This window comes from Micromonospora sp. NBC_00330 (assembly GCF_036136635.1).
Taxonomy (GTDB): domain Bacteria; phylum Actinomycetota; class Actinomycetes; order Mycobacteriales; family Micromonosporaceae; genus Micromonospora; species Micromonospora salmantinae.
In genome coordinates this window covers 5267102-5381167 of record NZ_CP108012.1, presented here as the reverse complement: position 1 = coordinate 5381167, position 114066 = coordinate 5267102, and the positions used below count along the sequence as shown (strand labels likewise).

Sequence of the window (114066 nt, the reverse complement as noted above, 5' to 3'; positions counted from 1 at the left end):
GGGGACAACATCGCGTTTCCGCTGCGGCTGGCCGGGGTCGAACCCGAGCCGCGGGGCGAGCGGGTCAGCGACGTGGCGAGTGCGCTGGGCATCGGTGACGTGCTGGCCCGCAAGCCGGGTCAGCTCTCCGGCGGGCAGCGGCAGCGGGTGGCGATGGGGCGCGCGATCGTCCGCCGGCCCGGCCTGTTCCTGATGGACGAGCCGTTGTCCAACCTGGACAGCGGCCTGCGGGCCGAGTTGCGCGCGGAGATCTCCGGCCTGACCCGCGAGCTGGGCGTCACCACCGTCTACGTCACGCACGACCAGGCCGAGGCGCTCACCATGGCCGACCGGGTGGCCATCATGCGCCGCGGCGTGCTTCAGGACGTGGGCACGCCGACCCAGGTGTACGGCCGGCCGGCGACGCTCTACGTGGCGGCGTTCCTGGGCAGCCCACGGATGAACCTGCTGGAGGCGTCGGTCTACGTCCATCTCGACCGGTACGTGACGCTCAACCTCGGTGACCAGTCGCTCTACCTGCCCTGGAACGACATCCGCAGTCGGGCGGTGGCGCACTACCACGGTGAGCGGATCGTGGTCGGCATGCGGGCCGAGGCGCTCACCCCGGTCGCGCCGGACAGCCCCGGCGACGTGCTGCGTGGGCGGATCCGTTACCTGGAGCACCACGGACACGAGTCGTTGGCGTTCCTCGACATCGGCGCGACAGCGATCGTGGTCGACGAGATGGGTGCCCCGCTCGAACCGCCGCCGGTCGGCCAGCGCGGCCTGCGCCGCTTCGGCTCGGTGATGCAGCGGCTCACGGGCAAGCCGGTGGAGGCGCAGGAGGCCCCGGCCAGTGGCGTCCAGACCAGCGTGCTCCCCGATCCGGGCCGGCACCACCGCCGCCCGGCGGAGCTGGCGGTGCGGTTGGCGCCGTACCCGGCGGTCAGCGCCGGTCACCCGCTCGCCGTCTCGGTACGGATGGACGCGCTGCACTTCTTCGACGAGCGCGGCGACCGGATCGACGTGGGTTGGCGCTGACGAGTGCCCGGACGGGGTGGCGGGCCCGCCACCCGGTGCCCTACCGTCTGCCCACCAGTCCACTGTGAAAGACCACCGAGAGGGGTGCACCCGTGTCGGGTGACCGTCCCAGCCCGCTCGTCATCGAGCGCATCCTGCGGGATCGCGAGAGCATCTGGCAGCAGATCGTGGCCGAGCGTGACCTCAACGCCCTGACCGGGCGGATGCTGACCAGCTCCGCCATCGCGTTGGCCTGCTACGGGGCGGTGCTGGGCTTCTTCCACAGCCCGCTGATGGCGCTGACCTCGGCGCTGAAGCTGCCCCTGCTGTTCCTGGTCACCCTGGTCATCTGCCTGCCCACGCTCTACCTGTTCAACCTGGTCTTCGGCGCCCGGCTCTCGGTGCGGCAGTCGTTGGCGCTGGTGATGGTGGCGATCACCGTCACCTCGATGCTCGCTGTGGCGTTCGCGCCGATCAGCCTCTTCTTCCTGATCACTGCCAACGACTACGGGTTCTTCAAGCTGCTCAACGTGTCGATCCTGACCCTGTCGGCGCTGGTCGGGTTGCGCTTTTTGACCAGCGGGATGCAGGTGCTCAACGACAACGGCCTGCTCGCGCCCGAGGCCGCCAAGGTCACCGTCGACGAGCGGGCCAGCGCCCCGGCGTCGGTCCAGGCCGTGCCGGCCGCGGTGCCTGCCGGGCCGTCGCCGGCTGCCGCGCCGGTCGCCGGCCAGAGCGCCGAGCCGGTCGCCGTGCCGGCCGGGGCCGCCGTGGCCGAGTCGACCGCGAACGGTGCCGTGACGACCGCGACGGCTCCGGCCCAGGTGCCGACGCAGTGGGCCGGGCAGCCGGCCGGTACCTCGTTCCCGCCCGGCATGCTGCCGCCCGGCTACGTGGCGCAACGCCCGTGGGACGGTCGTACGGCCCGACGCGGGGAGCCGACGCAGCGACCGGCCAGCATGACCCTGCTCTACATCTGGATCCTGCTCTTCGGTTTTGTCGGCACCCAGCTCGCGTGGACGCTGCGACCGTTCTTCGGCGACCCGGGGCAGGATTTCTCCTTCTTCCGCAGCATCGACGGCAACTTCTATGCGGAGATCCTGCGCATCATCGGCAACCTCTGACCGTGCCCCGGCGGCGAATTCGCTGGTTGCCGGCCTGGTTACTGGTTAGTAACGTCAGGCCATGACTATCGACTCCCGCCAGGTGGCGGCCGGCATGCTGGAAGCGGTGCCGTTCGCTCGTACGCTCGGTATCGAGTTCGTCGAGGTGGCGCCCGAGGCGGAGGGCGGCGTGCGGGCAGTCGTCCGGCTGCCCGACTCGCCGGCCACCCACAACCACATCGGGGGCCCGCACGCCGGCGCCATGTTCACCCTCGGCGAGACGGCCTCCGGCGCGGTCGTGCTGGCCGCCTTCGGGCAGCTACTCGACCGGGCCGTGCCGTTGGCGGTCCGGGCCGAGATCGCCTACCGGAAACTCGCAATGGGTCCGGTGCTGGCCACCGCGCGACTCGGCCGGCCGGCGGCCGAGGTGACCGAGGAACTGGCCGCCGGCCGGCGCCCGGAATTCCCCGTCACGGTCCAGATCGCCACCGAGGTCGGTAAGCCGACAGCGGAGATGACAGTGATCTGGACGCTGCGACCGAACTGAAACGCCTCAGGGCGGCCGAAACGGGTTTGCGGGCCCAGCAGGGTGGATAGATTCGTACCGTGCTGGGCCTACCTGCTCACGTGACCGCCTGTCTCTTCGATCTGGACGGTGTGCTGACGCAGACCGCCCGCGTACACAACGCCGCCTGGACGCAGACGTTCGACGAGTTTCTCCGCCAGCGCGCCACGGTCTCCGGCGAACCGTTCCAACCGTTCGATCCGGGCCCGGACTACAACCGCTATGTCGACGGTCGGCCCCGGGCCGACGGCGTCCGGACGTTCCTCGCCTCCCGCGGGATAGTGCTGCCCGAGGGCAGCCCGGACGACCCGCCGGAGGCGGAGACCGTCAACGGCCTGGGCAACCGCAAGAACGTCCTGCTGCTGCACCGTCTGCGCACCGCCGGCGTGGAGGTCTACCCGGGCTCGGTGCGGTATCTGAAGGCGGCGACCGCCGCGGGGCTCCGCCGAGCCGTGGTCACCGCCAGCGCGAACGGGGGTGAGGTGGTCGCCGCCGCCGGGTTCGAGCCGCTGCTGGAGGCCCGGGTGGACGGGCTGGTCGCCCGTGCGCAGGGGCTGCGCGGCAAACCACACCCCGACACCTTCCTCGCCGGGGCCAGGGTGCTCGGCGTCGACCCGACGCAGGCCGCCGTCTTCGAGGACGCGCTCTCCGGGGTGGCCGCCGGCCGCGCCGGTGGCTTCGGCTACGTGGTCGGCGTCGACCGGGTCGGGCAGGCCGACGAGTTGCTCGCCCACGGCGCCGACATCGTGGTGACGGACCTCGCCGACCTTCTCGACCGCGCGGACCCACCGGCGCCGAACCGCACCGCGACCGACCCGCTCGCCACCGAACGAGGCTCCGGATGATTCGGGAGCGCGCCTATCCGGTGGAGCCGTGGCACGTCCGGGAGACCCGACTGGACATGGACGTGCTGGCCCAGTCGGAGTCGGTCTTCGCGCTCTCCAACGGGCACGTCGGCCTGCGGGGCAACCTCGACGAGGGCGAACCGCACGGCCTGCCCGGCACCTACCTCAACTCGTTCTACGAACTGCGCCCGCTGCCGTACGCGGAGGCGGGCTACGGCTTCCCCGAGTCCGGGCAGACCATCGTCAACGTCACAAACGGCAAACTGATCCGGCTGCTGGTCGACGACGAACCGCTCGACGTGCGCTACGGCGAGCTGATCGCCCACGAGCGGATCCTCGACCTGCGGGCCGGCACGCTGCACCGGGAGCTGCACTGGCGCTCGCCCGCCGGCCGCGAGGTCAAGGTCCGCAGCACCCGTCTCGTCTCGTTCACCCAGCGGTCCGTGGCCGCCATCAGCTACGAGGTGGAGGCCGTCGACGGCCCGCTGCGGCTGATCGTGCAGTCCGAGTTGGTGGCGAACGAGTCGCTGCCCGCCCAGAGCAAGGACCCCCGGGTCGCGGCGGTGCTGGAGTCGCCGCTGCAGGCCGAGGAGGAGCTGACCACCCCCGACGGCGGCCAGCTGATCCACCGCACCAAGGTCTCCGGGCTGCGCGTCGCCGCAGCCATGGAGCACGAGGTGCACGGCCCGGACCACACCACCATCGAGTCCGAGGGCTACCAGGACTGGGTGCGTACCACCATCGCCTGCGTGCTCCAGCCCGGCGAGAAGCTGCGGGTGATCAAGTATCTGACGTACAGCTGGTCGAGTCGCCGGTCCCTGCCGGCGCTGCGCGACCAGGTCGGCGCGGCACTGGCCGGTGCCCGGCTCGACGGATGGGACGGGTTGCACCGGGAGCAGCGCAACTACCTCGACGCGTTCTGGGACGCCTCCGACGTGCTGGTCGAGGGCGACCCGGAGGTCCAGCAGGCGGTCCGGTTCGGGCTCTTCCACGTGTTGCAGGCCGGTGCCCGGGCCGAGCAACGGCCGATCTCGGCGAAGGGACTGACCGGCCCCGGCTACGACGGTCACGCCTTCTGGGACACCGAGATGTTCGTCCTGCCGGTGCTCACGTACACCCAGCCGAGCGCGGTGCGCAGCGCGTTGCAGTGGCGACACAGCACGCTGGACTCGGCGCGGGAACGCGCCGAGACGCTGAACCTCCGGGGCGCAGCCTTCCCCTGGCGCACCATCGGCGGCCCGGAATCATCCGGGTACTGGCCGGCCGGGACGGCCGCCTTCCACATCGCCGCCGACATCGCCGACGCCGTGCGCCGCTACGTGATGGTCACCGGGGACACCCAGTTGGAACGGGAGATCGGGCTGGAGCTGTTGGTGGAGACCGCCCGGCTGTGGCGCTCCATCGGTCACCACGACCGGCACGGGCAGTTCCACATCGACGGTGTCACCGGCCCGGACGAGTACACCGCCGTGAAGAACGACAACGTCTACACCAACCTGATGGCGCAGCGGAACCTGCTCGCCGCCGCCGACGTGGTCATGCGCTACCGGGACGAGGCGTTCCACCTCGGCGTCACCGACGAGGAGGCCGCGAGCTGGCGGGACGCCGCCACCTCCATGCACATCCCGTACGACGAGGAGCTCGAGGTCCACCAGCAGGTGGAGGGGTTCACCCGACTCCAGGAATGGGACTTCACGCACACACCGGCGGAGAAGTACCCGTTGCTGCTGCACTACCCGTACTTCGAGCTGTACCGCAAGCAGGTGGTGAAGCAGGCCGACCTGGTCCTCGCCATGCACTGGCGGGGGGACGCCTTCACCCCCGAGGAGAAGGTGCGCAACTTCCTCTACTACGAGCGCCGCACCGTACGAGACTCGTCGTTGTCGGCGTGCACCCAGTCCGTGCTCGCCGCCGAGGTGGGCCACCCCGAACTCGCGCACACCTACCTGCGTGAGGCCGCGCTGATGGACCTGCACGACCTCAACGAGAACACCCGCGACGGCGTCCACATGGCGTCGTTGGCCGGCGCGTGGCTCGCCCTGGTCAGCGGGTTCGGCGGTCTACGGGACCACGACGGCGAGCTGTCCTTCGCCCCCCGGCTCTCCAGCCGACTCAGCCGGTTGGAGTTCTCACTCCAGTGGCGGGGGTTGGCGCTGCGGGTGGATGTCCGGCCGCACCAGACGACGTACTCGCTGCGCCATGGCGGCCCGGACGACGTGGTGGAGCTGCGCCACCACGAGCAGAGGCTGCGGGTGACCTGCGACGAGCCGGTGACGGTGCCGGTGCCGCCGGCCGAGCCGTCCGGCCCGCCGCCCGAGCAGCCACCGGGCCGGTCTCCGCTGCTGCGGTTGCCCGAACGCGAACAGTGACGGGCGGGGCGGGAGTTTCCCCGCCCCGCCCGCCCACGCTGTGGGTCACACCGGCTCGCCGGCCCAGGTTGCTCAGACCGGCTCGCCCGTCGAGAGTTGCTCAGACCGGCTCGCCGGTCGACGGACGTCCGATCGCGTCCCGGGGCGCCGCCGCCTTCGGGTCGTCGGGCAGCCGGGCCGAAGCGGCCTGGTCCCCGAAGTCCGGGTCCCCGACGTCCTGGTTGCGCGCGGCGTCCTGTTCACGCTGCGTCCGCTCGGTCAGCTGCTGCTGCCGGGAGATCTGCTGCTTGGCCATGGCGATCCTCGCGATCCGTCGGGGCGCGGCTGCGCCGACACGGTCTGCGGTCGCTCGTCGCGTACCCGGCGCCCCAGCGGGCAAACGCGGCCCGGCGGCGGGGCCCACGGCCCGGGGTGACGCCGTCGCGGCGTGCGTGCCCGGCGGCGGGCGGGGTACCCGGACCACCGGCGAGCACGCGGAGGTGGGGCATGGACGAGCAGCGCAGCGTGACCATTCCGATCGGGGACGCCCAACTCCCCGCCGACCTGACGCTGCCCGCCCAGCCGGTCGGCGTGGTGCTGTTCGCGCACGGCAGCGGCAGTTCCCGGCACAGCCCGCGCAACGTGGCGGTGGCCCGGACGCTGAACGACAGTGGGCTCGGCACGGTGCTGGCGGACCTGCTCACCCCGGCCGAGGACGAGGTGGACGCGCGAACAGCCGAACTGCGCTTCGACATCGGGCTGCTGGCCAGCCGACTGGCCGGGATCGTCGACTGGCTGGCCGTCGAGCGTCCCGCCGGCGATGTGCCGATCGGTCTGTTCGGGGCCAGCACGGGTGCTGCCGCTGCCCTGGTCGCGGCGTCGTCCCGCGCCGATCGGGTTGGCGCAGTGGTCAGCCGGGGTGGTCGGCCGGACCTGGCCGGGAACGCGCTGGCCCAGGTGCGTACCCCGACGTTGCTCCTGGTCGGCGGGCTCGACGAAGAGGTGATCACGCTCAACGAGCGGGCGCTGGCCGAGTTGGGGGAGGTCGGCGAGCTGCGGGTGATCCCCGGCGCCACCCATCTCTTCGAGGAGCCCGGCACCCTTGAACAGGTCGCCGATCAGGCTGGCACCTGGTTCACCACGCACCTCGGTCGGTGATCAGTCCGAGGGCAGGAGAGCCGAGGTCGAGCGGCGCTGTTGGACGGTGTCGATGACGCGCCAGAGGACGGCGGTGATCGGGACGCTGACGAAGGCGCCGGCGATGCCCGCGATCAGCGTGCCCGCGGTGACGGCCACCAGGATCACCGCCGGATGCAGTCGGACCTGCCGCTTCATGACCAGCGGCTCCAGCAGGTTGCCCTCGATCTGCTGCACGGCGATCACCGCCGCGAGGGTGAGCAACGCGGTGGTGGGACCGTTCGCGGCCAGCGCCACCAGCACCGCCACCGCGCCGGCCACCGTCGCCCCGATGATCGGCACGAACCCGCCGAGGAAGGTGATCAACGCCAGCGGCAGGGCGAGTGGCACCCGCAGCACCACGAGAGCCAGCCCGATGCCCAGCGCGTCGATCGCCGCGATGAACATGGTGCCCCGGCTGTACGCGCCCAACGTCTGCCAACCGTTGCGGCCGGCCTCGGCCAGCACTGGTTGGTTCGGGCCGGACACCCGGGACAGCACCCAGTGCCACATGGACCGGCCGTCCTTGAGCAGGAAGAAGAGCAGCACCAGAGCCAGCAGCGCGGAGCCGAGCACCTCGGTGGCGGTCCGGGCGCCGGCCACCGGGTCCGGAGAGCTGCCACTGAGCCCCTCCCGGGCCTGGTCGACCAGCCGGTCCAGCTGTGCCTCGCTGACCGGCAGGGTGGACGTCACGAAGTCCCGGCTGCGTTCGACCCCCTGCGTCAACTCCTGGCTGAGCTGATCGAACTGGCTGGCGGTCAGGTTCCACACCAGGGCGCCGACGCCGACCAGGATGCCGAGCAGCAGCAGTACGGTGCAGAGCGCGGCCAGCGCCGCCGGCAGGCGCAACCGGCGCAGCAGCAGCAGGACCGGGTCGAGCAGCGCGGTGAGGAAGATGGTGGCGGCCAGCGCGATGGCCAGCGGCGCCAACAGGACGGCGATCCGGCCGAGGAGGTAGAGCCCCGCGACGATCACCACCAGGCAGGCGCTCCACAACACTGCGGTCCGGACCAGCCACGGCAGCGCCGCCCAGGTCTGGCGCGGCCCGGGGCCGCCTGTCGGTCCGGGTTCCTCTGCGGCCATGTCGGTCCTCCTCGATGTCGACGAGGTCGGTACCCGGTCGGTCGTGCCCCGACACCCGAATCGCTGGCCGTTGCCCGCGCGGATCGTACGTCGGGCGGAGAGACGTGGGTGGGTGTTCGCGAATCACGTCCGCAGCGGCGGCGTTTGCGTGGTCAAGCCGAGGGAACGCGAAGGGGACGGACCGGACTGAGGAGGAACGCCGTGGGTGACTTCATGGACAAGGCCAAGGACTTCGCGGACAAGCATGACAAGCAGGTCGACCAGGGTGCGGAGAAGGCCGGCGACATGGCCGACAAGCGCACCGGCGGCAAGTACGGCGATCAGATCGACAAGGGCGTGGACCAGGCCCAGGCGCGCACCGGCGAGGGCGACCAGGTCCGCTGACCCAGCGCGCTCCTCCCGGGCCGCCGAGTCGTCGGCGACCCGGGAGTGCCGGGTTCGGGTGGTGCGCGGGTCAGCGCTGTTGCCTGTCGCGTAGCTCGTCCATTGAGGTGGGCCGGCCGCTCAACGCGTCGCGCAACCGGTCGACCAGACCGATGCCGGGGGCGAGCAGCTTTTTCGCCGGTGGGTGCTCCGGGCTACCCGGATGTGGCCGGGTCGGCCCGATCTCCTTGATCGCCGTCACCCGGGCGGCGATCTCGACCAGCTCCTCCCGGGCCGTCGCCGCGCGCAGCCGGGGAAAAAGCTCCTTCTCCTCCTCCGCCACGTGGTGTCGGACGGTGCTGGTCAGTTGGTCGAGCAGCTCGTCGAAGCGGGGATCGGACGGGTCGGCGGACTCCAACTCCTTCATGGTCCGTTCGGCGTCGGCGTGCTCCGTGATCTCCCGGTCGGCGATCTCGTTGCCGTCGGGCAGCACCTTTCGGGCGATCGGATACACGTACGCCTCCTCGGCCACCGAGTGGCGGACGAGTTCGGCGATCACCACGTCGGCGAGGCGCCGGCGGTGCTCGGGGGTGCCCTGCCGGGTAGCCAACTCGACGAGGACCGCCTCGATCTCACGATGATCGGAGACCAGGATGTCGACGACGTCGTGGTCGTCGGTGGTCGGTGGATTGGTCATGTCACGGCCCCTTACCGGTTGCGGATCGGTGGGAGGTGTGTGGCTCTGGTACCCCCACGGGGCTGCACCAACCTACGGTTGACGATGCGTCCGACGGTGTTTGTGGTGCTCGCGGTGGCCCTGGTGCCCGGCCGCCACGATTGCCCTGCCGCCGCCGGGGTAACCGCCGCCATGGCCGACGACCGCCCCACCGCCGACCGCGATCAGTCGCGGTTCGACGAGACCGCCGAGCGGACGGTCCGGCGGGTGCGGCACCGTGGTGGGCAGGCCGGCCGGATCCGGGCCCGGCAGTGGGAGGTCACCCTGGTGATCTCCATTCAGGCCGGGCTTGCCGCGGCCATCGCCGCCCTGCTCGCCAAGAACCTGCTCGGCCCCGGATCGCACGTCTTCGCTCCCGCCGCCGCCGTCGGCACGATCGCCACCGCCATCGGGCAGCGGGCCCGCCGGACCTTCGAGCTGTTGGGCGGCGTGGCCCTGGGCATCGTCATCGGTGACACGCTGCGATTCCTGCTCGGCTCGGGCCCGTGGCAGACCGGCGTGGTGGTCGGGCTGGCCATCGCCGCCGCGTTGCTGGTGGCGGGGAAGGGTGGTCCGCTGGTCGGTCAGGCCGGCGGTACCGCCGTGCTGATCGCCACGCTGGCCCCGATGGAACGTGGCCTGGAGGTGCCCCGGATCTTCGACGCGCTGGTCGGTGGGGCAGTCGGCCTGGTGGTGGTCGCGCTCCTGTTGCCGATCAACCCGATGCGGGTGCTGGACCGCGCCGCGGCACCGATCTTCACGATCCTCTGCGAGCAACTCGCCGAGCTGGCGCGGGCGCTGCGCGAGCGCGACGGCGCCGGCACCATGGGCGTCCTGGAGCGGCTCCGCGGCACCGACGACGACCTCGGCCGGTTGCACGATGCGCTCAGCGGCGCCGAGGAGGTGGTGACCATCGCCCCGGTGCGCTGGCACCGTCGGCAGCAGTACCACCGTTACGCCCGCAGCGCGGCTCACCTGGAGCGGCTGCTGCTGGACAGCCGCGCCATGGCCCGTTGGTCGACCACCGCGTTGCAGTACGACGAGCCGATTCCGCCGGAGCTGCCGGATGCGATGGGCCGGTTGGGTCAGGCGGTGGCGGAGATGCGTGTCGAGTGCAGGGTCGGTGACGACCCCCGGCGCACCCGCAGCCTGATCGAGCAGTGCGCCGAGTTGGCCGGGCGGGCCTCCGCGACCGGCGTCAAGTCGTTCGGCGAATCCCTCGTCACCGGACTGCGTACCGCGGCCAGCGACCTGCTCCGGGCCGCCGGTTCCGAACCCGAGGACGCCAACCGGATCGTGCGCCGGGCAGCCGGAGCCGGCGAGGCCGAGATCCACCCGCCGCTCCGCCGACAACTGCACCGGGCCCGACCGACGCGAGCCGGCCGAGCCCGTCGACGTGCGCACCTCGCCGCCCGGGCCCGTAACGACGGTCGGGCCGGCCTCCCCGCACGGGAGAGGCCGGCCCGGTGAACCGTGGTGATCAGGAGGAGTAGCCGCGCTCGGCGATCCAGTTGGCGACCTTCGGCAGGCTCATCCAGTACTCGCCCAACGCCGGGTCGGCCGGGTCGGCGACCCGGATCGTGTCACCACCGTCGCGGTAGCCGACGAGGGTCAGGTAGTGGCCACCCTCGTACGAGTGCGGGTTGCCGTCGGTGTCCACCGTCGTGCCCTTGATGTTGGCCACCACCGGGCGACCGGCGTCCACGGCGGCCAGCACGTCACGGCGCAGCTGCTCGACCTGGTCGGGGCGGGCCACCGAATCACGGATCTCGGTGGTCCGGTACTTGCCGCCGGTCAGCTCGTTCAGCACCCGGGTCGTGTCCAGGGCCGAGGGGGTACCCGCCTCGGTGGTGCCGAGCAGCCGGGCCACCTCGTCCTGGGACAGCGCCTTGCCCTGGGCGGACAACGCGATCCGGGTCGCGGCCGGGCCGCAGTAGTAGAAGTTCGGCTGGGCCTGGTAGTCGACGCCGAGGATCCGCTCGGCGGCCCGGTCGTTCTGACTCGACGAGGCCGGGGAGGCATGAGCCGGGGCGGCGGCCTGCGCGGCCACCGCCGGGCCGAGGGCGCAGCCGCCGGCGACCAGCAGGCCGACGACTGACAGACCGCTCTTCTGGACGATCGGGTTCATGGTCGAGTCTCCGTTCGGGGGTTGGCGCCTCCGGCCGGCGGAGGGCGGCAGCACCGGGAATGGCGCTCGGCGCAACACGGGGGCCGACCATCGGTGGTCTCGGCCCTGGGCGTACCGAGGGCGTAACCGCTCTGCTGCACGGAGAATTCCGCCGGCTGCGGGCACCGGGGCCGCGTGGCATCCCGGCCCGACCCGAACCCGTCATCGGGGACAGACGGTCAGCTCAGAGGCTGCCCAACAGCCTGGTCACGGTGATCTCGATGACCACCCGTTCCGGATTCGGGCGCGGTGTTCGATACCGCTCGGCGTACCGCCGCTCCGCCTCCGCCACGGCGCCCGGATCCGACCGCAGCACCGCGCGGCCCTCGATGGTCAACCAGCGGCGGCCATCCACGTGGCACACGGCCACCGCAGCGCCCGCCGCGCCGGCAGCCGCCACCTGACGAGCCTTTCGGGAGGCGCCGGAGGTGATGACCCGGGCCAAACCGGCCGCCGGGTCGAGAGTCACACCGACCGGTACGACGTGCGGGGTGCCGTCCGCCCGAAGGGTGGTCAGCGTCGCCAGGTGCCGTTCGGCGCAGAAGGCGACAACCCGCTCATCGTGCACGTTCAACCGATGATCGCCTGCCATGCCCGTCCCCTGTCCGCCGAACCGACCCCGATCATGGCACGCGGCGGCGGACCTGGCCCCGATCCGGCGGGGCGTCCGGCTGACCGGGCAACTGGCGACCCGCCGCCCGACGTTGGTGCACCAGCCGGGTCAGGTAGATCAGCGCGGCGGCCAGGACACCCATGTCATCCAGGTAGATCGGGTCCGGCAGCACGTCGACCGGGAAGATCGTGTAGATCAGCGCCCCGTAGAAGGCGACCTTGCCGCCCGCGCCCAGCCCGGTCAGCAGCCGCCGGGTACGCACCACCCGCACCGCCAACACCACGGCACCGACCAGTGTGGCGAGCGCCAGGATGCTGGCGATCACCACGAGGACCCACGCCTGTCGGGACATGCCGTCACGCTAACCCACCCGAGCCCGCGCGGCTCAGAACGCGGGCACCGTCGCGCGGCTCAGAACGCGGGCACCGTCGCGCGCCCGCGTGCAGTCACCTTGTTCTCCCGGGTCTGCTCGACGTTCTCCCGGGTCTGCGCGCCCACCGGTCGGGCAACCTCGCTCAGCGGCAGCACCGACGCCGACTCGGCGACGCGTCGTCCGGTCGCGGCGTGCGCCTCCTCGCGCAGACTGCGAGCCGCTGCCACCGCCAACTCCGCCGCCCGCCACGCGGTCTGCTCCCGCTCGCGGGCTGCGGCGTGCCGGGCCGCCAGGTTGTCCCGGATCGCCCGCTGGAGCACCAGCTCCTGCTCGACCGGGTGCAGTCGCGGGTCCCAGCCGTCGCGGTGCGCGAAGACGTCGCTGAGCTGCTCCACCGACAGCTCCCGCCGCCAGTACGCATCCAGCGCCGCGCGGTGCAGGTAGCGCTCGCGGTCCGCGTACTCGGCGGGAGTCCGTGTGGTCTGCGGCAGCGGCATCGCGGCCGCCGCGTCGAGCCGCCGTACGCCAGCCTCGGCCGCCTCGTACGCCAGCCAGGCCGCCTCGACCGCCTCCTGCGCTGCCACCCACTCCGCCCGGCGGCGCCGCACGGTGGTGGTCGCCCGCTCCGCGGCCACAGCGACCTCCTGCGCGTAGCGGCTCTGCTCCCGCTCCTCCTGTGCCTGCTCAAGTTGGCTCGGCATGGCGGCGCGGCGGATCCGGGAGCCCGGGTCGAAGCGGAGCCGGCCGGGCCGCAGCAGGAGAGCGGAGACAGCGACGGCCACCACCCCGAGGAGGCTCAGCCAGATGACGGCGGCCCGGGAAAGGTCTGGCAGGACGGCGGAGAGGATGGTTTGCATGATCAGCACCTCGCGGTCGAAGGCGGGTATCGACGGGCGGCAGGAGGGCGCGGCAGCACCGGTCGGCCCGGTGGCGGGATGGTCCCGTCGACGGCGAACTCAGGTGCCGTACGGGAGGATCAGCCGGGATCGGGCCCCGGGGATCGCCGGGCCGGGCTCAGCGGGCGGGCGGGCCGCGTCGTGCGGGAGAGCCACGGCCGGGGTCGATGGCCGGGACGTGCACCGGGCCCGCCGCGACCGGACCGGTCGCCGTGGCGGCATCGAGCGTGCCAGTCGGCGGGGCTTCAGCGGGCTGGGCGGCCCGCTGGTTGGCCGGGCCGGCGTCGGGGCTGACACTTGCCACCCGGCTGCTCACGGCACTGGGCCGCAGCTGCGTGGGGGCGGGCGGTGCTGTCGCGGCGAGAGCGGCACCGAGGCCGACCGCGAGCACCAGCGCGGTGACCGCCAGGCGGGTCAGTTCCCGCAGCGACCGCAGCACAGCCCACCTGGCTGGGCGGACACACGCTGCGGACGACACCCGACCAACCTATCGCCCGTCCTCGCCTACCGCAGCACGGCGATGGACGGCGCGGGCGTGACCGCCACCACCATGCGCACTGTGGACGCCGTCGGTCGGGCACCGGGAACGGCAGCGCCCCCGACCGGATCGGGTCCGATCGGGGGCGTCGCGCGTCGTCGGGGCGGCACCGCCGGTGGTGCGTGAGTGCCGGCGGTAGCCGTGGTCAGTCTCCGGTGCCGAGCACCGGAGGCGCGGCCTTGTCGTCGCCCTGCCACACCATCTCGTCCTCGGTCAACCAGGTCAGCCGCTCGTCGGAGTCGTCGTCCTGCGCTCGACCCTGCCCGCCGAGCACACCGGGGCGGCCACCGCCGGACCCCGGTCGGGCGTTGCCGCCGGTCATGGCCGGGCGCCCGCCGCTCCCACCGCGTTGGCCGTCGATGCTGCGCCCGACCCCGTTGGCGGCGCGGGTCTCCGCCGGGGGCGCGCCGCCGCCGGTCGGTCGAGCCGAGGTGGGGGGTGCGTTGCCCGAGCCCGCGAGCGCGCCGCTGCGCAACACCCCGCCGGCCGGTGACCCGCCCTGTGCTCCGTAGAGCAGGCCGGGACCGGTGCTCGCCGCAGTGGGCGCGCCGGCCGGCCCGGACAGCCCGACCAGCCCGGCGGCACCACCGCCGAGCAGCGCGCCGCCGACCAGTGGGTCGGCTCCGGCGAGGGAGGTGCCGCGGTCAGCGAGATCGCTGCCAGCGCCGATCGGCGCGGCGCCGACAGCCGGGCTGCCACCGGTGCCCGAGCCGACCTCGCCCGGAGTCGAACCGTCGCCAGGCAGTTGGGCGACGCGGTCGGGCGACGAGATGGTCGCGTCACCGGTGTGCGCGGTGTCCGCGCCGGTGCCGGGACCGCCGGACACCCTGGCGATGGCCGAGACACTCTGTGGCGTCGTCGGATCCTTGCGCGCCGTGGTCGGAGTGTCCGGGTCCGGCGGGGGCGGTTCGACCACCCGGTCGTAGGCGGACATCTCGTAACTGTTGGCCAGGCCGGCCACCAGGTTCACCATCCGCTGGTGGGCCTTCTCCTGCTCGGCCTTGTCCTGCTGGTGACCCGCGATGCCCCCGACGATCAGACCGGTCAGACCGAAGGTGGCGCCACCCTTGATCGCACCGCCGATCGCCTTGTCGTTGTCGTCGGTCTCCTCCGGGCTCTCGGCCTCCTTGTGGGCGGCGCGCAGATGGTCGGCCATCATGGTCAACCCCTGCTTGACGCCGGCCATCCCCTCACCCAACGCGTCGGTGTGGGCGACGATGAAGCTGAGTCGCCTGTGGAACTCCCGACCCGCCGAGCCCGTCCACGTGTTGCTGAGCTTGTCGAGGTCGCCGCTCAGCTCCCGGCCGAGGCCGTCGAGGATGCCCTTGAGCTCGGCCCACTGGGTGGCCACGCCCTCGATCTGCTCCGGCTTGCCCGCCATCAGGCCGTCGTACAGCTGCTGGTGGCTGTTGCCCTGGTAGCGCTGGGTGTAGTCAGACACGCCCGTCCTCCTTCGGCTGCAACACGCGGTCGACAGGGGTCAGCGCGGCGGTGACGTCCTCGGCGTTGGCCGCGTTACGCGCCTCGGCGGTGCGGTAGTTGCTCAGGATCGTGCTGGTCGCCTGCTGCGCCGCCAGCACCGCCTGCCGGATTCGTTCGGCCTGCTCGACATAGGACTGGTGGACCTCGCTGTAGCGACGCGCCTTGTCGGTGGCGTCGAAGAACGAGCCCAGCGCCGGAGGACGGCACTGCATCTCGGTGTTGAGCTTGCGCAGCACCGACTCGGTCTGGCTCAACCGCGACGCCAGGTGCTCGTGGAAGTCCTCAAGGGACAACAGGTCGACTTCCGTACGCCCGGCCATGGCAACATCCCCGTCGTTCTGGTTGACAACCGTCAGCGACATCCAGGTTAGTCCACCAGTGCGACTCCGGGCGACCCGTCGAAGCTGCTCAGCCGTCGGCGCCGGTCGATTCCGTGGAACCCCCGCCGGTCCCGCCGCTCGACGGGGTGCCACTGGCCGGACTCGACGGTGTCGACCCCGACGGTGGCGCTGCGGACGGCGTGCCCGAGGGCGGCGCCGCCGATGGTGAGCCCGACCTCGGCGCGGCCGACGGTGGTGCGGACGGCGTCGGCCCGTCGGCAGTGAAGACCGCGAACGCGTCCTCGCGGTCCAGTGTCGGCCCGGTCGGGATCAGTGCGAGCAGGGAGCCGGGCACCGCCAGCGGGGTGATCCCGCCGTAGCCGAGCACGTCCAGTGTCTCCGCCGAGCCGAGCGGATACCGGATGCCCTGCGGGCTGATCAGGTAGATCGTCGACCCGGCGGCGCCGGACCCGCTGGTTCCGGCGCCGGGCGAGGCCTGCGCGATGACACCCTTGCCACCGGGCAGCAGCACCGCCTCGGCGGTGCGTACGGCGTCGCGCCTGGTCTGGCGCACCGGCACCAGGCCCGGATCGCTGTCGGTCAACTCGCTCGGCACCCTATCGAAGACCTCCAGGGTGGTGGTCGGCGGGCCGCCCGCGCTGCCCTTGCGGTACGTCGCGCACAGCGTGGTCTGACCGGGCTGGGCCGGGTAGAGGGCGGGCATCGTCGGGGGCACCCCCTCCTCCTCGATCCGCCGTTCCTCGAACGCCTCGCTGGCCTGGTTCGGGGTGATGTCGGTGATCCGACCGCCGTTGCTGACGAGCAGCAGAGCGGTGATCTCACTGATCGAGACGAGAGCGTCCCGGGTCAGCACGTAGTGCCGCCCGGCGGCCTTGAACACCGAACCGACGTCGTACGACTGCCCAGCCACCTCGCGACTGCTGGGCTCGCCCTCACCGGGCAGCGACGGCCGGCGCAGCGGTGGCCCGGCCGGCACGGCGTTGAGCAGTTGCTGCCCGACCTGGAGTCGCTCGGTGCCGGCCATCCGCAGCGCGGTGATCGTGCGGGACGGATCGAGCAGCTGGAGTCGGGTGTTGTTGGTGACCAGGTACCGCTGGTCGTTCACCGAGACCAGCACCGCCCGGTCACCCAGCGGCGTGCCGCCGGGCAGCGCGCGATCGATCACCAGCCGGGTGCTGGACCGCTGCCTGTCGACCGGGTCGGGCACGTCGCAGACCGACCAGGGCAGCCCGGTCAGCGACTTGCGGTCCGGCAGCGCGTCCGGTGCCCCGACGATGCCGACGGTGACGCCGCGGGGCCGGTCCCGCAGCGACGCCTGGGACATCGTCCGCACCTGGGCACTCGCGTCGTTCACGATGAGGCGCGCCGAGGTGTAGTTGAGCGTCGGGTGCAGCTTGCCCTCGATGAACACGTACGTGGCGCCGGTCTCCCGTTCGATGACCAGGGTCTGGTCGTCCAGCGGCGCCGCGCCACCGGTCAACTGGCCGTAGGCGCCCACCCCGCCGAGCACGATGGCAGCGGTGAGGACACTGCCGAAGACAGCCATGCCGAGCCGTCGCATCGGCAGGTTGGTGGTCTCCGGATCGCCCGACAGCAAGGCGGAGACGATGCGGCGGGTGACGAAGCGGTACGCCTGCACCTGATCGCGGCGGGTCCGCATGACTTACCTCCGGCGGGGTGGATCCGCGACGATCAGGGTCGGGGTGCCGTCGCGGACTTCCCTACGATAAGGGGCCGACGGTGGTTCCTTGGGACCACCGCTCGTGGCCGGCACCGGACCGACCCGGCGCAGAGCCGTACCGTGCAGGAGGGACAGTCAGCGATGACGCAGGTTCAGGCGCCACCCGCCCGAGCGGTCACGGACCCTGTCGACGTTCCGACCCGGCCGGCGCCCCCGGCCGAGCGGCCCGGCCGTGGGCGGGTCGGCCCCGTGCTGGTCGGGCAGCTCGTCGTACTGGAGTTGTGCGTGGTCGGCGTGTGGGCCGCCACGGCCGGACCCAGCTGGGTGCTCGCCGCGGCGGGCGCCGCGGCGCTGCTCGTCGTCCTGGCGGCCTTCGCCCGTCGGGGTGGCCGCTGGTGGTTCGAGGACCTGCTGCTGCGCCGGCGGTTGCGGCGACGCGGCGAGCGGGCGTCCGCAGCGCTGGCCAGCGGTACGGCGACCGACCCGAGGTTGGCTGCGCTCGCTCCAGAGCTGAGCGTCATCGAGCTGACCGACCGGGGCACCCGGCTCGGCATCGGGCGTGACGACCAGGGCTGGTTCGCCGCCGTCGCCCTCCAGTCCGCGACCGGTGCTGCGGTCGGCTCCGTCGACGCCACCGCTGTGGACCGCGCGCTGCGGGTGCTCGCGGACTTCAACGCCCCGGTCTCCCGGGCCCAGGTCGTCGCGCACACGTTGGTCTGGTACCCGGCACCCGGTGCGCCGCCGGCGGCGCACCGGACCGTGTGGGTGGCGGTGCGGCTCACCGTCCGGGACGCCCGGGTCGAGGCGGTGAGCCGGGGAGGCGGGTTGACCGGCGTACACCGGACGGTGGCGGCCGGGATCGGCCGGCTCGGCAAGGCGCTGACCTCGGCAGGGCTGGCACATCGCCCGCTGGGCCGGGAGGAGCTACGCGCGGCCATCGTCTCGGCAGCCGGTCTGGACCTGGTGCCCGAGGCGCCTGCGGAGAATTGGCGTGGGTTGCGCGGCGGCGGCTGGACGCACCGCTGCATGGCTCTGCGGGGCCGCTTCGACGCGCCGCTCGGCCCGCTCGTGGACGCGATCACCGCGACCTCGGCGCCGTCGCACACGGTGGCCGTGACCGTCTCGTCGGACGGTCGGGTGGCGGCACCGCTGCTGCGGGTCGCGGCGATGGACAACCACGTCGAGGCCCTGGTCAAGGTGGTTCGTGAGGTCGCCGGCCGGGTGGGCGCGTCCACCCGCCCGATGGACGGTCAGCATGCCCCGGGCGTCTACGCCACCGCCCCGGTCGCGTCGGCGCTGGGCGTCTCCACCGGTCTGCGGTCGCGCTGACCGGTGCGGCGGCCCACGGTCAGGGTCGGAGGTTGACGATCCAGCCGTAGAGGCCGCAGACCCAGAAGGCGAGCGGCACCAGCGAGATGATGAGCAGGATCTCGGCGATGTCGAGCAGGCGGCCCCAGACCGGCGAGATGCGCTTGCCGGCGACGGTCAGACCGTAGATCAGGCTGATCACCGCGGCGAGCACCAGACCGCCCAGGATCAGGCCGAGCCGGACCGGCAGCGACCCACCGGCGAACGTGGTCGCGGCGGCCAGGCCCAGACCCACGGTGCCGGCCAGCAGCACCGGGGTGCGCTGCGCTCGGCCCAGGAGGGGGCGGGCCCGCAGCAGCGCCAGCAGGGCCAGCACCAGGCACAGCAGCACCGCGGGCAGGCGCCCGTCCAGAGCCAGCACGAATTGCGCGCCCAGCACCAGCAGCGACACCGTCCACAGCAGACCGGTCAGGAACTGGTCGGCGCGCTCACTCTGCTGGAGCACCTGCCGGCCGTCCACCGACTCGCTGTCGGTCTTCAGGTCCTCCGGACCGGTCGGGATCGACGGCACCGGCAGCCGGGCCAGCCGGTAGGCCATCATCGGCAGCGCCGGCACCACGCCGAACGCGACCGCCGCGACCACCGCGGCGGAGGCCGCCGCGTCGAGGCCCAGGGCCAGGCAGAGCACCGCGCCCAGGCCGGTCGCGGCAGCGACCCCGATCGCGGCGAAGAAGAGGGGGTACCGGTCGCCGACCGCCAGCACGGCCACCGCGCCGGCCACCACCGCGGCGGTCGCCGCGAGCAGGACATGCGGACTGGCCAGGTCGGTCAGCGATCGATCCCCGGCGAGCAGCAGCAGGCCGCCGGTGGCCGCGTGCACCAGACCGACCAGGGCCAGCACCGCGCCGATGCCGCTGTCACCGGCGGCCCTGGACAGCACCGCGGCGCCCACCAGCAGCGCCACCGCGACCAGCAACGCGGCCAGCGCGCCGGGCAGGTGCGGCGGACCGGCGAAGAGGGCGGCCAGCGCGCCGGCGCCGAACGCCGCCGCCGCGAAGACCACAGCGAAGGAGCGGGTCGCGCCGACCTGCCAGGCGCCGGGGCGCTGGTTTGTCGCGGTGGCGACCGCGTCCACCACGTCGTCGAAGACGATCTCCGGTGCGGCGTCGGAGCGGGGGTTGAAGTAGAGCACCTCACCGTCGCGGACACTGAGCTGCGCCGCGGTACGACCACCGTCGAGGGGCGCACCGCCCAACCGGGACAGTGCCCAGCCGCCGTGCCGCGCACCCTCGTCGGCCATGTCCTCACCGGCGTAGCGCAGCAGGGTGGGGAGCAGGTCGGCCAACGGCACGTCCGACGGCAGCGCCAGATCCATCCGGGTACGCGGAGCCACGATGGTGATCCGGCTGAGACCACCGGTCGCCGTCTTCGTCGCCACAGTGGCCTCCAGGTGTGCGTCTGTGATCGGCTGGCGGGAATGCTGCGGTCCGGGTCCACCGCGCACACGGCAGATTACCTACGATGACGGCACGTACGATGCCCACCCGCGGGCGGTGTTCCGCGGGCCGCACGTCATCAGGGCCGCTTCTGGGGAGGAGACAGCCGTGAGCACTGTGGTGTTCCGCCGGCTCCCGCGTCAGCCGGGGCCGGCCCTACCGCGCGGCGAGGTGCTGCTGGAGTCGCCTCCCGAGCTGCCCGAGCCGACGCCCCGCGGGATGGGGCAGCTGCTCATGATCCTGCCGATGTTCTGCGGGGTCGGCGCCATGGCGTTCCTCTACGCCGGCAAGGGCGGCGGCATGATGACCTACGTCGCCGGTGGTCTGTTCGGTGTCTCGATGCTCGGCATGGCGATCGGCTCGCTGGCCAACAGCGGTGGCAAGGACAAGGCCGAGCTGAACGCCGATCGCCGCGACTACATGCGCTACCTGGCGCAGATGCGCAAGCGCACCAGGCGTGCCGCCGAGCAGCAGCGGGCCGCGATGGCCTGGCGGCACCCGGAACCCGACGCGCTCTGGTCGATCGCCGCGTCCCGGCGACTCTGGGAGCGGCGGATCACCGAGGACGACTTCGGCGAGACCCGGATCGCCCTCGGCCCGCAGCGGCTCGCCGTGGAGATCGTCCCGCCGGAGACGAAGCCGGTGGAGGACCTGGAGCCGATGAGCGCCATCGCGCTTCGCCGGTTCGTCCGGGCACACTCCACTGTGCCCGAGCTGCCGACGGCGCTGTCGGTGCGCGCGTTCAGTCGGGTGGTGCTGCGCGGCGACCGCGAGCCGGTGCTCGACCTGACCCGGGCGGCGCTGGGGCAGCTGGCCACCTTCCACGCACCGGACGACCTGGTGATCGCGGTGGTCGCCGCACCCGACCGGCAGTCGTCCTGGGGTTGGGTGAAGTGGCTGCCACACGCCCACCACAGCGGTCGTACGGACGCGGCCGGCGCGCGCCGGCTGGTCTTCGCCAGCCTGGCCGAGGCCGAGGCCTCGCTCGCCGCCGAGCTGGCCGGGCGGCCTCGGTTCGCGCCGGAGGCCAAGCCGCTGACCACCGCACCGCACCTGGTCGTGGTGATCGACGGCGGGGAGATCTCGCCGACCTGCCAGCTGGTTGGCCCGGGTCTGCTCGGCGCCACGGTGATCGACCTCTCCGGGACGGTGCCGCGCGACGCCGGCCGCTGGCTGCTCTGCCTCGACGTGAATGACGGAGGCTCACTCGACCTGATCCGGGGCAGCTCGCCGTCGACGCTGGGTCGGCCCGACCGGCTCAGCGCCGAGGCCGCCGAGGGGCTGGCCCGACAGATCGCCCCCTTCCGGCTCTCCCAACAGCAGACCGGCGGCGACGAGCCGCTGGCACGCAGCACGGAGCTGCCGGACCTGCTCGGTGTCGGTGACGCCGCGGCAGTGGACGTGCAGAACACCTGGCGCCCGCGTGGGCACCGCGACCGGCTGCGCATCCCGCTCGGTGTCGGCCCGGACGGCAACGTGGTCGAGCTCGACTTCAAGGAGTCGGCGCACGAGGGCATGGGCCCGCACGGTCTGGTGATCGGTGCGACCGGCTCCGGCAAGAGCGAGCTGCTGCGTACGGTGGTGGCCGCGTTGGCGGTGACCCACTCGTCGGAGGAACTGAATTTCGTCCTGGTCGACTTCAAGGGCGGCGCGACGTTCGCCTCGCTGGAGGCGTTGCCGCACACCAGCGCGGTGATCACCAACCTGGCCGACGAGCTGCCGCTCGTCGACCGGATGCGCGACGCGCTCGCCGGCGAGATGGTGCGCCGGCAGGAGCTGCTGCGGGCGGCCGGCAACTACGTCTCCCGCTTCGAGTACGAGAAGGCGCGCTCGGCCGGAGAGCCGCTGGCGCCGATGCCCAGCCTGTTGATCATCTGTGACGAGTTCAGCGAACTGCTCGCCGCCAAACCGGACTTCATCGACCTGTTCGTGATGATCGGCCGGTTGGGTCGGTCCCTCGGCGTGCACCTGCTGCTGGCCAGCCAGCGCCTCGAAGAGGGCAAGCTGCGGGGCCTCGACACGCACCTGTCGTACCGGATCGGTCTGCGAACGTTCTCCGCTGTGGAGAGCCGGATCGTGCTCGGTGTTCCGGACGCGTACGAGCTGCCGAACGCGCCGGGCCACGGCTACCTGAAGACGGACACCAGCACCATGCTGCGGTTCCGGGCCGCGTACGTGTCGGGGGCGTACCGGGCGCCGGGGCAGCAGGCTTCCGCCTCACAGGCGCTGGTGCAGCGCCGGATCGTGCCGTACGGCCTCGACTTCGTTCCGGTGCAGGTCCCGCAGGCGCCGGTGGCCACCGCCCCGGAGCCGGAGCAGCCGGCCGACGGCAAGGCCGTGGCGATGCTCGACGTGCTGATCGACCAGCTCAAGGGTCGGGGCCGGCCGGCGCACCAGGTGTGGCTGCCGCCGCTTGCCGACCCGCCGGGCCTGGGTGAGTTGCTCGGCCCGCTGGCGGTCGACCCGACCTACGGGCTGTGCACCGCCTCCTGGCCCGGGCGCGGGCGACTGACAGTGCCGGTCGGCGTGGTGGACCGCCCCTACGAGCAGCGCCGGGACCCGATGATGGTCGAGCTGGCCGGCGCCGGCGGCAACGTGGTCATCGTCGGTCGGTCGATGAGTGGCAAGAGCACGATGCTGCGTACGCTGCTGGCCTCGCTGGCGCTCACGCACACGCCGCGGGAGGTGCAGTTCTTCTGCCTGGACTTCGGCGGGGGCGCGCTGCGCAGCATGGAGCGGTTGCCGCACCTGGCCGGGGTGGCCGGTCGACGCGACGTCGAGGCGGTCCGTCGGACGGTGGCCGAGGTGGTCGCCATCCTGGACGAACGGGAGGCTCGTTTCGCCCAGCACGGCATCGACTCGGTGGCGAGCTACCGCCGTCGCCGGGCCGCTGGCGAGTTCGCCGACGACCCGTTCGGCGACGTGTTCCTTGTGGTGGACGGGTGGAACACCCTGCGCCAGGAGTACGAGGAGCTGGAGCAGACCATCACCACGTTGGCCAACCGGGGCCTCGGCTTCGGTGTGCACGTGGTGCTCACCGCCGTACGGTGGGCGGAGATCCGGATCAACATGCGGGATCTGCTCGGCACCAAGTTGGAGCTGCGCCTCGGCGACGCGTCGGAGTCCGAGATCGACCGCCGCGCGGCGAACAACGTGCCGGAGAAGTCGCCCGGTCGTGGCCTGACCCGGGACAAGCTGCATTTCCTCACCGCCATCTCGCGGATCGACGGCCGTCGCGACATCGACGATCTGAGTGAGGCCTCACTGTCCCTGGCCGGGCACGTGGCGGCGAACTGGCCGGGTCGCCCGGCGCCGAAGGTGCGTTTGCTGCCGCGCCGGCTGCCGGTGGCGGAGCTGTCCCGGATCATCGACCGGTCGGCACCCGGTCTCCCGATCGGTGTCAACGAGTCGGCACTCGCGCCGGTCTACCTGGACCTGACCAACGAGCCGCACCTGACGGTCTTCGGCGACGCGGAGTGCGGCAAGACCAACCTGCTGCGCCTGATCGCCCGGGGGATCACCGAGCGGTACACGCCGGCGCAGGCCCGGCTGGTGATCGCCGACTACCGACGTGGCCTGCTGGGGGCGGTGGAGGGTGACCACCTGCTCGACTACGCCCCGTCGAACCAGGCGTTCGCCCAGGGGCTCGGGTCGATCCGCAGCGCGCTGTCCAACCGACTGCCCGGCCCGGACGTGACCACCGCCCAGCTGCGTGATCGGAGCTGGTGGAAGGGTCCGGACCTGTACATCCTGGTGGACGACTACGACCTGGTGGCCTCGGGCGGCAGCAACCCGTTGAGCGCGCTGCACGAGCTGTTGCCGCAGGCCCGCGACATCGGTCTGCACCTGATCGTCACGCGCCGGGTCGGTGGTGTGTCCAGGGCGCTGTACGAGCCGGTGCTGCAACGGCTGCGCGAGTTGGACTCGCCGGGCCTGCTGATGTCCGGAAACCGGGAGGAGGGCGCGGTCTTCGGCACGTTGCGGCCGAGCCCGCAACCGCCCGGCCGGGGCACCCTGGTTCGCCGTCGTGACGGCCAGCAGCTGATTCAGACCGCCTGGTCCGAGCCGACCTGAGCGTTGTCGGTCGTTCGGTAGCGGGTGGTGGGCCGTTCCGGTCCGATTCACCACCATCCATCGAACGTCACCGGTCAGGGCTGCGAGGGCTGGACACGTTCCGCTACGGTCTTCACAGGAGTGTCCGTCGGTGGGGTGTTGCTGCCTTGCCGCGGGGGAGGGGTGCGGCGAAGCCGCCACCACAACAGACGGAAGGGTGTGAAGCATGGCGTTCGAGGTCGAAGCTGCGACTCTGCATACCGCCGCGAGTGACGTGCGGTCCACGCGCAGCGAGGTCGACGGCGAGCTGAAGAAGCTGTGGAACGTCGTCGATGACCTGGCCATCGCGTGGAAGGGTCAGGCGTCCACTGGCTTCCAGTCGCTGATGACGCGCTGGAACGAGGACACCGTCAAACTGCTGACGGCGATGGACAGCATCGCTGACCTGCTCGACAAGTCGGGTACGACGCACCAGGTCAACGACGAAGAGCAGCAGCAGATGCTGGACAAGTTCCACTCTGCTCTCAACCCGTGATCCGTAGCCGGCAGAGGAGGAAATCGTGACGATCAAAGTTGACTATGCGGTCCTCGAGAGCAGCAACCAGCAGATGCAGGCCATCTCGAAGACCCTCGAGGAAAAGCTTGACACGCTGCGGTCGATGCTGACCAAGCTGCACTGGGACGGCGAGGACCGGGTTGCCTACGAGCAGCACCAGGCGAAGTGGGATGCGGCGGTCCGGGACATCAACCGGATCCTGAACGAGATCGGCGGTGCCGTGGGCATCGCCCGCGAAAACTACCTCACCACGGAGATGAGCAACTCCAAGGTGTGGAGCTGAGGCATTCGCACGAGCGGCTCCGGTCCGGTTCGCCCGGCCCGGAGCCGTTCTGTGTCTGGCGTTGGCGGGCGTAGGCGCCGGGCACCGGGCTGCGGTGCCCCTCTCAGCCGGCAGTTGGCGCGTCGGTGCGTCGACCGGGGCGCCAGTCACGTCGGCGGCCGAGGGCCATGATCGGTCGCGCGACCAGCAGCAGCACGGCGAGTAGCCCGCCGATGACCGCAGCCCAGATCGCGGTGGGGCGCTGCCAGCTCAGCGGGTCGTCGCGCACGGCGGGCGCCGGGAGCGCACCGGCAGGCGGGTTCGCCCGGGTGCCGAGCAGGCTCGACACCGCCCGGTACGGGTTGATCGTCCCGTACCCGATGTCGGCGTTCTGACCCTCGGGTGGGTTGTCCGCTGTGCGTTTCAGCCGATCCGCTACCTGCTGCGGGTCGAGACCGGGGTAGGCGGCCCGCACCAGCGCGGCCACTCCTGAAACGTACGCGGCGGCGTAGCTGGTGCCGCCCTCCGGCACGGTGCGGTAGCCGCTGTTTCCGGGCGCCGGCCCGACGATGTTCATTCCGGGTGCGGCGATGTCGACGTAGTCGCCGCTGATCGAGGTGCCGACGTGGCCGCCCTGCTCGTCCACCCCGCCGACAGCGATCACCCCGGGGTACGCGGCCGGGTAACCCGGCAGGTTCTGCGAATCTTCCGACCGGTTGCCCGCGGCGGCGACCAGCACCACCCCTTTGGCCAGCGCGCGCTCGACGGCCGCCGTCAGTTCGGGGCGGGGAATCGTGGTCAGGGACAGGTTGATCACGTCGGCGCCCTGCTCGACAGCCCAGTCGATGGCCGCGGCGATCTGCGCGGGGAGTTGCGGGTTGTTGACCGCGCCGAGCTGCGGAAGAACCCGGATCGGCAGGATGCGGGCGGCCGGGGCGATGCCGCTGAAGGGGACGACAGTGCCCTCCCGGCCCGCGATGATGCCCGCGATCAGCGTGCCGTGCCCGGCCTCGTCGCACTGGCCCTGGCGGGCCGGTAGGCCGTTGAAGTCGCGACCCTCGAGCACCTGCCCCTTCAGGAGCGGGTGGGCGGCGGAGACTCCGGAGTCGATCACGGCCACCGTGATCCCGGCGCCCCGGGACAGCGGCCACGCCGAGGAGGGCTCCAGCCGGCGGAGCGCCCACGGCATCTGGGTCAGGCTGTCGGTGCCGGTGGGACCGCAGAGGGGCGGCGCGGCGGTCGCGGGGGAGGGTGCCACCAGGCCGGCGCCGAGCAGGACCGCCAGCGTTCCACTGAGGACGCCGCGAAGGGCACGGCGGGACGGGGTCGCGCTCAACGGCGGGCATTCGCGCACCCGCAAAGGTTACCGCCGTGACCGTCGGTCAGCGGCCCCCGGTGACCAGGGTCAGGCTGACGGCTCCGCCTTCGCGGTGGGGGCGTCGGCGAACAGCGCGAGCAGGTCGCCGACCTGCCGGTCGGCCTCAGCGGGGTGCCGGAACCGGCCGGCCGGGTTGAGGGTGTATTCGTTGCGTCGCCCGACCCGGGTGCGGTGCAGGTAACCGCCCGCCTCCAGGTCGGCGACGATCGCCTGCGCGGCCCGTTCGGTCACCCCGACCTCGGCCGCGACGTCGCGCAGCCGGGCGGTCGGATCGCGGGCGATGGCCAGCAGGACGTGCCCGTGATTGGTGAGGAACGTCCAGTTCCGCCCGCCGCCGGTGTCGTCCGTCACCGTGCTCGCCATCGTGTGACCGCCTTTCCGGATGTCCGCCTGCCCTCGCGAGAGTCTGGTCCGCCCTGCCCCGGACAGATTGCCCAGGGGGTGGCCGGAGTCAACGTATGAAATCTAAATCACGCATACCTTGACGCATCTTACGGTGCGTGTGACGGTGGAGCGCGAGCCAGCGCCCGCCGCCCGGCCGGCGGAGAGCCGGTTTGACCAGGTCAGATGCGTCGAGACGAGGTGCGGGATGAGTCATACCGGAAGCTCCGGCGGTCAGCCGGGTCCGCAGCGGACCACCGACCGGTCCACCGCGCTCAGCGAGCCGGCCCGGGCGTACGCCGAGCTGGTCGCCGGCAATCGGCGCTTCGTCGATGGTGCCCCACGCCACCCCAACCAGGATGCCGGGCACCGGGCCGCAGTGGCCGACGGGCAACACCCGTTCGCGGTGATCGTCGGCTGCTCCGACTCACGACTGGCTGCCGAGATCATCTTCGACCGGGGCCTGGGCGACCTGTTCGTGGTTCGCACCGCCGGGCACACCGCCGGCCCCGAGGTGCTCGGCAGCGTCGAGTACGCGGTGACGGTGCTCGGCACCCCGCTGGTGGTGGTGCTCGGCCACGACTCCTGCGGTGCGGTGCAGGCCGCCCGGGAGTCCGCCGCGACCGGTACCGCACCGAGTGGCCATCTGCGCGCCGTGGTCGACGCCGTGCTGCCCAGCCTGCGCCGGGCCGTGTCCGAGGGCGTGGACGACATCGACGGCATCGTCGACATCCACATCGCCCAGACCGTCGAGACGTTGCTCGGGCAGTCGCCAGTGCTGGCCGACGAGGTGGCGCGGGGGCGGTGCGCGGTGGTGGGCGTGTCCTACCGGCTGGCCGCCGGAGCGGTGCGCCCGGTGGCCGCCGTGCCGGCCGGCTTCGCGACGGTGGAGACCCCGGCCTCGACCGACCCGGCCGCGCCCGCCACCGTCTGACGCGTCGAGGGCCGCTCCGCGTCACGCGGAACGGCCCTCGACGGCGATCGTGCGGGTCAGAGCAGCGACATGTGGACGTGGTCCGTGTGGTTCGACGGCCCGCTGTACGAGCTCCAGCCGGTGGCCGGGAACCAGATCTGCCGGTTCCAGATCACGTAGTAGATGCCGAGCCGGTCGGCGTTACGGATGAGGAACGCGGCGACGTTGTTGCCGTACGTCCGGGTGTCGTTGTTGTGCCACGGGGAGAACCCGCTCTTCTGTAGCGACCAGTCGCAGGCGCGGCCCTTCGGGTGCTCCCACGGCCCGCCGGGGCGGTAGCAGCCGACGAACCGGTTGAAGCCGGCCGCCTTGACCTCCTTGTACGCGTGCAACGTGCGCGGCGTGATGCAGCCGGACGTGGTGGGGTCGTTCTCGCTGCACGACTGGGGCTTCCAGTCACCGTCGGCCGTGCGACCGGGGCCGATCTTCGCGACCTTGGAGGTGGCATCCACCAGGCCGCCGGTGAAACCCTTACCGCCGACGAGGGAGAGCGCCTTGTCGGCCTCGCTCTTGCGCTTGGCCATCAGGGCGGTCTGCTTCTGCTGCTCCCGGACCTCGGTGTCGAGGGCCAGCTTGGCCTGCTCGGCGCGGGCCTTCACCTCGTTGACCTCGGAGAGCTTCTTCTCGTTGACCATGTTTATCTCGTCGAGCATCCCGGCGCGCTGGACGAACGAGTCGGGAGCGTCGCTCTCCAGCAGCATCGCGACCGCGCCGATCCGGCCGGTCCGGTACGCCTGGGCGGCGATCTGCCCGACCTGCGGGGCCAACGCGTCCAGGTCGGCCTTGGCCCGGTTGACCTCCGCCGCCAACTCGCCCTGCCGCTTCTTGGATTTGTCCAGCTTGGACTTGGCGGCGGAGTAGTCGCGGTTGGCCTGCTCGATGACGTCGTTGAGCAGCTTGGGCTCGCCGTCCTCCTCGTGCCCGGACGGTGTGGGGGTCGTCGGGGCGGCGTGCGCCGGGAGCGGCCCGGCGAGCACTGTCAGTGCGGCGATCACGGCCACCACGGGTGTCAACCAGCGGCGTAGGGGTGCCGTCACAATGTTCCCTTCCGTCGACCGCCGACCGGGTTAGCTGACGGGTTCGGGGCGGAAGCGGCCCCTACCGCTGACGCGGATTCACCCCAGGTACCTGGGTCCCCGGCTCGCCGGTTGGCGATTGGGCGGTGGCACCGCAGGCGCCGCTTCGCGCCTTCATCGGTAACCGGCAGCGAGGTTACCCGAGAGTCGACCGGCTGAGCTACGCCTGGATGCCGACCAAAAGCGTCATTTCGCCATAGCGTTGAGTGACCAGTGACGCGGTTCTCAGGGTGGATGCCCGATCTGGTCACGCTGAGGAGTGTCACCATGCCGTATCCGTGCTCCTGTTCGACTCCGGCCACCGGTCGGTGGCCTCGGATGGGGGTGCGGTCCGCGTCCGGTCCGGCTCGTCGGAGCCGGCCGTTCGCGGTGAGCTGAGTGCGGCCAGTGCCTCGCTGCGGTCCGGCTGGGGCCGGGGCGCGGGAGCGTCGGTGGACGCCGTGGCATCGGTACGCCCGGCCGCGGTCACCACAGCGGCCAGCCCGGTGGTCAGCGGCACGGCGGCGATCAGGCCGAGGGTGGCGACCGCACTGCGGACGATCTCCTGCGCGAGGAACTCACTGGTGAGGATCTGCCCGATCGGCCGCGAGTCGGCGGTGAGCAGGAGCAGCAGGGGCAGTGACGCGCCCGCGTACGCCAGCACGATGGTGTTGACGGTGGAGGCGATGTGCGCACGGCCGACCCGGGTGGCGGCGCGGTACAGCTGCAACCGGGTCAGCCCGGGGTTCGCGTTCGCCAGTTCGGTGACGGTGGCCGCCTGGGTGACCGTCACGTCGTCGAGCACCCCGAGCGATCCGATGATGATCCCGGCGAGCAGCAGGCCGTGCAGGTCCACGTCGCCCTGGAACATCGACAGGGTGGTGGCGTCCTCGCTGCCGAAACCGGTGAGGTGGGTCGCGGCCGTGGCGATCGTGGCGAGCACACCGGTCAGCACCAGGCTGCCCAGGGTGCCGAGCACCGCGACCGAGGTCTGTGCGGTGACCCCGTGGGTCAGATAGAGCACCACGAACATGATCAGGGCCGCGCCGACCACCGCCACCAGCAGCGGTGACCTGCCCGCGCTGATGCCCGGCAGCACGAAGGTGAGCAGGATGGCGAAGCTGGCGGCCAGCCCGGCGAGCGCAGCCAGACCTCGCCACCGACCGAACGCGACGATCGCGGCCGCGAAGACCACCGCCAGCCACACCATCGGGGTGCCGCGTTGGTGCTCGGCGATGTTCCAGTTGCTGACTGTGGGATCGATCGGATCGGCCAGTTCGACCAGGACGACCTCGTCGCCGACCTCGACCCGGGGTGCGCCGGGCCCGTCGGGCACCGGTGTCCGTACCTGCTGGCCGGCGGTCGGCCCGTCGTCGACCCGGACGTCGACAGTGCCGCACCGCCCGTCGCCGACCCTCGGTGTGCCCTCCGGAACCGACGGCGCCGGCGGGCACGGCTCGCTCACCACGCGGGTGACGGTGCCGGGGTAGCGCGGCACGTCCGCACCACCATCGGTCTGCGGTGACCCGCCGCGCGGCCAGAGCAGCACCGCGGCCAGCACTGTGGCGACGAACAGGGGTACCACAGTCACGACGAGGATCCGTCGCACCCGTGGCGGGGCGGACGGAGCAGAGTGACTGTGGTCGGCGGCCAAGGCGAGACTCCAAACGATCCGGTGCGGGATACGGGTCAGCGGGCCGGGCGGTTCACCGTTGCGGTGGAAACGCGGCGGACGGCGGGGCGGATCGCTGCCTGACGACCGCTTGATCACGGACGGTCAGTGCTCGGCCCGGTCGGCCGGGGGCGACGCCACGACGTGGCGGCGCCGGTGCCCGACTGTGCAGCGGCATTCGGAGGGCCATCGTGGGAGATGCTAGCCAGCCCTTCCGGGGGTTGCAGGTCGTGGCGGAGTGTCGGGTGGCCGAAGCGCTCGCGCGGCGGTCTCCGGGGCGGCATGTTGGAGCCATGCCCGCTCCGTCACCGCCCGATCCTGACCGACCGCGACGCGCCGAACCCGTGCCGCACGACAAGCACGCCAACCGCGCCGGGCACGACAAGCACGCCGGGCACGATCCGGCGATGTTCCGCCGCCGGTTCTGGGTCTGCCTGGTGTTGACCATCCCGGTGGTGCTGACGAGTCGTCTCGTGTCGGATCAACTGGGCCTGCCCGGCGACGACGTCCCCGGTCGGTCCTGGGTGGGCCCGGTGCTCGGCTCGGTGGTGTTCTGGTGGGGCGGTTGGCCGTTCCTGGTCGGTGCGGTTCGGGAGGTCCGGGACCGGGCGCCCGGGATGATGCTGCTGGTCGCGATGGCGATCACCGTCGCGTACGCCGCGTCCCTGGCGACCAGCGTCGGCGCCTTCAACCTGGACTTCTGGTGGGAGTTGGCCGCGCTCGTCACCATCATGCTGCTCGGGCACTGGCAGGAGATGAAGGCCATCGGGCAGGCCCGGGGAGCGCTGGCGGCGCTGGCCGCGCTGTTGCCGGACGACGCCGAACGGGTGGCGGCGGACGGGCGGGTCGAGGCGGTGCCGGTGGCCGGTCTGCGGATCGGCGACGTGGTGCTGGTCCGGCCGGGGGTCGGGTGCCGGCGGACGGCCGGGTCGTCGAGGGCGGCGCCGAGCTGGACGAGTCGATGATCACCGGGGAGTCGCGGCCGGTCGCCCGGTCGACGGGCGACCGGGTGGTGGCCGGCACCGTCGCCACCGACTCGGCGATCCGGGTGCGCGTCGAGGCGTTGGGTGAGCAGACCGCCCTCGCCGGCATCCAGCGGATGGTCGCGCAGGCCCAGGCTTCCGGTGGACGGGCCCAGTTGTTGGCCGACCGGTTCGCCGCCGCACTGTTCTACCTGGCCACCGGCACCGCCGTGCTGACCGTGCTGGTCTGGACCGCGCTGGGTCGGCCGGACGAGGCGGTGGTTCGTGCGGTCACCGTCCTGGTGATCGCCTGCCCGCACGCGCTGGGTCTCGCCATCCCGCTGGTGGTCGCGCTCTCCACAGCGCTCGCCGCGCGGTCCGGGATTCTGGTCAAGGACCGGTTGGCCCTGGAGCGGATGCGCACCGTCGACGCGGTGCTCTTCGACAAGACCGGCACGCTGACCCGGGGCGAGCACGGGGTGACCGACCTGGTGACGGCGTCCGGCGTCGAGCGGGACGAGGTGCTGCGGATCGCGGCCGGTGTCGAGTCGGAGAGCGAACATCCGTTGGCCCGGGCGATAGTGGCGGCGGCCGGGAGCGCCGGCCCGGCCCGGGCGGCCGGGTTCCGCTCGCTGCCGGGCCGCGGTGTAAGAGCGACGATCGACGGTACGGAGTACGCGGTGGGCGGGCCGGCGCTGCTGCGCGAGCTGGGCCTTGCGGTCCCGGCGGAGCTGGAGGCCGCGACCGGGCGGTGGTCGGCGCGGGGTGCCGCGGTGTTGCACCTGGTGCGGCTGCCGGACGCCGTGCTCGGTGCGTTCGAGTTGACCGACGAGGTGCGTCCGGAGGCCCGGCGTGCCGTCGACGAGCTGCGTGCCGAGGGTGTCCGCACCATCGCCATGATCACCGGTGACGCCCGGCCGGTGGCCGAGGCGGTCGCCGCCGACCTCGGCTTCCGACCCGGCGTCGACGAGGTCTTCGCCGAGGTGCTGCCGGCGGAGAAGGACGATCGGGTGGCCGAGCTCCAGCGGCGGGGGTTGGTGGTGGCGATGGTCGGTGACGGGGTGAACGACGCGCCGGCGCTGGCCCGGGCGGACGTGGGCATCGCGATCGGCGCGGGCACCGATGTGGCAATCGAGTCCGCCGGGGTGGTGCTGGCATCCTCCGACCCGCGCGGGGTGGGGGCCGTGGTCCGGCTGTCCCGGGCGTCGTACCGGAAGATGCGACAGAACCTGGCCTGGGCGGCCGGCTACAACGTGGTGGCGCTGCCGCTGGCCGCCGGGGTGCTGGCCTGGGCCGGCGTGGCGTTGAGCCCGGCGCTGGCCGCGGTGCTGATGTCGGCGTCCACCATCGTGGTGGCGCTCAACGCGCAGTTGCTGCGCCGGGTCCGTCTCGACCCCGCGCCGGACTGAGCGCTGTCAGCCGCGCTTCATGAGCCGACCGACCGCCGCCATCATCTCGGTGGCCATCTCGTCGGCCCGACCCTCGGCTGCGCCCTCGTGCATGCAGTGCCGGGCGTGCCCGTCGAGCAGCCCGAGGGCCACCTTGTCGAGGGCGGCCTGGATGGCGGAGATCTGGGTGAGCACGTCGATGCAGTAGCGGTCGTCGTCGACCATCTTCTCGATGCCCCGGACCTGCCCCTCGACGCGGCGGAGCCGCGCGAGCAGCTGGTCCTTGCTGGCGGTGTATCCGCGGATCGGCGTGGGTGCGGTCATGTCGACAAGGATAGCGTACCCCCAGGGGGTATGGTACGGTCGGTTCTGTCGAGATACCCCAACCGGGTACCCGTACCGCGAAGGAGACGATCCGATGGTCAACACGACGTACCAGGTGCAGGGCATGACCTGCGGGCACTGCGTCAGCGCGGTGAGCGCCGAGGTCGGCGCCATCGCCGGCGTGCGTGACGTCCAGGTCGACCTCGCGGCCGGCCGGGTCACCGTCAGCAGCGATCAGCCGCTGGACACGGCTGTCGTCCGAGCCGCAGTCGACGAGGCCGGCTACGACCTCGTCGACGCGTGATCGGCGGGTCGGCGTGCGCACCGTGACGAGACTGGCCGGGTTCGCCGTCGGCCTGGCGGCGATCTTCGGCACGACGTACGGGATCGGCCGGGTGGTCGACAGCGCCCCGGTGGTCGAGGGCCGGCACGACGGCGACGCCGCCCATGCGACGGGCGAGCACGACGAGACGGGCGACCGGCTCCCCGGCGGGCTGCTCGTCTCCGAACGCGGCTACACCCTCGAACCGGTCGACGCCCCGGCCGGCGAGTTCGCCTTCCGGATCGCCGGCCCGGACGGCCGCCCGGTCACCCGGTACGACGTGGCGCACGACAAGCAGATGCACCTGATCGTCGCCCGTCGGGACCTCTCCGGCTTCCGTCACGTCCACCCCGAGCTGGCCCCGGACGGCACCTGGCGGGTCGACACCCCGCTGGCCGGTGCCGGGCAGTGGCGGGCGTTCGCCGACTTCACCCCGACCGGGGGCGAGCCGCTGACCCTCGGCGTGGACGTGACAGTCCCCGGCGAGTTGACCGAACGGCCGTTGCCCGCCCCGGCGACCAGCACCACAGTCGACGGCTACACGGTCACCCTGACCGGTGCGCCGCAGCCCGGCCGCACGTCGTCGCTGACCCTGACCGTCAGCCGGGACGGGCAGCCGGTCACCGACCTGGAGCCCTACCTGGGCGCGTACGGGCACCTGGTGGCACTGCGTCGGGGTGATCTGGCATACCTGCACGTGCACCCGGACGGAACGCCCGGCGACGGGCGCACCCGGCCCGGTCCGGCCGTCACCTTCCTCGCCGAGGTGCCCTCGGCCGGCAGTTACCGGCTCTACCTCGACTTCAAACACGGCGGGCGGGTGCACACCGCCGAGTTCACAGTGGTCGCCGGCGCTGCCCCGGCCGGAGAGGCCCCCACCCCGAGCGGGCCCGCACCGACCGGCGGGGCCGACCACGGCACCCCCGGGCACGGACACAACTGACGGGACCAGACGATGACCACCACCAGCAGACCGCTCCCCGAGGCACCGAACCGGATCGAACTGGCGATCGGCGGGATGACCTGCGCCGCGTGCGCCGCCCGGATCGAGAAGAAGCTCAACCGGATGGACGGGGTGAGCGCCACCGTCAACTACGCCACCGAGAAGGCGACAGTCCGGTACGCCGACGGCGTCACGCCGGACGACCTGATCGGGACGGTGCAGAAGACCGGTTACACGGCGGCGCTGCCGGCCCCGCCCAGCGCGGAACCTCCGGTGGACCCGTTGCGGGGGCCGCGTACCCGGCTCTGGGTGTCGGTGGCCCTGAGCGTGCCGGTGGTCCTGCTGGCCATGGTCCCGGCCTGGCAGTTCGACTACTGGCAATGGTTGTCGCTGACCCTGGCCGCCCCGGTGGTGGTCTGGGGTGGGCTGCCGTTCCACCGGGCTGCCTGGACCAACCTGCGGCACGGCGCGGCGACCATGGACACCCTGGTGTCGCTCGGCACCCTGGCCGCGTTCGGTTGGTCGCTCTGGGCGCTCTTCCTCGGTGACGCGGGGATGCCCGGCATGACGCACCCGTTCCGCTTCGACATCACCCGGACCGACGGCGCCGGCAACATCTACCTGGAGGCGGCCGCCGGGGTCACAGTGTTCATCCTGGCCGGTCGCTACTTCGAGGCCCGGTCCAAGAGGACGGCCGGCGCCGCCCTGCGTGCCCTGCTCGACCTCGGCGCCAAGGACGTGACGGTGCTGCGTGACGGCGTGGAGACCCTGATCCCCGTGGACCGGCTCGCCGTCGGTGACCGGTTCGTGGTCCGCCCCGGGGAGAAGATCGCCACCGACGGAGTGGTCGACGAGGGCACCTCCGCTGTCGACGCCAGCATGCTCACCGGTGAGTCGGTGCCGGTCGAGGTCGCTCCGGGTGACGGCGTGGTCGGCGCCACGATCAACGCGGGTGGGCGGCTGATCGTCACCGCCACCCGGGTCGGCGCGGACACCCAGCTCGCCCGGATGGCCGACCTGGTGGAGCAGGCGCAGAGCGGCAAGGCGGCAGTGCAGCGGCTGGCGGACCGGATCTCCGGGGTCTTCGTGCCGATCGTCATCACCCTCGCCGTCGGCACGCTCGGCTGGTGGCTCGGCACCGGGGCCGGCCCGACCGCCGCGTTCACCGCCGCCGTGGCCGTGCTGATCATCGCCTGTCCGTGCGCGCTCGGCCTGGCCACCCCGACCGCGCTGCTGGTCGGCACCGGTCGGGGCGCCCAGCTCGGCGTGCTGATCAAGGGCCCGGAGGTGCTGGAGTCGACCCGCCGGGTGGACACCGTGGTGCTCGACAAGACAGGCACCGTGACGACCGGCCGGATGACACTGGTGGACGTGGTGCCGGCGAGCGGTGTGGACCGGGCCGAGCTGCTCCGGCTCGCCGGGGCGGTGGAGGCCGCCTCCGAGCACCCGATCGCCCGTGCGGTAGCGACCGCTGCCACCGACGCGGGCGCGCTGCCCCCGGTGACCGCCTTCGGCAACCTCGAAGGGCTGGGAGTGGCCGGCACCGTCGACGGGCGAGCCGTGCTGGTCGGCCGGGTCCGGCTGCTGCGCGAGCGTGAGATCGAGGTACCGCCGGAGGTCGAGTGGGCAGTACGCGACGCGGAGGCCGCCGGCCGTACGGCGATCGTCGCCGGCTGGGACGGACGGGCCCGGGGCGTGCTCACTGTCGCCGACGTGGTCCGGCCGACCAGCCGGGCGGCGGTGGCCCGGCTGCGCGGGCTGGGGCTGACTCCGGTCCTGCTGACCGGGGACAACACCACTGTGGCTCGCGCGGTCGCCGCCGAGGTGGGCGTCGACGAGGTGGTCGCCGAGGTGCTGCCGGCCGGGAAGGTCGACGTGATCAAGCGGCTCCAGGCCGAGGGGCGGTCGGTGGCGATGGTCGGTGACGGGGTCAACGACGCCCCGGCGCTGGCCCAGGCCGACCTGGGGCTGGCCATGGGCACCGGCGCCGACGTGGCGATCGAGGCTGCCGACCTCACTCTCGTCCGGGGCGACCTGGACGCGGCGGTGGACGCCATCCGGTTGTCCCGGCGCACGCTCGGCATCATCCGGGGCAACCTGTTCTGGGCGTTCGGCTACAACGTGGCGGCCCTGCCGTTGGCCGCCGCCGGGCTGCTCAACCCGATGATCGCCGGTGCCACGATGGCGCTGTCCTCGGTCTTCGTGGTGGCCAACAGCCTGCGGTTGCGTCGCTTCCGTTCGGCCGCTGCCGATCTGTGACGACGGTAATGGTTGGGCCGGTGACGACGGGGGTACCTCTGTGGTCGTAGCGAAGCTTGCAATGCTTGCAATGGAGGTTGGCAATGGGTATCGACGACAAGATCAACAACGCCACCGAGGACGCGACCGGCAAGCTGAAGGAAGGCGCCGGTCGGGCCACCGACAACGAGCAGCTGGAGGCGGAGGGTCGCGCTGACCAGTCCACCGCCAAGCTCAAGCAGGCTGGCGAGAAGATCAAGGACGCCTTCAAGAGCTGACGTACGACGTACCTCGCGCGCCGGGCCGGTGATCATCACCGGCCCGGCGTGCTGTGTGTCCGGCCTCTTTCGCCGACCCTGAGATCCCCCTGATTCCGCTTTCCGTCCGCACCGCCGCGCGCCGGCACCTGCTAACTTTCCTTGGCATGTGCAAGGGCTGGTTATGAGCACCGCCTCGCCGCCGACCGGCGACGACCTAGTCCGGGTGCTGGCCACCCTGGCCAACCCGCACCGGCTGCGGGTCGTCGCCGCGCTGGCCCGCGAGCGTGCATACGTCAGCGGGCTGGCCCGGCAACTGGGCATCAGCCGAGCGCTGTTGCAGGTCCACCTACGGAAGCTGGCGGCGGCCGGGCTGGTCACCGCCCGCCTGGAGTTGTCGGAGGACGGGAAGGCCATGAACTACTACGAGGTGGAGCCGTTCGTGCTCACACTCACCCCCGCGGTCATCGCGGCGGCGGTCGAGACGCTGACAGTGCCCGAATCGGGCGAGCAGCCGGGAGCACAGCGATGAGCGAGCACGACTGGACCGAGGTGGTCGGCGCGGTCGGCATCTTCGCCTTCCTGATCAGCGTGGTCACTGTGACAGTCGTGCAGCTCGCCAAGACCCGGCGGGCCCGGTACGAGGCGGCGCGGGCGGACGACTACCGCCGGCTCGCCGAGACCGCCGCGCAGGCCCAGGCGGAGAACGCCCGACTGCTCGCGGCGATGGACGGTCGGCTGGGCGGGATGGAGACCCGGATGACCACGCTCGAACGCGTCCTGCGCGAGGTCGACTGACCCGGCGGACGAGAGAGGCCCCGGGCCGTCGAGCGGCTACTCGACGGCCCGGGTGGAAGCAGCATCACCTCGCCCAGTGGGCGAGTTTCACCGGCAACGCTCCTTCGAGGAGAGGACAGCACCTCATGCTGCGCGTACGCAAATCCGCAGTCGGCTGGGCCGTCGCCCTGGCCCTCACGGCAGCCGGCTTGACCCCGGCGAGCCCGGCCGCCGCCCGACCACAGCCCGCCCCGACGATCGATTGGCGGCCCTGCGCCGAGGACGGCAGCGCCGAGTGCGGCACCCTGTCGCTGCCGGTGGACTGGAACCGACCCGGGGGTGAGCGCTTCGACCTGTCGTTGGCCCGCCGGGTCGCCAAGCCGGCCACCCGGGAAGGCGCGCTGGTCTTCGGCCCCGGCGGGCCGGGCGACAGCGGTGTCGACCGGGTGGTGAACGGCAGCTCCCGGTTCAGCGCCGACCTGCGTGCCCGGTTCGACATCGTCAGCTTCGACCCGCGCGGCACCGGCGGCAGCCACCCGGTGGTCTGTGCCCGGGACCTGCTCGCCCGGCAACCGCAACTGATCGCCGACCAGGCCCAGTTCGACGCCGTGCTGGCCAACAACGCGCTGCTGCGCGCCGACTGCCGGGCCCGCACCGGGGCGCTCTACGACCACGTCGACACCACCAGCGCCGCCCACGACCTGGACGCGGTCCGCGCGGCGCTCGGCGAACGGCAGTTGACCTTCCACGGCAGCTCGTACGGCACCCTGCTCGGGCAGCGGTACGCCGAGCTGTACCCCGACCGGGTCCGGGCCATGGTGCTGGAGGCCACGATGGACCACAGCGTCGGCACCCGGGCCTTCCTGGACAGCCAGGCCCTCGCCGGGGAGGGCGCGTTCGACGAGTTCGTCGCCTGGTGTGACCGGTCCACGGCCTGTGCCCTGCACGGCCGGGACTTCCGGACGATCTGGGCCGGGCTGCACGCGCGGGCCGAGCGCGGCCTGCTGACCGACCCGAAGCGGCCCGGGGTGGTGCTGACCCCATTCGAGTTGAGCCGGCTCACCCACAAGGATTTCTACGACACCTGGCGGTGGCCGGGGCTGGCCGAGTGGCTGGGCACGATGGATGCCGCCACCGCCCTGCGAAGTGGCGTCCCGTCGACCGGCGACGCCGTGGCTCCGTACCCCTTCGCGGTTTTCTGTCAGGACTGGAGCCTGCCGGTGCGTGACTACCGGGAGTACGTCGGACATCTGCGCCGGGTGGCCCGACTCGCGCCGGACCTGCGCTACCCGCCGGCGCTGTTCGCCCTGGTCACCTGCCTGGGCACACCGACGCCGGTGGCCAACCCGCAGCATCGGCTACGGGTCCACACCGACGTGCCGCTGCTGCTCGCCGCCACAGTGCACGACCCGGCCACGGGCTACGACTGGGCGCGCACCGTGGCGCGACAGTTGGGCCGGCGCGGCGCGGTGCTCACCTACCAGGGGTGGGGGCACGGCAGCTACAGCAGCGGCCCGTGCGTGCAACGAGCCGTCGACTCGTACCTGATCGACCAGGTGGTACCCGCCCGGGGTGCCAGCTGCCCGGCCGTCGAACCCGAGGTGTGACCGCCGCTGCCGGCCGCCGGGACGCCCGGCGGTCGGCAGCGGTGTGCTCAGGGGCGTCGGGTGGCGCGCACGACCACGTCGTGCAGCGGCACCTCTCGGCCCGGCATCGTGCGGCGGTGCTCCTCGGCGGTGACGATCTCCCAGGTGCTGCTGTCCAGGCCGGCGGTGATGTCCGCGAGGGTGACCGATGCCTCGTCCGGCGGGTGCCCGTGCCCAGACCCGTGCCCAGACCCGTGCCCAGACCCGTGCCCATGTCCGTGCCCTGGCGCGGTGGCTTCCGAGGTGTGCAGATGCCCGACGATCAGGAGGGTGCCGCCGGGGGCCACCCAGCCGGCGACGCGGTCGTAGAAGGCCAACTGCGGCATCTCAGGGTGCGCGTAGTGCGTCGTGACCAGGTCGAACCGCGTCTCCGGGGCCCAGGTCGTCAGGTCCGCCTCCACCCACCGCACTCGATCGGAGACCCCGCTCTCCGCCGCGCGTTCGGCGGCTCGGGCGAGCGCAACGGATGAGATGTCGACGGCGGTGACCTGCCAGCCGTGGGCGGCGAGCGAGATCGCCTCGGCGCCGGTGCCGCACCCGGCGTCCAGCACCGAGCCCGGCGCGAGGGCGCCGACCTCCCGGGCCAGGTACGGGTGCGCGGGGCTCGTGCTCATCGCGCCGGGACGGTCGTGGTGCGCCTGGTGCCAGTGCCGTTCCCAGTAGTCCTTGTCGAACTCGTGCTGCTCGGTCATCTGTGCCTGCTCCTTCGCGCGTCGCCCACGACTGTGACCGGCGACCGGGCGATGCGCAAAGATTGTTGCCAAAACGGCAACACGACGTGGGCTCACTCCTGCCCGGTCAGCCGAGCCGCCCGTACCTCCAGGTAGCGCTGCTCGGGCCGACTCGTGGTGCCCCTCGCCGCCACCAGGTACGCCTCCCGCGCCGCACCGACCTCCCCGGCCAGCTCCAACAGGTGAGCCCGGACGGCGGCCAGCCGGTGGTGCCCGGCCGTGCGGTCGTCGGCGTCCAGCGGCGTGAGCAGGGCCAGCCCGGCCCGGGGGCCGTCGACCATTGCCACCGCCACCGCCTGGTTGAGGGTGACCATCGGGTTCGGCGCGATCCGGGCCAGCAGTCGGTAGAGCGCCACGATCTGCCGCCAGTCCGTCTCCGCCGCCGTCGACGCCTCCGCGTGCACAGCGGCGATCGCCGCCTGGAGCTGGTACGGGCCGGGTGGCGACCAGGTCAGCGCCTCGGTGATCAGCGCTACCCCCTCCGCGATGGCGGCGGCGTCCCACCGGGAACGGTCCTGCTCGGCGAGGGGCACCAACTCGCCGTCCGGCGCCACCCGGGCCGCCCGGTGCGCGTCGGTCAGCAGCATCAGCGCCAGCAGCCCGGTCACCTCGCCGTCGTCGGGCAGCAGCCCGCGCAGGACGCGAGCCAGCCGGATCGCCTCGCCGGTCAGTTCGGCCCGCCGCAGGTCCGGGCCACTGGACGCGGTGTAGCCCTCGTTGAAGATCAGGTAGAGCACCCGCAGCACAGTTCCCAGCCGCTCGCCCCGCTCCGCCGGCCCCGGCATGGTGAACCGTGCCCCGGCAGCCTCGATCCGCTGCTTGGCGCGCCGGATCCGTTGACTCATCGTCGCCTCGGGCACCAGGTGCGCCCGGGCGATCTGGGCGGTGCTGAGACCGCCGACCGCTCGCAGGGTGAGCGCCACCTGCGCCGATCCGGGCAGCGCCGGGTGGCAGCAGAGGAACAGCAGCGTGAGGGTGTCGTCGTCGGCCGGAACGGCGGGCTCCGCGTCCGCCGCGGGCGCCACCCCCGCGTACGCCGGCTCGCGCCGCGCCACCGCCACCTCGCGGTCCCGGCGCGCGCTCTCGCTGCGCCACTCGTCGGTGAGCCGGCGGGTGGCCACTGTGAGCAGCCAGGCGCGCGGATTGTCCGGTACGCCCTGCCCGGGCCACTGCGTCGCGGCGGCGAGCAGTGCCTCCTGGACCGCGTCCTCGCACCTGTCGAACTGCCCGTGCCGACGGACCAGCAGGCCGAGGACCTGCGGCGCGAACGTGCGCAGCAGATCCTCGACCGTCCGGTCCCCGGTCACATCTCCGTCCCGGCCTCGTCCATGATCGGGCGGACCTCCATCGCGCCGCCGTACCGGACGTCCGGCCAGCGGGCGGCGATCTCGGCAGCCCGCTGCGGGCTGTCGCAGTCGACGGCCAGGTAACCGGCGAACTGCTCCTTGCTCTCCATGAACGGGCCGTCGAGGACCTCGGGGCTGCCGTCCACGAGCCGGACCGTCAACGTCTGCGACGGATTGGCCAACGCCTGGCCACCGATCAGCTCGCCCGTCTCGGTCAGCTCCTTCATGATCTCGTCGACCTCACCGAAGAGGGCGGTGCGCTCCTGCTCGCTCAGCTCCTCGGTGAAGCCGGGCCGGTTCCAGATCAGCAGCATGTACTTCACGGCGATTGCTCCTCAGGCTCTGGTCGCACCCCGATCGGGGCGCGACTCACCGGAGGGTCGGAGCCGTTCCCCCGATCCCTACCGCGTACCGAAGAAAATCGCAGAAACATCCGCCGGGGGCGTTCCCACGCCGGATGCGTCAGCGCGGATCGGGTCGGCCGGGCACCTGGCGGGGCTTCCGGGCGCCGCCGACGTCCAGCGAAGCCCGGTCGGCGGCCGAGGTGCCCGACGACCAGCCCTCGGCGTCACGCACGCTGAGCCGGTGCCGGGTGACGCCGGGGAAGAGCGTGTCCAACCGCTCCCGGACGGCCTCGCCCCGCGCCGCGAGCACCGGCAACAGCCGTTCCGCCCCGGCGGTCTCGGCCGCCGCCTGATCCGCCGCGTCTGTCGCCGCCTCGGTGGCCGTCCGCAGCCGCTCGCCGATCCGCAGCGCGAACGCGTTGAGGAAGGACTCGTCCCAGACCTTCGTCCGTCGCCCCGACCCCGGCCGGCGCTCGGCGCGCCCCCGCAGCATCGCCGCGGTGGCCTGGACCAGCAGCGACGTGTAGAGCAGCTCCACCGCCACCAGATCGGCCGGCCAGCCCAGCACTGTGGCGAAGCCGAGATCGTCGGACCAGACCGCCTCGCACCGGTTCGCCGCCGCCACCTCCTGCACCAGCAGCGCCTTCGCGCCCGCGTACGGGGTGTCGGTGCTCAGGCGCACGCCACCGGGCAGGTCCCCGCGCTCCGACCCGGCCGCCAGCAGCGCCTCGTCGATGCTGTGCCGGGCGATCAGCTCCTGGGCCTTCCCGGTCAGCGCCTCCGCCTCCGCCGGGAAGGTGGTCGACTCGGCCTTCGCCAGCAGCGCCCGCACCCGGTCCAGCATCGGCGACCCGCTGCGCGCCGTGCCGCCCGTGCGGGGCAGTGCCGCGCCGCTCGTGCCCGGCGGTGGGCGCAGCACCGCGATCGGCGGCAGGCTCTCCACCAGCGCGAGAGTGTCCACTGCCGCGCGGAGCGCGTCGGCCCGGTCCAGACCCTCCCGGATGGCCCAACCGGCAAACACGCTGCCGTCGGCACCGCCCTCGGTGACCGCCAGATCGCTCAGCTGGTCGTCCCACCAGGCCGGGACCGGCTCGGCCTGGTCACGCCGCTGGGCGGCCATCGCGGCACGGACCAGCCGCGCCGCGCGGGCGTCGAGCCGTCGGCCGGTGATCCGGTCCACGTCGACCGGCTGCCAACCGCGCGGCCAGAGCCGGCCGAGGCCGCGGACCAGGCGACGCAGCAGAGCCGCGTCCACCGCCGTGGTGCCGTCCGCGGCGCCGTTGCCGACCATCAGTTGGTCCAGCTGCCGTTCGGCCTGCCGTACGTCAGTGCCGCGCACCGCCGCGAGTGCGTTGGCGACGAGTTCGTCCGCGTCCGGCACGGGCACCTCCTTCTCGGGATCTGGCTGTCACTGCCCCTCCAGGCTCCATGATCATGCCGTCAGTGGCCCGGGAGTCACGAAACGGGGATGTCGCCGACCCCATTCGGCCTTGATCGACACGGGTTTCCGGAAGTCGGGGTGTCCGACCTGGCGGGACGCCCCGACTTCCTTGACCCCGTGTTGATCACCGCGGGTCTGGCCGGCCTGGCTGATCTGGCCCGGCATGTTTCATGCGGTTCGGGGTATTTCCGACCCGATCCAAGCTGACTGCGAGGTGTGTGGTGGTCGATTCGAGCCTGCCGAGGACCCGTACCGCCGACGGTCGTTCCTCCACCCTCGTCGGCGTCCTGATCGGCATCGCGATCATGGCCGCGGTGGACGAGATCGTCTTTCACCAACTTCTCGCCTGGCACCACTTCTACGACCGCTCCACCCCGTCGGTGGCACTGCTCTCGGACGGGCTGCTGCACGCCGCCGAGGTGATCGCCCTGGTCGGTGGGTTCTTCTGGTTCGCCGACCTGCGTCGACGGCATGCCCTGGCGAGCCGGCTGGCCTGGGGTGGCTTCCTGCTCGGCGCCGGAGGATTCCAGCTCTTCGACGGGCTCGTCGACCACAAGGTGCTCCGGCTGCACCAGATCCGCTACGGCGTACACCTGGTGCCGTACGACGTGGTCTGGAACGTGGCCGGCGCGGTGCTGCTGCTGGCCGGCGTCGCCGTCCTGTGGCGGGCCCGGTCCCCCCGCCCCGGGCCCCGATGACGGTGGTCGGGCCGCTGGCGCACGCCGGGCACGCTGCGGCCGGGCCGACCTGGTTCCCGCTGTTCCCGGTCGCGTTGTTGGCGGTCGTCTACGTGCTGGCCGCCGTCCGGGACTCGCGGGGTTGGGACCACCGACGCACCGCCTCCTGGCTGGTCGGCTGCGCCCTGCTGGCGGTCGCCGTCGGGCCACTGGCCCAACTCCCCGACAACCCGAGCGGGCACATGGCGCAGCACCTGCTGCTCGGCATGCTGGCACCGCTGGGGCTGGTGCTCGCCGCCCCGGTGACGCTGCTGCTGCGGGTCGCGCCGCCGCCGGTACGCCGAGCGGTCGGCCGGCTGCTGCGCGCCCGCCCACTGCACCTGCTCGCCCACCCGGTCACCGCCGCGCTGCTGACCACCGGCGGGTTGGCGTTGGTGCTGCTCACCCCGCTGTACGCGGCGGCCGAACGGCAACCCGTCCTGCACCACGCCGTGCACCTGCACTACCTGGCCGCCGGGTACCTCTTCGCCTGGTCGTTGGCCGGGCCGGACCCGGCGCCGCGTCGCCCCGGACTGGCGGTACGGGTCGGCGCGTTACTGGCCGCGTCGGCTGGCCACGCCGTGCTGGCCAAGTACCTGTACGCCCAGGCCGAAACCCTCCCGCCGGGCCTCACCGATCGGGACCCGGAAGCGTTCCGCTCGGCCGCCCAACTCATGTACTACGGCGGCGACCTGGCCGAGCTGCTGCTGGCCGTAGCCCTCTTCGCCACCTGGTACCACTCCCGCCGCCCCCGCCCCCGCCCGTCCCCATCTCCGTTGATCAAGAGATCTGCGTCAGCGGAGGGCGAGCCCTTGACGCGAAACTCCTGATCAACACCACGGTGGTTTGTGCGTGGCGCACAAACCGCTGCTAACCTGGGTGATGCAGGAGGCCCTCGGTCGAGGGTTCCCGCAGCCGCCTTAGGGCCCGCTCACGCGGGCCCTTCGTGCATCTGGCGAGCCGTGGGCGACCAGCACCATGAGTGGTACCGCCTCTGCTCGACCCAGGACCAAAGCTTCTCGTTCGCCGCCGCCTCGCGTGGATCGTGACCCGTGCCGTTGGCCATCCGGCGATACAGGAAGGTCACTAGATCCACGGCCTGTACCAGCCGCGAGGCGTGCGACGGGGCGAAGTGCAACGTGTCGACGATCCGGGTGAGCCGTCGTGATCGATAGCCTCCGGTGCCGTCGACGCGGTAACGGCTCAGGTCAGAGCGGTGAGTCGCCGGGTTGTCCACCTCGTCGGCGATGACCAGAGCGAGTTCCTCGCGCATTGCGGCATAGCCATCGACACGCTCCAGGAGATGCGACAGCACCACCTCGTGTGCAGGTTTCGGGGAGGCATAACGGCGAGCGAGGCCGTGGCGGTCGACCCCGCGCAAGATGATCGTCACGTCGTGCGCGCCGATGGCCTTCATCGCGGCGTTGTAGACGGCGACACGGGCACGGGGTGGCAACCCACTCCAGTGCGCCCGCCCCTGGAAAAGGTCGTACCCGTGCAGCTCGGACTCCGCGTTGACGCCGTACGCCTTCGCCGCGTTGAGCACGACCTCGTCGAGGGCGGTGCTCAATGGGATGGCCACGTTGTCGGGAACCATCAGTGCGCCCATCCAGTACCACCGGTCGGTGTACGACTCGTCCAGATAGGTGAGCAGTACCCACAAAGGATAGGACGTCGCTACACGCCGTGGTCGGCTCGACGCGCCCCTGCCGACGGGCGCGATACGCCACTAACCACCTCGCTGATCCGGCCAGTTGGTGAGGATGTCCTCTACCGGGAGGACGTCCTGCTCCGGATCTGGTGCCGGGGTTGGGCGGTCGGTCGGCGTGCGGTCGAAGCGGGGTGCGGGGGCCGGCTGGATCTCGCCGCCCACCTCGACGAACGTGCCCCGGGCCGCGTTGTGCGGGTGCGCGTGCGCCTCGCCGGGGGCGAGCACCGGCGCGACGCAGGCGTCCAGGTCGGCGAAGACCGCCGTCCACTCGTCCCGGGTGCGCTCGGCGAACCGCACGGTGAACCGGCGGCGCAGCTCGTCCCAGCCGCTCGGGTCGTACTGGGCGGGCAGGTCCGGGTCGTCGGCGAGGCCGAGGCCGCTGAGCAGTACGGCGTAGAAGGCCGGTTCCATAGCGCCGACCGCCATGAATCCACCGTCGGCGGTGGCGTACGTGTCGTAGAACGGCGCCCCGCCGTCGAACATGTTGCGCCCCCGCGGGGCGGCCCACAGGCCGGTGCCGAGCAGCCCGTGCAGGAACGAGGTGAGCAGCGCCGAGCCGTCCACCATCGCCGCGTCGATCACCTGGCCGAAGCCGGAGCGCTCCCGCTCCAGCAGCGCGGCAAGCACCCCGACGGCGAGCAGCATGCCGCCGCCGCCGAAGTCGCCGAGCAGGTTCATCGGCGCGTACGGGCGTTCGCCGGCCCGTCCCAGCGGCTCCAACGCCCCGGCCACCGCGATGTAGTCGATGTCGTGCCCGGCTCGGGCTGCCAGCGGGCCGTCCTGACCCCAGCCGGTCATCCGCGCGTACACCAGTCGGGGGTTGCGGGCCTGGCACACCTCCGGCCCGATGCCGAGCCGCTCGGCCACCCCCGGCCGGTACGCCTCGACCAGCACGTCCGCGCGCTCGGCGAGGCGCAGCAGGTCCGCCACCCCGGCGGGGGACTTCAGGTCCAGCGCGGTGACCCGCCGTCCGCGTTGCAACGGCCCGCTGGTCGGTGCGGCCAGCCGGCCCGCTCCCGGGGCACCCGGCCGGTCCACCCGCACCACGTCCGCGCCGAGGTCGGCGAGCACCATGCAGCCGAACGGCGCCGGGGCGAGGCTGGCCAGCTCGACCACCCGTATCCCGGCCAGCGGCCCGCCGCGTGCCGCCGTCATGCGACGTCAGCCGGTTCGGCCCGAAGGGCGGCGAGCCGGTCGGCCAGGTCGGCGGGGGGCGTGAACCGGTCGCCGTAGCGGTCGGCCAACTCGGTGGCACGGGCCGCGAAGCCGGCTGGGCCGCCCGCGTACTGCCGGACGTAGCGGATCACCCCGCCCGTCCACGCCGGGAAGCCGATGCCGAAGATCGAGCCGATGTTGGCGTCGGTCTCGGTGCGCAGCACCCCCTCGTCGAGGCAGCGCAGCGCGTCCAGCGCCTCGGCGAAGAGCATCCGCTCCTGGAGGTCGGTGAACGGCACCGCCCGACCCGCGTCGGTGATCAGGTCGGCGAGACCGGGCCACAGCCGGCCTCGGCTGCCGTCGTCGTAGGAGTAGAAGCCGCGTCCGGCGGCGCGTCCCGGCCGGTCGTACGCGTCGACCAGCTCGTCCACCAGGCGGTGCGCCGGCAGCGGGCGGAACTCCTCGCTGGCCGCCTCGAACTGGCGGCGGATCCGCTGGATCAGCGTGAGACTGACCTCGTCGGCCAGCGCCAGCGGCCCGGTCGGGTAGCCGGCCTGAAGGGCGGCCTGCTCCACCGATGCGGCGGGGACACCCTCGGCGACCATGCCGACCGCCTCGTCGATGAACTTGCCGATCACCCGGCTGGTGAAGAAACCCCGGCCGTCGTTGACCACGATCGGGGTCTTGCCGATCCGCCGACCCAGGTCGAACGCGCGGGCCAGCGCCACGTCCCCGGTCCGCTCGCCCACCACGATCTCCAGCAGCGGCATCCGGTCCACCGGAGAGAAGAAGTGCATGCCGATGAAGTCCGCCGGCCGGTCCACGCCGGCGGCCAGGCCGGTGATCGGCAGGGTGGAGGTGTTGGAGGCGAGCAGCGCGTCGGGCGCCAGGACGGGCAGCACCTCGGCGAAGACCTGTTGTTTCAGCGCCGGGTCCTCGAAGACCGCCTCGATGACCGCGTCGCAGCCGGCCAGCGCGTCCACCTGGTCGGCGGTGATGATCCGGTCCAGTACGGCGCGGGCGTCCGCCTCGGTAGTGCGACCCTTGCGTACCGCGCGGGCAAGTAGCCGTTCGGCGTGCTCCCGGGCCCGGCCGGCGGCCTCCGGCGTGACGTCCTTGACCACGACGTCCAGCCCGGCTTTGGCGCAGGCGTACGCGATGCCCGCGCCCATCATCCCGGCCCCGAGGACCGCCACCCGGCGTACCGGTGCGGCGTCCACATCGGCCGGTCGGGCCGCGCCACCGTTGACGGCCTTCAGGTCGAAGAAGAACGCACCGATCATGTTCTTGGCGGCCTGCCCGGTGAGCAGCCCGATCAGGTGCCGGGTCTCCACGGTCAGGGCGGTCTCCAGGTCGACCTGGGCGCCCTCGACGGCGGCGGCCAGGATCGCCTCGGGCGCGGGTAGCCGGGCACCCTTGAGCTGCTTGCGCAGCGTCGCCGGGAAGGCGGGCAGTTGTGCGGCCAGCGAACGGCTGGCGGGGGTGCCGCCGGGCATCCGATAGTCCGGCCGGTCCCACGGCTGTGTCGGGCGCGGGTTCGCCGCGATCCAGGCCCGCGCCCGGTCCAGCAGCTCGGTGGGCGTGGCGACCACCTCGTCGACCAGCCCGGCCGACAGGGCATCGGTCGGGCGCATCCGCCGGCCGGTGAGCAGCACTGTGGTCAGCGCGCCGGCCAGGCCGAGCATCCGCACGGTCCGGGTGACACCGCCCGCCCCCGGCAGGAGGCCGAGAGTCACCTCGGGCAGCCCGAGCCGGCTGCCGGGCGCGTCCAGTGCGATCCGGTGGTGGCAGGCGAGCGCGATCTCCAGGCCACCGCCGAGCGCGGAGCCGTTGACAGCGGCGACCACCGGTCGGCCCAGCGTCTCCAGCCGGCGCAGGTCCCGCTTGATGGTGCCGAGCAGCTCGGCCAGGTTGGGCGCGTCGGCGCGGGTGGCCCGGATCATCTCGGGCAGGTCGCCGCCGGCGAAGAAGGTCGACTTCGCGCTGGTCACGATGACGCCGACAAGATCGCTCTCGGCCTCCAGCCGGTCCATCACGGCGCTCATCGAGGCGGCGTACGCCCGGTTCATGGTGTTTGCGGACTGGGTGGGGTCGTCCAGTGTGAGCGTGACGATGCCGTCGGCGCCGCTGTCGTACCGGATGGTGTTGGTCATTGTCGTCCTCCGGATCAGCAGCGCTCGAGAACGGTGGCGACGCCCATGCCGCCGCCGATGCAGAGGGTCACCACGGCGCGGCGCAGGTCGCGGCGCTCCAACTCGTCCAACGCCGTACCGAGCAGCATCGCTCCGGTCGCGCCGAGCGGATGGCCGAGCGCGATCGCGCCGCCGTTGACGTTCACCCGGTCCGGGTCGAGGCCCAGGTCGCGGACGTACTTGAGCACCACAGCGGCGAACGCCTCGTTGATCTCGAACAGGTCGATGTCGTCGACTGTCAGCCCGGCGACGGCGAGCGCCTTGTGGGTGGCCGGGATCGGGCCGGTCAACATCAGCGTCGGGTCCGCGCCGGTGACCGCCGCGCCGACGATCCGGGCGCGCGGGGTGAGGCCGAGATCCCGACCAACCCGCTCCGAACCGATCAGCGCCAGCGCCGCGCCGTCCACGATGCCTGACGAGTTGCCCGCGTGGTGGACGTGCTCGATGGCCTCCAGCCAGTGGAACTTCTGCAACGCGACAGCGTCGAAGCCAGCCGCCTCACCCATGGTGGCGAAGGACGGGGTGAGCTTGGCCAGAGCCTCCCGGGTGGTCTCCGGGCGCGGGTGCTCGTCGACGGTGAGGATGTCCAGCCCGTTGCCGTCGCGGACCGGCACCACGGAGCGGGCGAAGTACCCGCCGGCCCACGCCTTGGCGGCCCGCTCCTGCGACCGCAGCGCGTAGCCGTCCACGTCGTCGCGGGTGAAGCCCTCCAGGGTGGCGATCAGGTCCGCGCTGACGCCCTGCGGCACGAACGACGTGGCCAGCGCGGTCTGCGGATCGGTGGCCCAGGCCGCGCCGTCGGAGCCCATCGGCACCCGGGACATCGACTCGACCCCGCCGGCGAGCAGCAGATGCTCCCAACCGGAGCGGATCCGCGCGGCGGCGGAGTTGACCGCCTCCAACCCGGAGGCGCAGAACCGGTTGAGCTGCACCCCGCCCACCTGGTCGGGCAGCCCGGCCAGCAGCGCGGCGGCCCGGGCCAGGTCGCCGCCCTGCTCGCCGACCGGGGTCACGATGCCGAGCAGCAGATCCTCCAGCCGGCTGACGTCCAGGCCGGGGTTGCGCTCCCGCAACGCGTCGATCAGGCCGACCACCAGGGAGATGGGCTTGACCCCGTGCAGCGCGCCGGTGTCCCGGCCGCGTCCGCGCGGGGTGCGGACCGCGTCATAGACGTACGCCTCAGAGAGCACGGGCGATCAACTCCTTCATGATCTCGTTGGTGCCGCCGTAGATCTTCTGGACGCGGGCGTCGGCGTACATCCGGGCGATCGGGTACTCCGTCGTGTAGCCGTAGCCGCCGAAGAGCTGAAGGCATCGGTCGACGACCTCACACTGCCCGTCCGTGAGCCATGACTTCGCCATCGCCGCCGTGGAGACGTCCAGGTCGCCACGCGTGTGTCGGACGATGCAGTCGTCCAGGAAGACGCGGCTGACCCGGGCGCGGGTGGCGCACTCGGCGAGCACCATCCGGGTGTTCTGGTGACCCATCAGGGTCTTGCCGAAGGCGGTGCGCTCCTTGGCGTACGCGACCGTCAGCGCAACGGCCCGTTCCATGGCGGCCACCGCGCCGACGCCGATGACCAGCCGTTCCTGCGGAAGCTGCTGCATGAGCTGGATGAAGCCCAGCCCTTCGGCGCCACCGAGCAGGTTGGCCGCCGGCACCCGGAACTCGTCGAAGAACAACTCCGCCGTGTCGTTGGCATGCAGGCCGATCTTGGACAGCAGTCGGCCTCGCCGGAACCCCGCCGGGTCGCCACCCACCTCGCAGACCAGCAGCGACACGCCGGACGCCCGCTGCTCGGGGTCGGTCTTCACGGCCACGATGACCAGATCGGCCAGACCACCGTTGGTGATGAACGTCTTCGCGCCGGTCACCAGATAGTCGTCGCCGTCGCGGACCGCCCGCGTGCGCATCGCCTGAAGATCCGAGCCACCGTCCGGCTCGGTCATCGCGATCGCGCCGACCAGCTCACCGCTGCACAGGCCGGGCAACCAGCGTCGCTTCTGCTCCTCGCTGCCGTACGCCACCAGGTAGCCCGTGACGATGCCACTGTGGACGGCCAGGCCGAGGCTGCTCTCCCCGGCGTACGCCTGCTCGTGCAGCAGCACCGCCTCGTGGGTGAACCCGCCGCCCCCACCGCCGTACTCCTCCGGGACCGACAGGCCGAGCAGCCCCAGCTCACCGGCGCGGCGGTAGTGCTCGCGGTCCGGATGGCCCTGCTCCTGAAGGCGGTCGGCGTGCGGCAACACCTCCTTGGTGAAGAAGGTGCGGGCCAGCTCGGCCAGGTCGTCATGCTCCGGTTCGCGCCACTGTGAGGGGGAGCCGTCGGGCGGGGGGGTCGGCATGTGCACCACCCTCGCGCGCTGTTGGCAGCATGTCAATAAGTCGTGATCGGCTCTCGGCGCCTCGGTCGCCGGGGTGTTCCGGAACCGCAGCCGGCACCGCCGGGCGGGATCCGCCGGGGCTGACTGGGGTTACGGCAGCACCAGATCGCCGGCCCTGGCCTAGACGTCGTCGATCATGAAGTTGTGGTGCGTCACAAAGAGGGAACGCGCGGCCATATCGCCCACCACAACTTCATGATCGACGGTGGTCCGGGCGGCACGCGGGCCGGGAAGGCTGCGCGCCGACGGGGAGGTATCGATCGCCATGGCCGTTTGCGCGGAGATCTTGGACAGTTTCCGTTACGAGCTAACGGAAACTGTCCAAGATTGCGGGAACTCGCCCCGCCGCGAGGCGTGCGCCGTGCGGGGCGCGGGGTTGTGTGGGTGCATCAATCGCGCGAACCCGCTGTTGTCAGACGCCACGGGCGGGCGGCGAGTGGGCGGGCGCCAGGCGGGGCGGGCGAACTACTCGGCCTCGTCGCCGTCGGTGGGGCGCGGCGGGCGGTGCTCGGCGATCCACGCCTCCACATCAGCACGCAGCCAGACCTTCATGCCGCGCAGCTCCTGGTAAGGCTTCGGGAAGCTCGGCCGCATGGCGATCTGCTGGAACCGGCTTCGGGAGACGTTCAGCCGCTGACCGATCTCATACGGCCCCATCAGCTCGCCCGGCCCGTTGTCTCCCACACCTGGAACCTAGGCACGGTCGCCGATCCCCAATCAGGGATCCCCAATTGGGGGTCCCTGAAAGGTTGACTCCCAACCGAAAGTGACTGAGGGTGGTTGGAGTGTGTCGTTGCGCTGCCGGTTGAACGGCGTGCGTGTGGTCAATGGAGGGTGAGCGTGGTGGATCAGGCGACGGAGTTGGCGTGGTTGCGGGAGCGGGTCGGGGGCCTGGAGACAGCGCTGCACTGTGCGCGGAGGGAGTTGTTCGATCTCCGGTGTCGGCTGACGTTGATCGGCCGGGTGGTTCAGGACGCCGACCGGGTGCAGCGAGCGCCCGGGGTGGCCCTGGGTGCGATCAACGCGGCGCTCTACTCCGAGGCGTCCAATCTGCGCCACCTGGGCCGGCACCTGGTCCGGCGTCGCCGGGGCCTGTGGTGATCACTTGATGCTGAGTAGCTCAGCGGCAGCCGTGACGACTACTGAGCATCAAGTGATCAAGGTGAGGAACGGCGGCCGACCGGTGGGCTGTCGATAGGGTCGGGCAGATGAGTGTCGAGACGGCTCCGCGCCGCCGCCGTTTGGAGCCGGACGCCCGGCGTGGGCAGATCCTGGCCTGCGCGGTCCGGCTGTTCGGTGAGCGCCCGTACGTGGACGTGTCGACCACCGACGTCGCCCGCGAGGCAGGTGTCGCTCGCGGCCTGGTCAACCACTACTTCGGTGCGAAGAAGGACCTCTACCTGGAGGTCGTCCGGGTCATGGTGACCATCCCCGAGGTTGCTCTGGAGCGGCTGCCCAAGGGTGATCTCCGGAGCCGGGTCGACGCCAGCGTCACCTGGTTCCTCGACGTGGTTTCCCGGCACAGCACCTCGTGGCTGGCGGCGGTCACCGCCCGGGGGATGGGCGGCGACGCCGACGTGGAGCGGGTGCTCGCCGAGGCCGAGGAGGTCGCCGCGGACCGCATGCTGGTCGCCGTCGGGCTGGCCGGCGAGGCGGAGCACCGCGAGGAGTTGCGCGGGATGGTCCGGGCGTACGGGGGTCTGGCCACCTCGACGGCCCGCGAATGGCTCCAGCGTGGCGCGCTGACCCGCGCCCAGGTGCACCTGCTGCTCACCACGACCCTGCTGACCATCGTCGAACAGGTCATCCCGCAGGTCCTCGCCGACGAAGAACCGACGCGACCAGAGCGCTGAACGCCGGGGCCGTCAAGCGCTGAACGCCGAGGCCGTCAAGCGCTGAACGCCGAGGCCGTCAAGCGCTGAACGCCGGGGCCGCTCAGCGCTGACCGCCGTCCGCCGAAGGGCACCGGCCGCTCAGGCGGCCCGTCGGTCGCGGGCCTGGCCGGTACGAGCCGCCGGTGCGGCCTGGCCGGCATGCGCCGCCGGTGCGGCCTGGCCGGTACGAGCCGCCGGGGCGGCGTACCGGTCGGCGGCCTGCGCCGGATAGGACTCGGGGCGTACCACCCGCAGCGGCCGGTCCACCTCGTCGGCACCGAACCGCCAGCGCGACGGTGTCGGCTGCCGCTGCGGTGCCGGGCCACCGGGGCGCAGCCCGGGCCGGGACAGCAGCACGGTGATCAGGTAGCCGACCACCAGGAAGCCGTGGCTGATCAGCCGTTCCCCGCCCACCGAACCGGTGGCCAGGTCGTTGACCGACAGCAGCAGCAACGTGCCGACGAACGCGCTGAGCATCGGTAGCAGCCCGGCGGGTGGGCTGCGGCGCAGCGCCACGAAGAGGAAGCCCGCGCCCACTGCCACGTTCCACGCCGCCGACTCGTGCCACAGGTGCTGGCCGGTGGGGTGCAGGTGGTCGGCGGTCGCGCCCCGGCCCACCTGGGCCAGGCCGAGCACCAGTTGCACAGCGCCGAGCAGCCCGAGCGCCGACCGCAGGCCGGCGACGAGCGGGCCGCGTCCGAACGCCGCGCGCAACCCGGCGGCGACCCGACCCCGTCCGGGCGCCTTCCGCTGGCCGGCGACCAGCGGGCCGCGCCGCCACCGTGACCGGCGGGCCGGGGCCGCGTTGGCGGCGGCAAGGATCGCCGCCGTCCGGTCGGGCACCTCGACCACCAGTCGGGTACGAACCCGACGGGTCACCGCTGCCGCCGCCGTGAACCAGGCCCGGCACTCGGCACACCCGTCCAGGTGCCCCTGCACCGCCGTCAGTTCGGCGGCGGTCTCCTCCCCGTCCAGCTGCGCGGACAGGACCTCCCGCCACTGCTCACACCCCATGTACCGGTAGTCGCTCCGGCAGCCGCTCCGGTTCCCGGCGACAGTGACCGGTTGTGGAATACTCGCCGGATCATGACGCGTTACGGCCTGCTGATCCTGCCCGCCACCAATCGGGTGTACGCCCGCGCCGCAGTCGACCTCACCCGAGCCGAGCTGGAGATCTTCGGCAGCTCGGCGTTGGACGGCCGGATCGGCGAGCTGGACACCGAGGTCGTCGGAGGGGCGTCGTACATCACGTTCACCGGCGACGGGCTGACCGAGCGTGACCTGGCCGTCCTGGGCAACCTCTCCGCCGGGTACGCGTTGTTCGAGATCGTCGGTGAGCTGTTGCGGCCGATCGAGTGGAGCCGTCTGGATCGCTACGACGACGATCTGCTCACCATCCAGAAGTACCCGGGCAAGACCAATGAGCAGTTCACCAAGCTGCTGCTCAACGTCACACTGCTCGCCTCCGACTGGGCCGCCGAGATGACCAGCCGCCGCTTTCGGGTGCTCGACCCGCTAGCTGGCCGGGGCACCACCCTCAACCAGGCGCTGATGTACGGCTTCGACGCCGCCGGGATCGAGCGCGACCAGAAGGACGTCGAGGCGTACCGGGCGTTCATCACCACCTGGCTGAAGCAGAAGCGGGTCAAGCACCGGGTGCTGGAGTCGGGGCCGGTGCGGCGGGAGCGCAAGGTGGTCGGCCGGCGGGTGCGGATCGAGTTGGCGCCGACCCGCGAGGAGCACAAGGCCGGCCAGACGCAGTTGCTGGACGTGGTCAACGCCGACACCGCCCGGTCGGCGGAGTTCTTCCGCCCGGAGACCGTGGACCTGGTCGTCGCCGACGCGCCGTACGGCGTGCAGCACGGCAGTCGTACCGCTGGGCAGGGGTTGACCCGCGACCCGCTGGCTTTGCTCGCGGACGCCGCGCCGGTCTGGGCCCGGTTGTTGCGTCCCGGCGGTGCGCTGGGGATCTCCTGGAACACCCACGTCGCCAGTCGGGACGACGCGGCGGCGGCGCTGGCCGACGCCGGCCTGACGGTTGTCGACGCCGAGCCCTACCGCGCGCTGCGGCACCGGGTGGACCAGTCGATCATGCGCGACGTGCTGGTGGCCCGCCGCCCGGCCTGATCCGGCCGGCCGCACACCCGCACCCGCACCCGCACCAGCCGCGCGCCCAGCCGAAGATCATCTCGGCTTCCCGGAACTCGGGGTGTCAGGGGTCGCCTGATCCCCCCGCTTCCTGAAACCCGAGTCGATCAGCCGTCGCTCTGTGCCGCATTTCACCTGTTCAGTGGGCGGGTGTGAAAACCACGTCAAGAAAAGGTTCGCCGCCGTCATGGTCGCGTTATGACCCCTGCCGTCCGGCGGGTGGTGGGGCTTTGATTGCCCGGCGCGACCGGAAGGCGGTCGCGACGAACCTTTCCGGCTGAGGAGTCAGCGTGTCTGACGTGGTGTTCGTGGTCCTGACGGTGGCGCTGTTCGCAGTGCTCGCCCTGGTGGTCCGGGCGGTGGAGAAGCTGTGAACGCTGTCAACGCCGTCGGTCTGGTGCTCGCGGTCGTCCTGGGCGCGTTCCTGGTGTTCGCCCTGCTGTTCCCGGAGCGCTTCTGATGACCATGACAACAGCGGGCGTCATCTTCGTGTTGACGCTGGTGGCGGCCCTGGTCGCCGTCTACAAGCCGTTCGGCGACTACATGTTCCGGGCGGTCTCCGGCACGAAGCAGTCCCGGGTCGAGCGGGGCATCTTCCGACTGGTCGGGGTCAACCCGGCCGCCGAGCAGACCTGGGGCGTGTACGCCCGCAGCGTGCTGGCCTTCTCCGCGGTCTCGATCCTGTTCCTGTACCTGTTCCAGCGGGTGCAGAACCACCTGTGGCTGTCGCTGGGGTTCGACCCGGTGGTGCCGCACGGCGCGTGGAACACGGCAGTGTCGTTCGTGACCAACACGAACTGGCAGTCGTACTCGGGTGAGTCGACGATGGGCCACCTTGTGCAGATGGCCGGCCTGGCCGTGCAGAACTTCGTCTCGGCGGCGGTCGGCATCGCGGTGGCTGTCGCGTTGGTACGCGGCTTCGCCCGCAGTCGCACCGGGCAGCTCGGCAACTTCTGGGTCGACCTGACCCGGATCACGCTGCGGATCCTGCTGCCGATCGCGGTGCTCGGCGCCATCGCGTTGATGATCGGCGGGGCGGTGCAGAACCTGTCCGCCGGCACCGACGTGAGCACGCTGACCGGTGGCACCCAGACCATCACCGGTGGTCCGGTCGCCAGCCAGGAAGTGATCAAGGAGCTGGGCACCAACGGTGGCGGTTTCTACAACGTCAACAGCGCGCACCCGTTCGAGAACCCCACCACCTGGACGAACTGGCTGGAGATCTTCCTGATCTTCCTGATCCCGTTCAGCCTGCCCCGGGTCTTCGGCCGGATGGTCGGGCAGAACCGGCAGGGCTACGCCATCGCCGCGGTGATGGGCATCCTCGCGTTCCTCAGCGTCGCCATCACCAACATCTTCGAGCTGGCCGGCCACGGCACGGTGCCGCAGGCGGTCGGCGCGGCGATGGAGGGCAAGGAGGTGCGGTTCGACGTGTCGAACTCGGCCACCTTCGCCGCCGCCACCACCCTCACCTCGACCGGTGCGGTGAACTCGTTCCACGATTCGTTCACCTCGCTCGGCGGCATGATGACGATGGTCAACATGATGCTCGGCGAGGTCGCGCCGGGCGGCACCGGTTCGGGGCTGTACGGCCTGCTCATCCTCGCGGTGATCACGGTCTTCGTGGCCGGGCTGATGGTGGGCCGCACTCCCGAGTACCTGGGCAAGAAGATCGGGTCGCGCGAGATCAAGTTCGCGTCGCTCTACTTCCTGATCACGCCGATCCTGGTGCTCGTCGGCACGGCGGCGGCATTCGGCACCGGAAACAACTCCACGGCGCTCAACGTCGGCCCGCACGGCCTCTCCGAGGTGCTGTACGCGTTCACCTCGGCCAGCAACAACAACGGCTCGGCCTTCGGCGGCATCACCGTCAACACGACCTGGTGGGACACCGCGCTCGGGTTGTGCATGCTGCTGGGCCGGTTCCTGCCGCTGATCTTCGTGCTCGCGTTGGCCGGCTCGCTGGCCCGCCAGGCACCCACCCCCGCGTCCGAGGGCACCCTGCCGACCCACCGACCGCTGTTCATCGGCATGGTCGTCGGCGTCACTGTGGTCCTCGTCGCGCTGACCTTCCTGCCCGCGCTCGCGCTCGGTCCGCTGGCAGAGGGGCTCTGACCACCATGAGGAACGAGGACATGTCCGTCACGTCCGCCCCGACAGAGCAACTCCCCGGCACGCCCGCCACCCAGGGCAACCGGATCGGCGGGGGCCTGCTCGACCCCAAGCAGTTGATCCGGTCCCTGCCGGACGCGGTCCGCAAGCTCGACCCCCGCACGCTGTGGCGCAACCCGGTGATGCTGATCGTGGAGGTCGGTGCGGCCTTCACCACGGTCCTGGCGGTCATCGACCCGTCGGTGTTCGCCTGGGCGATCACCATCTGGCTCTGGCTGACAGTGGTCTTCGCCAACCTGGCCGAGGCGGTCGCCGAGGGTCGGGGCAAGGCCCAGGCCGCGACCCTGCGGCAGGCGAAGAAGGACACCATCGCCACCCGGCTGATCGACTGGAAGCCGGGCGCGCGGGCCAACACCTACCGCGACGAGGCGGTGCCGGCGCCGGATCTGCGCCAGGGCGACGTCGTGCTCGTCGAGGCCGGCGGCATCATCCCCGGCGACGGCGACATCGTCGAGGGCATCGCCAGCGTCGACGAGTCGGCCATCACCGGCGAGTCGGCCCCGGTCATCCGGGAGTCCGGCGGCGACCGCAGCGCTGTCACCGGCGGCACCAAGGTGCTCTCCGACCAGATCATCGTGAAGATCACCCAGAAACCGGGGGAGAGCTTCATCGACCGGATGATCGCCCTGGTCGAGGGGGCCAACCGGCAGAAGACGCCGAACGAGATCGCGCTGAACATCCTGCTCGCCGCGCTCACCGTCATCTTCCTGCTGGCCGTTGTCACCCTCCAGCCGCTGGCCATCTTCTCCAAGGCGTACCAGGCCGCGGCGCCGAACAGCGGGGCGATCACCGACTCCGGTGTCACCGGCGTGGTGCTGATCTCGCTGCTGGTCTGCCTGATCCCCACCACCATCGGCGCGCTGCTCTCCGCCATCGGCATCGCCGGCATGGACCGGCTGGTGCAGCGCAACGTCCTGGCCATGAGCGGCCGGGCCGTCGAGGCGGCCGGCGACGTCAACACCCTGCTGCTGGACAAGACCGGCACCATCACGCTGGGCAACCGGCAGGCCGCCGAGTTCGTACCGGTCGAGGGGGTCGACCCCGCGGCGCTGGCCGACGCCGCGCAGCTGTCCAGCCTGGCCGACGAGACCCCGGAGGGGCGCTCGGTGGTCGTCCTGGCGAAGAACGAGTTCGGGCTGCGCGAGCGCGAGCCCGGCGTGATGCCGCACGCCACCTTCGTACCGTTCACCGCGCAGACCCGGATGAGCGGCGTCGACCTCACCCCGGACGCCAGCGTGGACGCCGGCGCGGTGGGCACGGCCCGCCGGGTCCGCAAGGGCGCCGCAGCAGCGGTGATGAAGTGGGTACGGGAGAACGGCGGCCACCCGACCGAGCAGGTCGGCGAGATCGTGGACGCGATCAGCGGCACGGGCGGCACCCCGCTGGTCGTCGCCGAGCACGTCGACGGCGCGCCGGCCCGCGCGTTGGGCGTCATCCACCTCAAGGACGTGGTCAAGTCCGGCATGCGGGAGCGGTTCGACGAGATGCGCCGGATGGGCATCCGAACCGTGATGATCACCGGCGACAACCCGCGTACCGCGAAGGCGATCGCCGACGAGGCCGGGGTGGACGACTTCCTGGCCGAGGCGACACCGGAGGACAAGCTCGCGCTGATCAAGCGGGAGCAGGAGGGTGGTCGGCTGGTCGCGATGACCGGTGACGGCACCAACGACGCGCCGGCGCTCGCGCAGGCCGACGTCGGGGTGGCAATGAACACCGGCACGTCGGCCGCCAAGGAGGCCGGCAACATGGTCGACCTCGACTCCGACCCGACCAAGCTGATCGAGATCGTGGAGATCGGCAAGCAGTTGCTGATCACCCGTGGCGCGCTGACCACGTTCAGCATCGCCAACGACATCGCGAAGTACTTCGCGATCATCCCGGCCATGTTCGCCGGCCTCTACCCGAGCCTGGACGCGCTGAACATCATGCGGTTGTCCAGCCCGGAGTCGGCGATCCTGTCCGCTGTCATCTTCAACGCCCTGGTGATCATCGCGCTGATCCCGCTCGCCCTGCGGGGCGTGCGGTACCGGCCGGCCGCCGCGTCGAAGCTGCTCAGCCGCAACCTGCTGGTCTACGGACTGGGCGGCATCGTCGTGCCGTTCATCGGGATCAAGCTCATCGACCTGCTCATCCAGTTCATCCCGGGGATTTCGTGATGCGCCTACCCACCTGGATCGCCCAACACCTCGCCGCGCTGCGCGCCGTACTCGTCTTCACAGTGCTGCTCGGCCTGGTCTACCCGCTGGCCCTGGTAGCGCTCGGTCAGCTACCCGGCCTCAACCACAAGACCGACGGCTCGCTGATCTCGTCGGGCGGAACGACCGTCGGCAGCGCACTCATCGGTCAGTCCTTCACCGACGCGGACGGCAACCCCGTCGCCCGGTACTTCCAGTCCCGCCCCTCCGCCGCCGGCGACGGCTACGACCCGACCTCCACCTCGGCCAGCAACCTGGGCCCGGAGAGCGTTGTCGACACCATCGCCACCGACCCGGAGGAATCCAGCGAGAGCCTGCTCACCCAGGTCTGCGGGCGCAGCAAGTCGGTCGGCGAGCTCAACGGCGTCGACGGCCGGCGCCCTTACTGCACCGACGACGGGGTGGGCGCCGTGCTCGCGGTCTTCCGCGCGGACGGTCTGACCGGCACTGTCACCCGGGTGGTCAGCGTCAACCAGGCCGCCCCGGCGACGCCGTTCGTCACCGAGTACCAGGGTGTCGCGGTGCAGCCGGCCCAGCCCGGCGAGGACTACGTGGCGGCCGGCGGGGTGGTCACCCCGATCCGGGGCGACGCGCCCGCCGAGCCGGCGGTGCCCGCCGACGCGGTCACCGCCAGCGCCAGCGGTCTCGACCCGCAGATCAGCCCGGCGTACGCCGAGTTGCAGGTGAACCGGGTCGCGCGGGAGCGCGGCGCGGACCCGGCGGCGGTCCGCAAGCTGGTCACTGAGCACACCAGCGGGCGTGCTCTGGGCTTCATGGGTGAGCCCGGCGTCAACGTGCTGGAGCTCAACCTCGCCCTCGACAAGCAGTTCGCCGCACGCTGAGCACCATCGCGGGGCGGGGCCGTGCCGACCGGGCGCGGCCCCTCCCGCCGATCTGACCAGGGAGGATGGTCCCGTGCCACGCGGAGAACTGCGCATCTATCTGGGGGCCGCCCCCGGCGTCGGCAAGACGTACGCCATGTTGGAGGAGGCCCAGCGGCGGGCCGCGCGCGGCACCGACGTGGTGATCGGTTTCGTGGAGACTCACGGCCGTCACCACACCGCCGCGATGCTCGGCGACCTGGAGCAGGTGCCCCGCCGGAGCATGGACTACCGCGGCGCGGCGTTCACCGAGATGGACCTGGACGCGGTGCTGGCCCGCCGGCCACAGATCGCGGTCGTCGACGAGCTGGCACACAGCAACGTGCCCGGTTCCCGGCACGACAAGCGGTGGCAGGACATCCAGGAGCTGCTCGACGCGGGGATCGACGTGCTGTCCACCGTCAACGTGCAGCACCTGGAGTCGGTGAACGACGTCGTCGCGCAGATCACCGGCACCACCCAGCGGGAGACGGTGCCGGACGAGATCGTCCGCGCCGCCGAGCAGGTCGAGCTTGTCGACATGACCCCGGAGGCGCTGCGTCGGCGGATGGCGCACGGCAACATCTACCGACCCGACAAGATCGACGCCGCGTTGGGCAACTACTTCCGGGTCGGCAACCTCACCGCGTTGCGCGAGCTGGCGCTGCTCTGGCTGGCCGACAAGGTCGACGAGCAACTCGACCGCTACCGCAGCCAGCAGGGCATCGCGGCCACCTGGGAGGCCCGGGAACGGGTGGTGGTCGCGCTGACCGGTGGGCCGGAGGGCGAGACGCTGATCCGTCGGGCCGCCCGGGTCGCGGCCCGCAGCAAGGGCGCCGACCTGCTCGCCGTGCACGTGGCCCGTAGCGACGGCCTGGCCGGTGCCGACCCGGCCCAGTTGGCCCGGCAACGAGTGCTGGTGGAGAGCCTCGGCGGCACGTACCACCAGGTGCTCGGCACCGACGTGCCGGCAGCGCTGCTGGACTTCGCCCAGGGCGTGAACGCCACCCAGTTGGTGCTCGGGGCCAGCCGACGAGGTCGCCTCGCGCAGATCTTCGCCCGGGGCGTCGGGGTGACCACCACAGCGCTCTCCGGCTCGATCGACGTGCACCTGGTCACCCACAAGCAGGCCGGCAAGGGTCGCCGGGCGGCGGCCGTACCGGCGGCGCTGTCCCGACGCCGCCGGCTGCTCGGCTTCGGCCTGGCAGTGCTGGGCATGCCGCTGCTCACAGTGCTGCTGAAGACCCTGCCCGACCTGACGCTGACGAACGACATCCTGTTGTTCCTCGCCGGGGTCGTCGGGGTCGCCCTGGTCGGCGGGGTGTGGCCGGCCCTGGTGGCCGCGCTCGGCGGCTCGCTGCTGCTCAACTGGTTCTTCACCCCGCCCTTCCGCACGCTGACCATCGCCGAGGCCGACAACCTGCTCGCCCTGGCCGTGTTCGTCGGCGTGGCCCTCGCAGTGAGCTGGATCGTCGACGTGGCCGCCCGGCGTACCCGGGAAGCCGCGCGGGCCGCCGCAGACGCGCAGACCCTCGCCGCCGTCGCCGGTGGTGTGCTGCGCGGCGAACGTCCGCTGCCCGCCCTGCTGGATCAGCTCCGCGAGACCTTCGGGCTGCGCGCGGTGAGCGTCCTGGAGTTGGCCGAGGAGGCCAGCGGGCGACCGGAACGGGCCCGCGAGGAACACGCCTGGTGTGTGGTGGCCAGCGTCGGCGAGCAGCCGGCCTGCACGCCCGACGGCGGCGAGACGGCGGTGCCGGTCGACGACCGGATCACCGTCGTGCTCAGCGGCCGGCGCCTGGAGGCCGCCGACCGGCGGATCGTCGAGGCGTTCGCCGCCCAGGCCGCCGTCGCTCTGCGCCAGGAACGGCTCGCCGAGGAGGCCGCCACCGCCCGGCCCCTCGCCGCCGCCGACCGGATGCGCACCGCGCTGCTCGCCGCGGTCAGCCACGACCTGCGTACCCCACTGGCGTCCGCGAAGGCGGCAGTGACCAGCCTGCGCAGCCACGACATCGAGTTCGACGAGTCCGACCGCGAGGAGCTGCTGGAGACCGCCGAGGAGTCGCTGGACCGCCTCGCCCGGCTGGTCGGCAACCTCCTGGACATGAGCCGGCTCCAGGCGGGCGTGCTGGGCATCTCGGCGACAGCGATCGGCCTGGAGGACGCCGTACCCCTGGCGTTGGACGAACTTGGCCCGGCGGCCGCGACTGTCGGCACTGACATCCCGGCCGACCTGCCGGCCGCCACCGCCGACCCGGGCCTGCTGGAACGGGTGCTGGTCAACATCGTCGCCAACGCGCTGCGGTACAGCCCGCCGGACCAGCCGCCCACGATCACCGCCAGCGCCCACGCCGGCCAGGTCGAGCTACGGGTGATCGACAGGGGGCCGGGCATTCCGGAGGACCAGTGGGAGCACGTCTTCCTGCCGTTCCAACGCCTCGGCGACCGGGACAACCAGACCGGCGTCGGTCTCGGTCTTGCCCTGTCCCGGGGGTTGGCCGAGGCGATGGGTGGCAGCATCACCCCGGAGACCACCCCCGGCGGTGGGCTCACCATGGTGCTGCGGTTGCCGGCCGCGCCGACCAGCTCGGAGGGGCCGCAGGAATGACGCGCATCCTGGTCGTCGACGACGAACCGCAGATCCTGCGTGCCCTGCGGATCAACCTGCGCGCCCGCCGGTACGACGTGGACGTCGCCGGCACCGGGGCGGCCGCGTTGAAGGCCGCCGCCAGCCACCCGCCCGACCTGGTGGTGCTGGACCTCGGACTGCCCGACATCGACGGGGTGGAGGTGATCCGGGGCCTGCGCGGGTGGACCACGGTGCCGATCATCGTGCTCTCCGGCCGGGCCGGCAGCGAGGACAAGGTCGCGGCGCTGGACGCGGGCGCTGACGACTACGTCACCAAGCCGTTCGGGGTGGAGGAGTTGCTGGCCCGCATCCGCGCGGTGACCCGACGCCTCGGCGCGCCCAGTGAAGCGGTGCCGGCACTGCGGATCGGCCAGCACACTGTCGACCTGGCCGACCACAGCGTGCTGAGGGACGACGGCATCGAGGTCAAGCTGACCCCCACCCAGTGGAGCGTGCTGGAGAAGCTGCTGCGTCACCCCGGCAAGCTGGTCAGCCAACGTCAGCTCCTCCAGGACGTGTGGGGACCGGAGTACCAGAACGAGACCAACTACCTGCGGCAGTACCTGGCCCAACTGCGGCGCAAGCTGGAGGACGACCCGGCCCGCCCCCGCCACCTCATCACCGAGCCGGGAATGGGTTACCGCTACCGGCCGTGAACCGTTGACACCTGCCGGCAGAGATTGAAGAATTTCTTTCGCAGCGGCAGCGGCGTGCTTCTGTAACCGTCCCCGTCACCGGTTACCCCTCGGGAGCCCGCCGTGTCCGTGCCCCTGCCCCTGTCCCGTCGCCGGCTGCTCGTCGCCGGCGGTGCCGGCCTCGTCCTGGCCGGTCTCACCGACCCGTTCCGGGCCGTCCCCGCCCGAGCCGCCATCACCACAGCCGACCTGGTCGTCTACGGTGCCACCTCCGGCGGGCTGGCCGCCGCGATCACCATGCGCCGGCTCGGCCGCACCGCAGTGGTGGTGGAACCCACCGGCCACGTCGGCGGGTTGAGCACCGCCGGGCTGGGCGCCACCGACACCGGCGTCCAGGCGTCCATCGGCGGGCTGGCCGCCGAGTTCTACCGCCGGGTGTACGTGAAGTACCACGGCGGAACCCTCACGCCGACGTCGCCGCTGCGGATGACCTTCGAACCGCGCGTCGCCACCGCCGTCTTCGCCGAGATGCTGGCCGAGGCGGGCGTGCCAGTGATCGTCGAGGCCCGGCTGGCCGGCCTGGGCCGAACCGGGAACCGGATCACCGAGCTGCGCACCGAGGACGGGTCGATCTACCGGGGCGGGGTGTTCGTCGACGCCACCTACGAGGGCGATCTGCTGGCCATGGCCGGGGTGGGGTTCACCGTCGGGCGGGAGTCCAACGACACCTACGGCGAGACGATCAACGGGGTGCAGTCGCGCAACACCCACCAGTTCGCCTACCCGATCGACCCGTACGTCACGGCCGGCTCGCCCGCCAGCGGGCTGCTGCCGGGCATCTCCGCCACCCCGCTCGCCCCGCAGGGCAGCGGCGACGACAAGATCCAGGCGTACTGCTTCCGGATGTGCCTGACCCAGGCGGCCAACCGGATCCCGTTCGGCAAGCCGTCCGGCTACGACCCGATCCGGTACGAGCTGCTGCTGCGGCACATCCAGGCCGGATACACCGGGCCGTACTTCACCACCCACTCGGTCGGCGGCGGGAAGACCGACTCCAACAACAACGGGGCCGTGTCGACAGACAACATCGGCTTCAACTACGCGTACCCGACGGCGAGCTGGGCGACGCGGGAGAGCATCATCGCGGAGCACCGCACCTACCAGCAGGGGCTGATGTGGTTCCTGGCCAACGACCCCCGACTGCCGGCGTCGGTACGCGACTCGACGGCCCGGTGGGGGCTGCCGGTGGACGAGTTCACCGGCACCGGCGGCTGGCCACCGATGCTCTACATCCGCGAGGCACGCCGGATGATCTCCGCGTACGTGATGACCGAGGCCGACTGTCGAGGCCGGGTACGCGCCGCCGACTCGGTGGGCCTGGCCAGCTACACGATGGACTCGCACAACTGTCAGCGGGTGGTCGTCGACGGCAAGGTGCGCAACGAGGGAGACGTGCAGATCGGCGTGCCGGCGCCGTACCCGGTGAGCTACCGCGCGATAGTGCCGCACCAGGCGCAGTGTGCCAACCTGCTGGTGCCGGTCTGCCTCTCGTCGAGTCACATCGCGTACGGCTCGATCCGGATGGAACCCGTGTTCATGATCCTCGGTCAGGCCGCTGCCACAGCGGCGTCCCTGGCGCTCGCCGGGAACCTCGCCGTGCAGGCCGTCTCCGTGCCCGCCCTACAGACCCGGCTGCGCCAGGACGGCGCGGTGCTGGAGTGGGGCTCCACCAGCGAGGTGATCCTGGACAACGCCGCGTCCAGCGGCATCACCCGGGCCGGGACGTGGCTGCGCAGCACCAGCATCGGCGGCTACTACGGCCCGGACTACGAGCACGACGGCAACACCGCCAAGGGCGTCAACCGGCTGCGGTTCCGCCCTTCACTGCCCGCCTCCGGGTCGTGGACAGTGCAGTTGCGCTGGACCGCGGACCCGAACCGCGCGACGAACGTGCCGGTGGACATCGCGTACTCCGGGGGGTTGGTCACCCGGACGGTCAACCAGCGACAGTCCGGCGGCCAGTGGGTGCCGCTGGGCACCTACCAGTTCACTGCGGGCAGCGACGGAAGCGTGCTGATCCGCACCGAGGACACCGACGGCCACGTGGTCGCGGACGCGGTGCGCTTCGTGCGTGCCTGAACGCCGCGCCCCTCCCGACGACCAGCAGCTCCGGGGCACCAGCCGTCCCGGCAGGTCGCGCACCGGAACGGCGAAACGCCCCAATCAGTTGCCGGGGTACTCGACGCCCACCAGCCGCTCCGAGGCGGCCCAGAGCTGGGCGGCGTCGTCGGTGCTGCGCGCCGAGCGGTAGACGGTCAACTCGGTTGGTGCGCCGGTGAACTGGCCCAGACCGTCCGGGCCGTAGAACCGGCCGCCCTGCGCCTGTGGGCTGGTGGCCGCGTACAGGGCAGGAAGCAGCCCAGCATCCACCGAATGCACCAGGATCCCCCAGCGGGCCAGCCGACTCATGATCGAGTGGTGCAGCGAGGGGCGGCTGCGGCCCAGATTGGGGCCGGACGCGTACAGGTTGGTCATGGTGGTGCCCGGGTGGGCGACGTTGCTCACGATGCCCCAGTCGCCGGCCCGACTGCGCCGGTCGAGTTCCAGCCCGAAGTGCAGGGTGGCCAGCTTCGAGGCATTGTAGGCGCGGATCGACGCGTACCTGCGGTTGCTCTGGAGGTCGTCCCAGTCCAGCCGGCCGGAGCGTGCGGCGCTGCTCGACATCGTGGTGACGCGGGCCTGCCCCGCCCGAAGCAGCGGCAACAGCCGTCCGGTCAACGCGAAGTGGCCGAGGTGGTTGGTGCCGAACTGGAGCTCGAAGCCCTCCGCGGTGGCATGTCGGGTGGGAGGCGCCATCACGCCCGCGTTGTTGATGAGAAGGTGGATCGGTCGGCCCTCGCCGAGCTGCGTGTCGGCCAGCGCGGCCACCGACCCCAGCGAGGCGAGGTCCAGCGGCCGGGTCGACACGACGGCACCCGGTGCGGCGGCCCGGACGGCCTCCAGCGCGGCGGTGCCCTTGGCCGGGTTGCGGACCGGCAGCACCACCTCGGCGCCGGCGCGCGCCAGCCGGGCGGCCAGGCCGAGGCCCAGCCCGTCGCTGCCACCGGTCACCACGGCGAGCTTTCCGGTCAGCTCCGGAACGGTTAGGTCGAGCACGACAACCCCCAGGTCAACGGTGTCCTTCATTGGTCGCCACCAACACTGGGTCAGGCTCCGGCCACCGCCCAGGGTGGCCTTGTCCAGGGATCGGCAGTCAGTGGCTGACGGACCGGTGCCGTACTCGCCGTCCCGGCGAGTAACGTTCCGAACGGACCAAGATCGGCGTACGAGGAGGCACGGTGCTGACGACGACGGTGGACATCCCGACCAGCGACGGAGTGGCGGACGCGAGTCTGACCCGACCGGACGGCGACGGCCCGTTCCCGGCCGTGCTGCTCTTCATGGACGCCTTCGGGCCGCGCCCGCGCCTGGTCGAGATGGCCGAGCGGATCGCCGAGCGCGGCTACCTGGTGCTGACGCCCCACCTGTTCTACCGGGCCGGTCGGGCACCCCTGTTCGACCTGTCCCGGCTCGGCGAGGCCGACCAGCGCGGTGCGCTCTTCGAGAAGATCATGCCGTTGGTCGGTGCGCTGACCCCCGAGGTGATCAGCCGGGACACCGCCGCGTTCCTCGACTTCCTGGCCGCCCGCGACGACGTCCGACCGGGCCCGGTCGCGATCACCGGTTACTGCATGGGCGGCACGAACGCGCTGCGGGCCATCGAGGCGCACCCGGACCGCATCGCCGCGATCGCGAGCTTCCACGGCGGGCGGATCGTCACCGAGGCGCCGGACAGCCCGCACCGGGGCGTCGCCTCGATCACCGGCGAGGTGTACTTCGGGCACGCCGACGCCGACCAGTCGATGACGCCCGAGCAGATCGCCACGCTGGAGGAGGCGCTCGACGCCGCGGGCGTGCGCTACCGCTCCGAGGTGTACACCGGAGCACACCACGGCTACACCATGGCCGACACCCCGGCGTACGACGAGCAGGCCACCGAGCGTCACTGGGCCGCCCTGTTCGACCTCCTGGACCGCACCCTGCCGGCCAGCTGACGAGCGCGGCTCGCTCGCTCAGGGGCGCAGCAGCACCGGGCCGGCGTCGATGCGGGTGCGGAACAGCGCGTACGGCTTGCGCCGCAGGTCCTTGCCCCGCTGGTACTGCGGCTGCCGGTGCAGTTGGTTGGCGGTGACGTAGAGGTACCCGTCGGTGGCCACCGACATGGTGTCCGGCCAGAGCAGTCGTGGGTCGTGCACCAGGGTCTCGTACTCGCCGTCGGGCAGTCGACGCAGCACCGCGTTGTGCTCGTACGAGGTGAGGTAGAGCCGCCCCGCGTCGTCGCTCTCCAACCCGTCCGAGGCGGTGCCCCGGTCGCCCTCGTCGACCACAGTGGCGGCGACCGCCTCCTGGGTGACGCCCGGGTCGGCCAGCGCCTCCGTGGACACGCTGTGCAGGCGTCGGGACGCCAGCGGGCAGTAGTAGAGCCGATCGCCGTCGGCGGAGATGGCGATGCCGTCGGAGCCCATGCTCACCGGCTTCGGCGGGCCGTCGGCGGGCCGTTCGAGGAACGGTCGGCCCTCGACCACCGGCCGGAACGACGTCAGCGGCTCCGCCTTGGTGGACGGGTGGTCGTGCAGCCGCCGCCAGGAGGCCCCGCTGGCCAGGTCCACCACGATGATCCCGTTCGGCCCGGAGTCGGCCGAGTCGGTGATGTACGCGACCCCCGCCTCGCCCCGCCGCAGGTCGAAGCGGACGTCGTTGAGGTACGTCGTCGGCAGCGCCACGTCCGTCGGGAAGGTGATCACCTGGGCGACCGTGTCGGTGTCCAGGTCGATCCGGACCAGTTTGGGGCCGCCCGGCTTGGTGGGCTGGAACATGGGGCTGCCGGTGTCCAGCACCCAGAGCCGGTCGGCCGGGTCCACCACGATGCTCTGCACCGAGACGAAGGCGCCCGCGTCGTCGTCGCCGGACGGGTCGTTCCAGGCCTGGTCGGGATAGGGCATCTCCCGGCCGTCGCGTAGTTCGACGACGGTGGCCGGCACCTCGTCGCCCCACTTCGGGAAGTTGACGAAGATCCGGCCCCGGTGCGAGACGCTCACCCCGGTCGGCATCGGGCCGGTGAAGGTGTGCACCAGCTCCAGTTCGCCCATCGGCTCGTCGCCGACCGGCCCGTTCATGATGTCCGCCCCACGGTGCTCATCGGCTCGCTCCCTACCGGTCGGCTGTCACGGCGCTTCGGTGCGGTTGTTCCCGCCCTGGCGTCCGATATGCCTCCGATCAGCTTGCTGGCGCGCCGGCCCGCGCGGCGGGCAGGCCGGGCACCGGGACGTCCACCGCGAGCAGCGCGCCGTCCTGCGGGCCGGGCGAGTCCAGCCCCACCCGGGCGGTGCCGATGAAGAGTCGCCGCAGGTCGGGGCCGCCCAGGCAGATGCCGGCCGGCTGCTTGGCCGGCAGCCGGATCTCCCGGTCGAGGGTGCCGTCGGGCCGGTAACGGCGTACCGCGGAGCCGCCCCACAACGCGATCCAGAGGTGGTCGGCCGCGTCGAGCGTCATGCCGTCCGGGCCGCCGTCGGCGGGGGACAACCGCAGGAACGGCTCCCGCCCGCGCAGGTCACCGGTGGCGGGGTCGACGGTGAACCTGTCGATCTCGCCGCGCGGGGTGTCGGCCAGGTACATGGTGGTGCCGGTCGCGTCGAACGCCGGCCCGTTCGGGATGGTCAGCCCGGTCACCGCGGGGACCGGCTGGGCGCCCGGGTTGAGGCGGAACAGCGTGCCCCCGCCGGGCACCATCGCGTACGTCATGCTGCCGGCCCAGAAACGGCCGTGCGGGTCGGCGACCGCGTCGTTCATCCGGGTCGGCTCGGGCGCGCCGGCTACCAGCTCGGCGACCGGTCGGGGGTCGCCGGTGGCGGGCAGCACAGTGACGCCGGTCCCGGCGGCGGCCAGCCATTCACCGGGTCGGTCGGCCACCGGGGCGACAGCGCCGAGCGGCACGTCGAGGCGGCGCAGCTCCCGCAGCGGGTTCGGGGCGTCGCCGTCGGTCTCCAACAGTCGCCCGGCCAGCAGGTCGACGAGGACCAGCCGGTCGTCGACCCAGCGCAGGCCCTCGCCCAACTCCAGCCGGTCGGTGCTCCAGACGGTCGGCTCGGTCAGCTCCATGGTGCTCCTCCAAAGGATCGTCAGCGGACCGTACCGCCGGGGCCGTGGTCGAGCAGCGCCAGCTCGGCCCGGTCGGGCAGGCCCTCCCAGTCGCCCCGGGTGGCGACCGCGAAGGCGCCCGTGGTGACGGCCCGGTCCAGTCGAGCCGACGCGTCGACGCCGTCGAGCCAGCCGGAGAGCAGCCCGGCGACGAAGGCGTCGCCCGCGCCGACGGTGTCCACCACCGGCACCGTCCGGGCTGGACGGTGGATGGTGTCGGTCGCGCTGTGGCTGGTCGCTCCATCGGCACCGTGCTTGACCACGACCTCGGTGACGCCGGCCGAGAGTAGCGCCGAGGCCGGGTCTGTCGCATCGGTGAGCACCGCCAACTCGTCGTCGGAGGCGATCACCAGGTCGATCGAGGGCAGCAGCGGGCGCAGCGCGGCGGCGGCCTCGGCGACCGACCAGAGCCGGTTGCGGTGGTTGACGTCCAGGCAGATCGTGCTGCCGGCGACGCGGGCGCGCCGCACGGCCTCCACCACCGCCTGGTACGGCTCGACGCCGAGCGCGCAGGTGATGCCTGTGACGTGCAGCAGTCGGGGTGGCGGCCCGGGCGCGTCGAAGGCTCGGGTCACGTCGGTCGGGCCCAGCCGGGAGCCGGCCGACCCGGCACGGTGGTAGGTGACCCGGTTGATGTCGGCGACCCGGTTCTCGAAGAGGATCAGGCCGGTGGGGGCGGTCGCGTCGACCCGGGACCAGGTCAGGTCGACACCCTCGGCGCGCAGCGTACGGCGGACCAGCTCCCCGGGCTCGTCGGCGCCGGTGACACCGACCCAGGCCGCCCGGTGGCCGAGCCGGGCCAGGCCGATCGCCACGTTCGACTCGGACCCGGCGACGGAGATACCGGCGGTGCCGCCCAGTCGCAGTGGGCCGGTCGTGCGGAACGCCGCCATCGTCTCGCCGAGCGTGAGCAGGTCGGTCATGGCCGGACCGCCGCGAGGAAGGCTGCGGCGCGCTCGCGCAGCGCCGTCGTGTCGCCGCCTCGGACGGCGTCACCGAGCAGCGGGGAACCGACGCCGACAGCTGTCGCGCCCCGGTCGAGGTAGCGCCGAGCACCGTCCGCGTCGACACCACCGACCGGCACGAACGCGGTACCGGGGAACGGGTCGCGCAGAGCGCCCAGGTAGTCGGGCCCGCCGAGCGAGGCCGGGAAGAGCTTGATCGCGGTGGCCCCGCCGTCGGTGGCCTGCACCACCTCGGTGGGGGTGAGGGCGCCGGCGAGGACCGGCAGCCCGAGCCGGCCGCCCTCGGCGAGGCTCGCCGCGATGGCCGGGGTGACCAGGAAACCGGCGCCCGCGTCGGCCGCCGCGCGGGCGTCCTCGACGCTGAGCACGGTGCCGGCGCCCAGGGCGAAGTCGGGCCCGAGGGCGGCCCGGGCGCGGCGGATGACGCCGAGGGCGTCGGCGCTGGTCATCGAGACCTCGACCAGTGCGACGCCGCTCTCGGCCACTGTGAGTACGGCGGTCAGGGCGGCGGCCGGGTCCGGGCCGCGCACGATGGCCAACAGTCGATGGGTACGCAGCTCGTCGAGCAGGTTCATCACGGTGTCCTCAGTGGTTGCGGTGGGCGGAGATGGTGAGTCGCCAGGTGACCTCGCCGCTGGGCGGGACGACCGCCGCGTCGTCGGGGCCGGCGTCGGCCAGGTCGAAGGCCGCGCCGAGCATCGGTTCGACGCCGACGCTGCGGTAGGGGCCGTCGGTCGGCCAGCCGCCCAGGTTGCGCCAGAGCGCTGTGCTGCCGGGCTGGCCGGGGCACTCCAGCTCCAGGGTCAGCCGGTCGGCGCCGTCGATCACCTGCACCCGGGCGCAGTCGAGCAGCACCGCGCCGAGCGCGGTCCCGTCGTCCCTGCCGAACGTGTCCAGCGTCAGCCCGGCCGGGGCCGGCCACGGCCCGGTCAACCACTGTGCGTCGGGAGGCCAGCTTCCCGGTGGCAGGAGCGCGGCGGCCTCCGGGTGCAGCCGGGTCGGGGTGCCGGCGGGCGCGTCGAGACGGGCGGCGGGGGAGAGGTCGAGCAGGGCGTGCGCGGCCCAGACGAACCGGTACCCGGGGTCGGCGGCCAACAGGTAGTCGGCCACCACCACGCCGCCGGAGTCGGTGATCCGCCGGGTGACTGTGAACGTCGGCCGCTCGATGACCGCGCTGCCAGGGCCGCTGCCGCGCCACGGGCGCGACCACACCTCGCCGTGGTCGGGCTCGCCGCGCACTGTGGGCAGGCACTCCTCCAGACCGCCGGCGTCGACGAACGCGTCGTCGGGGCGTACCTCGTGCCGGCCTGGTTCCGGGCCGCGCCACAGCCACTCCCGGCCGCCGCCGCGCAGACTCGTCCACCGTCCGCCGTGCGCCGCGTCGTACGCCACCCGCAGGGCCACCGGCCGCACGCCGGTCACCACTCGGCGAAGGACCCGTCGGCGTGCTGCCAGACCGGGTTGCGCCAGGTGTGTGGGGTCTGGGCGGCCTTGCGGACCGCCGTCTCGTCGACGGTGATGCCCAGACCGGGCCGGTCGAGGCGGGCGATGTGCCCGTCCACGAACCGGAACGGCTCCGGGTCGACCAGGTAGTCCAGCAACTCGGAGCCGGCGTTGTAGTGGATGCCGATGCTCTGCTCCTGGATCAGGAAGTTCGGCGTCGCGAAGGCCACCTGGAGGCTGGCCGCCAGGGAGATCGGGCCGAGCGGGCAGTGCGGGGCGAGCAGCGCGCCGTACGTCTCGGCCAGCGCGGCGATCCGGCGGACCTCGGAGATCCCACCGGCGTGCGACAGGTCCGGTTGGACCACGGCGACCCCGGCCTGCAACGGGCCGAGAAACTCGGACCGACCGTAGAGCCGCTCGCCGGTGGCCACCGGGATCGGCGTGCCGGCGACGATGTCGCGCAGGTGGTGAGCCTGATCGGGGAGAACCGGCTCCTCGACGAAGAACGGGCGCAGGGCGGCCAGCTCGGGCAGGATCCGGCGGACGGCGGCGATTCCGGCGCGACCGTGGAAGTCCACGGCGATGTCCCGGTCGGGGCCGAGCACCTCACGGGCGGCGGCCACCCGGCCGATGACCGCGTCCACTTCGGCCGAGGTGGGGATCGGCGAGAGACGCCCGCAGGCGTTCATCTTGACCCCGGTGAGGCCGGCGGCGACCTGCGCGGCGGCGGCGTCGGCCACCTCGCCGGGTTCGTCCCCGCCGATCCACGAGTAGATCCGTACCCGGTCGCGCACGTGCCCGCCGAGCAGCGCGTGCACCGGCGCGCCGTACGCCTGCCCGGCGATGTCCCAGAGCGCCTGGTCGAGGCCGGCGACCGCGCTGGAGAGGATCGGGCCGCCCCGGTAGAAGCCGCCCTTGGTGAGCACCTGCCAGTGCTGCTCGATGCGCAGGGGGTCCGCACCGAGCAGATGTTCGGAGAGCACCTCGACCGCGCTGCGCACCACCTCGGCGCGGCCCTCGACCACCGGCTCACCCCACCCGACCAGCCCGTCGTCGGTCTCCACCCGGCAGAACAACCACCGTGGCGCGACCAGGAAGGTCTCGATCCGCTCGATCTTCACTGACTGCCCCTTCGTCCCCGTGCCTTCTCGACGTCGCGGACGGCCTTGTCCAGCAACTGACGCATGGCGGTCTCGGCCGCCGTCTCGTCCCGGTCGCGCAGCGCGTCGACCACCGCGCGGTGGCTGGGCACCGGGTCGTCGTGCGGGCTGCCACCGTGGACCAGCCGGTCCCGTTCGGCGAGCCCGGTCTCCATCACCACCTCCATCCGCTCCAGCAGCTCGTTGTGGGTGGCGGTGAGCAGCGCGCGGTGGAAGGCGAGGTCGGCGGCGATGGCGGCGGCGGGATCGCCGTTGGCCTGGGCCATCTCGGCCAGCGCCCGGTCGAGGGCTGTCAGGTCGTCCTCGGTGGCGCGGGTGGCGGCCAGCCGTGCGGCGGCCGGCTCGATGATGGCGCGCACCTCGTGCAGTTGGTCGAGCAACCGTTGGTCGGTGCCCTCGGCGAACTGCCAGCGGATCACGTCACCGTCGAGCAGGTTCCAGTCCGCACGGGGTCGGACGAAGGTGCCCCGCTTCTGTCGGGCGTCGACGATGCCCTTGGCCGAGAGGACCTTCAGCGCCTCGCGGAGCGCGGTGAGGCTGACGTCGAACTCCTCCTGCAACGCGACGATGTTCAGCGTCGCGCCGGCGGCGATCTCGCCGGTGAGGATGCGACGGGCGATCGCTTCGACGGTCTGCCCGTGGACGCCGCGGCGTGCGTACTGTGCCAATGCTCCTGGCCTTTTCGCTGGTCGGTATCGATCTCTCAGGCCGAGGCTTTCACCGCTGTCCAGCCACCGTCCACCACGAGGCTCGCGCCGGTGACGTAGGCGGCGTCCGGCGAGGCGAGGAAGGCGACGGTGGCTGCCACCTCGTCCGGTGTGCCGAAGCGCTTCGCGACGGTCTCCGCGATGCTGCGTTGGCGATCCTCTTCGGACACGTCGGCCCAGGCGGCGGTGAGGATCGGCCCGGGCAGCACTGTGTTGACCCGGACCTGCGGGCCGTACTCGACGGCGAGTTGGCGGCCGAGCGCGACCAGGCCGCCCTTGGCCGCGGCGTACGCGGGCCGGCCGGGCAACCCGACCAGCGCGTGCACCGAGGAGATCAGCACCACCGCGCCGGAGCGTGCTCGCAGGTCGTCAAGGCAGGCGCGGACGCCGAGGAACGAGCCGGTGAGGCTGACGCCGAGCTGGTGGTCCCAGGACTGCCGGCTGGTCTCGTGCGCCGGGGCGACCCGCACGGCGTACGCGGTGCTGACCAGGATGTCGACCGGGCCGAGGTGGTCCCGTACGGCGGACACGGCGGCCGTCCAGTCGCCCTCGTCGCTGACATCGCCCACTACGGACAGTGCACGATCGCCTCGCGCTGTCAGTTCCTCGGCCAGTGGTGCCGGGTCGGCCACGTCGAGCAGCGCGACCGCTGCCCCCTCGGCGGCGAGTCGCCGGGCGATGGCCGTGCCGATCCCACCCATCGCACCGGTGACCAGCGCGTTCTTGCCCTCAAGCCGACGCATAAGCTGATCCACCTGACCCTCGCCTTGGTCTCGTCTAATCATTAATTACGAAGATATCTTGACAGTCGGCGGCGGCCGATGCAACCTTCTCGTCACAGCATTCACATGGACGACACATCGCGTGGTGACGCTGAGTGTCGTAAAGGAAGGGATACCTCCGTGAGCGACTTCGACCCCGGTCGCCGGCGATTCCTTGGCCACCTTGGGCTCGCCGGACTGGGCGCGCTCGGCGCCAGCTCGTTCCTCAGCGCGTGCGCCAGCTCCGCCAGCGGGCCGACCACGAGCAACGGCTCGGGCGCTGTCACCATCCAGTCCAACCTCTCCTCGCCGCAGGCCAAGGCGGCGATGGAGAAGCTGATCGAGACCTTCAACGCGCAGGGCAAGGGCACGGCGAGCCTCAACACGATCGCCTCGGAGACCTTCCGGACCCAGCTGCCGACCTACCTGACCTCGGCCAACCCGCCGGACCTCTACACCTGGTACGCGGGCTCGGTCGCCAACGACTACGCCAGCAAGAACCTGCTGCTGGACGTCTCCGAGGTGTGGAAGTCGCTGGACGACTACCCCCAGTCGCTGCGCACCCTCTCCACCGACGCCAGCGGCAAGCAGATCTTCGTGCCGATGAACAACTACTGGTGGGGTTTCTTCTACCGCAAGTCCAACTTCGCCAAGTGGGGCGTGCAGGAGCCGAAGACCTGGACCGAGTTCCTGGCTCTGTGCGAGACGCTGAAGAGCAAGGGCGTCCCGCCGATCGGCATCGGCCTCGGCGACACCCCGTGGGTGGCCTCGGCCTGGTTCGACTACCTGAACATCCGGATCAACGGCGCGCCGTTCCACCGCGAGCTGCTCGCCGGCAAGCAGCGCTTCGACGACCCGAAGGTCAAGGCGGTCTTCACCCGCTGGCGCGAGGCCCTGCCCTACTTCGACCCCAAGGGCAAGGCGTACCCGTTCCAGGAGGCGACCACAGCGCTGCTGGCCGGCAAGACCGGCATGTTCCTGATCGGCACGTTCTTCGCCGACGCCGCACCCAAGGACGCGCTCGGCGACCTGGACTTCTTCCGGTTCCCGATCATCGATCCGTCGGTGCCGCTGGCCGAGGAGGCGCCGACCGACGGCTTCTTCGCCAGCGCGAAGACCGCCAACCCGACCGGCACCAAGGCCCTGCTCAGCTACCTCTCCGGGGTCGAGGCCCAGGAGGCGTACGTCAAGGCCAGCTCCGGCATCGTGCTGCCGGCCAACCCCAAGGCCAAGGCATCGGACTCGCCGCTGGTGGTCAAGGGCAAGGCGATGCTGGACGAGGCCAAGGAGCTGACCCAGTTCTTCAACCGCGACTCCAGCGACGCGCTCCAGCCGACAGCGGACACCGCGCTGACCAAGTTCATCGACAAGCCGGACCAGATCGACGCGATCCTGCGGGAGTGGCAGGCCGGCGCCGAGAAGGTCTTCAAGGGCTGACGTGACAGCAACGATCTCCACGACTTCGGTCACCCCCACCCGGCGGCGGCGACGGTCGGAGCGACTGTCGCCGCTGCTGGTGGCGTTCGTCCTCGTGCCGTTCGCGGTCGAGAGCGTCTGGGTCTTCTGGCCGGCGATCCAGGGCTTCTGGTTCTCCCTCACCCGCTGGGACGGGATGACACCGCCGACCTTCGTCGGCACCGACAACTACGTCGAGCTGGCCGGTGACGCCACCTTCCGGGGTGCGCTGGTCAACACGGTGATCTGGCTGGTGCTCTTCGGCGGCCTCTCCGTGCTGGGTGGCTTCGGCATGGCGCTCGTCCTGCAGAAGGAACGGCGCTGGGTCGGCTTCTACCGGGCCGCGCTGTTCACACCTGTGGTGTTCTCGCTGGTGGTGACCGCGCTGGTCTGGCGGGTCTTCTACCAGCCCGACGGCATCGCCGACACGCTGCTGCGGGCCGTCGGTCTGGAGAGCCTGATCCGGCCCTGGCTCGCCGACCCGCAGACCGCCCTGTACGCGGTGATCCTGCCCGCGCTGTGGCGACAGATCGGGTACGTGATGGTGCTGTTCCTGGCCGGGTTGAAGGCTATCGATCCGGCCCTGCACGAGGCGGCCCGGATGGACGGCGCCAACGCCTGGCAGCGGCTACGGCACGTCACGATTCCCCAGCTCAAGGGGGTCAACGCAGTGGTGCTGTCGGTCATCGTGATCGACTCGCTGCGCTCGTTCGACATCGTCTGGTCGCTGACCAAGGGCGGGCCGTACCACTCGTCGGAACTGCTCAGCACCTACATGTACTCGACGGCGTTCCAGAGCCTGCGGCTGGGCTACGCCTCGGCGATCGCTGTCGTGATCTTCGTGCTCGCGCTGGCCGTCATCCTCGGCTACCTGGTCCGCGCGTTCCGGGAGGAAGCGTCATGAACAAGCTCCGTACCGGGGCCTTCCACACCGGCATGATCCTGCTCTCGCTGCTCTGGCTGGGCCCGGTGCTCTGGGTGGTGGTGATGTCCACCCGGTCGTTCGACGACATCGCCGCGCACGGTGTGGGCAGCCTGCCCCGGTCGTTCACACTGGACACCTACCGGCAGGCGTGGACCGACGGCGGCGAGCTGCGGGCGCTGATCAACAGCATGCTGGTCACCGTCCCGTCGGTGGCGCTGAGCCTGGGGTTGGCCGCGATGGCCGCGTTCGCGCTGAGTCGCTTCCGGATCCCCGGGCGGCGCACGATCCTGCTGCTGATGCTCGCCGGCAACCTGCTCCCACCGCAGATCCTGCTCATCCCGGTGGCCAAGTTCAGCGAGCTGACCGGTCTGTACGACACGCTCTGGGCGTTGATCGCGGTGCAGGTCGGCTTCGGGCTCGGCTTCTACACGTTCGTCCTGCACGGCTTCATGCGGGACCTGCCGGGCGAGATCCAGGAGGCGGCCACCATCGACGGCGCCGGCACGGCGCAGATCTTCACCAAGGTGATGCTGCCCCTGACCCGACCCGCGCTGGCCGCGCTCGGGGCGCTCTCCTTCACCTGGATCTTCAACGACCTGCTCTGGGCGATCACCGTGCTGCGTACCGATGACAACATGCCGGTCACCCCGGCGTTGCTCGCCCTCCAGGGCCAGTTCGTCTCGTCCTGGAACGTCATCGCCGCCGGTACTGTCATCGCGGCCGTGCCCACCGTCGCGGTGTTCCTCCGCTTCCAGCGGCACTTCGTCTCCGGCCTGGCGCTCGGAGCCGTCAAGTGACCGCCGAGGCCGGGCAGCGCTGGACGCTGCGGGGCACGCACACCGAGTACACGGTGCGGGTGCCCGTGCACTGTCGCTGGCTGGAACTCGTCGCGTGGGGCCCGCACGGCGTCTCCGACGGGCCCTCGCCGGTCGCCTACGACGGCCCGGTCCCGTTCCTCACCGCCGGGGACGCGGCCCCCATCGAGTACGCGACCGACGCCGACCGCCCGTTCACCGGCGCCGACCTGGTGATCGAGACCTCGAACGGGCAGCGCCGGGTGGGCTTCGTGTACACCGACGCGCGGATCGACGCCGACCAGCGGGAGCTGGCCGTCGAGTTCGCCGACCAGGTCACCGGGCTGCGCGCCACTGTGCACTACCGGGTGCCCGTCGGCACCGACGTGGTGCAGCGATGGGTCGAACTGACAAACGACGGCAGCGACGCGCTGCGGGTCGTCCGGGCCGGATCGGGCGGGTTCTGCGTACCGACGCCGCACGGCGCGCTGCTCAGCCACCAGTGGGGCCAGTGGGAGCAGGAGTTCCAGCTCTCCCACGTGGAGCTGGGCCACGGCACGTTCAGCATCGGCAGCTCCCAGGGCGTACCCGGGCATCTGCACGTGCCCTGGCTGGCCGTGCGAGACACCGCCGAGCCGGCCGGTCCGGCGTGGGGGATGGCGCTGGCCTGGACCGGCTCGTGGGAGATCAGCGCCGAGCGGGACACCGGCGGCCTGACCCGGGTCCGGGTCGGCCGTCAGCTGGTCGACGGCCCGCTGGAGTTGGCCGCTGGCGATCGGTTGACACTGCCGGTGGCCACCGGGGCGTACAGCCCGGACGGCTTGGACGGCCTAGCCCGGGTCTGGCACACCCACCAGCGGTTGCTGGCCGCCGACCGGCTCGGCCCCCGCCCGGTGCTCTACAACTCGTGGGAGGCGACCTACTTCGCGGTCGAGGCGCAGAGTCAGCTCGCGCTCGCCCGGGTGGCCGCCGAGTTGGGCGTTGAGACGTTCGTCGTGGACGACGGCTGGTTCGTGGGCCGCGACGACGACACCGCCGGGCTGGGCGACTGGACCCCCGACCCGGCGAAGTTCCCGGCCGGGTTCGACACGTTCATCGCCGACGTCCGCGCGCTCGGGCTGAACTTCGGGCTCTGGGTCGAGCCGGAGTGCGTCAACCCGAAGTCGTCCCTGTACGCCGAGCACCCGGACTGGGTCTACTCCGTCGACGGCCGGCCGCTCACCCCGGTCCGCAACCAGTACCTGCTCGACCTGGGCCGGCCGGAGGTCGCCGAGTTCGTCCACTCCACAGTCGATGGCCTGCTGCGCCGGTACGACATCGACTACCTGAAGTGGGACTTCAACAGGCCGCGTACCGAGCCGGGTCGGTCCGGCGGGGTGGGCCCGCTCGACTTGGACGGCGCGCACGTCGCCAACCTGCACCGGATCTACGAGCGGTTGCGCCGCGACCATCCCGGTGTGCTGATCGAGGCGTGCGCCGGCGGGGGCGCGCGGACCGATCTGGCGATGGCCGCCCTGGCGGACGTCTTCTGGCCCAGCGACAACACCGGCCCGCTGGACCGGCTGGCCATCCAGTACGGCTTCCTGCACGCCAACGCCCCACACCTGCTCAGCTCCTGGGTCACCGACGCGCCCGGCCTGTTCGATCCCCGCCCCCGAACGCTGGCGTTCCGATTCGTCCTGGCGATGGCGGGCGTGCTCGGCATCGGCGCTGACATCCGCTCGTGGACCCCCGCCGAGCGGGCCGAGGCGGCCGGCTGGATCGCCCGTTACAAGGAGATCCGGGACGTCGTCACGCGCGGCGATGTGCACCTGATCGGTGGCCCCGACCAGGCCCGCTGTGCGGTGCAGTACACAGCGCCGGACGAGAACCAGGTGGTGGTGCTGGCCTGGCACACCGGCCGGCTCGACGGCGCCGGGTTGCTTCCGTCCCGCCCGGTCCGGTTGCCACTGCGCGGCCTCGACCCGGCGGCCCGCTACTCGCACGGCGATCGGCACTACTCCGGCAGCCACCTCGCCACCGTCGGCCTGCCCGTGCAGTGGAGCGCGACCCACGACGCCGACCTCATCGTGCTGACCCGCGACTGAGATCGGAGCACCACCACCCCCACCCCCGAGGGACAGGAGTACCTCCATGCGCCTGAACCGACCGCTGACCGCTGCCCTGGCCGTGCTCGGCCTGGGCCTGGCCAGCCCGATGCCGGCGATGGCCGGCCCACCCCATGCCGACCCACCACGGGCCGGCCACGGGCCCGGCCACCCCGGTCACGCTCCGGCGGCCACCGGCGCCGAGGACCAGGGCGCGCCGACCTTCTTCAACAGCGGCCTCGCCCCGACGCCCTACCAGGGCTGGAACACCTACTTCGGTCTCGGTGGCGACCCCACCGAGGCCGAAGTACGGTCGGTCACCGACCACATGGTCACCAGTGGCCTGCGGGACGCCGGCTACACCTACGTGTGGATCGACGGCAACTGGGCCGCGCCCACCCCGCGCAACGAGGCCGGTCAGCTCGTCGCCGACCCGGCCCGCTTCCCCGGTGGGATGGCCGCGCTGGCCGCGTACATCCACAGCAAGGGGATGAAGGCCGGCATCTACACCGACGCCGGCCCGTACCTGCCGGGGCAGTGTGGGCTCGGCAGCAACGGTCACTACCGGGCGGACATCGCCCAGTTCGCCGGCTGGGGCTTCGACGCGCTGAAGGCCGACTGGCTGTGCGGCCGGGCCGCCGGCCTCGACCCGGAGACCACCTTCCGGGAACTGGCCGAGGCGGTACGCCAGTCGCCCCGCCCGATGCTGCTCAACATCTGCAACCCGGTCAGCTCGGACTGGGGCGGCGGCCCGTACACCCCGGAGCAGCTCTCCACCTGGAGCTACACGTACGCGCCCACGGTCGCCGACTCCTGGCGGACCTACACGGACGTGGGGCTCACCGACCCGTCCCCCCAGTGGGCGTACCCGTGGATGCTGCGCAACATGGACGTCAACGCGTACCACCCGGCGGCCACCGGGCCGGGGCACTACAACGACCCGGACTACCTGCTGCCGATGCGTCCGCTGCCCGACGGCGGGTACGAGTTGAGCCTGGACGAGTCCAAGACGCAGCTCGGCATGTGGGCCATCATGGCCGCGCCGCTGGTGATCGGCTCCGACCCGCGTGGCCTGCCGAAGGAGATGATCTCGGCGCTGACCAACCCGGAGATCATCGCGGTGGACCAGGACCCGCTGGTCCGGCAGGGCGTCAAGGTCGCCGACACCGGCACCGACGCGCAGGTGTGGAGCAAGGTGCTCGCCGGCTCCGGAAAGCGCGCGGTCGCGCTGCTCAACCGGCACGACACCGCCCAGCAGATCACAGTGAACTTCGCCGACGTCGCCCTCGGCGGGTCGGTTCGGGTCCGTGACCTGTGGTCCCGCTCCGGAGTGGACGCCCAGCCGGGCAGCCCGGGCGTACAGCCGTTCACCGGCTCGTACACCGTCGAGGTGCCCGCGCACGGGGTGGCAATGCTCGGCCTGACCGGCACCGACCAGGTCGCCGGCGCCGACCTCGGTGGCACCGCCAGCGCCAGCCCGGCGCTGGTCCGGGTGGACGACACCCACGCCACCGCCTTCGTCCGCGACGCTTCCGGTGCGCTGGCCGTCAACACCCGCACCGGTACGACGTGGGGCACGCACTGGACCTCGCTCGGCGGCCCGGTCGGCGGCCGGATCCTCGGCCAGCCGGCGGCGTACGGCTCCGCCGACGGGCGGCTCGACGTCTTCGTCCGCGGCACCGACAACGCCGCCTGGCAGCGCAGTTACGTGGCCGGCAGTTGGGGGCCGTGGCGCAGCCTCGGTGGCACGTTGACCGACGCGCCCACTGTGGCGTGGACCAACCCGACGCAGTGGACCCTCGTCGCGCGTGGTGCCGACGGCAAGCTCTGGTCGCGTACGCCGAACGCCGGCTGGACCGGCGTCGGGGCTCCCGAGAACCGGCCGTTCTACGGTCGGCCGAGCGCTGTCGTCGACGATGCCGGCGTGCTGCACGTGGCGGTCCGCAGCCGCACCGACGAGGTGTGGTGGAGCAGCCGGACCGGCGCCACCTGGTCGGCCTGGACCAGCCTGGGCGGCACCACCAGCGGCAGCCCGACCCTGCTCGCCACCTCCGGCCGGGTCTACCTGTTCGCGCTGGCCGCCGACAACCGGCTCTGGCAGCGCAACCTGGCCGACGGCGCCTGGGGCGGCTGGTTCCGACGCGGTGAGTTCGCCACCGACGCGTTCCGGGGTGCTCCCGGGGCCGCCGCCGGCGCGAACGGCAGCGCCTGGCTGGCGGTACGCGGCGTCGACGATCGGGTGCACCAGGTCACCCTCTGATCCACTGTGGCGGGCCGTCGACCTGACGGCCCGCCAGCGTGGCTCAGGCCGGGACGAGTTCCCGGCATCGGCGTAGGGCGGCCTGCGCCAGCGGCGCGTCCCGGTTCGCGATCCCGGCCTCCAGTTCGGCCACCGCTCCGGCGGCCCGCCCCGGATCACCGGCTGCGGCTGCCGCCTCGGCCAGCACCAGCACGGCCTCGGCGGCCCACGCCAGGATGCCCTTCCCGCGTACCAGCGACAGCGCGTCCGTCGCGTGCCGGACGGCGTCGTCCGGACGCCTGGTCACCGTGAGCCGGGCCAGCGCCGAGAGCGCCTGCACCAGCGGCCAGATCGCACCGACCCGCCGGGCGTCGGCCACCACCTCCCGCAGCGCCCGTTCGGCCGACTCAACCTGGTCGTACCTCCCGCTCGCGGTGCCGGCGGTACGGGCCAGCACCGTCGCCAGTTCGGCCCGCGCGTCCAGCAGGGTGACCGGCATCCGCTCGGCGCTGGCGACCAGCCGGCCGAGCCGCTCGACGAGCCCGTCCAGCCGGCCGGCGGCCCGGTCCAGTGACAGTTCGGTCGCCTCCACCAGGGACGCCAGCCGCTCGTACCCGGTCTCGTCGACCAGCGCCCGACCGGCCGCCAGCAACGCTTCGGCCTGCGCCGGGTGACCGGCGTGCAGCGCCCCCTGCGCCCAGTTCAGGCAGGCCCGCGCGTGTTCGCGGGGCCGGTCCGCCAGTTCGGCGGACGCGCGCAGCTCGGAGATGATCGCCCAGGCCGCGGGGTCGCCCAGCTCCAGCAGCAGCGAGGCTCGGGCGATGCGGACCGCGAGGTGCGCCGCAGCATCCCCGCTGGCCGCGGCGGCGGTCTCCGCCTCCGCGCAGCGGGCCAGGTGGTCGTCGACGTGCCGGCCGACGACGGTGTCGGGGGCCGCGAGCACCGCGAGCGCCGGGGCCTTGCGGCGCGGGGCGCGCAGGTACGGCACGGCACACTCGATCTCGGTGTAACCGCGCAGCGCCTCGCCCTGCTGTCGCAGCATCCGTCCGAGCACCAGACCCAGTTCGCCTCGGGCCCCCGGCGGCAGCCGTCGGTCGGCGAGCAGCCGTTCCAGCACCGGGATCGCCTCGGCCTGGCTGAGCCCGTCGATGGCCGACCGGCCCAACTTGGCGGCGAGCCGGACCCGCACCGGTCGGGGCAGCTCGGCGATGTCCATCGTCTGGAGCAGGAAGCTGGCCGCTGTCGCGTCGTCGCCGCGCTCGGTGGCCAGGTCGGCGGCCGCCTCGGCGTTGCGGACGAAGTCGGCCCCGCTGCCGGCCCGACGGTAGTGGTGCGCCAGTTGGGCCACCGGCCTCGGCAGCTCCTGTTCCAACACCCGCGCCACCCGCAGGTGCAGCCACTCCCGGCTCTCCCGGGGCACCAGGTCGTACACCACCTGTCGAGCCAGGTCGTGGCGGAACCGCAGGCCGTCCCCGGCGTCGTGGAGCAGGCCCGCTCGGTGCGCGGCGGTCAACGCCGCGCCGATCGCCACCCGGTCCATGCCGAGCACCGAGGCGAGGATGCGCTGATCGGGCGTCATCCCCAGTACGGCCGCCGCGCCGAGCACCTCCCGGGTGGCCTCGTCGAGCGGGCGCAGCCGCCAGAGCAGCACGTCACGCAGGACGAACGGGACGCTGTCGTCGGCCAACGGGTCGCCGCCCCGCTCGGCGAGCGTCCGCAGCACCTCCTCGACCACGAACGGGATGCCGGCGGTGCGGTCGAGCAGGGTGGCGGTCAGCTGCTGCGGCGGATCGTCGAGGCGCAGGGTGCGGGCCGCCAACCGGCGTACGTCGTCGGCGTCCAGCGGGCTGAGCGCAACGCGCGTGACGCTCCACGGGGGAGTCCGCGCCAGGGCGTCGTGGATCGGCGTACTGCTTCCCGGCGCCGTCGTACGCGCGGTGAGCACCACGGCCAGCCCCTCCACCGGGTGGGTGCTCAGGTAGGCGAGGAGTTCGCAGGTCGCCGGGTCCGCCCAGTGCAGATCCTCCAGCAACAGCGTGGCCGGGCTCAGCGCGGCGAGCACCGCCGCGACGGCGCGGAGCAGGCGATGTCGCTCGGCCGCCGGGTCGGTCAACGGGGGCGGTGCGTCCGGCAGCACGTCGGTCAGTTCGGGCAGCAGTGGCGCGAGGGCGCCGGCCACCGGGTTGAGCGGACCGAGTCGGTCGGCGCCGCCCCGGATCGCGTCCAGCAGCACGCCGAGTGGGAAGGGCTCGGGCACGTCGTCGCACTCGCCGACGAGGTGCCGCCCGGGGAGTTCGGCGAGCAGTTCGGCGACGAGTCGACTCTTGCCGATCCCGGGCTCACCCTCCAGCAGGATCAGGCAGGGCGGGGATGCGACGAGCCGGCGTAACTGGGCCAGCTCCGCCGCCCGGCCGACGAACTCGACGGGCCCACGCAGACGTTCGGGGCGGACGGGAGTCGGGCTCCCGCCACCCCGTGTCGTGTCCTCGCCGCCGTTGATCACCGTGGGCCGAGCAGATCACCTCTGCCCGGCACGACGGTGGGCCGGCGGACCGGCGGTGACCTGGGTCACACGCCGGCCCGTCGGCCGTCGGCACGGTCAGGACTGGACGGTGACCGGCACGGTCTTCAGCGAGCCGTCACCGTTGCGGAACTCCAGCACCCCGAGGTAGCGCTGACCCGGGGCGAGGCCGAACCAGCGCAGTGTCAGGTTCGCCGTCGCGCCCGGCCGCACACTGCGCTGCTTCGGGTCGATGGTGAACCGGCCGGTGGAGGTGCCCGGCGCGCCCGGCTGGTAGCTGGTCACCGTGTACGCGTTCGCGCCGTCAGTGATGTTCTCGGTGAACTCCTGCTCGACGACCACGATGTAGTCCCCGGCACCGTCCGGCAGGGTCACCTTGGCGCCGTCCCGGCCGCTGGCCGTGGCGGTGACGAACTTCCCGAACTTGTCATAGACGTTGAGGCTGAACTCGGTGCACTCCATCACCCCCTCCTCGTCGTCCCAGTCGATGTGGGAGCAGGTGGGACGCTCCGACGTCACCTGGACGAGTGGGCTGCGGGTCCCGGCCGGCACGTGCAGGGTGGTCCTGCTGATCGAGGCGGGCAGCGGCACCGGCAGGTTGTTCGACGTGCTCCAGTCCCAGCTCGGTCCGTCGCCCTTGAGGGTGACCACGTTGCTGGTGCCCGAGGTGAGGCCGGAGAGCTGGGAGATCAGCTGACCCTGGTAGCCGACCTCGGCGGCGATCCGGACGCTGCCGAAGGTGCCCTTGCCGGTGATGGCGTCGGGAGCGACCAAACCGGAGTTGCGCACGACCAGCGGGCTGCGTACCGCGTGCTTGAACTGGTCGTGCCAGGTCAGCGAGCCGTCGGCCCAGGTGTCGAACGCACCACCGGTGTTGGTGACCTCAACGGTGAAGCGGGCGCTCTTGCCCGGAAGGATCTGCAGCTTCTTCGGGGTGATCTTGACCTGGTAGCCCGGCGGGGCCTGCACCGACGAGGAGTAGGTGCTGGTCTTGTCGCTGACGTTGGTGACAGTGCGGGTCACCGTCTGCTTGCCCACCATCCGGCCCAGCGAGATGGACGGGTAGTTGAGCTGCGCCGTGTCGATCGCGCCGAGGGTGTCGCAGCCATCCAGGTCGCCGAGCCCGTAGTCGCCGCCACGGTCGGCGGAAACCCCGCACAGGTACTGGATCCAGTCCTGCTGGTTGGAGTCGTAGACCAGGCCCGGGTCGAAGGCGCTTCCCGGCTCGACCTGGCCGGCGCCGTAGTTCAGCGGAGTCGCGTCGTACGTGCCGATCTTGATCGGGTTGCCCTTGTCGGTCTTGTCGACCGCGCTGGTCATCAGCGCCGAGCGGACCGCCGCCGGCGACCAGCCGGGGTGCTTGGCCAGCAGCAGGGCGGCGATACCGGCGATGTGCGGCGCCGCCATCGAGGTGCCCGACTCGAGTGCGAAGTCGTTGCCGCCGATGGACGGGGAGAACGCGGCGACGATGTCCTGACCGGGCGCGCTGATGTCCGGCTTGAGCAGCTCACCGGCGTTCAGGTTCGACGGGCCCGCCGAGGAGAACGCGGCGACCGCGGGCGCCTCGACCGTCTCCAGCTTGCTCGGCGAGATGGTCGCCGTGGCGTTGCCCTTGGCGACGTACGCGGTGACAGTTGCCAGGTCGACCTCGTTGATGTGCACTGTCGGCACTGCCTGCACGTCGGCGTTCAGGGAGTTCAGCTCGTCGTTGTACAGCACCATGCCGATGCCGCCGGCCCGCGCCACCTCGATGCTCTTGTCGGTACGCGGGATCTCGCCGCGCAGGCAGAGCACGATCGCGCCCTTGACCTTGGCCGGATCCAGCGTGTCGTCGGCGCAGAGACCGGCACCGTAGGCGCCGTCCGGGTCGATCGTGCTGTCCTTCGCGAAGACCAGTCGGGCCGGCCCGACACCGGTCTCGCCCATGCCCACACCGGCGATGGTCGTGCCGTTGCCGAGGGTCAGCTTCCGGGTGTTCTGCCGGTCGGTAGTACTCGCGGCCACAGTGGTCAGCCAGGGCGTCGAGTTGTCGACGGTGTTGGCGAACGGGCCGGAGTTGCCGGCCGCGGCGGCGACGAACACGCCGGCGGCGGCCGCGTTGAAGAACGTCGCGTCGACCGCCCCGAACCGCTCGGTGTCATCACCGATCGAGTAGTTGATCACGTCGACGCCGTCCGCGACCGCGTCGTCGATGGCGTGCACGATGTCGATGTCGGTACCGGTCGCGCCGCCCGCACCGTTGTCGTACAAAGCCTTGTAGATCGCCAACCGCGCGGCCGGCGCCATGCCGGAGATCATGCCCAGGTCCTGGGTGCCCGACGTGGCTCGCACGCCGTGGATGCCGGCCGCCGTGCTGGCGGTGTGGGTGCCGTGGCCGTTGCGGTCGCGCGGCGAGGAGTAGTCGTCCGGAAACGCCTCGGCGATGCCGCTGTCGTTGTACCAGCGCGCCCCGATCACCTTGTTGTTGCAGGTGACCGGCGCTTCGACGCCGACGTCGCAGGTGCCCTTCCACTTGGCGTCGATGATGGCCTGGTCGGGGCGCGGGCTGGGCAGCGGCGCGAAGCTCGCGCTCTCCGGCCAGTAACCGCTGTCGATGACCCCGATGATGACGCCCTCACCGGCGTGGGAGTCTCCGCCGAACTCCTTCTTCCACACCCCGCCCTTGCCGGTCAGGCCCAGGTAGTCGGGGGTGTGTGAGGTGGTGGCGTGCACCTTCTGGCTCTCGTACACCGCTCGGACACCGTTTGTGGCGCGCAGCCGGGCGGCCTGCGGCCCGGTCAGGTCGGCGGCGAAGCCGTTGAACGCGGTCTCCATGGTCACGCGGGTGCGGTCCACTGGAACACCGACGTGGTCCAGCACCGACCGACGCTTCTGGCGCAGGTGATCCCGGTACGCGTTGGCGTTCCCCGACGTGCGGTTCAGCTTGGCCCCGTCGGCCGGCTTGGTGGCCGCGATCCCGGGAACCCCGCCGGTGTAGGTGGCCAGCGGCTCCTCGGCGAGCTGGACGAGGTAGCGGGCGGTCGGCCCACTGCCGGCCGGCGCGGCGCTGGCGCTGGCGGGCAGGCTGGTCAGGCCGGCCGCGGTCAGCGCCACGGCGGCCAGCATGCTGACCCCGTACCTGGCCCGTCCGGTCCGATGTGCGTTCGGTTGTGGCACGTCGTTGCCTCCACGTTCGGTGCCGGCCGCCACGACTGATGACGGTGGCCGAAACCTAGGATCGGTACCGATCATCGAGAAGCACCCGTAACCTGGCTGTCATCTTGGAAACAAGCTCGTAACACAACGGGTACTTTGCGCGTCATTTGGGAGCACCGACCTGGGGGATCTATGCCATTTGGTCGGTTACCCGTGCCGCCTGTCGAGTCGGCCTTCGTGGTCTTCGACGCCCAGGACTCCGGATGCCTGTCCTACGGGGTCGAGGAGGCGGGCCGCCGCTGGCTCGTCAAAACGGCCACCACTGTCGAGGGCCGAGCATCCCTCGACCGGGCCATCGCGGTGCACGCCGCCGTCCGCCACCCGGCCATCGTCCGTCCCATCCGGACGGTCCACGGCGCGGCGGGTCCGACGCTCGTCTACCCCTGGTACGACGGCAGCGTCCTGAACCACGCCACAGTGCACGGCGCGGACCGCAGCGGGCTGACCCGATTCCAACACCTGCCGGTCCCGCAGATCGAGGTGGCGCTCGACGCGATCCTCGACGCCCACCTCGCCGTCAGCGCCGCCGGCCTGGTCGCGGTCGACCTCTACGACGGCTGCTTCCTGTACGACTTCGCCGCCAGTCGGATACGGCTGATCGACCTCGACGAGTACCGGCCCGGCCCGTTCGTGCTTGCGGCGGATCGGCTGCCAGGTTCACGTCGCTACATGGGGCCGGAGGAGTTCGCCCGCGGCTCGGTCATCGACGAACGGACCACAGTGCACGCCCTCGGCCGTGCCCTGCACCACCTGCTTGATTCACCGGAGGACGCAGGGGGCGCCCCGGCGCGCCGGTGGGATCCGCCAGCAGGCTGGCCGGGTCCTGAGGGCGAGCGGCGGCGTTCACCGCAGGCTTGGCGGGGCACCAGCGAGCAGCGCCGGGTCGTGGGACGAGCAACGAGACAGGCGCCGGCCGCCCGGTACCCCGACGTGCCAGCACTGGTCCACGCCTGGCGGCTGGCGACACCCTGAGCCGGGCAGCGCAGCGCCCCCGCAGCGCCAGCCCGGCTCGGCTCGCCACCAGGAGCAAGTCCGGTCGCCCGGAGCCGTGCGCGAATGTGGTTGTCCGGCTTGAAGGGCTGCTCCGACATGGGCTGGCTGGCGTCGGCTGGGTGCTCTTACGTTCGTCGGTGGTAGTGGTTGCGGCGGGGGAGTTGTTCGGGGTCGAGCCAGGCGGGTGGGACGAATTCGGGGTGGCCGTCGTGGCCGAGTTGGACGGTCCAGTCGCTGTGGTGCAGGTGTCGGTGGTGGTGGCCGCAGAGGAGGACGGCGTTGGCCAGGCTGGTGGTGCCGCCGTCGGCCCAGTGGTGGATGTGGTGGGCGTGGCACCAGCGGGGTGGTCGGTCGCAGCCGGGGAACGCGCAGCCGCGGTCGCGCAGGACGAGGGCGCGGCGCAGCGGCCCGGTGATGAGGCGGCGTTGTCGCCCGACGTCGAGGACCTGGCCGGTGCCGCCGAGGACGACGGGCAGCAGGGTCGCGTCGCAGGCCAGCCGACGCACGGCCTCGGGCGTAAGGCTGAGGCCGGTGTCGAGGGTGCCGCTGCTCAGCTGCCGGGTCAGTCCGTCGTAGCTGGTGGTGACGACGATCTGAGCGGAATCGCCACCGTGGTCGGGCAGTTGGCCGGTCCGGAGAGTGAGTCGGCAGATCTCGGCGAAGGCGTCGTGGCGGCGCTGCCCGGCAGAGCGTTGATCGTCTGGTCCGGAGGGTGCGCTCAGTGGGTCGATGGCGGCGCGGAACAGGCCGGCGGTTTCGGCGTCGAGGGTGCCGGTGAGCCGCAGTCGACCGTCGGTCTGCTCGGACAGGGTGAGGTGCCGGTCGCGGGTGGCGCGGCGTGCTTCGGCGTCCAGGGCGGCCTGGGTGGCGGCGTCGGCGATGTCGGGGGCGACGTGGTCGAGGATGCGGGTGCCGAGTTTGCGCAGGTGGGTGGGGTCGAACTGGCTGGCCCAGTCGGTGAGCAGGCTGACGGCCTTGCCGGCGGCCTGCGTGCCGGCGGTGGCCTGAACGGTGGCGGCGGTGTCGGTGATGACCCGGGCCTGGTCGAGGCTGAGGTGCCCGTCGGCTAGTGCTTGTCGTATCCCGGGGTTACCGGCGTCGAGGGCGGCGGCGAGGTCGATCAGGCGGCGGGCGGCGGGAACGGTGAGTCGCAGTCGTTCGCGCAGCCAGACCGCGGTGCAGGAGGCACCTTGTGCGCGGGCGGTGCCGCGGGCGTCGATCTCGCGGATGAGGGTGAGGGTGACGGCGGCGAGGCGTTGCTCCAAGCGGTGCGCGGCGTCGAGTGCGGCGATCAGGTCGTGCTCCGGCAGGGCCCAGGTGGCGGCGTCGACGCAGGCGGCGACCGCGTCGTCTGCCTGCGCCAACTCCTCGACCATGACCCGAGACTAGAACAGGTGTACGACACTTTCAGTCACCATGATCGATTGATGTGACGGCACTCGAGGTGACGCGCGCGGCGGGATGCGGAGAAGGTGCGCGGCCAAGAGGGGCTGCCGGGCCGGGGGTCGCCGGGCAACCTAAGTGGTGGCAGTTCGGAGCGTGGCCGTGGACCGGCGCGTCAGTCGCGCCGGACGAGGCCCGGGCCGGCGATGATGTCGATGTCGCTGTCGGCGATCTCGTGGCCGGCGGCGCAGCGGAGCACCGCGCGGATCGGCTCGCCGCAGTCGTGGTGGGTGGCGACGACGGACGGGCCGGTGTCGCTGGCGGCCCAGGTGTCGCCCCAGTTGCGCAGTGCGGTGATGACGGGCAGGAGTTCGCGGCCCTTGCGGGTGAGTTGGTACTCGTGGCGGGTGCGCTGCCCTGGCTCCCGGTAGGGGATTCGTTCGAGCAGTTCGGCGGCGACCATCTCCTTGAGGCGGGCGGCCATGGCGGGCTCGCCGACGCCGACCCGGCGGACGAAGTCGTCGAAGCGGCGCGTGCCGAGCAGGGCCTCGCGCATGATCAGGACCGTCGACCTGCTGCCCACGATGTCCATCGCCCGGGCCACCGAGCAGTTTTCGCTCGTCCAGGAATCGCGATCGTCTCGTAGGTCCTCCATGCCGTCCAGCGTACCTGACTTGCATGGAGGCTAGTCAGGTGCTTCACTGGGTCGAGCTGACTTCAGCATATGCAAGTCAGATCACCAGCGTGAAGGATCTTCAGTGACCACCAGCGCCACGGCCCCGACCCCACCCGGAGCGACCCCAGCCGGGAAGAACCCACCAGGACCGGGCGGCACCGCCCGCTCATCCTTGCGCGGCTCCCGCCCGGTGACCCTGATCGCCATGTGCCTGGGCGCGATGATCACGTTCCTTCAGATCACCGCGACGGTTTCCGCGTTGACGACGATTCAGCGGGACCTGCGGGTCGACCCCACCACTCTGGTCTGGATCCCCAGCGCCTACACCCTGATGGTGGCGAGCGTCGTTCTGTCCGCGGCCACCCTGGGCAGCCGCTACGGGCGTAAGCGCATGTTCGGCGCCGGGGTCGTCGCGATGATCGTCGGCGCAGCAGTCGTGGCTGGCGCTCCGACAGTCGCGTGGGTGATCGTCGGGCAGTTGGTCGCCGGCCTCGGCGGGGCCCTGATCCTGCCGAACAGCCTGGCGATCCTCGGCGCGACCTTCACCGATCCGCACCGACGGACCGAGGTCATCACCGCGTGGTCGGCGGCCTCCGGCATCGGCTTGGCGATCGGCCCGCTCATCGCCGGCACCCTGCTGCGGCACCACCAGTGGCACAGCGTCTACCTGTCGACGATCGCGCTGGGTCTGGTCACCCTCGTCGTCGCCGTCGTCGGGGTGGCCGAGTCGCGGCCGAGCGCCGCCCGACTCGACGTGCCCGGCCTGCTACTGGGCACCGTCGCCATCGCGGCCGCCGTCTACGCGCTGATCCAGGGCGGCAAGGTCGGCTACACCAGCCCGGTGGTGTCGACGGCCTGGGTCGTCGCGGTCGTCGCACTTGTCGCGTTCGTGCTGGTCGAGCTGCGGGCCAGCTCGCCGATGCTCGACGTGCGGCTGTTCCGGTCCGCGTCGTTCAGCGCCGTCATGGTCGTCGGCGCGGTGTCGCTGTTCGGTTTCACCGGTGTGGCGATCCTGCTGGTCCTCTTCCACGAACGTGCCCAGGCGCTCAGCCCGCTGGACACCGGCTGGCGGATGCTGGTGCTCTTCGGCGCGTACGTGCTGGTCGCCTTCGGTGCCGGGCGCGCGATTCGTCGTACCGGATTCAAGGCGCCGTTGACCCTCGGCCTGGTCCTCGGCGCGGTGGCCAGCTTCGCGCTGGCCAACCAGGGGCCGACCACGTCGTTCGGTGACCGGTGGGCGCTGTTCGCGTTGTTCGGCGCGGCCGGCGGTATGGTGGTGGCGCCGGCGACGGCGGCGGCGTTGGCCAGCGTCGCGCCCGCCCAAGCCGGCATGGCCTCCGGCGCTGTCAACGCCGCCCGCCAGGTCGGCTCGGTGCTCGGCTCGTCACTGCTCGGCACGCTCCTCACCACCACGATGGTGGCCGACCTGCCGGACCGGCTCGCCGCGCACCAGATCGGCGAACCCACCCGTACCGCCGTGCAGGCAGCGGTGGCCTCCGGTGCCAACGGCGGCCAACCGCTGCCCGACCCGGTCCTGGCGGCGATCGCGGAGGCACTGACCTCCGGTGTCCAGGCCGGGCTGCGGGTCAACGGCGTCGTCTTCCTCGTCACCGCAGTGCTGGCGGTCACCCTGATCCGCAACCGGCCGCACCAGCACTAGCTAGGAAGCCAACGCGTCCAGCTCCTCGACGGCGTCGGTCGGCAGCTTCAGGTCGGCCGCCGCCATGTTCTCCCGCAGGTGCGCCAGGCTGGAGGTCCCGGGGATCAGCACCGTGGTGGGGGAGCGCTGGAGCAGCCAGGCGAGGGCTACCTGCTGCGGTGAGGCGTCCAGTCGGGCGGCCACGCCGTCGAGCGTGTCGGACTGCAACGGCGTGAACCCGCCGAGCGGGAAGAACGGCGCGAACGCGATGTTCTCCTCCGCGCACCTGTCGACCAGGGCGTCGTCCCGCCGGTTGGCGAGGTTGTAGAGGTTCTGCACGGTGACCACCGGCGCGATGGCCTGGGCCTCGTCGAGCTGGTCGAGCGTGACGTTGCTGAGCCCGAGGTGCCGGATCAGCCCCTCCTGTCGCAGCTCCGCCAGGGCGGTGAACTGTGCACCGAGCGGCGCGTCGCCGGTGCCCTCCGCCACGCCTACCCGCAGGTTGACCACGTCGAGCACGTCCAGGCCGAGGTGTTCCAGGTTCTCCCGTACCTGGGCCTTGAGCTCGTCCGGCTCCAGAGCCGGGATCCAGGAGCGGTCGGCGCCGCGGCGCGCGCCGACCTTGGTGACCAGGTGCAAACCCTTGGGGTACGGGTGGAGCGCCTCGCGGATCAGCTCGTTGACCACGACGGGCCCGTAGAAGTCGCTGGTGTCGATGTGCCGGACGCCCAGGTCGACGGCCTCGCGGAGCACGGCGAGCGCCTGCTCGCGGTCGCGGGGCGGGCCGAAGACACCCGGGCCGGCCAACTGCATCGCCCCGTAGCCCATCCGGCTCAGGGTGAGGCCGTCAGCGGGGGTGAGGGCACCGCCGGGAAGGTTCTCGCTCATCTCATCCTCTGTCCGTTGTCGTCGTGACATCTGCGGCCGTTCGGAACCGGCCCTTCGACGACTGTCCGCCGGGTGCGGCCCGGGCGGCAGGGCGAGCTGTTCCTGGTAGTGACACAGCCAGTCACCGGGCCGCCCGGCGATCTACCGTCGGTGGCATGGACGCAACGAACCCGCTCGGCGACTTCCTGCGCGCCCGCCGGGAGCAGACCCGGCCCGAGGACGTCGGGCTCGGCCCGGGCGTTGGCCTACGCCGGGTGCCGGGGCTGCGGCGTGAGGAGGTGGCGATGCTGGCCGGCATCAGCGCCGACTACTACCTCCGATTGGAGCAGGGTCGCGAGCGGCACCCTTCGGTACAGGTCCTCGACGCTCTCGCCGGGGTGCTGCGGCTGGATCCGGAGGCAACCGCGTACATGATCGGGTTGAGCCGTGCACGGTCGCGCCGGGCGGCCCGACCGGCCGCCGACCGGGTTCCGGCCAGCATTCTGCACCTGCTGCGGGAGCTCTCCATGCCGGCCTTCGTGCAGAATCGCTACCTCGACATCCTGGCCTCGAACCCGATGGCGAGGGCGTTGTCGCCGAATCTCGCCCCGGGCGCCAACCGACTCCGCGCGGTGTTCCTGGACCAGGCCGAGCGGGAGCTGTTCCGCGACTGGCGGCAGGCGATGCAGAGCGTGGTGGGGCAGATGCGCGCCGACTCGGGCGGGGCCACCGACGACCCACGGTTGACGGCGTTGGTGGGGGAGCTGTCAATCAAGAGCGACTGCTTTCGGCAGTTGTGGGCGCGCCACGAGGTGCGTCGGCGAGAGGGAGTGGTCAGCCGGCTGCACCACCCCGAGGTGGGCGACCTCGACCTGTACTGCGACAAGCTCGCGGTGGCGGGCGCCGACGGGCAGCTGCTGGTGATCTACCACGCCGAGCCCGGTACGGAGTCCGCCCGCTCGTTGGCGCTGCTCGGCTCGATCGCCGCCAGCAGCGCCGACGACGTGCCGGACAGCCTCCGCCCCGGCGACCCGGCCCGCCTCTATCCGCTGGAGTGAGCCGGTCAGGACCGCTGCGGGGTCACCTGGGTGGGGATGTGCTCGTAGCGTTTGCGCGACGGGGCGACGGACTTGACGACTCTTGTCTGTGAGTGCACACTTACAAACATGCGATCCACTGCCGAGGCCCGCCGGGTCACCGTCCTGAACGCCGCGGTGTCGGTGTTCGCGCGGGCCGGCTTCCACGCCACCCCGGTCACCGCAGTGGCCGCCGCCGCCGGCATCTCCGAGGCGTACGTGTTCCGGCTCTTCTCCGGAAAGCTCGGCTTGTTCGTGGCGGCGGCCGGAGCGTGTTTCGACCGGATCGCCGACGCGATCGAGGCGGGCGCGGAGCGCGCCGGGGGTGACAGCCCGGAGGAGATCCTCGACGCCATGGGCGGTGCCTACGCGGAGCTGATCGCCGATCGCGACCTGCTGCTCTTCCAGGTGCAGGCGCAGGCCGTCACCGACATCCCGGAGATCGCCGAGGCGGTGCGGGCTGGCTACCGGCGGGTCGCGACCTTCGTGCAGAGTCGGTCCCAGGCCAGCGACGCGCAGGTGCAGCAGTTCTTCGCGTACGGCCAGTTGTGCCACCTGATCGTGACCGCCGGCCTGGAGCAGGTCCCGGAGCCCTGGGCTCGCGCCCTGACCGCCGGCATCCGCCACCCCTGACCGACCCCGATGTCGGGCCGCTACGGCGGCCCAATCTTTTAGGCCATTAAGTGTGTGAGTGCACACTTACAAACAAGGGAGAACCCCGATGACCACCGAAACGACGATCACCGAAGTGGTACTGCCCGGCGTGGTGGAGCCCGACGGCCTCCTGCTGCACCGGCGCGCGATGCCCGTCCCCGCCCGGGGGCAGGCCCTCGTCCAGGTCGAGGCCACCGGCATCTCGTTCGCCGAGCAGCAGATGCGCCACGCGCTCTACCCCGGCCAGCCGAAGTTCCCGTTCGTGCCCGGCTACGACCTCGTCGGCACCGTCCGGGAGGTCGGCCCCGGCGGCGACGACGCACTGATCGGCACCCGGGTGGCGGCGGTCACCAAGACCGGTGCCTGGGCCACGCACGCGCTTGTCGACATCGACGCCCTGGCCCCGGTGCCCGTGGGTCTGGACCCCGCCGCGGCCGAGACAGTCGTCGTCAACGGGGTGACCGCCTGGCAGATGCTGCGGGACGCCGACCTGACGACCGGGCAGACGATCCTCGTGCACGGCGCAAACGGCGGCGTCGGGAGCGTGCTCGTCCAACTCGGGCGACACCTCGGCCTGCGGGTCATCGGCACCGCCGCCGAACGACACCACGCCGGGCTGCGCGAACTCGGCGTCGAACCGCTCGACTACCGCGACCCGGACATGGCCGCCCGGGTCCGCGAGCTGTCGCCGGGTGGCGTCGACGCCGTCTTCGACCCGATCGCCGGCCCGGGCGTACGCACCTCGTACGCCCTGCTCGCCCCCGGCGGCACGTTGGTCGTCTACGGCAACGCCGCCGCCGTGGGCACCGGGCAGTCGGTCGCGTGGGTCTTCGTGAAGCTGCTGACCCGCCTCTACACCTGGAACGCGCTGCCCAACGGCCACCGGGCCGGCTTCTACAACTTCTGGGCCGGCCAGCTCACCCGGCGCGCCGCGTTCCGCCGTCGCCTGCGCACCGACCTCGGCATCGTGCTCGACCTGCTGCGGCAGGGAGTGATCGTGCCGCAGATCGCCGCCCGCTACCCGCTCAGCGAGGTCTCCGCGGCACTGGTGTTCGCCGAGAACCGCAGCCGGGCCGGCAAGGTGGTGCTGGAGCCCTGACCTCCGGCCCCTCCAGGGCGCTGGTGCGGCGGACCGCCGCAAGGGCGTACGGTGAACATGTCGCCCGGGACCCCGGTGGCCGCCAGACGCCGTCGCCACCAGCCCGCCAGGGGCGTTACCGCTCATCTTCTCCATCGCCGCGACGTACCGGTCGTGTCGGCTGATCGCAGACCGCGTCCCGACCCACCGGTGCCGCGTCGTCGATGTCCAGCGGTCGGTTGCCCGACGCGCGCACTCGGGTACACCCTCCGTGTGAATTGTTCCGAACGCCTTAACTAGGGAGTACCAGATGAGGATCGCCAGGGATCGGATCGTCGCCGCACTTCGCGACCGGGGCCAGCAGGCACGGGCCGACTGGGTCGAGCGCGAGCTGCCGGAGCGCGTGGACCCGGCCAAGCACTCGGGGCTGCTCGCCACCCTGAACCTCAACCCAGCTGATCTCGTCGACGCCTCATCCCCTTGAGGGTTGCGCTGCTCGGACCGGTCGCCTGGCGTACGCCCCCACACCACTACGGCCCGTGGGAGCAGGTGACCGGCTTGCTCGCCGAAGGGCTGGTCAGCCGCGGGATCGACGTGACGCTCTTCGCGACACTGGACTCCGTCACGTCCGCCCAGCTCGACGGAGTCTGCCCACGGGGGTACGCGGACGACCCGGACCTGGACGGCCGGGTGTGGGAGGCGATGCACGTCTCCCACGCGATGGCCCGCTCGGCGCAGTTCGACCTGGTGCACAGTCACCTGGACTGGCTGCCGCTGGCGTTCGCGGAACACTGCCGCGCGCCGCTGCTGACCACAGTGCACGGTTTCTCCGGCGCGGGGATCCTGCCCGCCTATGGCCGAGCCCGCTCGTCGTACGTGTCGATCTCCGACGCGGACCGGGCGCCGGAGCTCGACTACGTGGCCACGGTCTATCACGGCGTCGACGTCGCCGGACTGCCGTTCACCAACGAGGCCGGTCCTGGGCTGGCCGCCTTCGGCCGGATCCACCCGGACAAGGGCACCCATACCGCGATCGAGATCGCCCGCCGCGTCGGCCGGCCCCTCACCATCTGCGGGATCGTCCAGGACGAGCGGTACTTCGCCGAACAGGTTGCCCCACACATCGACGGCGACCAGGTCGTCTTCCTCGGGTCGGTGGGTCCGCGACGGCGTGCCGAGGTACTGGGTGACAGCACCGCACTGCTGCACCCGATCGCCTTCGACGAGCCGTTCGGGCTGTCGGTGGTGGAATCGATGGTCTGTGGCACCCCGGTCGTCGCCTACAAGCGAGGGTCCATGCCCGAGGTCGTCGACGAAGGGGTGACTGGTCTCCTCGTCTCCACCGTCGACCAGGCCGTCGAAGCGATCACCCGGGTCGCCGGCCTCGATCGGGTGGAGTGTCGGGCGCGGGCTGTGAAGCGCTTCAGCGCGGACCGGATGGTCACCGACTATCTCGCCGTCTACGACAAGCTCGCCCGCAACTGACTGAACTGCACCGCTCTCCGTTCCGCCGGTCACACACGCTGACCGGCGTGCGCCGTCCCCGCGTGAGGCTCACCCGTACTCCTGCGGCGGCCGACAACCGGAAGGCCCGACGTTCATGCTCAGCTACGGATTCCTCAGCACCCACCCGCCGACCCGGTGTGGACTGGCCACCTTCAACGCGGCCCTCGCCGCCCAGTTGACCGCCGACGGCAGCCGCAGCGGCATCGTCCGGGTCACCGATCACGGCGACGACCAGCGACCCGTACCCGGGGTGGTGCACACCTGGTCGGCGCGTGACCCGGCCGGCTGGCGGGAGGCGGCGGCCGCTCTGAACGCGTACGACGTGGCGATCGTCCAGCACGAGTACGGCATCTACCCCGGCACCGACGGCGAGGAGGTCCTGCCGTTGCTGCGGCGGCTCAGCGTGCCGAGCATCGTGGTTCTGCACACAGTGCTCAGCCGGCCCTCGGCTCGGCAGAAATCCTTGTTGGAACAGATCGTGGCGACCGCCGGGGCGGTCGTCACGATGACCGACACGGCCCGCGACCGGCTGCTCGTCGGGTACGCCGTGCCAGCGGGCAAGGTGACGGTGATCCCGCACGGAGCGGCCGAGCTTGCCGGTGTACCCGTCGACCGGCGTACCCGCCCGCACCTGCTGACCTGGGGGCTGCTCGGGCCGGGCAAGGGCATCGAGTGGTCGTTGCGGGCCCTCGCGCGGTTGCAGGATCTGGAACCGACTCCGACCTACACGGTGGCGGGGCGGACCCACCCGAAGGTGATCGAGCACCACGGTGAGGCGTACCGGGCGGGGCTGCACCAGCTCGGTGCCCAGTTGGGCGTCGCGCACGCCGTGGACTACCAGGACGTCTACCACGACCAAGAGACGCTGGGCCGGTTGATCCGCTCCGCCGACGTGGTCGTCCTGCCCTACGACTCCCGCGAACAGGTCACCTCCGGGGTGCTCATCGAAGCGGTGGCCGCCGGAGTGCCCGTCGTGGCGACGGCGTTCCCGCACGCCGTCGAGCTGCTGACCGGTGGGCCCGGTCTGGTCGTACCCCACCAGAACCCGATGGCACTGGCCAAGGCGATCCGGCGGGTCCTGACCGAACCGGGCCTGACCGCCCGGTTGGCCGGACGGGTTCGCCCAATGGCCGCGCACCTGCGTTGGCCTGCCGTGGCGGCCCGCTACGGCGCCCTCGCCGAAGAGCTCGTCGACGCCCGCTCACCCGCCGTCAGCGCCGTGCCGGCGTGACGGCGACCACCGGACGTCCCCGGACGTCGACGCGTGGGCGCTGGGTGACGGCACCCGCGCCGAGCTTCGCGCACCTGGCTCGGCTCAGCGATGACACCGGTCTGTTCGAGCACGCACGGCACGCCATCGTCCGGCGCGAGCATGGTTACTGCACCGACGACGTGGCCCGTGGCCTGCTGGTCGTGAGCCGTGAGCCCGAGCCGAGCGAGGAGCTGCTCCGGCTGGCGGAGGGCTACCTGGCGTTCCTGACCCACGCGCAGGACGCCGGCGGCGCGTTCCGCAACCGGCTCGGGTACGACCGGCGCTGGGTCGACGAGCCAGGGCTCGGCGACTGGTGGGGTCGAGCTCTGTGGGGCCTGGGCACTGCCGTCGCCCGCAGCCCCGCCCCATGGGTACGCGAGGAGGCGCTGGTCGCCTTCAGCCGGGGCGCCACCCGCCGGGCGAAGGCCCCGCACACGATGGCCTTCGCCGGTCTGGGCGCGGCCGAGGTGCTTCGTCGTCACCCGGGCCACGTCGCCGCCGCGTCCCTGCTGGCGGACGCGGCCAGCACGATCGGTCCGCCGGCCTCCGACGCGGGGTGGCCGTGGCCACGGCAGGAGCTGACGTACGCCAACGCCGCCCTCGCCGAAGTGGTCATCGCCGCGAGTCAGCTTCGCGAGGGTGGCCCACCTCTCGACGACGGCCTGCGCATGTTGACCTGGCTGCGCAATGTCCAGCTCCGCGATGGGCGGCTGTCTGTCGTACCCGCCGGGGGTTGGCGGCGCGGCGCCGTACGGCTGCACCACGACCAGCAGCCGATCGAGGTCGCCGCCCTCGCCGATGCCTGCGCCACGGCAGCCACTGTCACCGGTGACCCGGAGTGGGACAACGGGGTGCGGCAGGCGGTCGGGTGGTTCCTCGGCGACAACGACCTCGGCACGCCGATGTGGGATCCGGCGACCGGCGGTGGCTACGACGGGCTGACCGCGCACGGGCCCAACCTCAACCAGGGCGCCGAGTCCACCCTCGCGCTCATCTCCACGCTGCAGCACGCCCGGCGGTGGTCGTGACAGGGAGTCTGGCCGTCCGGCAGGACGTCACTCTCACCCCGGATCCGCGCCGCGTCATCGTCAAGCTCTTCGTACCGGGTGAGGACGCCGCTGTGGTGCGGACCCGCGCACAGGCGCTGATCGACCGTGTCGCGCACCTCGACGACGAGGAGACCGCACGGCTACTGCGGGAAACCCTCGACCGGTTCGGCGCCCGGCACCGCGACCTGGCCGGCACCTTCCACCACCACTACGAGCTGGTCCGGCACCGCGCCGCGCGGGCCCGGGACCTCTCACCGAACAGCCGGCTGCTGGTCGGCGCCTACTTCAGCCACGAGTACGCCGTCGAGGCCGCCGCCCTGTGCAACCCGTCGATGGTGGTCCACCCGGACCAGAGCGGTCTCGGCCCGGGGCAGCTACGCGTCGCCATCAGCCTGCGCCAGGTCGGGGAGGGCCACGTGTCCTCGATCGGGTTCGCCACTGCGATCGTCGGGCCAGGGGAACAGCTCAGGATCGCCGACCGGACCGGGCCGTTGGCCGTCGGGCAGCGGATGGGCGTTCGGCACCGTCGGGACCTGCTCGTTGCCGGCCTGGCCGAGGAGGGCTGCGACAACGAGGTGGCGGCCACGGTGCTGGACGCGTTGCCCGAGTGGTACGACGGGGCCGCCTTCGAGCGGGTGCTCGGCAACCTGCCACCCGATCTGCTCTCCCGCAGCACCGGGTTGGCGACCGTCGAACAACTTCGTCGTACCAACGCCGGTAGCTACGCCACGGCCTTCCCCGCGGACACGGTCCTGCACCAACGGGTGCTGTGGCCAGCGACCCCGGCGGAGAGCAACGGCATGGAGGACGCACGGTTCGTCCGCTTCGTCGGTGAATCCGGGCCGGTGTACCGGGCCACCTACACCGCCTACGACGGCCGGAACATCGCCACCCGCGCGCTGGCCAGCGACGACCTGCGCCGGTTCGAGATGACCCCGATGCGCGGACCGGGTGCCCGCAACAAGGGGCTCGCGCTGTTCCCGCGTACCGTCGGCGGCCGGCACCTGGCACTGTGCCGCGCCGACGGCGAGACCATCGGCCTGACCGCCCTGGACGGCGAGAGCCGCTGGCAGGCCCCGACCCCGTTGCACGCACCGGGCGAGAGCTGGGAATTGATCCAGGTCGGCAACTGCGGATCACCGATCGAGACCGACGTCGGCTGGCTCGTGCTCACCCACGGCGTGGGGCCCATGCGTCGGTACGCGATCGGTGCGCTCCTGCTCGACCTGCACACACCGGAGCGGGTCGTCGCCCACCTGCCAGGTGCGCTTCTCGCACCCGACGGGTACGACCGGGACGGGTACGTGCCGAACGTCGTCTACTCCTGCGGCGCTCTCGTGCACGACGGTGAGCTGTGGGTGCCGTACGGGGCGAGTGACGCGCGAGTGGGATTCGCCACCGTGCCGTTGTCCGCGCTCCTCAGCGCGATGGTCGAGGCCGACGGAGAATGCGCTGGGGCGGGGTAGCCTCACGGCTGGACAGGGGGAGGTGGAGCATGGCCGACATCGGCGAGGTGGTGCGTTGGTTGCAGCTCAACGCGCCCCGCGGCGGCCCGGACGAGGTGTCGCAACTGGTCGCCCGTGCGGCGCCCGCTCTCGATGCCAGTGAGATCGTGATCTATCTGGCCGACTACACGCAGACCCTCCTCGTGCCGCTGCTCGGCGCGGGACTCGACCGGGACCAGTTGCCGATCGAGACGACGCTCGCCGGTCGGGCCTTCACCACCCTCGACATCCAGCGCGCGCCGGACAACCCGGACCGGGTGTGGGTGCCACTGCTGCTCGGGTGTGAGCGGATGGGCGTACTGGAGATCGTCTCCCCGGCCGCCGCCGACGAGACGATGGATGCTCCGGCCTGGGAGGTGGCGGTCAACGTCGCCCAGATCCTGGTCAACCGCCGGCTCTACGGTGACGTGGTCGAGCGGATGCGGCGGCGGATGCCGATGCAGGTCGCGGCCGAGATCGTGTGGGGCCTGCTCCCGCCGCTGACCTTCGCCACCGACGACCTGGTGGTCACCGCCATCCTCGAACCGTGCTACGACGTCGGCGGCGACATCTTCGACTACGCGTTGAACGACGATGTGCTCAGCGTCGGGCTCTTCGACACCTGCGGGCACGGCATCAAGGCGAGCACCCTGGCCTCGCTGGTGGTCAGCGCGTACCGCAATGCCCGTCGGTGTGGCCTCGACCTGGTCGACACGGCGATCAGCATCGACCGGTGGGTGCGCTCCGAGCACCCGAACTTCTTCGCGACCGGGTTGCTCATCGAGTTGGACCGCCAGACCGGCCAGCTCAGCATGATCAACGCGGGGCATCCCGGTGCGATGTTGCTGCGTGACGGCAAGGCCGTTCGCGAGCTGCCCGGGCCGACCGTGTTGCCGCTCGGCCTGGGCCACCTGTCACCTCGCCGACCGCGGGTGCACGTGGAGAATCTGCACCCGGGCGACCGCATCCTCGCCTACACCGACGGCATCACCGACGCCCGTAGCGCCGAGGGGGAGCAGTTCGGGCTGGACCGGCTCGTCGACTTCGTCAACCGTGCCCTGAACGACGGGTTGCCCAGCCCGGAGACGATGCGTCGCCTGGTCCGCGCGGTCGTCGGCTACCAGGACGACCAGCTCGAGGACGACGCCACGGCCCTTTTCGTGGAGTGGCGGCCACCGCACCTGCCGCTCGCGCACCTCCGCGACCTCGCCGCGCTCCGACACTGACCGCGCGCAGTGGGATTTTGCACTCGCAGTGCACTTGTCTCCGATTGCGAGGCTGTCTAGCGTCACCTCATGGCTGACTCATGGACCTTCGCCGTGGCGCGTGACGACCTCGGGCAGACCACGCTCGTCGATGGCTCCACCCCCGCCCTGGCCGACGGCGAGGCGCTGCTGCGCGTGGACCGCGTCGGCCTCACCGCCAACAACGTGACCTACGCCGTGCTCGGCGACTCGATGCGGTACTGGCAGTTCTTTCCGCCGGCGGCCCAGGGCCTCGGGCCGCAGTGGGGCCTGCCGCCGCTCTGGGGCTTCGCCGAGGTGGTCGCCTCGGCAGTGGCCGGCGTCGAGGTGGGGCAACGAATCTACGGCTACCTTCCGCCCGCCGGTCACCTGGTGGTGCGGCCGGACCGGGTGGACGCGTCCGGGTTCCGCGAGGCGAGCCCGCACCGGGCCGAGCTGCCCTCGCCGTACAACGCGTACCGGTCGACCACCGGCGACCCGGCGTACCAGCGCGACCAGGAGGATCTGCTCATCCTGTTCCGTCCGCTGTTCTTCACCTCGTTCATGCTGGCCGACCAGGTCGTCGACAACGACTTCTACGGTGCCGAGGCGCTGCTGGTGTCGTCGGCGTCGAGCAAGACCGCGTACGCCGCCGCGTTCGAGCTGCACCGGCGCGGGCCGCGCCTGGTCGGTCTCACCTCACCGGGCAACCTGGCGTTCACCCGGTCGCTCGGCTGCTACGACGAGGTCGTGTCGTACGACGACATCGACACCCTCGACGTGGTCCCGACGGTCTACCTCGACCTGTCCGGAGCGCCCTCGACCCGCGCCGCAGTGCGTCGACGTCTCGGCGACCGGCTCGTCCGGGACATCGCGGTCGGGCTCACCAACCAGACGCCGAACGCCGACGCCGCCGAGGAGGTGTTCTTCGCGCCGGTGCAGATGCGCAAGCGCAGCCACGACTGGGGCCGCGACGGCCTGGACCAGCGGTTCACCGAGGCCTGGCAACGCTTCGCCACAGTGGTGAGCGGATGGCTGGACGTTCGGGTGGGTGCCGGGCCGGCGGCGCTGCAACACGCCTGGCTCGACGTTCTCGCCGGCCGTACGCCGCCACGGGTGGGCCACGTCATCCAACTCTGAGCGGGCTCAGGCGGCGATGTCCGGGGTGAGCTGGTGACGCAGCGCGGCCAGCGAGCGGGTGATCAGCCGGGACACGTGCATCTGTGAGACGCCGATCCGGTCGGCGATCTGGGCCTGGGTCAGGTTGCCGTGGAAGCGCAGGCTCAGGATCTGGCGCTCGCGTGCCGGCAGCGTGGCGAGGGCCGGGCCGAGGGCGACGCGGATATCGACGAGGTCGAACGCGCTGTCGTCGTCGCCGAGGGTGTCCCCGAGCTCGCGGCTGCCGTCAGCCCCGGTCGGGGTGGACAGCGACGTGGCCCGGTAGGCGCGCGCACCCTCCAGCCCCTCCAGGACGGTCTCCTCGGTCACGTCGAGGTAGGACGCGATGTCGGCGACGGTCGGCGAGCGGCCGAGGGTCTGGGTGAGGGCGCTGTTCGCCGCGCTGATCGACAGGCGCAGCTCCTGGAGGCGGCGGGGCACGCGCACCGCCCAGGTGCGGTCCCGGAAGTACCGCTTGATCTCGCCGATGATGGTGGGAATGGCGTACCCGCTGAAGTCGACACCTCGGTCGTGGTCGAAGTTGTCCACGGCCTTGATGAGCCCGACGCAGGCGGTCTGGGCCAGGTCGTCATCGGGTGCACCGCGGCCGCCGTAACGGCGTGCCAGGTGCCGGGCGAGCGGCAGCCACGCCTCGATGGCGCGGTCCCGCACTGCCGCGCGGCGGGGATCGTCCGCCGCTGTCGCCGCCAGGGCGGCGAGGAGGTCGTCCGGGCTCTGCTCGCTGCTCCGCTGAGCGACGCTGGTGGCGTTGTCGACAATGGTGGCCATGTGGGTGGTCCTTCCCGCAGGCCCGTCGATCGAGTCGACCGGAAGAGTCTCCGAACCGGCTGACGCCGGGGCGCACGTACGGGCGAAGGTGCGCTGTCGCAAGGCCACGAGCACGGGCCTCGCCACCGCGTCATGTCGTTCACTTGATGACCCGGACACTACCCGAAAGACCGATTAATTTCTAGCCGAAAGTATGAGGCTAGGCGTTTAGAGAGGGAGCAGGCGGGGATCAGCCGCGCTGATCCGAGGCGTCGACAGCGTTCGCGGCCGGTTGGGCCGGCTTCACCGCGAACGGGTGGCGCAGTTGCCGCATGGCCTCCTCGCTGCTGTCGAAGGTCACCGCCGGTCCGTCCAGCACGTCACCGTGCGACGTGGCGAGGAACAGAGCGGGTCGACCATTGTCGTTCGATGTCATGCAGGGATCCTGTCTCTACGAAAGGGGTGCGTCTGGGGCCTCGGCAACGTCGGCCGTGCGACCTGGTGACGCTTCGGCGCACACGCTGGCGCCCGAATGCTGGTGTCCTGTGCACGGGCGAGCGCCCGGCGACACCGACACCCCGCACCATACCCGGCGCCGCCACCACTTATGCGCCGCCGACCGACCCGTCTCGCTTGTGGCGAACCGGCCGCGGGGGAATTCTGTAATCCCAGCCGCTGCCGCGAGTCTCCGATCTTGAGGGCGGTCAGCACACCCAGCGTGGGCGCCGCGCGGATGAGCACCCAAGGAGTGAGACCCATGTCGTCAGCCGGTCGAGCACTGCCCGATGTCGGGTTGGTCGTCGCGGCCCGGCAGGGCGACCAGCGCGCTCTCGACGACGTCGTCGCGGCCTCGCTCCCGCTGGTCTACAACATCGTCGGGCGTGCGCTGCGCGGGCACGCCGACGTCGACGACGTGGTCCAGGAGACGTTGGTACGGGTGATCCGGTACCTGCCCGCCCTCAACGACCCGGCGGCATACCGGTCCTGGCTGGTGGCGATCACCATCCGCCAGGTGCGTGACTGGGAGACGCGCCGCCGCGTCGCGCTCAACCGCGACGCCGGGCTGGACGTGATCCACAACGTGCCCGACCCGGCCTCCGACTTCGCGGGGATGACCATCCTCCGGCTCGGCCTCACCGACCAACGACGCGAGGTCGCCGAGGCGACCCGCTGGCTCGACCCGGACGACCAGGAACTGCTCTCGCTGTGGTGGCTGGAGGAGACCGGCGAGATCACCCGGAACGAGGTCGCCGACGCGCTCGGGTTGTCACCCGGGCACGTCGCGGTGCGGATCCACCGGATGAAGGAGCAGATCCAGAGCGCCCGTGGCGTCGTACGCGCGCTCCGCGCCCGCCCTGGCTGCCCGGACCTGGGCGCCGTGACCGCCGAGTGGGACGGCACGCCCAGCTCGCTGTGGCGCAAGCGACTGGCTCGACACGTCCGTGACTGCGCGTTCTGCGGACGGCTGGGCACCACCCTCCTGCCGATCGATCGGCTGCTCGCCGGTATGCCGCTGCTGCCGCTGCCGGCGGGTCTCGGCGCCCACCTGCCGAGCGCGGCCACCCCGGCAGCCGCCGCGCAGGCCGTCGCGCCGCCTGGCCCGACGGCCGGACCCGCCGCCGGGACGACCCCACAGGGCGCGGTGCCCACCGATGCGGGCGGCGGCCCGAGCGTCGTCGACCTCGCGGTGAACCGGCCCCGTGGTCTCGTGCCGTCCCTCGCCGCCGGTGTGGCCGCCGCCGTCCTGGCCATCACCATGGCGGTGGTGATCCTGCCGGACGATCCGTCCGCGCCCTCGTGGGCGGCGCCGCCGTCCGCCGCGCCCACCGCCGTCGCCACCCCGAGCGTCGCGCCCTCGCCGAGCGCACGCCCCTCGTCGAAAGCTCCGGTCGCGCCGGCGGTCAGCTCCACCCGCAAGGGCGTCGGGGTGTGGAACTTCGCCGGGGCGAGTCAGGCGTTGGCGAACTCCAAGGCCGGCTGGTACTACACCTGGGGCACCCAGCACCCGGGGATCAGCACGCCGCGCGGTGCGACGTTCGTGCCGATGATCCGTAGCGCGGAGAACGTCACCGCAGCGGAGCTGGCGCGGGCCAAGGCCGCCGGGCCGTACCTGCTCACCTTCAACGAGCCGGACATGCCCGAGCAGGCGAACATGACAGTCGAGCAGGCGTTGGACCTGTGGCCGCAGCTGATGGCGACGGGCAGCAAACTGGGCAGCCCGGCGGTGGCCTGGGGCGGGCCGGACCCGCAGGGTTGGCTGGACAGGTTCATGACCGGCGCCCAGGCCCGCGGCCACCGGGTGGACTTCATCACGCTGCACTGGTTCGGCGCCGACTTCACGACCGCCACCGCGGTGGCCCAACTTCGGCAGTACCTCCAGGCCGTCTACCAGCGCTATCGGAAGCCGATCTGGCTGACCGAGTTCGCGCTGATCCGCTTCGCCGGGGGCGGTTCGCAGTTTCCCACTCAGCAGCAGCAGGCGGCCTTCCTCACGGCGGCCACCGCCATGCTCGGCCAACTCCCTTACCTCCAGCGCTACGCCTGGTTCGGGCTACCCGCCACTGACAAGGACCGGTCCGGGTTGTTCAGCGACGGGACCGAGGCGACAGTGGTCGGCCGCGCGTTCCAAGCCGCCCGTTGAGCACCGGCGAACGGATGGACGAGCAGATCATGGTGGAGCGCCGAGGGCTCCGCGTACGGGCCGGGCGGCTGGTCGGCGTCGTCGCGACACTGGTCGCCACGGCACTGGCCGTCGGGCTCACCCAGGGCTGGGGCCGCACCGACCAGGCACCGGCAGCGTCGTCGGTGGCAGCGTCGTCGGCCGCTGCGGTGCCGGCCGCGCCGGTGGTGCTCAACGGCACCGACGACGCCTTCATCCAACTGCTGATCCCGATGAACGAGGGCGCGCTCGCGCTGATCGACCAGCTCGACAACCGCCCGGCGGATCCGTCGTTGCGGGCCCTCCTCGGCGAGGTCCGGAAGGCCCATCAGGCGGAGTTGCGGGACCTGCGGGGGCTGTTGGCCGCGGGCAACGTGCCGGAGCTGAACATCCACGAGGGGCATCAGATGCCCGGCATGGTCACCGAGGCCAGCCTCGCCGAGCTACGTGCCGCGTCCGACGCGGAGGTGTCGTCCCGGGCGGCTGGCCTGATCCGGGCGCACCTCGCGCAGACGGTGGTGCTGTGCCGGGGCGAGCAGACCGCCGGGGGAAGCCCGGAGCTGAAGGCGCTCGCCGGCCGGATCCAGCAGGCGCGGGCCGCCGAGCTGAACACGCTGGACAACCGGCCCGGCGTGCCCACCGCCGCAGCGGGCGGCTGAGCATGCGGCCCGGAGGACCGGCCGATGCGGACGTCTGACCTGCACGTCGACGTCCACCCACCGTCCCGGGCGTCCCGTCCCGCCCACCGTGCCGCCACGTCGGACGCCGTCCGCCCGGTGCGGCGCGCGACGCACCGGACCCGCAGCGTGTCACCGCCCGGCACTGTCGCCCCGGTGCCGGCGGCCGGCTGGCGCGGCGGCCACCGTCGCGCCGCCGGCCGGGCCACCATCGTCGCCTCGGTTCTGACGGTCAGTCTCGGATGGCTGATCGCGATCCTGGTCGCGCCGCACGTCACCCTCTCCCCGGGCGCGCGGATGGTTGCCCTCTTCTGTCACCTGACCTGCCTCGTGGTGGGCTTCGGCGCGGTGCTGACTGTGGACTGGTTCAGCCTCCGCTGGCTGCTGCGCCGGGAACCGCTCGGCACTGTGCTGACCGCCGCCCGCGGCGCGCACCTGCTCATCTGGCTGGGTCTGGTGGGTCTGCTCGCCAGTGGGGCCGCCCTCGGACCGGACACGTCGTCCGGGCTGGTCTGGGTCAAGTTGTTGGCCGTGCTGGTGGTCGGCATCAACGGGCTGTTCCTCGGCCGGGTCCGGGATCGACTCGTGGCCGTGCAGGGCCGCCCACCCTGCTCCGCCCTGCTGCCCGGTGTCGCCGCCGCCACGATCTCGCAGCTCGCGTGGTGGACCGCGACGCTGGTCGGCTTCTGGAACGCCAACGGCTGACGGTCGCCGGCCGCGTCGGCGGTCAGGCCGGCGTCGGGTGCCTCTCCACGAACCGGGCGCGGGTCAGGAAGGCGAGTTGGGCCCGCTTGTCCGGCATGTCGATCTCGGAATCGAAGGTGAAGCCCTCGATCTCCAGCCGGCGTAGGGCGAGGTGGTTGCGGACGTCCGGCTCCACCACGATCCGCTGAGCGGTCGGGTCGCGGAACAGGAAGCGGGCGACGGCCGGGCCGGCGGCGTTGGTGAGGCTGCGGGCCAGGCGTCGGTCGGGGCTGAGCAGCAGGTGCATCCCCACGTCGCCCGGCTGGACGGGGTAGCGCTCGCCGACCGGGTCCGCCTCGGGCTGATAGCTCTGGAAGAGGCCGACCGGCTCACCATCGACAGTGATCAGGTACGCGTGATGCGTGGGCAGACCGTCCACAAAGGCGTAGATCTCGCGTACCTCTTCGAGGGTGTGCGAACCCATGCCCCAGAAGGAGTTGCGGGGGAGGGTCACCCAACCGTGCAGGAGTGCGGCGTCCCGGTCCGGGTCCACGGTCACCAACGACAGCTCGCCGAGACCGGCGATCTTCTCCTGGTACGTCATCGGGCGCTGTCCTCTGTTCCATCCGGGGCGCAACTTAGGTTAACCTCCCCTAACCAAGGATGACCTTACCTGGAGGGGTGCGTGAAACGGAACTGGGAGGCCCTGGTCCTCAAGGCCATGGGAGGGCGGGACTTTCAGCTGACCGTCCTGAGCACCGAGTCGATCGACGGGCACTACCAGCGGCTCCTCCTGGACGGGGGCGGCCTGCTGGAGACGTGCGGGGTGCACCCCACGATGTGGATCCGGCTGTGGTTCGACAACGACGGCCGGGCACACCAGCGCGCGTACACGCTGGTGGACCCCGACCCGACCACCGGCCGATTCACACTCGAATTCGCCATCCACGACGGCTGCGCGGCCCGCTGGGCCACCACGGCCAAGGTGGGCGACACCATCAGCGCGACGATGCAGGGCAGCGCGTTCGAGCTGCCCGACCCCGCGCCCGAGCACCTCTACCTGGTCGGCGACGCGGCCTCGCTGCCCGCGGTGAACAGCCTGCTCGACGCCAGTGCCGACATCCCGGCGACGGTGTGGCTGGAGTACGCCCACGAGGGCGAGAAGGCACTCGCGCTGCGGGCCCGGGCACACCACGACGTCACCTGGGTGCCGCGGCGCGAAGAGGGTCAGCACTTCGTCGACACGGTCTGCGCGGCAGTGCCGACCAGCGGCGCGGGCCACTACTGGGTGGCCTGCGAGGCGGCCACCACCCGGGGCATCACCCGACACCTCCGCAAGACGCTGGGCGTCGACAAGGACCGGTTGACCTCCCTCGGCTACTGGAAAGCGGCATGAAGGGGCGGCTCGGCACCCTGACCGCGCTGTACGTCACCCAGTACCTCGGCGTCGGCTTCATCACCGTCGGCCTCACCGCCATCCTGCGCGACGGCGGCACCTCGCTGGACACGTTGGCGCTGTTGCAGATCGTCGGCCTGATCTGGCCCATCAAGTTCCTCTGGGCGCCGATCCTCGACCGGTACGGCTCACGGCACCGCGGCCACTACCGCTCCTGGCTGCTCGTGCTCCAGACCGCCCTGGTGCTCGCCCTGCTGGCGCTGCTGCCGTTCGCCAGCCCGGCCGACGCGCTCGGCCCGATCATCGCGATCTGCGCCGCGTACGTGTTCTTCTCGGCCACCCAGGACATCGCCGTGGACGCCGTCGCGGTCCGGATGCTGGCCGACTCGGCCCGGGGCACCGGCAACGGCATCCAGGTCGCCGCGAGCTACCTCGGCAACCTGCTCGGCGGTGGAGCCTGCGTCCTGGTCTACGACCAGTTCGGGTGGGCGCCGGCGATCGGCCTGCTGGCCGCGATGACGGCGGTCGGCCTGCTGGTGGTGTGGCGGTTCCGGGAGCCTCCCCGTACCGATCGGGTGGAACGGGTCGGCGCGGCCTACCGGGCGTTGCTGTCCGTGTTCGGCCAGCCGGGCTGCCGGTGGTGGACCTTCGGTGTGGTGCCGCTGGTCTACGTCGGTGCGGGCATGGCGTACGCCCTGGTCACCCCGGCGCTTGTCGACGCCGGGTGGTCGTTGGGTCGGATCGGCGTCGTCACCGGCGTGGTGATCAGCGCTCCGGCCATCGTGGCGGGCCTGGTCGCGGGGCTCGGGATCGGCCGGTTCGGGCGCGGTGGCGTGCTGGTGGTCGGCGGCGTGGCGCTCACCGTGTCGACGTTGCTGCTGCTGCCGCTGATGAACGGCAGCGCTCCGCTGGGCGGAACCGTCGCCGCGCTCTGCTGCTTCATGGCGGCCTACACCATCGCCAACGTCGTGCTCTACACGGTCAACATGGACTACTCCCGGCCCGACACCGGCGGCACCGACTTCACTGTGCTGTCGTCGTTCGGCCTGGTCTGCTCCTTCGTGGCCGCGTCCATCGGTCTCGCGGCGGCCGACCGGGTCGGCTATCCGGCGGTAGCGGTCGCTGCCATCGTTCTGGTGGCCGCCGGGGTCGCCCTCGGCCTCGCTCACCAGCGGCGATTCCCGCACCGGCCCGGCCCCGCCGTCGGGCCGGCGGCCCAGCAGCCCACCGAGCAGCCCGCAGTGGACGGCGTCAAGGCGGTGGCGTGACCACCGTCGCGCCGGCCACCGACACCGCGACATCGGCACGACTTCCCCAGCGATGGCTCATCCTGGCCGTGCTGTGCGTCGCGCAACTGGTGGTGGTGTTGGACAACACCGTGCTGACAGTGGCGGTGCCGGTGCTCACCACCGAGTTGGGTGCCAGCACCGCCGAGGTGCAGTGGATGATCAACGCGTACGCGTTGGTGCTGTCCGGGCTGCTGCTCACCGCAGGTAGCGCCGCCGACCGGTACGGCCGCCGTCGGATGCTGCTCGCCGGGCTGGTCCTGTTCGGGGTCGGCTCGCTGGCGGCAGGTCTGGCCAGCACCAGCGGGCAGTTGATCGCCGCACGCGCAGGGATGGGCGTCGGTGGCGCGTTGCTGGTCACCGCGACGCTCGCGGTGGCGATGCAGGTCTTCGACGCCGCCGAGCGGTCCCGGGCGATCGGCATCTGGGCCGCCACCAGCGCGTTGGGCTTTGCCATCGGGCCACCGATCGGCGGCACGATCCTCGCGCATCTGCCGTGGGGCGCGATCTTCCTGATGAACGTGCCGATCGTGCTGGTCTGCCTGTTGGTCGGTCGCGCGCTGGTTCCCGAGTCCCGCGGGCCCGCCGGCGGCCGACTCGACGTGCTCGGCGCCGTGCTCTCCACCGCCGGCCTGACCGCTGTCGTCTGGGCGATCATCTCCGGGCCGGAGCGCGGGTGGGCGTCGACAGAGGTGATCGGCGCGGCGGCTGTCGGCGTACTGCTGCTCGGGATCTTCGTGCGGTGGGAGCGACGGATCGCGCACCCGATGCTGGACATGCGCTTCTTCCGGGACCGGCGCTTCGTCGGTGCGATCTCGGGCGTCGTGCTGATCACGTTCGGCGCCACCGGCGCGCTGTTCCTGCTCACCCAGCACCTCCAGTTCGTCAGGGGTTATCCCGCCTGGGAGGCCGGTCTGCGGATGGCGCCCTTCGCGCTGTCCATCGTGCTGCTCAACGTCAGCGGCGTCGTCGCGACCGTGATCCGTCGGCTGGGCCTGGCGGTCGCCATCGCCGTTGGCATGACGCTGCTCGCTGCCGGTCTCGCGCTGGTCACCCTCTTCCCGTCCGACGGGTACGCGGTGCTGCTGGTCGGGCTGCTCGTCATGGGTGTCGGTTGCGCGCTGGCCAATCCGGCCATCGTCGAGGCGGTGATGAGCGCGATCCCGGCGGCGAAGGCCGGTGCGGGCGCTGGTGTCGACGGCACCATGACCGAGGTCGGCAGCAGCCTCGGCATCGCGGTGCTGGGTGCCGTGCTGAACGCCCGGTTCGCGGCGCTGCTGCCGGCGGCCCTGGCCGGCGCCGGGTCGTTTCCGGCGGCTCTCGCCGCCGCGGGTGACGGAGCCGAACGGGAGGCCGTGACTGTCGCCTTCGCCTCGGCGCTGGAGACGGGGCAGTTGGTGGGTGCCGCTGCGGTGTTGGTCGGTGGCCTGGTTGCCGCACTGTTGCTACACCGGGCAGATAGCACCAAAAACGCCTAATAAGGGTAGGCTACCCTAATAGTCACATCGTGGTAGTCGACGGAGGCGGTATGCGGCTCTACCTGACCGCGCTCAACCCCACCGACGCCGTCCTGGACGGGTTCCTCCCGGCGGCGGCGTCGCTCGGGCTGTCGGCCACCGTGCTGACCGACCGGCCCGCCGAATGGCCGGCCGACGTGCGGGTGGCGCGCTGCGCGGTCCGCGACCCGGCCGCTGTGGTCGCGGCGGCGGCACCCAACCGAGCGGTGGCGCTACTGTCCAACAGCGACCATCTCCAGGAGGCCACCGCGATCGCCGCCCGAAAGCTCGGCCTGCCCGGCAAGGACCCGGACGCTGCCCGTCTCTGCAAGGACAAGGCCGCGGCCCGCCGGGCGATCGCCGCTGCGGGCCTCGATCTGGTACGCACCGTCACCGTCGACCCCGGCGCCACGCCGGACGTGCCGACCGGGATGTTCCCGGCGGTGGTCAAACCCCGCGAGGGGGTGGCCAGTGAGGACGCGTACCTGGTGGCCGACCACGCCGAGCTGGTCGCCCGGATCGCCGAGATCCGGGGCCGGCGGCCGGACGTGGCACTGGTGGTCGAGGAGTACCTCGCCGGCGAGCTGCGGACCTTCGAGACCCTCGGCGACGGCACCGAGCTGGCCGCCCTCGGCGGGTGGCGCACCGGTCTCGGCCCGCCGCCGACCTTCACCGAGGAGAGCCTCGCCTGGTCGCCCCCGGTGGAGCAGGCGCGCACCCAGCTGCGGGCGCGGCTCGACGCGCTCGGAGTCGGCTTCGG

103 protein-coding genes, 1 pseudogene and 1 riboswitch (2 of these 105 only partly in view) are annotated in these 114066 nt (G+C 72.0%); of the genes and pseudogenes, 58 read left to right on the top strand and 46 right to left on the bottom strand.

Features of this window, described 5'->3' with window-relative positions:
- The 5 genes from OG598_RS24350 to OG598_RS24330 form a co-directional block, all read left to right on the top strand.
- Positions 1-1020, top strand: partial view of an ABC transporter ATP-binding protein gene (locus OG598_RS24350; RefSeq protein ID WP_091397356.1) — the 3' portion only. Its footprint begins 279 nt before the window's first position; the window shows 1020 of its 1299 coding nt (coding positions 280-1299); its start codon lies beyond the left edge, outside the window; it ends in the stop codon at positions 1018-1020.
- A 92-nt stretch (positions 1021-1112) separates the two neighbouring features.
- Positions 1113-2123: a hypothetical protein gene (locus OG598_RS24345; RefSeq protein ID WP_328651234.1), complete on the top strand. Its 1011-nt coding sequence runs from the start codon at positions 1113-1115 to the stop codon at positions 2121-2123.
- A 61-nt stretch (positions 2124-2184) separates the two neighbouring features.
- Positions 2185-2649, top strand: a complete 465-nt coding sequence (locus tag OG598_RS24340) for a DUF4442 domain-containing protein (RefSeq protein WP_328651233.1) — start codon at positions 2185-2187, stop codon at positions 2647-2649.
- A 59-nt stretch (positions 2650-2708) separates the two neighbouring features.
- A complete protein-coding gene (locus tag OG598_RS24335; protein ID WP_328651232.1) occupies positions 2709-3512 on the top strand; it encodes an HAD family hydrolase in 804 nt (267 codons plus the stop codon).
- Positions 3509-5881 (top strand): glycoside hydrolase family 65 protein, encoded by a 2373-nt coding sequence (locus OG598_RS24330; RefSeq protein WP_328651231.1) that lies wholly within the window; start codon positions 3509-3511, stop codon positions 5879-5881. The genes OG598_RS24335 and OG598_RS24330 overlap by 4 nt, the downstream gene beginning before the upstream one ends.
- Positions 5882-5981: 100 nt before the next feature.
- On the opposite strand, the gene OG598_RS24325 is transcribed toward OG598_RS24330, so the two are convergent.
- A complete protein-coding gene (locus tag OG598_RS24325; protein ID WP_328651230.1) occupies positions 5982-6176 on the bottom strand; it encodes a hypothetical protein in 195 nt (64 codons plus the stop codon).
- A gap of 191 nt (positions 6177-6367) precedes the next feature.
- On the opposite strand from OG598_RS24325, the gene OG598_RS24320 reads away from it, so the two are divergent.
- Positions 6368-7018, top strand: a complete 651-nt coding sequence (locus OG598_RS24320; RefSeq protein ID WP_328651229.1) for a dienelactone hydrolase family protein — start codon at positions 6368-6370, stop codon at positions 7016-7018.
- On the opposite strand, the gene OG598_RS24315 is transcribed toward OG598_RS24320, so the two are convergent.
- Positions 7019-8119, bottom strand: coding sequence for an AI-2E family transporter (locus OG598_RS24315; protein WP_328651228.1), 1101 nt, complete (start codon positions 8117-8119; stop codon positions 7019-7021).
- 213 nt (positions 8120-8332) lie between these two features.
- On the opposite strand from OG598_RS24315, the gene OG598_RS24310 reads away from it, so the two are divergent.
- On the top strand, positions 8333-8503 hold the full coding sequence (locus tag OG598_RS24310; protein ID WP_231393380.1) for an antitoxin: 171 nt from the start codon (positions 8333-8335) through the stop codon (positions 8501-8503).
- A 70-nt stretch (positions 8504-8573) separates the two neighbouring features.
- On the opposite strand, the gene OG598_RS24305 is transcribed toward OG598_RS24310, so the two are convergent.
- Complete coding sequence (locus OG598_RS24305; protein ID WP_328651227.1) at positions 8574-9179, bottom strand: hemerythrin domain-containing protein; 606 nt, start codon at positions 9177-9179, stop codon at positions 8574-8576.
- Positions 9180-9263: 84 nt separating this feature from the next.
- Here OG598_RS24305 and OG598_RS24300 point away from each other — a divergent pair, with 84 nt between their 5' ends.
- Complete coding sequence (locus OG598_RS24300) at positions 9264-10667, top strand: FUSC family protein (RefSeq protein ID WP_328651226.1); 1404 nt, start codon at positions 9264-9266, stop codon at positions 10665-10667.
- 10 nt (positions 10668-10677) lie between these two features.
- Here OG598_RS24300 and OG598_RS24295 read toward each other — a convergent pair whose 3' ends face one another.
- The 8 genes from OG598_RS24295 to eccB all read right to left on the bottom strand — a co-directional run bounded on the left by OG598_RS24295 (position 10678) and on the right by eccB (position 17267).
- Positions 10678-11325 carry a C39 family peptidase gene (locus OG598_RS24295; protein ID WP_328651225.1) on the bottom strand — a complete coding sequence of 216 codons (648 nt, stop codon included), beginning with the start codon at positions 11323-11325 and terminating at the stop codon, positions 10678-10680.
- 223 nt (positions 11326-11548) lie between these two features.
- On the bottom strand, positions 11549-11956 hold the full coding sequence (locus OG598_RS24290) for a pyridoxamine 5'-phosphate oxidase family protein (protein ID WP_328651224.1): 408 nt from the start codon (positions 11954-11956) through the stop codon (positions 11549-11551).
- 31 nt (positions 11957-11987) lie between these two features.
- Complete coding sequence (locus OG598_RS24285; protein ID WP_112581796.1) at positions 11988-12329, bottom strand: YkvA family protein; 342 nt, start codon at positions 12327-12329, stop codon at positions 11988-11990.
- Between the two features lie 59 nt (positions 12330-12388).
- A complete protein-coding gene (locus OG598_RS24280) occupies positions 12389-13207 on the bottom strand; it encodes a hypothetical protein (protein WP_328651223.1) in 819 nt (272 codons plus the stop codon).
- A 157-nt stretch (positions 13208-13364) separates the two neighbouring features.
- Positions 13365-13685 (bottom strand): hypothetical protein, encoded by a 321-nt coding sequence (locus tag OG598_RS24275; protein WP_328651222.1) that lies wholly within the window; start codon positions 13683-13685, stop codon positions 13365-13367.
- Positions 13686-13929: 244 nt separating this feature from the next.
- On the bottom strand, positions 13930-15225 hold the full coding sequence (locus OG598_RS24270) for a WXG100 family type VII secretion target (RefSeq protein ID WP_328651221.1): 1296 nt from the start codon (positions 15223-15225) through the stop codon (positions 13930-13932).
- A complete protein-coding gene (locus OG598_RS24265) occupies positions 15218-15628 on the bottom strand; it encodes a hypothetical protein (RefSeq protein ID WP_328651220.1) in 411 nt (136 codons plus the stop codon). Before OG598_RS24265 ends, OG598_RS24270 begins: the two co-directional genes overlap by 8 nt.
- 46 nt (positions 15629-15674) lie before the next feature.
- Positions 15675-17267 (bottom strand): type VII secretion protein EccB, encoded by a 1593-nt coding sequence (gene eccB / locus OG598_RS24260; protein WP_328651219.1) that lies wholly within the window; start codon positions 17265-17267, stop codon positions 15675-15677.
- Positions 17268-17429: 162 nt separating this feature from the next.
- On the opposite strand from eccB, the gene OG598_RS24255 reads away from it, so the two are divergent.
- A complete protein-coding gene (locus OG598_RS24255) occupies positions 17430-18617 on the top strand; it encodes a type VII secretion protein EccE (protein ID WP_328651218.1) in 1188 nt (395 codons plus the stop codon).
- 19 nt (positions 18618-18636) lie between these two features.
- Here OG598_RS24255 and eccD read toward each other — a convergent pair whose 3' ends face one another.
- On the bottom strand, positions 18637-20034 hold the full coding sequence (eccD, locus tag OG598_RS24250) for a type VII secretion integral membrane protein EccD (RefSeq protein ID WP_328651217.1): 1398 nt from the start codon (positions 20032-20034) through the stop codon (positions 18637-18639).
- Positions 20035-20200: 166 nt separating this feature from the next.
- Here eccD and eccCa point away from each other — a divergent pair, with 166 nt between their 5' ends.
- From eccCa to OG598_RS24235, 3 genes are all read left to right on the top strand, one after another.
- Positions 20201-24166 carry a type VII secretion protein EccCa gene (gene eccCa, locus OG598_RS24245; protein ID WP_328651216.1) on the top strand — a complete coding sequence of 1322 codons (3966 nt, stop codon included), beginning with the start codon at positions 20201-20203 and terminating at the stop codon, positions 24164-24166.
- A gap of 205 nt (positions 24167-24371) precedes the next feature.
- Complete coding sequence (locus OG598_RS24240) at positions 24372-24680, top strand: WXG100 family type VII secretion target (protein WP_030329557.1); 309 nt, start codon at positions 24372-24374, stop codon at positions 24678-24680.
- 25 nt (positions 24681-24705) lie between these two features.
- Positions 24706-24984: a WXG100 family type VII secretion target gene (locus OG598_RS24235; RefSeq protein ID WP_030329555.1), complete on the top strand. Its 279-nt coding sequence runs from the start codon at positions 24706-24708 to the stop codon at positions 24982-24984.
- A 103-nt stretch (positions 24985-25087) separates the two neighbouring features.
- Here OG598_RS24235 and mycP read toward each other — a convergent pair whose 3' ends face one another.
- Positions 25088-26317, bottom strand: a complete 1230-nt coding sequence (mycP, locus tag OG598_RS24230; protein ID WP_328651215.1) for a type VII secretion-associated serine protease mycosin — start codon at positions 26315-26317, stop codon at positions 25088-25090.
- 51 nt (positions 26318-26368) lie between these two features.
- Entirely contained in the window at positions 26369-26704 is a 336-nt protein-coding gene (locus OG598_RS24225) for a helix-turn-helix transcriptional regulator (protein ID WP_328651214.1), read from the bottom strand.
- 226 nt (positions 26705-26930) lie between these two features.
- Between OG598_RS24225 and OG598_RS24220 the strand changes: the two genes are divergently transcribed.
- Entirely contained in the window at positions 26931-27656 is a 726-nt protein-coding gene (locus OG598_RS24220) for a carbonic anhydrase (protein WP_328651213.1), read from the top strand.
- 56 nt (positions 27657-27712) lie between these two features.
- Here the strand turns inward: OG598_RS24220 and OG598_RS24215 are convergent, their stop codons facing one another.
- Together OG598_RS24215 and OG598_RS24210 are read right to left on the bottom strand one after the other, a co-directional pair.
- Entirely contained in the window at positions 27713-28732 is a 1020-nt protein-coding gene (locus tag OG598_RS24215; protein ID WP_328651212.1) for a coiled-coil domain-containing protein, read from the bottom strand.
- A 4-nt stretch (positions 28733-28736) separates the two neighbouring features.
- Positions 28737-28867: riboswitch (cyclic di-AMP (ydaO/yuaA leader) on the bottom strand.
- A gap of 166 nt (positions 28868-29033) precedes the next feature.
- Positions 29034-30404, bottom strand: coding sequence for a YibE/F family protein (locus tag OG598_RS24210; protein ID WP_328651211.1), 1371 nt, complete (start codon positions 30402-30404; stop codon positions 29034-29036).
- Between the two features lie 311 nt (positions 30405-30715).
- Here OG598_RS24210 and OG598_RS24205 point away from each other — a divergent pair.
- Positions 30716-32793: pseudogene (locus tag OG598_RS24205) on the top strand (heavy metal translocating P-type ATPase).
- Positions 32794-32799: 6 nt separating this feature from the next.
- Here OG598_RS24205 and OG598_RS24200 read toward each other — a convergent pair.
- Positions 32800-33096, bottom strand: a complete 297-nt coding sequence (locus tag OG598_RS24200; RefSeq protein WP_030329541.1) for a metal-sensitive transcriptional regulator — start codon at positions 33094-33096, stop codon at positions 32800-32802.
- A 94-nt stretch (positions 33097-33190) separates the two neighbouring features.
- Between OG598_RS24200 and OG598_RS24195 the strand changes: the two genes are divergently transcribed.
- The 7 genes from OG598_RS24195 (at position 33191) to OG598_RS24165 (ending at position 39240) form a co-directional block, all read left to right on the top strand.
- On the top strand, positions 33191-33400 hold the full coding sequence (locus OG598_RS24195) for a heavy-metal-associated domain-containing protein (protein ID WP_091395144.1): 210 nt from the start codon (positions 33191-33193) through the stop codon (positions 33398-33400).
- 13 nt (positions 33401-33413) lie between these two features.
- Complete coding sequence (locus tag OG598_RS24190; RefSeq protein WP_328651210.1) at positions 33414-34361, top strand: hypothetical protein; 948 nt, start codon at positions 33414-33416, stop codon at positions 34359-34361.
- Positions 34362-34373: 12 nt separating this feature from the next.
- Positions 34374-36620, top strand: a complete 2247-nt coding sequence (locus OG598_RS24185) for a heavy metal translocating P-type ATPase (protein ID WP_328651209.1) — start codon at positions 34374-34376, stop codon at positions 36618-36620.
- Positions 36621-36703: 83 nt separating this feature from the next.
- Positions 36704-36877 (top strand): CsbD family protein, encoded by a 174-nt coding sequence (locus OG598_RS24180; RefSeq protein WP_036390803.1) that lies wholly within the window; start codon positions 36704-36706, stop codon positions 36875-36877.
- A gap of 163 nt (positions 36878-37040) precedes the next feature.
- A complete protein-coding gene (locus OG598_RS24175) occupies positions 37041-37388 on the top strand; it encodes an ArsR/SmtB family transcription factor (RefSeq protein WP_210782883.1) in 348 nt (115 codons plus the stop codon).
- Positions 37385-37654 carry a hypothetical protein gene (locus tag OG598_RS24170; protein WP_328651208.1) on the top strand — a complete coding sequence of 90 codons (270 nt, stop codon included), beginning with the start codon at positions 37385-37387 and terminating at the stop codon, positions 37652-37654. The genes OG598_RS24175 and OG598_RS24170 overlap by 4 nt, the downstream gene beginning before the upstream one ends.
- Positions 37655-37779: 125 nt before the next feature.
- On the top strand, positions 37780-39240 hold the full coding sequence (locus tag OG598_RS24165; RefSeq protein WP_328651207.1) for an alpha/beta hydrolase: 1461 nt from the start codon (positions 37780-37782) through the stop codon (positions 39238-39240).
- A 47-nt stretch (positions 39241-39287) separates the two neighbouring features.
- On the opposite strand, the gene OG598_RS24160 is transcribed toward OG598_RS24165, so the two are convergent.
- The 4 genes from OG598_RS24160 to OG598_RS24145 all read right to left on the bottom strand — a co-directional run bounded on the left by OG598_RS24160 (position 39288) and on the right by OG598_RS24145 (position 43081).
- Positions 39288-39971, bottom strand: coding sequence for a class I SAM-dependent methyltransferase (locus tag OG598_RS24160; protein ID WP_328651206.1), 684 nt, complete (start codon positions 39969-39971; stop codon positions 39288-39290).
- A 92-nt stretch (positions 39972-40063) separates the two neighbouring features.
- On the bottom strand, positions 40064-41317 hold the full coding sequence (locus OG598_RS24155) for an RNA polymerase sigma factor (RefSeq protein ID WP_328651205.1): 1254 nt from the start codon (positions 41315-41317) through the stop codon (positions 40064-40066).
- On the bottom strand, positions 41314-41670 hold the full coding sequence (locus OG598_RS24150) for a YciI family protein (RefSeq protein WP_244219096.1): 357 nt from the start codon (positions 41668-41670) through the stop codon (positions 41314-41316). The genes OG598_RS24155 and OG598_RS24150 overlap by 4 nt, the downstream gene beginning before the upstream one ends.
- A gap of 148 nt (positions 41671-41818) precedes the next feature.
- Complete coding sequence (locus tag OG598_RS24145; protein WP_328651204.1) at positions 41819-43081, bottom strand: DUF2786 domain-containing protein; 1263 nt, start codon at positions 43079-43081, stop codon at positions 41819-41821.
- A gap of 281 nt (positions 43082-43362) precedes the next feature.
- Here OG598_RS24145 and OG598_RS24140 point away from each other — a divergent pair, with 281 nt between their 5' ends.
- Both OG598_RS24140 and OG598_RS24135 read left to right on the top strand, forming a co-directional pair.
- Entirely contained in the window at positions 43363-43839 is a 477-nt protein-coding gene (locus OG598_RS24140) for a DUF2243 domain-containing protein (RefSeq protein ID WP_328651203.1), read from the top strand.
- Entirely contained in the window at positions 43836-44687 is an 852-nt protein-coding gene (locus OG598_RS24135) for a cytochrome c oxidase assembly protein (RefSeq protein ID WP_328651202.1), read from the top strand. Before OG598_RS24140 ends, OG598_RS24135 begins: the two co-directional genes overlap by 4 nt.
- A 101-nt stretch (positions 44688-44788) precedes the next feature.
- On the opposite strand, the gene OG598_RS24130 is transcribed toward OG598_RS24135, so the two are convergent.
- The 7 genes from OG598_RS24130 to OG598_RS24100 form a co-directional block, all read right to left on the bottom strand.
- A complete protein-coding gene (locus tag OG598_RS24130; RefSeq protein WP_328651201.1) occupies positions 44789-45520 on the bottom strand; it encodes a DUF3800 domain-containing protein in 732 nt (243 codons plus the stop codon).
- A 66-nt stretch (positions 45521-45586) separates the two neighbouring features.
- Entirely contained in the window at positions 45587-46723 is a 1137-nt protein-coding gene (locus OG598_RS24125; RefSeq protein ID WP_328651200.1) for a CaiB/BaiF CoA transferase family protein, read from the bottom strand.
- Entirely contained in the window at positions 46720-48876 is a 2157-nt protein-coding gene (locus OG598_RS24120; RefSeq protein ID WP_328651199.1) for a 3-hydroxyacyl-CoA dehydrogenase NAD-binding domain-containing protein, read from the bottom strand. Before OG598_RS24120 ends, OG598_RS24125 begins: the two co-directional genes overlap by 4 nt.
- A 14-nt stretch (positions 48877-48890) precedes the next feature.
- The gene (locus OG598_RS24115) at positions 48891-50105 is read right to left on the bottom strand and encodes an acetyl-CoA C-acetyltransferase (protein WP_328651198.1); all 1215 of its coding nucleotides are present in this window, start codon (positions 50103-50105) and stop codon (positions 48891-48893) included.
- Complete coding sequence (locus tag OG598_RS24110; RefSeq protein WP_328651197.1) at positions 50095-51261, bottom strand: acyl-CoA dehydrogenase family protein; 1167 nt, start codon at positions 51259-51261, stop codon at positions 50095-50097. Before OG598_RS24110 ends, OG598_RS24115 begins: the two co-directional genes overlap by 11 nt.
- 159 nt (positions 51262-51420) lie before the next feature.
- Positions 51421-51567 (bottom strand): hypothetical protein, encoded by a 147-nt coding sequence (locus OG598_RS24105; RefSeq protein ID WP_328651196.1) that lies wholly within the window; start codon positions 51565-51567, stop codon positions 51421-51423.
- Positions 51568-51765: 198 nt separating this feature from the next.
- The gene (locus OG598_RS24100) at positions 51766-51984 is read right to left on the bottom strand and encodes a helix-turn-helix transcriptional regulator (protein ID WP_328651195.1); all 219 of its coding nucleotides are present in this window, start codon (positions 51982-51984) and stop codon (positions 51766-51768) included.
- 159 nt (positions 51985-52143) lie between these two features.
- Between OG598_RS24100 and OG598_RS24095 the strand changes: the two genes are divergently transcribed.
- Both OG598_RS24095 and OG598_RS24090 read left to right on the top strand, forming a co-directional pair.
- Entirely contained in the window at positions 52144-52401 is a 258-nt protein-coding gene (locus OG598_RS24095) for a hypothetical protein (protein WP_328651194.1), read from the top strand.
- 107 nt (positions 52402-52508) lie between these two features.
- The gene (locus OG598_RS24090; protein ID WP_328651193.1) at positions 52509-53153 is read left to right on the top strand and encodes a TetR/AcrR family transcriptional regulator; all 645 of its coding nucleotides are present in this window, start codon (positions 52509-52511) and stop codon (positions 53151-53153) included.
- 120 nt (positions 53154-53273) lie between these two features.
- Here the strand turns inward: OG598_RS24090 and OG598_RS24085 are convergent, their stop codons facing one another.
- Positions 53274-54188 (bottom strand): zf-HC2 domain-containing protein, encoded by a 915-nt coding sequence (locus OG598_RS24085; protein ID WP_328651192.1) that lies wholly within the window; start codon positions 54186-54188, stop codon positions 53274-53276.
- 72 nt (positions 54189-54260) lie between these two features.
- Here OG598_RS24085 and OG598_RS24080 point away from each other — a divergent pair, with 72 nt between their 5' ends.
- The 8 genes from OG598_RS24080 (at position 54261) to OG598_RS24045 (ending at position 65952) form a co-directional block, all read left to right on the top strand.
- Entirely contained in the window at positions 54261-55301 is a 1041-nt protein-coding gene (locus tag OG598_RS24080; protein ID WP_328651191.1) for a TRM11 family SAM-dependent methyltransferase, read from the top strand.
- A 391-nt stretch (positions 55302-55692) separates the two neighbouring features.
- The gene (gene kdpF, locus OG598_RS24075; protein ID WP_036410889.1) at positions 55693-55782 is read left to right on the top strand and encodes a K(+)-transporting ATPase subunit F; all 90 of its coding nucleotides are present in this window, start codon (positions 55693-55695) and stop codon (positions 55780-55782) included.
- Positions 55782-57437 carry a potassium-transporting ATPase subunit KdpA gene (gene kdpA, locus OG598_RS24070; RefSeq protein ID WP_238681997.1) on the top strand — a complete coding sequence of 552 codons (1656 nt, stop codon included), beginning with the start codon at positions 55782-55784 and terminating at the stop codon, positions 57435-57437. Before kdpF ends, kdpA begins: the two co-directional genes overlap by 1 nt.
- Before the next feature lie 20 nt (positions 57438-57457).
- Complete coding sequence (kdpB, locus tag OG598_RS24065) at positions 57458-59653, top strand: potassium-transporting ATPase subunit KdpB (RefSeq protein ID WP_328651190.1); 2196 nt, start codon at positions 57458-57460, stop codon at positions 59651-59653.
- Complete coding sequence (locus OG598_RS24060) at positions 59653-60534, top strand: potassium-transporting ATPase subunit C (protein ID WP_328651189.1); 882 nt, start codon at positions 59653-59655, stop codon at positions 60532-60534. The genes kdpB and OG598_RS24060 overlap by 1 nt, the downstream gene beginning before the upstream one ends.
- 73 nt (positions 60535-60607) lie before the next feature.
- The gene (locus tag OG598_RS24055) at positions 60608-63157 is read left to right on the top strand and encodes a sensor histidine kinase (RefSeq protein ID WP_328651188.1); all 2550 of its coding nucleotides are present in this window, start codon (positions 60608-60610) and stop codon (positions 63155-63157) included.
- Complete coding sequence (locus tag OG598_RS24050) at positions 63154-63834, top strand: response regulator (RefSeq protein WP_328651187.1); 681 nt, start codon at positions 63154-63156, stop codon at positions 63832-63834. The genes OG598_RS24055 and OG598_RS24050 overlap by 4 nt, the downstream gene beginning before the upstream one ends.
- Positions 63835-63936: 102 nt before the next feature.
- Positions 63937-65952 (top strand): FAD-dependent oxidoreductase, encoded by a 2016-nt coding sequence (locus OG598_RS24045; RefSeq protein WP_328651186.1) that lies wholly within the window; start codon positions 63937-63939, stop codon positions 65950-65952.
- Between the two features lie 84 nt (positions 65953-66036).
- Here OG598_RS24045 and OG598_RS24040 read toward each other — a convergent pair whose 3' ends face one another.
- Positions 66037-66999: an SDR family oxidoreductase gene (locus tag OG598_RS24040; protein ID WP_328651185.1), complete on the bottom strand. Its 963-nt coding sequence runs from the start codon at positions 66997-66999 to the stop codon at positions 66037-66039.
- A 152-nt stretch (positions 67000-67151) separates the two neighbouring features.
- Between OG598_RS24040 and OG598_RS24035 the strand changes: the two genes are divergently transcribed.
- Complete coding sequence (locus tag OG598_RS24035; RefSeq protein ID WP_328651184.1) at positions 67152-67907, top strand: dienelactone hydrolase family protein; 756 nt, start codon at positions 67152-67154, stop codon at positions 67905-67907.
- 18 nt (positions 67908-67925) lie between these two features.
- Here the strand turns inward: OG598_RS24035 and OG598_RS24030 are convergent, their stop codons facing one another.
- From OG598_RS24030 to OG598_RS23995, 8 genes are all read right to left on the bottom strand, one after another.
- Entirely contained in the window at positions 67926-69029 is a 1104-nt protein-coding gene (locus tag OG598_RS24030) for an L-dopachrome tautomerase-related protein (protein ID WP_328651183.1), read from the bottom strand.
- A gap of 100 nt (positions 69030-69129) precedes the next feature.
- Positions 69130-70011: an SMP-30/gluconolactonase/LRE family protein gene (locus OG598_RS24025; RefSeq protein ID WP_328651182.1), complete on the bottom strand. Its 882-nt coding sequence runs from the start codon at positions 70009-70011 to the stop codon at positions 69130-69132.
- 20 nt (positions 70012-70031) lie between these two features.
- Complete coding sequence (locus OG598_RS24020) at positions 70032-70973, bottom strand: sugar kinase (protein ID WP_328651181.1); 942 nt, start codon at positions 70971-70973, stop codon at positions 70032-70034.
- Entirely contained in the window at positions 70970-71590 is a 621-nt protein-coding gene (locus tag OG598_RS24015) for a bifunctional 4-hydroxy-2-oxoglutarate aldolase/2-dehydro-3-deoxy-phosphogluconate aldolase (protein ID WP_328651180.1), read from the bottom strand. Before OG598_RS24015 ends, OG598_RS24020 begins: the two co-directional genes overlap by 4 nt.
- 10 nt (positions 71591-71600) lie before the next feature.
- The gene (locus OG598_RS24010; protein ID WP_328651179.1) at positions 71601-72428 is read right to left on the bottom strand and encodes a hypothetical protein; all 828 of its coding nucleotides are present in this window, start codon (positions 72426-72428) and stop codon (positions 71601-71603) included.
- Between the two features lie 5 nt (positions 72429-72433).
- Positions 72434-73579 (bottom strand): galactonate dehydratase, encoded by a 1146-nt coding sequence (dgoD, locus tag OG598_RS24005; protein ID WP_328651178.1) that lies wholly within the window; start codon positions 73577-73579, stop codon positions 72434-72436.
- Positions 73576-74286 (bottom strand): FadR/GntR family transcriptional regulator, encoded by a 711-nt coding sequence (locus OG598_RS24000; protein WP_112620721.1) that lies wholly within the window; start codon positions 74284-74286, stop codon positions 73576-73578. Before OG598_RS24000 ends, dgoD begins: the two co-directional genes overlap by 4 nt.
- Before the next feature lie 35 nt (positions 74287-74321).
- Positions 74322-75068, bottom strand: a complete 747-nt coding sequence (locus OG598_RS23995) for an SDR family NAD(P)-dependent oxidoreductase (RefSeq protein WP_328651177.1) — start codon at positions 75066-75068, stop codon at positions 74322-74324.
- 159 nt (positions 75069-75227) lie between these two features.
- On the opposite strand from OG598_RS23995, the gene OG598_RS23990 reads away from it, so the two are divergent.
- From OG598_RS23990 to OG598_RS23970, 5 genes are read left to right on the top strand one after another with little or no spacing between them, the layout of a single operon-like run.
- A complete protein-coding gene (locus OG598_RS23990; RefSeq protein WP_328651176.1) occupies positions 75228-76523 on the top strand; it encodes an ABC transporter substrate-binding protein in 1296 nt (431 codons plus the stop codon).
- A gap of 1 nt (position 76524) precedes the next feature.
- The gene (locus OG598_RS23985; RefSeq protein ID WP_328651175.1) at positions 76525-77445 is read left to right on the top strand and encodes a carbohydrate ABC transporter permease; all 921 of its coding nucleotides are present in this window, start codon (positions 76525-76527) and stop codon (positions 77443-77445) included.
- Positions 77442-78263 carry a carbohydrate ABC transporter permease gene (locus OG598_RS23980; RefSeq protein WP_196920834.1) on the top strand — a complete coding sequence of 274 codons (822 nt, stop codon included), beginning with the start codon at positions 77442-77444 and terminating at the stop codon, positions 78261-78263. Before OG598_RS23985 ends, OG598_RS23980 begins: the two co-directional genes overlap by 4 nt.
- A complete protein-coding gene (locus OG598_RS23975) occupies positions 78260-80347 on the top strand; it encodes an alpha-galactosidase (protein ID WP_328651174.1) in 2088 nt (695 codons plus the stop codon). The genes OG598_RS23980 and OG598_RS23975 overlap by 4 nt, the downstream gene beginning before the upstream one ends.
- 46 nt (positions 80348-80393) lie before the next feature.
- The gene (locus tag OG598_RS23970; RefSeq protein ID WP_328651173.1) at positions 80394-82607 is read left to right on the top strand and encodes a glycoside hydrolase family 27 protein; all 2214 of its coding nucleotides are present in this window, start codon (positions 80394-80396) and stop codon (positions 82605-82607) included.
- A gap of 43 nt (positions 82608-82650) precedes the next feature.
- Here OG598_RS23970 and OG598_RS23965 read toward each other — a convergent pair whose 3' ends face one another.
- Both OG598_RS23965 and OG598_RS23960 read right to left on the bottom strand, forming a co-directional pair.
- The gene (locus OG598_RS23965; RefSeq protein ID WP_328651172.1) at positions 82651-85089 is read right to left on the bottom strand and encodes an ATP-binding protein; all 2439 of its coding nucleotides are present in this window, start codon (positions 85087-85089) and stop codon (positions 82651-82653) included.
- Between the two features lie 96 nt (positions 85090-85185).
- Positions 85186-88212 carry a S8 family serine peptidase gene (locus tag OG598_RS23960; RefSeq protein ID WP_328651171.1) on the bottom strand — a complete coding sequence of 1009 codons (3027 nt, stop codon included), beginning with the start codon at positions 88210-88212 and terminating at the stop codon, positions 85186-85188.
- A 243-nt stretch (positions 88213-88455) separates the two neighbouring features.
- Between OG598_RS23960 and OG598_RS23955 the strand changes: the two genes are divergently transcribed.
- The gene (locus OG598_RS23955) at positions 88456-89274 is read left to right on the top strand and encodes a serine/threonine protein kinase (RefSeq protein WP_328651170.1); all 819 of its coding nucleotides are present in this window, start codon (positions 88456-88458) and stop codon (positions 89272-89274) included.
- Between the two features lie 146 nt (positions 89275-89420).
- On the opposite strand, the gene OG598_RS23950 is transcribed toward OG598_RS23955, so the two are convergent.
- Both OG598_RS23950 and OG598_RS23945 read right to left on the bottom strand, forming a co-directional pair.
- On the bottom strand, positions 89421-90671 hold the full coding sequence (locus OG598_RS23950; RefSeq protein ID WP_328651169.1) for an HNH endonuclease signature motif containing protein: 1251 nt from the start codon (positions 90669-90671) through the stop codon (positions 89421-89423).
- A 182-nt stretch (positions 90672-90853) separates the two neighbouring features.
- Positions 90854-91333, bottom strand: a complete 480-nt coding sequence (locus tag OG598_RS23945; protein ID WP_328651168.1) for a winged helix-turn-helix transcriptional regulator — start codon at positions 91331-91333, stop codon at positions 90854-90856.
- Between the two features lie 103 nt (positions 91334-91436).
- Here OG598_RS23945 and OG598_RS23940 point away from each other — a divergent pair, with 103 nt between their 5' ends.
- Positions 91437-93014, top strand: a complete 1578-nt coding sequence (locus OG598_RS23940; protein WP_328651167.1) for an MFS transporter — start codon at positions 91437-91439, stop codon at positions 93012-93014.
- On the opposite strand, the gene OG598_RS23935 is transcribed toward OG598_RS23940, so the two are convergent.
- Entirely contained in the window at positions 93015-93881 is an 867-nt protein-coding gene (locus tag OG598_RS23935; protein ID WP_328651166.1) for an oxidoreductase, read from the bottom strand.
- A 155-nt stretch (positions 93882-94036) separates the two neighbouring features.
- On the opposite strand from OG598_RS23935, the gene OG598_RS23930 reads away from it, so the two are divergent.
- The 10 genes from OG598_RS23930 to OG598_RS23885 all read left to right on the top strand — a co-directional run bounded on the left by OG598_RS23930 (position 94037) and on the right by OG598_RS23885 (position 104322).
- Positions 94037-94918 carry a helix-turn-helix domain-containing protein gene (locus OG598_RS23930; protein ID WP_328651165.1) on the top strand — a complete coding sequence of 294 codons (882 nt, stop codon included), beginning with the start codon at positions 94037-94039 and terminating at the stop codon, positions 94916-94918.
- Between the two features lie 108 nt (positions 94919-95026).
- The gene (locus tag OG598_RS23925; protein ID WP_328651164.1) at positions 95027-95569 is read left to right on the top strand and encodes a TetR/AcrR family transcriptional regulator; all 543 of its coding nucleotides are present in this window, start codon (positions 95027-95029) and stop codon (positions 95567-95569) included.
- A gap of 88 nt (positions 95570-95657) precedes the next feature.
- A complete protein-coding gene (locus tag OG598_RS23920) occupies positions 95658-96689 on the top strand; it encodes a medium chain dehydrogenase/reductase family protein (RefSeq protein WP_328651163.1) in 1032 nt (343 codons plus the stop codon).
- A gap of 289 nt (positions 96690-96978) precedes the next feature.
- Complete coding sequence (locus tag OG598_RS23915; protein ID WP_238683720.1) at positions 96979-97152, top strand: hypothetical protein; 174 nt, start codon at positions 96979-96981, stop codon at positions 97150-97152.
- A complete protein-coding gene (locus tag OG598_RS23910) occupies positions 97149-98153 on the top strand; it encodes a glycosyltransferase family 4 protein (protein ID WP_328651162.1) in 1005 nt (334 codons plus the stop codon). The genes OG598_RS23915 and OG598_RS23910 overlap by 4 nt, the downstream gene beginning before the upstream one ends.
- A gap of 115 nt (positions 98154-98268) precedes the next feature.
- Positions 98269-99405 carry a glycosyltransferase gene (locus OG598_RS23905; protein ID WP_328651161.1) on the top strand — a complete coding sequence of 379 codons (1137 nt, stop codon included), beginning with the start codon at positions 98269-98271 and terminating at the stop codon, positions 99403-99405.
- Entirely contained in the window at positions 99402-100454 is a 1053-nt protein-coding gene (locus OG598_RS23900; RefSeq protein ID WP_328651160.1) for a glycosyltransferase, read from the top strand. Before OG598_RS23905 ends, OG598_RS23900 begins: the two co-directional genes overlap by 4 nt.
- Positions 100451-101941 carry a glycoside hydrolase family 130 protein gene (locus OG598_RS23895; RefSeq protein ID WP_328651159.1) on the top strand — a complete coding sequence of 497 codons (1491 nt, stop codon included), beginning with the start codon at positions 100451-100453 and terminating at the stop codon, positions 101939-101941. Before OG598_RS23900 ends, OG598_RS23895 begins: the two co-directional genes overlap by 4 nt.
- A 29-nt stretch (positions 101942-101970) precedes the next feature.
- Entirely contained in the window at positions 101971-103185 is a 1215-nt protein-coding gene (locus tag OG598_RS23890; RefSeq protein ID WP_328651158.1) for a PP2C family protein-serine/threonine phosphatase, read from the top strand.
- A 69-nt stretch (positions 103186-103254) separates the two neighbouring features.
- The gene (locus tag OG598_RS23885) at positions 103255-104322 is read left to right on the top strand and encodes a DUF2855 family protein (RefSeq protein WP_328651157.1); all 1068 of its coding nucleotides are present in this window, start codon (positions 103255-103257) and stop codon (positions 104320-104322) included.
- A 6-nt stretch (positions 104323-104328) separates the two neighbouring features.
- Here the strand turns inward: OG598_RS23885 and OG598_RS23880 are convergent, their stop codons facing one another.
- Both OG598_RS23880 and OG598_RS23875 read right to left on the bottom strand, forming a co-directional pair.
- Entirely contained in the window at positions 104329-105129 is an 801-nt protein-coding gene (locus tag OG598_RS23880) for an RNA polymerase sigma factor SigF (protein WP_328651156.1), read from the bottom strand.
- Positions 105130-105358: 229 nt separating this feature from the next.
- A complete protein-coding gene (locus OG598_RS23875) occupies positions 105359-105544 on the bottom strand; it encodes a hypothetical protein (RefSeq protein ID WP_328651155.1) in 186 nt (61 codons plus the stop codon).
- Between the two features lie 321 nt (positions 105545-105865).
- Between OG598_RS23875 and OG598_RS23870 the strand changes: the two genes are divergently transcribed.
- From OG598_RS23870 to OG598_RS23860, 3 genes are read left to right on the top strand one after another with little or no spacing between them, the layout of a single operon-like run.
- Complete coding sequence (locus OG598_RS23870) at positions 105866-107749, top strand: sigma-70 family RNA polymerase sigma factor (protein ID WP_328651154.1); 1884 nt, start codon at positions 105866-105868, stop codon at positions 107747-107749.
- Between the two features lie 14 nt (positions 107750-107763).
- Positions 107764-108426, top strand: coding sequence for a DUF305 domain-containing protein (locus OG598_RS23865; protein ID WP_328651153.1), 663 nt, complete (start codon positions 107764-107766; stop codon positions 108424-108426).
- Positions 108427-108450: 24 nt separating this feature from the next.
- Positions 108451-109149 (top strand): hypothetical protein, encoded by a 699-nt coding sequence (locus tag OG598_RS23860; protein ID WP_328651152.1) that lies wholly within the window; start codon positions 108451-108453, stop codon positions 109147-109149.
- 22 nt (positions 109150-109171) lie between these two features.
- Here the strand turns inward: OG598_RS23860 and OG598_RS23855 are convergent, their stop codons facing one another.
- On the bottom strand, positions 109172-109732 hold the full coding sequence (locus tag OG598_RS23855; RefSeq protein ID WP_328651151.1) for a GNAT family N-acetyltransferase: 561 nt from the start codon (positions 109730-109732) through the stop codon (positions 109172-109174).
- Positions 109733-109813: 81 nt separating this feature from the next.
- On the opposite strand from OG598_RS23855, the gene OG598_RS23850 reads away from it, so the two are divergent.
- The 4 genes in view from OG598_RS23850 to OG598_RS23835 are tightly spaced (at most 50 nt apart) and all read left to right on the top strand, a layout consistent with a single transcriptional unit that may run on beyond the window.
- Entirely contained in the window at positions 109814-110524 is a 711-nt protein-coding gene (locus OG598_RS23850) for a siderophore-interacting protein (protein WP_328651150.1), read from the top strand.
- Entirely contained in the window at positions 110521-111792 is a 1272-nt protein-coding gene (locus OG598_RS23845; RefSeq protein ID WP_328651149.1) for an MFS transporter, read from the top strand. The genes OG598_RS23850 and OG598_RS23845 overlap by 4 nt, the downstream gene beginning before the upstream one ends.
- A complete protein-coding gene (locus OG598_RS23840) occupies positions 111789-113288 on the top strand; it encodes an MFS transporter (RefSeq protein ID WP_328651148.1) in 1500 nt (499 codons plus the stop codon). Before OG598_RS23845 ends, OG598_RS23840 begins: the two co-directional genes overlap by 4 nt.
- Positions 113289-113338: 50 nt before the next feature.
- Positions 113339-114066, top strand: the 5' portion of a protein-coding gene (locus OG598_RS23835; protein WP_328655418.1) for an ATP-grasp domain-containing protein. The gene runs 442 nt beyond the window's last position; only the first 728 of its 1170 coding nucleotides appear in the window; it begins with the start codon at positions 113339-113341; its stop codon lies beyond the right edge, outside the window.

What these genes read in the sequence shown, in the direction of transcription:
- OG598_RS24340 (WP_328651233.1), top strand. Translation starts at nt 2,185, where the DNA reads ATGACTATCGACTCCCGCCAGGTGGCGGCCGGCATGCTGGAAGCGGTG.
- OG598_RS24330 (WP_328651231.1), top strand. Translation starts at nt 3,509, where the DNA reads ATGATTCGGGAGCGCGCCTATCCGGTGGAGCCGTGGCACGTCCGGGAG.
- OG598_RS24325 (WP_328651230.1), bottom strand. Translation starts at nt 6,176, where the DNA reads ATGGCCAAGCAGCAGATCTCCCGGCAGCAGCAGCTGACCGAGCGGACG.
- OG598_RS24320 (WP_328651229.1), top strand. Translation starts at nt 6,368, where the DNA reads ATGGACGAGCAGCGCAGCGTGACCATTCCGATCGGGGACGCCCAACTC.
- OG598_RS24315 (WP_328651228.1), bottom strand. Translation starts at nt 8,119, where the DNA reads ATGGCCGCAGAGGAACCCGGACCGACAGGCGGCCCCGGGCCGCGCCAG.
- OG598_RS24310 (WP_231393380.1), top strand. Translation starts at nt 8,333, where the DNA reads ATGGACAAGGCCAAGGACTTCGCGGACAAGCATGACAAGCAGGTCGAC.
- OG598_RS24305 (WP_328651227.1), bottom strand. Translation starts at nt 9,179, where the DNA reads ATGACCAATCCACCGACCACCGACGACCACGACGTCGTCGACATCCTG.
- OG598_RS24300 (WP_328651226.1), top strand. Translation starts at nt 9,264, where the DNA reads ATGCGTCCGACGGTGTTTGTGGTGCTCGCGGTGGCCCTGGTGCCCGGC.
- OG598_RS24295 (WP_328651225.1), bottom strand. Translation starts at nt 11,325, where the DNA reads ATGAACCCGATCGTCCAGAAGAGCGGTCTGTCAGTCGTCGGCCTGCTG.
- OG598_RS24290 (WP_328651224.1), bottom strand. Translation starts at nt 11,956, where the DNA reads ATGGCAGGCGATCATCGGTTGAACGTGCACGATGAGCGGGTTGTCGCC.
- OG598_RS24285 (WP_112581796.1), bottom strand. Translation starts at nt 12,329, where the DNA reads ATGTCCCGACAGGCGTGGGTCCTCGTGGTGATCGCCAGCATCCTGGCG.
- OG598_RS24280 (WP_328651223.1), bottom strand. Translation starts at nt 13,207, where the DNA reads ATGCAAACCATCCTCTCCGCCGTCCTGCCAGACCTTTCCCGGGCCGCC.
- OG598_RS24265 (WP_328651220.1), bottom strand. Translation starts at nt 15,628, where the DNA reads ATGTCGCTGACGGTTGTCAACCAGAACGACGGGGATGTTGCCATGGCC.
- eccB (WP_328651219.1), bottom strand. Translation starts at nt 17,267, where the DNA reads ATGCGGACCCGCCGCGATCAGGTGCAGGCGTACCGCTTCGTCACCCGC.
- OG598_RS24255 (WP_328651218.1), top strand. Translation starts at nt 17,430, where the DNA reads ATGACGCAGGTTCAGGCGCCACCCGCCCGAGCGGTCACGGACCCTGTC.
- OG598_RS24240 (WP_030329557.1), top strand. Translation starts at nt 24,372, where the DNA reads ATGGCGTTCGAGGTCGAAGCTGCGACTCTGCATACCGCCGCGAGTGAC.
- OG598_RS24225 (WP_328651214.1), bottom strand. Translation starts at nt 26,704, where the DNA reads ATGGCGAGCACGGTGACGGACGACACCGGCGGCGGGCGGAACTGGACG.
- OG598_RS24220 (WP_328651213.1), top strand. Translation starts at nt 26,931, where the DNA reads ATGAGTCATACCGGAAGCTCCGGCGGTCAGCCGGGTCCGCAGCGGACC.
- OG598_RS24200 (WP_030329541.1), bottom strand. Translation starts at nt 33,096, where the DNA reads ATGACCGCACCCACGCCGATCCGCGGATACACCGCCAGCAAGGACCAG.
- OG598_RS24195 (WP_091395144.1), top strand. Translation starts at nt 33,191, where the DNA reads ATGGTCAACACGACGTACCAGGTGCAGGGCATGACCTGCGGGCACTGC.
- OG598_RS24185 (WP_328651209.1), top strand. Translation starts at nt 34,374, where the DNA reads ATGACCACCACCAGCAGACCGCTCCCCGAGGCACCGAACCGGATCGAA.
- OG598_RS24180 (WP_036390803.1), top strand. Translation starts at nt 36,704, where the DNA reads ATGGGTATCGACGACAAGATCAACAACGCCACCGAGGACGCGACCGGC.
- OG598_RS24175 (WP_210782883.1), top strand. Translation starts at nt 37,041, where the DNA reads ATGAGCACCGCCTCGCCGCCGACCGGCGACGACCTAGTCCGGGTGCTG.
- OG598_RS24170 (WP_328651208.1), top strand. Translation starts at nt 37,385, where the DNA reads ATGAGCGAGCACGACTGGACCGAGGTGGTCGGCGCGGTCGGCATCTTC.
- OG598_RS24165 (WP_328651207.1), top strand. Translation starts at nt 37,780, where the DNA reads ATGCTGCGCGTACGCAAATCCGCAGTCGGCTGGGCCGTCGCCCTGGCC.
- OG598_RS24160 (WP_328651206.1), bottom strand. Translation starts at nt 39,971, where the DNA reads ATGACCGAGCAGCACGAGTTCGACAAGGACTACTGGGAACGGCACTGG.
- OG598_RS24150 (WP_244219096.1), bottom strand. Translation starts at nt 41,670, where the DNA reads ATGCTGCTGATCTGGAACCGGCCCGGCTTCACCGAGGAGCTGAGCGAG.
- OG598_RS24135 (WP_328651202.1), top strand. Translation starts at nt 43,836, where the DNA reads ATGACGGTGGTCGGGCCGCTGGCGCACGCCGGGCACGCTGCGGCCGGG.
- OG598_RS24125 (WP_328651200.1), bottom strand. Translation starts at nt 46,723, where the DNA reads ATGACGGCGGCACGCGGCGGGCCGCTGGCCGGGATACGGGTGGTCGAG.
- OG598_RS24120 (WP_328651199.1), bottom strand. Translation starts at nt 48,876, where the DNA reads ATGACCAACACCATCCGGTACGACAGCGGCGCCGACGGCATCGTCACG.
- OG598_RS24110 (WP_328651197.1), bottom strand. Translation starts at nt 51,261, where the DNA reads ATGCCGACCCCCCCGCCCGACGGCTCCCCCTCACAGTGGCGCGAACCG.
- OG598_RS24105 (WP_328651196.1), bottom strand. Translation starts at nt 51,567, where the DNA reads ATGGCGATCGATACCTCCCCGTCGGCGCGCAGCCTTCCCGGCCCGCGT.
- OG598_RS24090 (WP_328651193.1), top strand. Translation starts at nt 52,509, where the DNA reads ATGAGTGTCGAGACGGCTCCGCGCCGCCGCCGTTTGGAGCCGGACGCC.
- OG598_RS24085 (WP_328651192.1), bottom strand. Translation starts at nt 54,188, where the DNA reads ATGGGGTGTGAGCAGTGGCGGGAGGTCCTGTCCGCGCAGCTGGACGGG.
- OG598_RS24080 (WP_328651191.1), top strand. Translation starts at nt 54,261, where the DNA reads ATGACGCGTTACGGCCTGCTGATCCTGCCCGCCACCAATCGGGTGTAC.
- kdpA (WP_238681997.1), top strand. Translation starts at nt 55,782, where the DNA reads ATGACCATGACAACAGCGGGCGTCATCTTCGTGTTGACGCTGGTGGCG.
- kdpB (WP_328651190.1), top strand. Translation starts at nt 57,458, where the DNA reads ATGTCCGTCACGTCCGCCCCGACAGAGCAACTCCCCGGCACGCCCGCC.
- OG598_RS24060 (WP_328651189.1), top strand. Translation starts at nt 59,653, where the DNA reads ATGCGCCTACCCACCTGGATCGCCCAACACCTCGCCGCGCTGCGCGCC.
- OG598_RS24050 (WP_328651187.1), top strand. Translation starts at nt 63,154, where the DNA reads ATGACGCGCATCCTGGTCGTCGACGACGAACCGCAGATCCTGCGTGCC.
- OG598_RS24040 (WP_328651185.1), bottom strand. Translation starts at nt 66,999, where the DNA reads ATGAAGGACACCGTTGACCTGGGGGTTGTCGTGCTCGACCTAACCGTT.
- OG598_RS24030 (WP_328651183.1), bottom strand. Translation starts at nt 69,029, where the DNA reads ATGAACGGGCCGGTCGGCGACGAGCCGATGGGCGAACTGGAGCTGGTG.
- OG598_RS24025 (WP_328651182.1), bottom strand. Translation starts at nt 70,011, where the DNA reads ATGGAGCTGACCGAGCCGACCGTCTGGAGCACCGACCGGCTGGAGTTG.
- OG598_RS24020 (WP_328651181.1), bottom strand. Translation starts at nt 70,973, where the DNA reads ATGACCGACCTGCTCACGCTCGGCGAGACGATGGCGGCGTTCCGCACG.
- OG598_RS24015 (WP_328651180.1), bottom strand. Translation starts at nt 71,590, where the DNA reads ATGAACCTGCTCGACGAGCTGCGTACCCATCGACTGTTGGCCATCGTG.
- OG598_RS23995 (WP_328651177.1), bottom strand. Translation starts at nt 75,068, where the DNA reads ATGCGTCGGCTTGAGGGCAAGAACGCGCTGGTCACCGGTGCGATGGGT.
- OG598_RS23980 (WP_196920834.1), top strand. Translation starts at nt 77,442, where the DNA reads ATGAACAAGCTCCGTACCGGGGCCTTCCACACCGGCATGATCCTGCTC.
- OG598_RS23970 (WP_328651173.1), top strand. Translation starts at nt 80,394, where the DNA reads ATGCGCCTGAACCGACCGCTGACCGCTGCCCTGGCCGTGCTCGGCCTG.
- OG598_RS23960 (WP_328651171.1), bottom strand. Translation starts at nt 88,212, where the DNA reads ATGCTGGCCGCCGTGGCGCTGACCGCGGCCGGCCTGACCAGCCTGCCC.
- OG598_RS23950 (WP_328651169.1), bottom strand. Translation starts at nt 90,671, where the DNA reads ATGGTCGAGGAGTTGGCGCAGGCAGACGACGCGGTCGCCGCCTGCGTC.
- OG598_RS23945 (WP_328651168.1), bottom strand. Translation starts at nt 91,333, where the DNA reads ATGGAGGACCTACGAGACGATCGCGATTCCTGGACGAGCGAAAACTGC.
- OG598_RS23935 (WP_328651166.1), bottom strand. Translation starts at nt 93,881, where the DNA reads ATGAGCGAGAACCTTCCCGGCGGTGCCCTCACCCCCGCTGACGGCCTC.
- OG598_RS23930 (WP_328651165.1), top strand. Translation starts at nt 94,037, where the DNA reads ATGGACGCAACGAACCCGCTCGGCGACTTCCTGCGCGCCCGCCGGGAG.
- OG598_RS23925 (WP_328651164.1), top strand. Translation starts at nt 95,027, where the DNA reads ATGCGATCCACTGCCGAGGCCCGCCGGGTCACCGTCCTGAACGCCGCG.
- OG598_RS23920 (WP_328651163.1), top strand. Translation starts at nt 95,658, where the DNA reads ATGACCACCGAAACGACGATCACCGAAGTGGTACTGCCCGGCGTGGTG.
- OG598_RS23915 (WP_238683720.1), top strand. Translation starts at nt 96,979, where the DNA reads ATGAGGATCGCCAGGGATCGGATCGTCGCCGCACTTCGCGACCGGGGC.
- OG598_RS23905 (WP_328651161.1), top strand. Translation starts at nt 98,269, where the DNA reads ATGCTCAGCTACGGATTCCTCAGCACCCACCCGCCGACCCGGTGTGGA.
- OG598_RS23890 (WP_328651158.1), top strand. Translation starts at nt 101,971, where the DNA reads ATGGCCGACATCGGCGAGGTGGTGCGTTGGTTGCAGCTCAACGCGCCC.
- OG598_RS23885 (WP_328651157.1), top strand. Translation starts at nt 103,255, where the DNA reads ATGGCTGACTCATGGACCTTCGCCGTGGCGCGTGACGACCTCGGGCAG.
- OG598_RS23880 (WP_328651156.1), bottom strand. Translation starts at nt 105,129, where the DNA reads ATGGCCACCATTGTCGACAACGCCACCAGCGTCGCTCAGCGGAGCAGC.
- OG598_RS23875 (WP_328651155.1), bottom strand. Translation starts at nt 105,544, where the DNA reads ATGACATCGAACGACAATGGTCGACCCGCTCTGTTCCTCGCCACGTCG.
- OG598_RS23870 (WP_328651154.1), top strand. Translation starts at nt 105,866, where the DNA reads ATGTCGTCAGCCGGTCGAGCACTGCCCGATGTCGGGTTGGTCGTCGCG.
- OG598_RS23865 (WP_328651153.1), top strand. Translation starts at nt 107,764, where the DNA reads ATGGACGAGCAGATCATGGTGGAGCGCCGAGGGCTCCGCGTACGGGCC.
- OG598_RS23860 (WP_328651152.1), top strand. Translation starts at nt 108,451, where the DNA reads ATGCGGACGTCTGACCTGCACGTCGACGTCCACCCACCGTCCCGGGCG.
- OG598_RS23855 (WP_328651151.1), bottom strand. Translation starts at nt 109,732, where the DNA reads ATGACGTACCAGGAGAAGATCGCCGGTCTCGGCGAGCTGTCGTTGGTG.
- OG598_RS23845 (WP_328651149.1), top strand. Translation starts at nt 110,521, where the DNA reads ATGAAGGGGCGGCTCGGCACCCTGACCGCGCTGTACGTCACCCAGTAC.